Genomic DNA, 115,343 nt, shown 5'->3' with positions numbered 1-115,343 from the left:
AAGGTCAGGTTGTGCAGGATGCAGACCGTTTGGATGCCATCGGGGCTATCGGCATAGCTAGGACCATGGCGTTTTCAGGTAATAAGGGACGTCTGATTCATGATCCCAACTTGACTGTGCGAGAAAATATGACGCAAAAGAGTTGATGAACACTGAGACGGCTAAAAAACTAGCAGCGGAGCGGCATGTCTTTCTTGAAAACTACCTAGAACAATTCTATGCAGAATGGGAAGGAAAGCGCTAGCTAAATTGATAAATGCTTACCCCAACCATTTCCATTTTTTCAATTCTTTGATATAATGGAGAAGATCAGACTAGAAAGAAAAAGTAGGAAGAGATATGACGACTATTAAAATCGTAACGGACTCAAGTACCACTATTGAACCAGAATTGGTAGCAGAATTGGGGATTACAGTTATTCCACTCTCTGTCATGGTGGACGGAGTTGTCTATTCAGATAATGATTTGGAAGAAGGTCAATTTTTGCAGCTCATGCGCACTAGCAAGGCACTTCCAAAAACAAGTCAGCCACCAGTTGGTTTGTTTGCAGAAATGTTCTCTGATCTTGCTAGCGATGGTAGCCAAATCATTTCTATTCACTTGTCACATGCCCTATCTGGTACTGTAGAAGCTGCCCGGCAGGGGGCGACCTTGTCTGGTGCAGATGTGACGGTAATTGACTCAAGCTTTACAGACCAAGCAGCTAAGTTTCAAGTGGTTGAGGCGGCTCGTATGGCAAAAGCTGGCGCTACAAAAGAAGAGATTCTTACGGCTATAGAACGAGTGAAAGACAAGACAGAGCTTTATATCGGTGTTTCTACTCTTGAAAACCTAGTTAAAGGTGGTCGTATCGGTCGCGTGACGGGGCTCCTGAGTTCCCTTCTCAATATACGTGTCATTATGCAAATGAAAGACCACCAGCTCAATCCGATTGTCAAAGGACGTGGAGCGAAAACGTTCAAAAAATGGTTGGACGAATTTATCGACGATCTGTCCGATAAGAAAGTTGCTGAATTAGGAATTTCTTACGCAGGGACTCCTGCCTTTGCTCAGGAAATTAAAGACAAGTTGCAAGCATACGTGCCACAACCTATTTCAATTTTAGAGACCGGCTCTATTATCCAGACTCACACGGGTGAAGATGCTTGGGCGATTTTAGTACGCTATGAATAATCGAACATTATTACAGGTGCTGGTCATCTTTTTTGCCAGCCTTTTGGCTTTTATTTTCTTTTTTCAGCTTTTGGTGCCAATAGCTGAGCCAGTCCTCACCAAGAAGGATTATGAAGTGGCTAAGCCTAGTCAAGTTCATTATGTAGCCTTGGGAGACTCCCTTACTCAAGGTGTGGGGGATGTGACAGGACAAGGTGGCTTTGTTCCCTTGCTATCTCAAAGCTTGACAAATGAATATGGTTACCTTATGACGACCAATAATTATGGTGTTTCTGGGAATACCAGCAAGCAAATTCTCAAACGCATGAAAGAAGATCCAGAAATTGGGACCAGTCTCAAAGATGCTCAGTTGATGACCCTAACTGTTGGAGGCAATGACCTGCGTAAGGTTATTTTGGACAATATTCTAGATTTAGAAGTAGCTACTTTTGACCAACCGCAAAAAGACTACAGCCATCGTCTGGAAAGAATTATTAATCTAGCTCGGAAGGACAACCCTGATTTATCGATTTATATCTTAATTGGAATCAGACGACGGAAGAGACAATTAAAGGCAAAGACAGGGTTTATTTTGTACCTATCAATGACTTACTCTATCGCGGTTTAAACGGTCAGGAAGCTATCACAGAAGCTGGAGAGTCAGGCGGGCGGGTACTCAATAATCTTCTCTATGAAGAGGATCATTTTCATCCCAATAATACCGGCTATGAAATCATGAAAGAAGCAATAATGGAGAAAATTCGTGAAACAAAACAAGAGTGGACAAATAAATAGACCCAAAAATGGTTGGAAATGGGCATTTTTACTTTTACTGTCCAGTATTATGGCGCTCGGCATTGTCCTATTTGACCGCATTCAAACACCTAGGGAAGACACTAGTCGAATTGCACGTGTTGAGACGGAGGCAGATACAAAAATAGGGACTTTTTCTACGACTCGTAGCCAGTTAAATGATACTATTGTAACCTACTTGGAGTCCTATCAGACGGATCAATTTTCTTACAAACTGTACGCAACGAACCAGTTTATGCTGTTTGAAGGGATCTATGAACTTTTAGGGGCTCGGATTCCCTTATATATCTATTTTCAACCCAGTAAGTTAGAAGATGGAAGTGTTCTTTTGCGTGTTTCTGAAATTTCAGTCGGTACTCTTTCCTTACCTCGTAAAGAAGTTTTTAATTATCTCAAAAAACATTATAAGTTCCCCTATTTTGTTACTCTGGATGAAGAAAAAGCTACTGTACATGTGCAATTAAATGAAATCAAAAATAGTCTAAAAATATATGTAAAAGCCAATACGATTGACCTTTACAATGACCAGATTATTTTCGACATTTATAGAAAAAAATAGGAAAAAGATGTGCTAAAACTTGACCAATTCAAGTTTTTTAGGTAAGATAAGAGAGTGAGTAATAACTCAGAAAATTATTGGAGGACTTAGCAAAATGGCTAATAAACAAGATTTGATCGCAAAAGTTGCAGAAGCAACTTCATTGACTAAAAAAGACTCAGCAGCAGCAGTTGATGCAGTATTTGCAGCAGTAGCTGACTGCCTTTCAGCTGGTGAAAAAGTTCAGTTGATTGGCTTTGGTAACTTCGAAGTTCGCGAACGTGCAGCTCGTACAGGTCGCAACCCACAAACTGGTGCAGAAATCACTATCGCTGCATCAAAAGTTCCAGCGTTCAAAGCTGGTAAAGCCCTCAAAGACGCAGTTAAATAAGGCGGTAAGTCAGAAATCTTTGATTTCGTAGACGTACTCTGTCAGGAATGCTAGGTTTCTCACAGTTTCTCGGAACAAAGAGAGACCAGTAGTCCATGACGAAAACGTCAAAAAGACCCATCTTATCAAGGTTTCTCCTTGGTGATGGGTCTTTTTGTCACGGTTTCAAGTGTTGGAAACTGGAATTGGTAGGTTAGAAGTGGGACAAAAAATGAGTGGTTTCTAGCCTTGCAAAGCTTAATTACTTGAGAGGTAAGTATTTTGAATGTCTAAATACTGAAGGAAGTGACTCATTTTGCCTTAAAACCAAACAAAAGGCCAGTTCTGGAGTGAACTGGTCTTTCAGGAGATTTATGAAAAATTTAGGATACACTTACAGTATAAAGAAAAATACTCTCTTTGCCATCAGTCTGAGGGCTGATTTTACAACTCTCACTGTTTATGCTAGGATAATAAATTGTGAGGAGAACATCATGAATATTCGCCGTGCCTAATTATCTGATATTCCCGTATTGAATGCTTTATTACAAGAGGTTTTACAGGTCCACCATACTGCACGCCCCGATTTGTTTTCTGCTAGTGGGCAGAAATTTTCTCAAAAACAACTGGAGATGTTGCTCAAAGATGATAGCAAGAACGTATTTGTTTATGAGAAGAATGGGCAGGTTCTCGGTCATCTTTTTTGTGAGGTTATCGAGCTGGATAGTACCATTCTGGAGCCTGTCAAGACTCTCTTTATTGATGATTTATGTGTGACTACCACTGCGCGTGGTCAAAAAATCGGTGAAAAACTCTATGATTTCACTGTAAACTATGCTAAGAAAATCGGCTGCCACAACTTGACTTTAGATGTTTGGAATGACAACCAAGGAGCTCTGCGGTTTTACGAGCGGATGGGAATGCAGCCTCAGAAGGTTAGAATGGAAATTCGGTTATAAGAAAATACCCTAAGGATTAGAAATCATTTCTATTCCTTGGGGTATTTGCTTTTTGTTAGACGCTACGGTTCGTGTACTCTTCGAAATGGTCAACAGTATTATTGTCTGTTACCGCCATAATCAGTTCATCTTCTTTAAAGATATAATCTGGGGAGAGTTGAATATTGAGCTCTTTGGTATATTTATTACGGTAGCCAATAATATTCAACATGTAGTTTTGACGCAACTTAAGTTGTGCCAAATTTTTACCAATCCATTTTGCAGGTGGCTGAAATTCCACAATCGTCACATGCTCATCCAATTCGATCAATTCAGTAGTATCATTGTGAAGAAGATGTTTTGCGAGTGAAATACCAGTTTCACGCTCAGGAGAGATTACTTTATCAGCACCGATTTTCAAGAGAACTTCGCGGGTTGTCTTACTCTTAGCTTTGGCAATGACTTTTGGAACACCGAGTGCTTTACAGTGCAGCACAGCAAGAACGCTCGATTCCAAGTTGTTTCCCGTTGCGATAACAACTGTGTCGCAGGCACCGATACCAGCAGAACGAAGTAAATCTTTATCTGTAATGTCACCGATAACACCACGTGTCAAGATGGCTTCTAATTGATTGATTTGCGATTCGTGGTTGTCAACAGCGATGATGTTGCTGTTGTATTTGCAGAGGGTTTTTGCGATGCTGGTACCAAATACGCCAAGGCCCAGAATCCCAATCGTTTGAGTAGGCATAAATTCTCCTTTAGACAATCATGGATGATTTTGAATAATGTAAGGTATCTTCTTTAGCAGGATTTCTCCGGGAAAGTCCCATCAAAATGGACATTGGACCAATTCGACCGAAGAACATAAGAAACATGATAATGAGTTGGCTAGCCTGCGTGAGGTTTGGCGTTAAATTCGCCGTTACTCCAACAGTTGCTAGAGCAGACATCACTTCAAAAATCAGGTGAATCAGAGGAATGGTTGGGTCGGTCACGCTGATGGCAAGAAGTCCGAAAATGAAAGTCATGGTAAAGACACTAAAGACTGCGAAGGCTTTTCGGATTGTCAAAGTATCAATGGTCCGTGACATGAAATTAGTATAAGGAAGTCCTAAAATTTCACTGCGTGCGAAGAGGATAATCGTCAAGAAAGCGGTGATTTTTAGACCACCTGCTGTACCACCTGGCGCTCCTCCAAGAAACATTTGAAAGACGTAGAGTAGAAGAGTAACAGGGTTTGCCTTGGTGTAATCAATTGTCGCAAAACCTGCTGTCCGCATGGTAACCGTTTGGAAAAAACTAGCTAAAATTTTCTCAATAAAGGATAGATGTCCGATGGTTCCAGAATTATTGAATTCTGTCAGTAAAGTAATCAAGGTTCCAGCACTCAATATGAGGGCGGTCATGCTTAGCACGACCTTAGTATGGAAGTGAAGCTTGCGGACTTGCCTTTTTTTCTTGAATTGGGTTTGAATATCAAACCAAACAGAAAAGCCAAGCCCTCCCATGATAATTAAGGCGGGAATCACCAAGTTAATGAGTGGGTTGTCAATGTAATTGACCAAGCTAACTGAACCGATATTGTCAAAACCAGCATTACAGAAGGCTGAAATGGCTAAAAAGAGAGAGGTAAATAAGCCTTTCGACCAGCCAAATTCTTGTACAAAACGAAATGCTAGTAAGATAGCGCCGAGTAGCTCAACAGTGAAAGTAAATTGAAAGACAGAAAGGATAAAGTTAGGGAAATCCCTCGTGTCATCTCGACTGAGACTTTCTTGGAGCGTTGCCATATTGACAAAACTCAATTTACGTCTAGCCCTTAAAGAAAATAGACCAATAAAACTAATTAAGCTCAATCCACCGATCTGGATTAAAATCATAGAAATAATTTGTCCAAATGTAGAGTAGGTTTCTGCGACTGGAACGGTAAATAATCCTGTCACACAGACCATGGAAATGGTTGTAAACAAGTGGTCCCAATAGGTAGCTTGTGAACTAGTGAGTTGAGAAATTGGTAAGCTTAGTAGAATTGATCCGATGAAAATAACAGCTATAAAGCTCAATATAATCCGCTGTGATGCGGTTAATTTTGCATGTAAGAAAGACATGATCTCCTCTTCTTTTAATTGAATATGAAGATATTGTAACATATTCTGGAGAAAAAAAAAGAAGAAAGGGCTAACGCACCCTTATTTGTATCGGCATGGATTTAATCTTTATGAAACTGGTCATAGTAGCGTGTAAAATTTCCAAAAAGAAAACCACAAATCACGGAAAATCCTATTGTCTGTAGCAGATTGGATGTCAATTATATGTGACATGATTTTTTTAAAAAGTTTATATCAGCTGATTTAAGCTGGTTTTTTGGAATTGTGGTATAATGATAAAATATGACAAAGGAATTTAATCATACAAGCGTTCTCTTGCACGAGACAGTTGATTTTTTAGATATAAAGCCTGATGGCATTTATGTAGATGCAACTTTGGGTGGAGCGGGGCATAGCCAATATCTGCTTAGCCAATTAAACGAAGAGGGACATCTCTATACTTTTGATCAGGATCAGACAGCCATTGAACATGCACAGATTCGGCTAAAAGAGTATATTGAGCGGGGAATGGTGACCTTTATTAAGGATAATTTCCGCAATCTGAACGCACGTTTAGCAGAAGAAGGTGTGACAGAGATTGACGGCATTTGCTATGACTTGGGTGTCTCTAGCCCCCAATTAGATGAGCGCGAGCGTGGATTTTCTTATAAGAAAGATGCGCCGCTTGATATGCGGATGAATCGCGATCAACATTTGACGGCATATGAGGTGGTTAATGCCTATGACTACCATGATTTGGTGCGCATTTTTTTCAAATATGGTGAAGATAAATTTTCAAAACAGATTGCTCGAAAAATTGAGCAAGCACGCCAGATTAAGCCGATTGAGACGACGACAGAGCTAGCTGAAATCATCAAGTCAGCTAAGCCTGCCAAGGAGCTTAAGAAAAAAGGACATCCTGCCAAGCAGATCTTCCAATCCATTCGTATCGAGGTCAATGATGAGCTAGGTGCAGCGGACGAGTCTATCCGGCAAGCTATTGACTTGTTGGCGTTAGATGGACGAATTTCGGTCATTACCTTCCATTCTTTGGAAGATCGCTTAACCAAGCAATTGTTTAAAGAAGCTAGCACGGTAGATGTTCCAAAAGGTTTGCCATTTATTCCAGAAGACATGAAAGCGCCGCTTGAATTGGTCAATCGTAAGCCAATCCTGCCAAGTCAGGAAGAATTGGATGCCAATAATCGTGCCCATTCTGCCAAGTTACGGGTGGCTAAGAAAGTCCACAAGTAAACCAGAAGGTAGCCAAACCAACTTAAACTATGTAGGTCTGCTGGTAAGATTAAAAATCTTGTTCTTATCAAACATAAGTGAGCTGCTATCGGTATTTTCGCTTCGTTCACTCTCTCGGAGACTGATTCAGGTAGAAAGTCAAGCGAAAATAACATTTTCTTATAAGTCTGAAGTTTTGGGGTCTCGGTCCCAAAGTTTAGATGTGCTGAAATAGTTAAGTAGGCTATTCGAATCAAATCGTGCGATGGCTTTAGATTGTCCAATGGATAGTTGTACATTCCAACTAAAAATAAAATTCGAAAACTTAAGGGAAATAGCAAATGAAGACCTTCTCTTCACTCTAAAATAAAAAGAGGTTTCTATGTTACAAGATCGAAAACGCGATGCGACCATGCGCGTCCTTGAAGAAAAAATAAAGACATTTAGCCGAGTAGAAAAAGCTTTTTATGGCAGCATTGTGGCCTCAGGGCTCATTTTAGCGATCGGCATTATTTTTATGCAGACCCGACTCTTGCAAGTGCAGTCTGAAATGGCCACTGTTAATCAGGATATCAGTGCCAAACAAGTCGAAATAGATGACGCCAAACAGGCACTAAACGAATTGACTCGCAGTACTCGGATGATGGAGATTGCTGAAAAGGCAGGATTGACCTTAAATAATGACAATATTGGAGTAGCTGAATAATGCCGAGAAAACGAAATCGTATTGTACGATATGCTCTGCAAAATCGTAGTTTGCCGTCTCGCAACCGGCGACGGGTTGGGCAGAGTTTAATTTTATTATCCGTCTTTATGTTTTTTGTCTTTTTGATTAATTTTGCCACTATCACTGGTACAGACAGAAAATTTGGACAGAATCTTTCAGAAGGTGCACAGAGTGTTCACCAACAAGAAATTACAGTGCAAGCACGCCGCGGTACAATCTATGATCGCTTAGGAAAGCCTATCGCAGAAGATTCAACTACCTATACTATTTATGCCGTAATTGATAAAGACTATGTATCAGCGAACAATGAGCCGTTATTTGTGCAGGAAAGTCAGTTTGATAAAGTAGCGGATATTTTAAAGGAACGTTTAGGTTTTGAGAAGGACTATGTTATCGGTCAACTAAAACTTCCCAATTTGAATCAAATTTATTTTGGTCCTCTGGGGAAAAATATCTCCTATGGAACCATGATCGATATCCAGACAGATGCTGATAAGGCTGGGATTAAAGGAATTGCCTTTGACACCAGTCCAGGGCGCCTTTATCCAAATGGAGACTTCGCCAGCTTCTTTATCGGACTTGCTCAGTTGAAAGATAACGAGGACGGCAGTCAAAGTCTCAGTGGTCGGTCAGGTTTAGAAAATGCTCTAGATGATATCTTGTCTGGTCAAGATGGAAAAATTATCTACGAGAAAGATAGCAAAGGGCGTATTTTGCCAGGAACAGAGAATGTTCAGGCGCAGACTGTTGATGGGCAGGATGTTTACACAACCTTGTCTGCAGAGTTGCAACGATCCTTGGAATCAAATATGGATGTCTTTGATGAAAAGACAAAAGGTGTCTATGCGAATGCAACATTGATGTCTGCTAAAACAGGTGAAATTTTAGCAACCACCCAACGTCCTAGTTTTGATCCTGATACAAAAGAGGGGCTAAATGACAAAAATCTAGTGTGGCGCTCTATGCTTTTTCAAGATCAGATTGAGCCTGGTTCGACAATGAAGGTTATGACACTTGCCTCTGCAATTGATTCGGGTGTTTTTAATACTACGACCACCTATTACAATGATGAATATACCATTGCAGATGCGACCATTAAAGACTGGGGGATCAACTCAGGTGCTCGGGATGCAGAATACCTCAATTATGCTCAAGGATTTGCCTTGTCTAGTAATATTGGGATGACGCGGCTGGAACAGTCAATGGGAGACGACAAATGGTTGAATTATCTCTCTAAATTCCGCTTTGGGTATCCGACTCGTTTTGGCATGATGGATGAAGCAGGTGGGATGCTACCGGAGGATAATATCGTATCTATTGCCATGAGTTCCTTTGGTCAAGGGATCAATGCCACACAAGTGCAAATGCTTCGTGCGTTTTCAGCGATTGGCAATAACGGTGCTATGTTAGAGCCTAAATTTGTGTCAGCTCTCTACGATCCAAATGCTAATTCCGTTCGTCTTTCGCAACCAGAAGTGGCGGGACATCCAGTATCAGAAAAAGCAGCCGAGGAGACGAGAAAGTACATGATTACGGTGGGGACGGATCCTTACTATGGAACTCTCTATTCAAGATCAGCAGGTGGCGCAGTTATTCAAGTATATGGCTATAATGTAGCTGTCAAGTCTGGTACTGCTCAAATTCCAAAACCAGGCGGCGGTGGGTACATGGAAGGTCCGAACGACTATATCAACTCAGTTGTTGCCATGGTTCCAGCTGAAGATCCAGAATTTATCATGTATGTCACACTACAACAACCTCAATCCTTTTCTATACTTAGCTGGCAAGATATTGTGAATCCTGTATTGAAAGAAGCGATGCTGCTGAAAGACAGTTTGAATTTAACAGCAGCCTCTCCAAATCTGGTAGGGATTGCACAAGAAACGACTTATTCTTTGGACAAGGTGATTGGACAAGTGCCTGGTCCAACAGCTGATGAATTGCGTCGGAATCTGGTGCAACCAATTGTATTGGGGAATGGTCCAGAAATCATAAAGGCTTCCTTTAAAAAAGGCGAAAACCTGGCTAGCAACCAGCAAGTGTTGCTGTTGACGAGCAACTTTTCTGAGGTTCCAGATATGTATGGTTGGACCAAGGAAAATGTTGATTTATTTAGCAAATGGCTGGATATAGATATCGTTTATGAAGGCGTAGGGGCTCGCGCGATTAAGCAAAGTGTCAAGACAGGGACTGGTCTTGACAAAACGAAAAAAATTACTATTACTTTAGGAGATTGATATGTATTCTGCTATTTTAGCAGGGATTGTGTCCTTTCTAGGGACAATTCTACTCATTCCAACCTTCATTCGTTTCTACCAACATAAACGAATTGAAGGGCAACAAATGCACGAAGATGTGAAGCAACACCGATTTAAGGCGGGAACTCCAACCATGGGTGGAACGGTCTTCTTGGCGGTAGCTATTGTCTCTACTTTACTATTTGCGACCGTCTTCCAAATGTTAACGGGTGGTGTTCTAGCTATTCTGTTCATACTATTACTCTATGGGACCATTGGATTTCTAGATGATTTCTTAAAAATTTTCCGTAAAATCAACGAAGGTTTTAAAGCAAAGCAAAAGATGGCCTTGCAGATTTTGGGAGGTTTGGTCTTCTATTTGGTGCATGTGCAAGGTACTGGTGGAGGAGAACTCAACATTTTTGGTTACTCTCTGCACCTAGGAGTCCTTTATATTTTCTTTGTGATTTTCTGGCTGGTCGGCTTTTCAAATGCTGTTAACTTGACAGATGGAATTGATGGTTTAGCTTCCATTTCGGTGGTTATTAGTTTAACAGCCTATTCTATGATTGCCATTATCCAACAACAATTTGATATTCTATTGGTCTGTGTGGCGATGATTGGTGGGCTTCTTGGTTTCTTTGTTTACAATCATAAGCCTGCTAAGATTTTTATGGGAGATGTTGGTAGTTTGGCACTTGGTGGGATGCTAGCGACGATTTCCATTGCTTTGCATCAGGAATGGACTCTACTTTTGATTGGCTTGGTCTATGTGATGGAAACTAGTTCTGTTATGCTGCAGGTTGCTCATTTCAAATATACCAAGAAAAAATATGGCGAAGGCCGTCGTATTTTCCGAATGACACCCTTCCATCATCATTTGGAGTTAGTTTAACAGCAGTCAACTGCTGTTTTTTTGTGTTATAATGAAAGAGATAGAGGAAACTATGAAATTTACAGAATTTACATTAAAAAATTACATTCAAGAAGCTTTGGCAGAAATCGACTTCGTCACAGCAACCGAAGTACAAGAAAAATTGATTCCAGTCGTCTTTTCTGGTCGTGATTTAGTCGGCGAATCAAAGACAAGTTCGGGGAAAACCCATACCTTTTTGATCCCAATTTTCCAAAAACTGGATGAAGCAGTCGATCGCAAATCGCGGACCATTCTGAAATCGAAGTCCACGTAACCAATTATGTAGGGGGAACGGATAAAAATCGTCAAATTGACAAATTGCAATCCAAACAACCGCACATCGTGATTGGGACTCCGGGACGGATCTATGACTTGGTCAAATCAGGCGATTTAGCCATTCATAAGGCAAGTACCTTTGTCGTGGATGAAGCGGATATGACTCTAGATATGGGGTTCTTAGAAACGGTTGATAAGATTGCGTCTAGCTTGCCAAAACACTTGCAGTTCTTGGTCTTTTCAGCGACTATTCCGCAGAAATTGCAGCCGTTTTTGAAGAAATATTTGACCAATCCAGTTATGGAACAAATCAAAACGCGGACGGTTATTTCGGATACTATTGAAAACTGGTTGATTTCAACCAAAGGACGCGACCGCAATAGCCAAATTTTAGAAATGACCAAACTCATGCAACCATACTTGGCTATGATTTTTGTCAACACCAAGGAACGCGCGGATGAATTGCACAGTTATTTGGTGACAAACGGTCTTAAAGCAGCTAAAATTCATGGCGATGTACTACCACGTGAGCGCAAACGGATTATGACCCAAGTCAAGAATCTTAATTACGAATACATTGTAGCGACGGATTTGGCAGCGCGCGGAATTGACATTGAAGGGGTCTCACATGTCATTAACGATGCTATTCCGCAAGATTTGTCCTTCTTCGTTCATCGTGTTGGCCGTACGGGACGTAATGGTTTATCAGGTATTGCCATCACACTCTATCAACCAAGTGATGACGCAGATATTCGTGAGCTAGAAAAACTCAACATCAAATTTCAACCAAAAGAAATCAAAAATGGGGAATTTGTCGATACTTATGATCGCGATCGCCGTGTCAATCGTGAAAAATCCCAAGAAAAATTGGATTTAGAAATGATTGGACTGGTCAAAAAGAAAAAGAAAAAAGTTAAGCCAGGTTACAAGAAAAAAATTAAGTGGGCGGTTGACGAAAAACGTCGCAAAACCAAGCGTGTGGAAGCGCGTGCCAAGGGCCGTGCGGAGCGTAAGGCGAAACGTCAAAATTTCTAAGAGTTGGAGGACTTATGTTATCAACGATTCTCAGTCTCTACCTGCAAAGCCTCTTGATTGCCATCTTGGTGGTGGTTGTGCTTAGTTTGATCTGGTTTGTCAGACGAGCAGCTAGGGGCTTAGACACGAGCTTAGAAGCTCGTCATCAGGTCCTCTATGACCTCTTGCTGATTAATTTACTAACGATTCCTATTGTCTCTTTTGGCATTTTAGGCATTTTATTGATGATGCGCGTTTGAGCTTAGCTTATTTTTAAAAATAGCGGAGCAGCGCAACCTGCGAAAAGAAAAGGAGAACTATGTACGATACGATTATTATTGGAGCGGGACCTGCTGGTATGACAGCAGCGCTTTATGCCGCTCGTAGCAATCTCAAAGTCGCTCTAGTAGAGCGCGGTATTTACGGTGGTCAAATGCAAAATACGGCAGACATCGAAAACTATCCAGGCTATGCTTTGATTTCAGGTCCTGATTTGTCTGATAAAATGTTTGAACCATTGGAAAAATTTGGCGTGGAGCATGTATTTGGTTATGTTGTGCGTGTTGAAAATGATGGATTGGTCAAAAAAGTCGTGACAGAAGATGCGACCTTGGAAGCTAAAACAGTCATTTTAGCTATGGGAGCAAAACATCGCCAATTGGGAGTACCAGGTGAAGCAGAATTTAATAGTCGCGGTGTTTCCTACTGTGCAGTCTGTGATGGTGCTTTCTTCCGCGACCAAGATATCTTAGTTGTCGGTGGTGGCGATTCAGCTGTTGAAGAGGCTGTTTTCCTAACCCAATTTGTTAAGTCAGTGACCATCGTTCACCGTCGTGATGAATTGCGTGCCCAAAAAATTATTCAAGAACGAGCTTTTGCCAATGAAAAAATTTCCTTCATTTGGGATAGTGTGGTTGAGGAAATCAAGGGTGACGAACGTAAAGTTCAATCTGTAGAAATTAAAAATGTGAAAACTGGGGAAGTCCAAGAGCATGCTTTCGGCGGAGTATTCATCTATGTTGGTTTGGACCCGATGACAGAAGCAGTCCAAGACTTGGGCATTACAGATGAGGCAGGTTGGATTCTAACTAACGACGTTATGGAAACAAATCAGTCTGGTATTTTTGCTATTGGAGACATTCGTCAAAAACACTTACGTCAAGTTACAACTGCGGTTGGTGATGGTGCAATTGCTGGTCAGCAAGTCTACAATTATTTGACTGAGTTGGAGGGCTAACCATGGTATTTCACATCTATGATATTCAGAAAAATCCAGAAGGCATCCCTTTTGACCAAACCTTGAATGTAGAAGCAGAATTGATGGCGAGGAATAGTGAAATTTTAGCAGTTTCTCCTATCACTGCAGTTGGTTCTGTCCGTTTTGAAGCAGGCTTTTACTTTTTAGATTACCAGCTTAGCTATGAGATTACCTTAGCATCTAGCCGTTCCATGGAGCCTGTTTTGCTCAAGGAAAGCTATCCTGTCAATGAGATTTTTGTAGCAGATGAATCAACTTTAAAGGACAAGGATCTAGTGGATGCAGACTTGGTGTTAGTGATTGAAGACGAAGTCATTCGCTTGGAGGAATCTGTGACTGATAATATCTTGCTCAATATACCTATCAAGGTTTTGACGCCTGAAGAGGAAGCAGGAGAGGCATTGTCATCAGGTACAGACTGGGCAGTCATGACGGAAGAAACTTATCGAGCAAGTCAGCAGGAGAAAAAGGAGGCGGCTAGCCCCTTTGCTCAACTGCAAGGTTTATTTGACGAAGATTAGGATGAAATCTGGAATTGACAGAATATTTGCAAAATCTTGCGAAAGCAGTCTTTTCAGTGTATAATGATAGAGATATAGTTAGAAGAAATAGGAGTAATACTCATGACAAAAGCAAATTTTGGTGTTGTAGGGATGGCCGTAATGGGTCGTAACCTCGCACTCAATGTGGAATCACGTGGCTATAAGGTTGCCATCTACAATCGCTCAGCTAATAAAACAGAAGAGGTTATAGCTGAAAATCCAGAAAAAAACTTGGTTCCAAGCTACGATGTAGAATCATTTGTGCAATCCATCGAAACCCCACGTCGTATCATGCTCATGGTCCAAGCCGGTCCTGGTACAGACGCTACTATTCAAGCGCTCTTGCCACATTTGGATAAAGGCGATATTTTGATTGATGGTGGAAATACTTACTTTGAAGATACCTTTCGTCGTTCAAAAGAATTGGCAGATTCAGGTATTAACTTCATCGGTACAGGTGTGTCTGGTGGTGAAAAAGGTGCCCTTGAAGGTCCATCTATCATGTCAGGTGGACAAAAAGAAGCTTACGAATTAGTTGCGGATGTCTTAGAAGAAATTTCAGCAAAAGCCCCTCAAGACGGGAAGCCATGTGTGACTTACATCGGTCCTGATGGAGCTGGTCACTATGTGAAAATGGTTCACAATGGTATTGAGTATGGTGATATGCAATTGATTGCTGAATCTTATGATCTCATGCAGCAATTATTAGGTCTTTCTGCAGAAGAAATGGCAGAAATTTTCACTGAATGGAACAAGGGAGAATTGGATAGCTACCTCATCCAAATCACAGCGGATATTTTGACACGTAAAGATGACGAAGGTCAAGATGGCCCAATCGTTGACTATATCTTGGATGCTGCTGGAAATAAGGGAACCGGTAAGTGGACGAGCCAAAATGCCTTGGATCTTGGTGTCCCATTGTCATTGATTACTGAGTCAGTATTTGCGCGCTTTATTTCAACCTACAAAGAAGAACGGGTTCATGCTAGCAAGGTCTTGCCAGGTGTAGAATATAAATTTGAAGGGGATAAGGCTGAGTTGATTGAAAAAATCCGTCAAGCACTTTACTTCTCAAAAATTATCTCTTACGCGCAAGGTTTTGCCCAATTACGGGTTGCTTCAAAAGAATACAATTGGGATCTGCCATTTGCGGACATTGCTTCTATCTGGCGTGATGGCTGCATCATCCGTTCTCAATTCTTACAAAAGATTACGGATGCCTATAACCGTGAGGGAGACCTTGCAAACCTTCTCTTGGATGAATACTTCTTGGATATAACAAGCAAATACCAACAAGCTGTTCGTGATATCGTCGTTCTCGCAGTACAAGCAGGCGTTCCAGTGCCAACCTTCTCAGCAGCGATTACTTATTATGATAGTTACCGCGCAGCTGATTTACCAGCTAACCTCATCCAAGCGCAACGCGATTACTTTGGAGCACACACTTACCAACGTAAGGATAAAGAAGGAACTTTCCATTACTCATGGTATGACGAAAAATAAAAGAAGATAAGAATGGTTAAAAAAATTCTAATCGCTGGGAGAGAACGGAATCTCTCCCACTTTGTATCTATGGAACTGCAGAAGCAGGAATACCTAGTAGACTATGCGGCGACAGGAAAAGAAGCTCTCATGTTAGTACATGAAACGGATTTTGATTTGATTCTCATGAGCTTTCAATTACCTGACATGTCAAGTAAGGTCCTATCTGATTCTATATTAAATATCAAACCTGCGACGGTCATCATCGTTGCAGTAGATAGTGTAGATGCGAAAAAATATGGCGAAGAAATTCTGTCCTACGCAGTTTCTTATGTCATTAAACCTTTTGTTATTAGTGAATTGGTGCAGGAAGTCAATTTAATTTTCCGAGGACGAGATTTTATTGATGAACACTGCAAGCAAGTCAAACTTCACGCAGCTTATCGGGACTTGAAGATTGATTTTCAAAATCGCACCGTGTCTCGTGGTCAGGAAATGATCAATTTAACACGTAGAGAATATGACTTGCTAGCCACTCTAATGAGCAGTCAAGAAACGATGACACGCGAGCAACTGTTGGATCGTGTTTGGAAATATGAAGCTACTACTGAAACGAATGTCGTAGATGTTTATGTTCGCTATCTACGTGGCAAACTTGATCTTCCTGGTCAAGAATCGTATATCCGCACTGTTCGTGGTGTCGGCTATGCCATGCGAGATGAGAAGTAAACTGAATAAAAAGGGAGTGGGACAAAAATCGGTGATTTTGAAAAAATCCGATTTTGTTGTCCGACCCCCGCACAGTTGACTAGAGCTGTAACAGCTGATTTATCAGTGTATTAGAGTCCAGTCAACCACTGCGACTTTCAAACTGAACATACAAAGAGAGTCTGGAAAGTATTTTTGTCCCAGACTCTTTTTCGACTTTTTGTTCAAGTTAGTGTATAATGAATGGATCTTATAGAACGAGGAGTAGCCATGCGAACGTCTTTACGAGAAAAAATATTTTTGATTACCTTTGCGGCTCTAGTGTTACTAGCAGTCCTCAATTATGATGGTATTTGGGGAATTGTAGTGACCATTTTGGGCAGTATGAATTCTCTTTTGATTGGTGCTGTTCTAGCTTTTGTGCTGAATGTACCCATGAAAAAGCTGGAAGGCTTGATTGATAGGGTTTCCTTTTTACGAAAAGCACAACGACCACTTGCCATTATTGGTGTATTGATTGTCTTTTTTCTTGTCGTAACAGGCTTGGTCGTGTTTATTTTTCCAACTCTATCATCTACCATTTCTCAGTTAGTATCGGTTACTAATGAGGCAGTGCCTAAAATGATCTCCACTTTACAAGACAACGGATTTTTATCTACTCGGCTAGGGATGAAAATTAACGATTATCTTACTAAATTTACAGGATGGTCAAGTGTTTCGAACTATGTGACAAAATTTCTGGCAGGCTTAGCAAGTAATGTCACTGGTATTGTTTCCAATGTAGCATCGTTGATTATGGCATTCTTCTTTACTCTAGCGATATTGAGTAGTAAGGAGCATTTGCAGGCTATGAGTCTCAAACTCTTGTATGCTTTTTTTCCACGAAAAGTGGTTCGGAAAGTTCTCTATGTTGGCGAGGTTGTGATTGATACCTACGATAAATTCTTGATGAGTCAAATCGTTGAAGCCTGCATTATTGGAACTCTGGTATTTGTAGTTTATTCTATTTTTGGTATTCCTTATTCTGCAATGGCGGGGATACTGACGGGGGTCTTGTCCTTTGTTCCCTACATTGGTCCTTTGGCAGCTTGCTTGATTAGTGCCTTGTTTGTGGCGGTTCAGGATCCACTCCTTGCCCTTTTGTCCATTGTTCTTTTTCAAATTATTCAATTACTGGAAGGAAACGTTATCTATCCACGTGTTGTGGGGCAATCTGTTGGTTTACCAACACTCTTCACATTAGCGGCAGCTTTGATAGGGGGTAATCTCTTTGGGCTTTTGGGAATGGTCTTTTTTACACCGATATTTGCGGTGATTTACCGTTTAATCAGAGAGTGGACCAATTTACGATTGAGAAAGAAAAAAATACATATTCAGTAAATGCAGGCCTGACTTTTAGTCGGGTTTTTGCTTGTTGTCAATCTTTTAATATCTCAATAATTGTGGTACAATGAAGTGATACTATAGAATGGAGAGAGTCTATGCGCTGCCCAAAATGTAATAGTTTAAAATCCAGTGTCGTAGATAGTCGTCAGGCGGAAGATGGAAACACCATTCGCCGTCGCAGAGAGTGTGAACAATGCGGCTATCGCTTTACGACCTATGAACGTGTAGAAGAAAAAACTCTTGTCGTCGTTAAAAAAGATGGAACACGAGAGCAATTCTCACGTGAGAAAATTTTTAATGGCATTATTCGTTCAGCGCAGAAGCGCCCCGTTTCTAGTGCTGAAATAGATGATGTAGTGAATCGAATTGAACAACGTGTGCGTGCTGTGAGTGACAGTGAAGTAGAGAGTGATGTTATTGGTAATTTGGTAATGGAAGAATTGGTGGACTTAGATGAAATCACTTATGTGCGTTTTGCCTCTGTCTATCGTTCGTTCAAGGATGTTAGTGAGATTGAAAATCTCCTCAAGCAGATCACAAAAAGCAGTCGTCACAAAAAAGAAGATTAAGTTAGGTGAGGGTGAATATGAAACCAAATGATACCTTTTCATATCTAGCAGGTCGCTCCTTTGTGGCGGATCAAATGAGTTTGCTCAAATGCTATCAGCCGATTTTGGGCTTAGAGGCCTATGCCCTATATCAGTATTTGACAGCTTTTTATGACAATGGTGTTGGACGGTATAAATTCGCGCAAATTCTTAACCATTTGAATCTTGGAACTCAGGTCATTGAACAGTCTTTGGATATCTTGATGGCTATGGATTTAGTGGATATCTACCAAGAAGACAACAATGTCCTCTTAGATATTAAGCCGCCTTTGCCACAGACAGGATTTCTTAACTCTCCACGTTACAAAGTCTTATTATCTAAAAAAATTGGGGAGTCTGCTGTAGAAACCATGACTGCGAAAATGCCATTAGAAGATAAGAAGATCAGCAAGCAGTTTTCAGATGTTTTTACCATAGAGGGGCAATTGGCTAAACCACAGATCAAGCTGGCGGGCTTTGATATAGTAGCTTTTGAGCGAATGATGTCGCGTGACCAGTTGCGGTTTCATGAGCAAGAAACAGATGTTTTAGGGCTGTATCACTTGGCGGAGCAAGAAGGATGGAATTGGGTTGATGCCTATCAATTGGCCAAGGAGACAGCTGTGGAGCGTGTCATTTCCATCAAGCGTATGACACAGCAAGTTCAGCAAAAAAAGCAAACCAAATCGTTTGGAGCACATCATTTTACGTCACAAGAAGAAGCTCTCATTCGTGAAAGTAAAGGACGGACAGCGCTGCAATTTTTAGGACTTCTGAAGGCCAGTAAAAAGGCCACGATGACAAGTTCAGAGCGAAATTGTTTGCAAGAAATGGCGGGTCTGGGATTGCTAGATGAAGTCATCAATGTTATCGTGCTGTATAGTTTTAATCGTGTAGACTCGGCTAATCTCAATGAAAAATACGTACTCAAGGTTGCTAATGATTTTTCTTATAGGGGCATTGTCAGTGCAGAAATGGCAGTGGAAGCTCTACATGAAACCAAACAAAGAAAATCAGCTGCTAGCTCTGCCATGAAACAAGAAAAAACAAATGTTCCTGAATGGAGTAAGAAAGAGGTGCAGCAGGAGTCAACTGCTGAAGGAAAGGCTCGGATGGAAGCCCTGCGTCAGCAAATGATGGCAGCAGAAGGAAAGGAAAGGGACGGTCAGTAAATGGATGCGATTCAAAAAAATATGATGCGCCCAACCAAAAGCAGTAAGTCTTTTGAGCAATTATCAAAAGAAATTTTGGGAGACGAAGATATTGTAGCTTTCATCAAAGAACAGGGGATGACCAATGACCAAGTTGGTCTGTCAATTGTTGGTCGAATACCGGCAGCAGGAAGCAATTCGCAATCGTATTCAGCTCATGAATTTGCCGGAAAGTTTGCGCCACATTTCAAGTACTGATTTGGACTTTGAGGATGAATTTCGCTTTGAAGTGTATCAAGCGCTGGAAAATTTTGTACAATCTTATCCTAATAACAGCCAAGGTCTTTATATTTTTGGTCGTTTCGGTATTGGCAAAAGCTATTTAATGGCCTATCTAGCGCAACGACTTTCCAAAACACATGGTTTGTCAACCATTTTAGTTCACTATCCAACTTTTGTGGTAGATATCAAAAATGCCATCAAAGATGGATCTGTAAAAGATAAAATTGATGAGCTGAAAATGGCTCAAGTATTGGTCTTAGATGACATTGGTGCTGAGCAACACAGTCCGTGGGTTCGAGACGACGTTTTGCAAGTTATTTTGCAACATCGGATGCAGGAAAATCTGCCAACTTTCTTTACTTCTAATTTCTCATTTGCCGATTTGGAACGACATTTTGCGACTGGCAAGTCAGGAGATGAGACCTGGCAAGCCCAACGTGTCATGGAGCGTATTCGCTATTTGGCGCGTGAAATGTATCTTGAAGGGAAAAATCGCCGTCATTCTTAAAGAGAAAATGGATGCGGAACATCTCGAAAATGAGATGGATGATAGAATTTTAAAACTTTTAAACTTAGCAAAGGAGGAGCCATGGCTCTACCAACAATTGCCATCGTGGGGCGTCCCAACGTTGGAAAATCAACTTTATTTAATCGAATTGCGGGTGAACGTATTTCCATCGTCGAAGATGTGGAAGGCGTGACGCGTGACCGTATTTACGCCACAGCAGATTGGCTCAATCGCAAATTCTCCCTCATTGATACAGGAGGAATTGATGATGTGGATGCACCGTTCATGGACCAAATCAAACACCAAGCTGAGATTGCTATGGATGAAGCAGATGTTATTGTTTTTGTAGTTTCTGGAAAAGAAGGCATTACGGATGCAGACGAGTACGTAGCCCGCATTCTCTACAAGACCCACAAACCGGTTATTCTTGCGGTCAACAAGGTGGATAATCCTGAAATGCGTAGCGATATTTATGATTTCTACGCGCTTGGTTTGGGCGATCCTTATCCAGTATCTTCTGTTCACGGAATTGGTACAGGGGATGTATTGGATGCCATCGTGGAAAACTTGCCAACTGAGTTTGAAGCAGAAAATCCTGATGTGATTAAATTCAGTCTGATCGGTCGTCCTAATGTCGGTAAATCGAGCTTGATTAATGCTATTTTGGGTGAAGATCGCGTCATTGCTAGTCCAGTTGCTGGTACGACACGTGATGCCATTGATACACACTTCACAGACGCGGATGGACAAGAATTTACCATGATTGACACGGCAGGTATGCGCAAGTCTGGTAAAGTCTACGAAAATACAGAAAAATATTCTGTTATGCGTGCTATGCGTGCCATTGATCGTTCGGACGTCGTTCTCATGGTCATCAATGCAGAAGAAGGCATTCGCGAGCATGATAAGCGAATTGCAGGCTTTGCTCACGAAGCGGGTAAAGGGATGATTATTGTTGTCAACAAGTGGGATACGCTTGAAAAAGACAACAAGACCATGCAAAATTGGGAAGCGGATATCCGTGATCAATTCCAATACCTGTCTTATGCGCCCATTATTTTCGTGTCTGCTGTCACTAAGCAACGTTTGCACAAGTTACCAGCCATGATTAAGCAAATCAGTGAAAGCCAAAATACTCGGATTCCATCGGCTGTCTTGAACGACGTCATCATGGATGCCATTGCCATTAATCCAACACCGACGGATAAGGGCAAACGCCTCAAGATTTTCTACGCGACCCAAGTGGCGACCAAACCGCCGACATTTGTCGTCTTTGTCAACGAAGAAGAACTCATGCACTTCTCCTATCTGCGTTTCTTGGAAAATCAAATCCGCAAAGCATTTGTCTTTGAAGGAACACCCATTCATCTGATTGCTCGTAAACGGAAATAGAAATGAAAGCAAATCGCACTTTTGTGCGATTTTTTGATGTCAAAAAATCAAAGGCTAATTCTGTTTTGTCAATTTCAAATGTGGTACAATAGAAGGATAGAAATTTGGAGAAGACGAATGAGCAGGTTGATGCCGGGGCGGGTTCGCCAAGAAGGAATTGAATTGTATGAGTCAGGGCAATTGTCCGTCAAAGAGCTCGAGAATCAGACACTATATCTCACAGTTGCAGATGAAGATTTTGTCTACTCACTTAAAGATGAGGCAATTTCTTGCTCTTGTGAGACCTTTGCTAAAAAGCACTATTGTGAGCACTTAGCCGCGGTAGAATATTTTTTGAAAAATGATGTCCAGGGAAAAGAATTTGCAGAAGAATTGAAGGAAGAAAGTCAGCGTCATTTAGCGCGCCAACAGCGTGCCTATTTTGGTGGCATTTTCTTAGATCGAATTTTGCCAAAGAGTGAGGATCTGGAGGTCAAGTATCAATTATCTGTCGAAGGTCAATTGCTCTTATTTGACCAAAATATTGATTGGACTTTGAAAATTAGTCGTTTGCCAGACCAGCGATCTTATATTATTAGAGATATTGGCGCCTTTTTAAAGACGGTCAAACGCCGTTCCTCTTATCAAATCGGAAAAAATTATTATGAACGTCTGACTTTATCTTCTTTTGATGAAGCAAGTCAGGATTTGATTACCTTTTTGTGGTCCCTAGTTCCTGAAAAATCAGTGTTAGAATCAGAAGTATTGGTGCATTTTGGGCGTCATTTACGTCTTCCCTTGGCTTATGTGGAGGAAGGCTTGGATATGCTTCAATCCTTGTCTGAATTTAGTTTTAGCTATGATGGTAGAGATTATCAGGAAATTTTTTTGTCTCCTTTTGATGCTTCAGCTGGGTTGTACCATGTAAAGGTTCAAGTAGAGCAGGATTGGATGATGCTGATGATTGAAGAAAAAGACAAGCGAGTTCTTTTTCATGGAGCCTATTTTCTTAAGGAAAATCATCTATACCGGGTCCTTCCTCAGCAAGAGGGATTATTAAAGGCTATTCAGGACATTTCTTCTACAGAAGGAATTTATAAAACTGTTCAAGTCGACTTGGAAGATAGGGATAAATTGGCGCTTAGTCTTTTGGAATTCCAAGAAATTGCGACCATTGAAGCTCCTAAAAATTTTATCATCCAAGATTTCAAGCCTATTTTTTCGATTTCAAGGGCAGCTTCTGGCAATCTTGAAATGAAATTAGTTCTGCAATTTCCAAAAAATAAAGTACATTCAAAAGAAGAATTGGACAATTTGCCCTTTGCAACGCATCCTTACCACCTTGAACAGGTCTTGATAGCGATTCAAAAAGCTGGTTTTCATGGTCAATTTGATGCGGTACATGCGCCACTTGAACAAGATCAAATGTATGCTTTTTTTGCGCAAACTTTACCAAACTTACGACGTCTGGGGCGAGTTGAATTATCAGATGAGTTAGAAAATCTTGTAGTGGAGAGTCGACCATGGGTAAAACTAGGCCTTTCAGGATCGTTGCTGGATGTGGCCTTTGACTTTACGGGTATTGCCCAGAATGAGGTGGATGCAGCCTTGCATGCTCTTTTGTCTGAAGAACATTATTTCACCACACAGACAGGACAAGTACTGATTTTTGATGAAGAAACCAAGAAGATTAGCCAGACTCTTGCTAATTTGCGCGCTCAATATGATGGTCAGGGTCATCTCAAATTGAATCGCTTGGCAGCCTATCAGCTCTCCCAAGTTTTTGAAACCAATGAGGGTGTAACCTTCTCTCAATCCTTCCAAGAATTAGCTCATGATTTAACTCACCCTGAAGAATTTAAACTACCTCAATTGCCTATTAAGGCTGAATTACGCGATTATCAGGAGTTAGGAGTTAAATGGTTTTCAACCTTGGATAAATACGGTTTTGGCGGTATTTTGGCGGATGATATGGGGCTTGGAAAAACTCTCCAAACCATTGCCTTCTTGACAGAAGTTTTGGAGCAGGATTCACGCGTTTTGATTTTAGCACCATCTAGTCTGATTTATAACTGGAAAGAGGAATTTCAAAAGTTTGCGCCACACCTAGATGTATCTGTCATTTATGGGCACAAAGCAGAGCGTGAAGACCAGCTAGCTCAGGGATCACAGATTGTTGTGACTAGTTATGCTTCCTTCCGTCAGGATAGTGATTTATACCGGAAAGAATCCTATAATTACCTCATTTTGGATGAGGCTCAGGTCATGAAAAATGCTCAGACCAAGATTGCTCAACTCTTGCGTGAGTTTGAAGTGGATAATTGTTTTGCCCTGTCTGGGACTCCTATTGAAAATCACTTGAGAGAAATCTGGTCCATTTTCCAAATTGTCATGCCAGGACTCCTACCGCAAAAGACAGAATTTGGGAAATTATCTGCCCAAGAAGTATCTCGCATTATCCGTCCATTTGTCCTTCGTCGTAAGAAAGAGGATGTCTTGGATGAATTACCAGATTTGATTGAGATCAATGTGCTTAATGAATTGAGCGATGAACAAAAAGCTATTTATCTAGCTCAGCTCAAGCAAATGCAGGAAAATATTGCCCATTCGAGCGATGCACAAATCAATCGACAAAAAATCGAAATCTTATCAGGGATTACGCGCCTGCGTCAGATCTGTGACACGCCAAAATTATTTATGGGAGATTACCACGGAACAAGTGGGAAAATGGATACAGACAGATGTTGGATTTGATTGAAGAGGAGTTAGAAGAATTGGATCTAACTTCCTACAAATTAACCGGTTCAACGCCAGCCCACCAACGCCAGCAGATGACACGTGCCTTTAATACAGGGAGGCGCGATGCTTTCTTGATTTCCCTAAAAGCAGGTGGCGTCGGACTTAATTTGACGGGTGCCGATACAGTTATTTTGGTGGATCTTTGGTGGAATCCTGCAACAGAAGCGCAAGCTATCAGCCGTGCCCACCGTATGGGGCAGACTGAAACAGTTGAGTTCTACCGATTGATTACCCGTGGAACTATTGAAGAAAAAATTCAAGAACTGCAAGAAAGCAAGAAAAATTTGGTTACTACCGTATTGGATGGGAATGAAAGCCGTGCTAGTATGACGGTTGAGGAAATTCGAGAGATTTTGGGGATTTCCTAAATTCTTGACCAACTAGCGGTCAAATATGCTATAATACTATGTTGAAAGGAAAGATCTACGATGGACAGACAGACAAAATTTCCCCTTGTAGCTGATAATGGGCTAATGTTGGGGAGCAATCCTCATATGCACTTATATGAGGAATCCGACCTCATTAGTAATATAAAGGGACCTTATCAAGAAAAAGATTATGGCATGGCACCTGCTAGCCAACCTGAAGTTTGTCATGAATTAGAGGAATTGGTGCAACCTATGGTGCAGCCGGTAACCAAATCTTACTCACGGAAAGAACGCTTGGATTCTCGGCAGCATTCTAGCCACCGCGTTAGTCGTCATTTATCTCAACCATTTGCACATGCTACGGAAAAAACGCAGGGACAATTGGCAAGAGAACAGGCTCGTGAGGATTTAAAGCATAAGCGAGCAGCTTCGTATTTGACAGATGACAAACCAAGTCCTGCGAAAATCTTAAAACAAAAAGAGACCAGTACAAGTCCTATTCAAGAAAAAGCGACACATCTGAGTCAGCTGGCAAATCGCTTGCGTCAGGAACATTATATTTTAGCAGATATGCCTATGGTTTATTCTTTGGAAAAGGAAGACCGCGAGGACATGCAGCAACATCGACCAAGAAATTCCTATGATTTCTTGAAGAAGAGTCAGGTATATGATTATCCTGAACGAAAGATGGAAAGAGAACGCCAAATGGCACAAGAATTGAATTTAACACATATGGGAGAGGATATGTCATGACCAAAATCTATCATTTTATCGGGATCAAAGGCTCAGGAATGAGTGCTCTTGCCCTTATGCTTCATCAAATGGGGCATAAAGTTCAAGGGAGTGATGTGGGTAAGTACTATTTCACTCAACGTGGCTTAGAGCAAGCTAATATTGCTATCTTGCCTTTTGATGAAAAAAATCTAACTCAAGATCTTGAAATCATTGCTGGAAATGCTTTTCGTCCAGATAATAACGTTGAAATCGCCTATGCAGACCAAGCTGGCTTAACCTATAAACGCTACCATGAATTTTTAGGTGATTTTATGCGTCAATTTACCAGTCTGGGGGTGGCAGGTGCTCATGGTAAAACCTCTACAACAGGTCTTTTGGCTCATGTGATGCGCAACATCACGGACACCAGTTATCTTATCGGTGATGGTACCGGACGGGGTTCTGCTAATAGCCAGTATTTTGTCTTTGAATCCGATGAATACGAACGCCATTTCATGCCTTACCATCCTGAGTATAGCATTATTACTAATATTGACTTTGACCACCCAGATTATTTTACTAGCCTAGAAGATGTCTTTTCTGCTTTTAACGACTATGCCAAACAAGTGACAAAAGGATTGTTTGTCTACGGTGAAGATAGTGAGTTGCGTAAGATTACAGCCAATGCGCCGATTTATTATTATGGTTTTGAAGAAAATAATGACTTTGTGGCTTATGATTTGAAACCTTCTACACAAGGTTCACAGTTTAAAATTCGTCATGGTCAGGAGGAGCTGGGAGAGTTCCAAATTCCAACTTTCGGAAAACACAATATTCTCAATGCAACAGCAGTGATAGCTAACCTCTTTGTTGCTGGTTTTGATTTGAGTTTAGTAGAGAAGCACCTCAAAACCTTCAGTGGAGTGAAGCGTCGCTTTACAGAGAAAATTGTCAACGATACGGTTATTATTGATGATTTTGCTCACCATCCAACAGAAATTATTGCGACCATTGATGCAGCGCGCCAAAAATACCCAAGTAAGGAAATTGTGGCTGTTTTCCAACCACACACCTTTACCAGAACGATTGCTCTCTTGGATGAATTTGCAGAAGCCCTTAAGGATGCAGATGCTGTATACTTAGCACAAATCTATGGATCGGCTCGGGAAACCGATAATGGACAAGTCAAAGTAGAAGATTTAGCTGCTAAAATTAGCAAAAAAGGTGGTCTTATCACTGTTGAAAATACGTCTCCACTTTTAGATCATGACAATGCCGTTTACGTCTTTATGGGTGCAGGTGATATTCAGTCTTACGAGTATTCATTTGAGCAACTCTTGGCCAACTTGGCTAGCAATGTACAATAATATTCATAGTTTCAAGATGTCTGGGAATGATTCTCAGGCTCTTGTTTTCTATATTTTCTTAGAAAGGGAGCAGTCATGCAAATTCGTTTTTTAGAAGAGCGTGATCTTGAAGAACTTTGTCGGATTGAGCAGGAAAATTTTTCGGAAGCAGAGCAAATTCAACCAGACGTTTTAGCATTTTATGTTCATTTTCTGAACCAAACTTGCTTAGCGATGGAGAACGAGGGACAAATGGTTGCTTATCTACTGGCTAAGCCAGTTACAACCTCATCTCTGACGGATAGTATTTTTACAGATAAGACTTCATTAACGCAAGAGGAAAAATACTTAGCAATTGCTAGCTTATCAGCATCAAGGCTTAGGGACCTTGCTATTAGCAGCGCTTAAGGAACTTGTCTGCATGAAAAGTTATGAGGGAATTAGCTTAACTTGCAAAGAACATTTAGTTTCTTACTATGAAATGAATGGTTTTGAGGATAGAGGGCCTTCACAATCTCAATTTGGTGGTCAAAAATGGTCAGATTTATACTAGAAAAGCCCACAAGTAAAGGAAATTCTTGCTTTTATAGTGGCTTTAAGGTATAATGGTATGGTTAATTGTGTGAAAGGAGTGTAGTTGTGACCAACGATTCAAACAAGAAAGACACACAAGGCTCCAACTTTCGTGAACAGATCCTGAGGGATTTGGAACGATTGAGAGAAAAGCGCCTAGCAACTCATCAACCAAACAAGGAAACTGTTGAGAATATATTGGCAGAAATTGAGGCAAAACCAGTAGCTGAAAAAGAAGTAGAACCAACACCAGAAGAACATTCAACGGTGGAATTGCCGGAAATAGATTCTGTACCAGTTGTTCCACTTGATGGAGATGCGGTAGAAGATGACCAAGTTAAATTGGAGCATACCAAGGAAGAAATTTTGGTTTCTGAAGCATTTCCTGAGGCAATTGTAGCGGACTACTTCCCTCTTAGTCACGAGGAAGAGGGAGAAAAAGAAATAGAACCAGAGCAAGAGGAATCAGAACATCTTGATTTAGATGCCACCAGGATTCATCAAGCTCCCACACTTTCCTCCGTTATTGAAGAAGAGGATAGCCAAGAAACCTTAATTGAACCCGTTTTAATAGCAGAAGGACCTGCTCAAAAAGAAGTAATGATAGAAAATGAACCTACTAGCCAAGAAGGGATTCCTGCTACTAGTAGCGCTCAACTGAGTCGCAAAGCTATGAAGAAGCATCGTAAGCAACAAGAAAAAGTAGCCAAACGAATTGTAACTGCGGTTATTGTCATTGTCCTACTTGCCATCGGCGTTACAGGTGTGGCAGGCTATTCTTATTTCAAATCAAGTCTGGACCCTATTGATGCTCAATCAACTGAGAATGTTCAGGTTAAGATTCCAGAAGGTTCTACAACCATGCAAATTGGTCAGATTTTGTTTGAGAAGGATCTCATTAAAAATCCAACCATTTTCAATTATTATGCGAAACTAAAAAGCTATAATAATTTCCAAAGTGGATTTTACAATTTAAACCAAAGCATGTCTTTGGATGAATTGGCCAAAGCCTTGCAGGAAACAGGTGCTGCTGCGCCACAAGAGCCAGTTGCAGGCAAAGTCTTGGTCGTAGAAGGTTATACTTTGGAACAAATTTCTAAAGCTGTAACAGATAAAAAAATCCAGACTTTATCAATCGTATGAAGGCTGCTTATCCGAACTTACTGTCAAGTCTTCCAGCAGCAGATAGTGGCGTCAAATACCAGTTGGAAGGCTACCTCTTCCCGGCAACCTATGAGTACTACAAAGGGACAACCATGGAAGAATTGGTAGAACAAATGATTGCGGCGATGGATGCTCGCTTGCAACCATACTACGGGCAGTTAGCTTCAAAGGGCTTAGATGTTAATAGTCTTTTGACACTGGCTTCTCTGGTTGAAAAAGAGGGATCAACAGATGAAGATCGTCGAAATATCGCTAGCGTCTTCTACAATCGCATAAATGCTGGAATGCCACTTCAGTCCAATATTGCTATTCTTTATGCAACGGGACAATTAGGTGAAAAAACAACCTTGGCTGAAGATGCTGCTATTGACACATCTATTGATTCGCCATATAATATTTACGTTCATACTGGTTTGATGCCTGGGCCTGTGGATACAGCCAGCTTGTCAGCAATTGAAGCAACTATCAATCCAAATAAAACAGACTATTATTATTTTGTGGCTGATGTGACAACTGGTACAGTTTATTTCTCAAAAACAATTGAAGAACATAATCAAAATGTTGCAACTTACGTAAATGGAAATATTAATCAATAATAGAATCCTATAAGACGAAATTATGTGGGTTTCCCGCATAATTTTGTTTTCACAATATAAAGATATAAAGAAGGAAATAAAATGGCAGAAAAAACATACCCAATGACGATCGAGGAAAAAGAGTTACTCGAAAAAGAATTAGAAGAATTAAAGCTAGTTCGTCGTCCAGAAATTGTTGAGCGTATTAAAATTGCACGTTCATACGGAGATTTATCAGAAAATAGTGAATACGAAGCAGCCAAGGATGAGCAGGCTTTTGTAGAAGGCCAAATCTCTACTTTGGAAACAAAAATTCGTTATGCAGAAATCGTAGATAGTGATGCAGTTGCTAAAGATGAAGTAGCTATCAGTAAAACTGTTACTGTTCAAGAAGTAGGTGAGACAGATAAAGAGGTTTACCATATTGTCGGATTGGTAAAAAAGAAGGTCAAAAAGCTATGATTCAAACTCCAGCTGGTAACTATGAAGTTGAAATTCTTAAGGTAGAAAAAACGAAATAATAGATAGAAGGGAGGCTGGGACAAAAGTCCCTCCTCTTATTTTGTTTTTTAAGGAGATAAGGATTTGACGCAGTGGTTGAGTAGGCTTTAGTGCCCTGAAGTCAGCTTTTATAGCCTTACTCAATTGTGCGCGGGGTGGGACAACAAAATCATATTTTGCCGAAGTGACCGATTTTTGTTCCACACCCTTTTATTTAGTTGTACATTTATTGCCTGTTGTTAATTGGAGGAATGAGTTTTGATGTTATTGTCGCGACAGAGCTAGTGACTCCTAGTAGCATCGAGCAAGAAAGCTCTTCTGATGCAAAGATTTCTAGTGTGGCGCCGAGTCTACCACCTTCTTCGACCTTATTGAGCGATTCTAGCAGTCAAACAGGAACTTCAACCGAAAATACAACAGAGCCCTCTATGGCTGTTCCTCAAGACACGACCAATCCAAACTTAGACCATAGCTTGAGTGGTGAGCGTGAAAAAATAATTGCAGAGGACAATCAGTTTCAAGTGGTTGATACAACTGTTCAACCTTATCAAAAAGTAGTGCAGTTGATTATGAATTTTTCCACTGAATCATTTACGGGAACAGGAGTTTTGATTGGTCCAGATACCATCCTGACTGCTGCACACAATGTTTATGATTATGAGAAAAAAGAATGGGCAATGTCTGTCCAAGCATTCCCTGATAAGTCAGGAACTACCACTCCCTATGGTGCCTATGATGCGAGCAACTACTATATGTTTCGAAGCTACCAATTAACTAACGGATCTTCGGAATATGATATGGCCGTTATTAAGCTCAATCGTCCTGTACCAGCTGAATTGGGCTATTTAAGTATGGCAAAAGAGGCTTATGTTGGACAAAAAGTTCAGGTGCCAGATTATCCAGCGACAAGTTATTTTAAAAAACTTATATGTATACTATGTTCGGTCAGATTGAAGATATTGGATCGGAATATCTGGTTTACAAGATAGATACAGAAGCTGGTCAGAGTGGTAGCCCGGTACTCAATTCTCAAAATCAAATCGTTGGCACCCATATTCTAGGGGATACGGATCAAAACTATGCTCGAAGGGTAAAAGATGACACCTTCCGCTTGCCTCAAGTTGTCCAAGGAGCTCAGCTCGAAACACCTGAGGTAACAAGCTATATGGAGGAAAAATCAGGAAGAACCTTCCGTCTCTACCACACTGGGATTAAACGTCACCTCTATACGCAAAATTTAGATGAAGCTCGAACTCTGCAGCAAAATGGTTGGAATTATGAAGGGGAAAAAATCATAACAGCAGCATCGGGAACGCCTGTTTACCGCCTTTATTTCCCTGTAACCCGCGAACACTTGTATACTACCAGTAGTTATGAGTGCGATATTTTGGCATCCCGTGGATGGCAAGCAGAAGGAGTAGCATGGTATTCTAGTGGGCAGAGACCTATTTACCGCCTCTACCATACCGGCCTCAAAGTGCATCTGTACACAGCAGATGAAAATGAAAAAAATGTCCTCGTCGAACGAGGCTGGAACTACGAAAATGTTGCCTTCTATGTACAATAAGACCTCTACATTTTTAGCATAAAGAGTGTTCGGAGGAGGACGACTTCCTCAAGATACTTGTAGCACAAACTATCGTGTGGCTATTTCAATTCTAGATGAGTTAATTGTAAATCATTTTTAAATCTGAGTATTAAAAATTTGAAAGGGTTGAAACGATATCGTTTCAACCCTTTTACTATTTACTTTCTTAATATTTTGAGGGATATGACCTCCAGATGAACATCTTTTAAGACAGCAATAAGCCATTTTTATACTACCTAAAAAGAAGCCCCTAGGCTTCCTTTTATACTTTATTGGCGTGAACGTTGTTTACCAGCGTTACGTTTTTTCTTGGTAGAAGTTATGATGGCGCTACTTGCGGTTGGAGTTACATCCTTAACAGTTCCTGTAACAGGATTTGGTTTTGGAGGATTTGCCGCAAATTCTTCTTCAATTTGACGTCGAATTTGTGGCTTGATCAAATAAGTTGTTAATAGTTGTTGAAGAATACCAACAATACCACCGACTACCCAGTAGAGAGTCACACCAGCTGGTGCGGACCAAGAGAAGAAGACAATCATGAGTGGATTCATGAACATCATAGATTTCATTTGTTGACGCTGGGCTTCTTCTACTCCGACTTGCATCAGAAGTGATTGACAGAAGTAGAGGACACCAGCGACTGCTACGAGGATCAAACTGCGTTCGCCAAGATCAATGCCAAGGAAGTGTGCGTCTGCAATACCTTCTGTATAACGTGCAGCAAAGAAGAGAGCAGTAAAGAAAGGCACTTGGATAAAAATAGGTAAGCAACCCATAACACCAAACATACTCACACCGTATTGTCTTTGTGTTGCAAATAATTCTTGTTGTGCAGCTAATTTTTCTTCCTGTGTTATTGCATTTTTCATGCGCTCTTGAATCGGTTCTAAGATTGGTTTCAAGTAGTGCATCTTTTCTGACTGATAGGTCATTTTTTTAGTTTGATAAATGCCTAAAGGTAAGATAAAGATACGAACAATCAATGTCACAATGATGATTCCTAAACCAAATCCAAGTCCTAGATCGATGGCAAAGTATTTGATGACCTGCCCCATTGGTGCCACTAAGAATTTATAAACCCAACCCTCTCCTGTTGGGGCGCCATTTTTAGTCTGAACACAGCCAGACAATAATAGGAGCATAGACAAGGCTAAGCTAGCAAATAAAAGACGTTTTGAATTTTTCACTTTCTTCATTCCTTTTTTCATGATACCTTCTATTGTACTTTTTTTAGGTAAAATATACAAGTCTCATCTCAGTATTGGACACGAAAATCTGAAAAATCAGGGAAAGAAGCTATAGTAACGTCAAGATAGGTAACTTTGGCCATTGGTGAAGGTCCTTTTCTGACTTGATGGATAAAATGGCTGAGCTTGTCAGCTTGGTCTGACTGGGCTAGGATTGTCACGGTTCCATTTTCATTGTTCCAAACCCGACCATAAATGTCTCCGATTTCCTGCGCTAGGTAGACGACGGACCACCGAAAACCAACTCCCTGTACCCGTCCAGATGCAATCATTTTTACTTTTCTCATGATAATTTCCTTTTGACAAGTGATTTTCTTTATTATATCATGGTTGGTATTGAAAGAAAAAGGGGAAATGGATGGAAATCATTCGTTCGAAGACCAATTCTGTGGTCAAAGAAGCTAAAAAGTTACATCTAAAAAAATATCGTCAATCATCGTATCTCATTGAAGGTTGGCATTTGTTAGAAGAAGCAGAAAATAGCGGAGCGGTCATCGAGCAAGTCTTCGTCCTAGAAGAGTTTGTAGATCGTGTCCGTCAATTTTCATCGATCAAAGTAATGTCACGAGACTCTTCCGAGACAAAAATTGCCAGATAAACTTTTGGGGAAATATCTCTTATTAGAAGATGTTCAAGATCCTGGCAATGTGGGAACAATGATTCGTACAGCGGATGCAGCAGGCTATGATGGAGTCTTTGTGTCATCAAAGTCAGCCGATTTATATAGTCTGAAAGTTCTTCGCTCTATGCAGGGGAGCCATTTTCATTTGCCAGTTTATCGCGTAGAAACGATAGAGTTGATTGACTGGTGTAAGGAGCAAGAGGTCTCCATTCTTGCAACTACTTTGTCGAAAAACTCTGTTAGCTACCGAACGGTTCCGTCTCGTGAATCTTTTGTTTTGGTTATGGGAAATGAAGGGCAAGGAATTTCTAGTTTGATGACCGACAAAGCGGATCAATTGATTCATATAGATATGTCTGGTCAAGCAGAAAGTCTTAATGTAGCAGTGGCAGCGGGGATTCTAATGTTTAGTTTGCTTTAAGTTTCATTTGCTAGTCTTTTACTAGACTATGGTATAATAGTACCCAAGGAGGAGGAATTGTATTGACTTCTTATATGACAGATAAAGAATATATGGACTATGTAGGTCACTTGATTATTACACCTAAAGTACAAAAGTTGGGAGATATTACACACCATTATCACTCGACGCGTTTGGAACATTCTATCCATGTGTCTTATACCAGTTATAAATTAGCTAAAAAATTTGGTTGGGATGCCAAAGCGACTGCTCGTGGTGGGTTGCTCCATGACTTATTTTTCTATGATTGGCGCGATACCAAATTTACCAAGAGTCATGCGTGGACTCACCCGCGCATTGCTCTTCGTAACGCTCGCAAATTGACTTCTATCAACAAACTAGAAGAAGATATCATTGTTAAACACATGTTTGGAGCGACCATTGCTCCTCCACGATATAAAGAATCTTGGATTGTGACCTGTGTGGACAAATACTGGGCAGTTCGGGAAGCTTCCTTTCCACTTCAGCAAAAATGGAAAAATCGTAAGATTCTGAAGTGGATCTAATCAATTTAAAAAGGAGATAAAAAAATGAATGACAATCCATTTGTAATCAATCAGACGGATGTTGGTGCGCTGAACCGTTTCTTTGCACGAATTTATGGTTTTGTAGCAGCAGGTATTGTTTTATCCGCTTTGACAGCTCTCTTATCATTGACAGTTTTTCAAGACGTCACTATTTCAATCTTGCGTGGTGGCTCTATGGTTCTCATGATTTTGATGCTTGTAGAGTTGATCTTGGTTTTTGCGGCTTCAGGTATGGCGGCTAAAAATAGCCCTATGGCTTTGCCTATGTTCTTACTGTACTCAGTTTTAAATGGCTTCACATTGAGTTTCGTACTCTTATTTTACACACAAGCGACAGTTTTCAACGCTTTTATATCATCAGCTCTTATGTTTGCAGTGATGGCAGTTATTGGTGCCACGACTAAAAAAGATTTATCTGCGATGGGGCAAGCTTTACGTGCAGCCTTGATCGGGATTATTATTGCCAGTGTGGTCAATATTTTCCTAGGTAGCTCAGGTATGAGCTTTATCATTTCTATCATCTCAGTTGTAATCTTCGCTGGTTTGATTGCCTATGATAACCAACGCATTCGCTACGTTTTTGAACAAACTGGTGGTCAAGTGGGGCAAGGATGGGTTGTTTCATTAGCTTTGCAACTTTACTTAGATTTTATTAACTTGTTTTTGAATCTCTTGCGCATTTTTGGTTCACGCGATTAAAAGTGCATTCCTTGCCCTTTGGGCGAGGAATTTTTGCTTCTAAATCAATTAAGTCTTTGATTGTAAAATAGACAAAAGCAGTTGTCTGCTCAACCATTGATTGCTACTGTCGCATGCTTATAAGGATTAGTAATCTAGATGCAGATTTTACTCTTTTGATATTTGTCATCAAGGTTTAAATCTGTTATAATAAAACAAGAAAAATCGAAGGAGAGATAGGCATGAATTTAGGTCTAGCAATTTTATTAATTTTAGTCGCATTAGCAGGAGGAATCGTTTTAGGTTTCTATCTTGCTCGTAAACAAGTGGAAAACTATATCGCGGATAAACCAATTTTGGATGAAAATGCTCTTCGTATGATGATGAGTCAAATGGGGCAAAAACCAAGTGAAGCTAAAGTTCAACAAGTACTGCGCCAAATCAAGAGCCAACAAAGAGTCGGCAAGAAAAAATAGAAAAATTGGGACTGGGAGATTTCCCAAGTCCCTTTTTCAGTTTAGCAAAATCTTGAAAGGAGAAGGGAGTATTTTTAATCCCCCTTCAATGCGAGTTTATGGATAATCGACCAATCGGTTTTCTGGATTCGGGTGTCGGTGGCTTGACCGTTGTACGAGAAGTCATGCGCCAGCTTCCACATGAAGAAATCGTTTATATTGGAGATTCAGCGCGTGCGCCATATGGTCCACGCTCAGCTGAACAAATTCGTGAATACACTTGGCAATTGGTCAATTTTCTCTTGACTAAGGATGTCAAAATGATTGTATTTGCCTGTAATACAGCTACGGCAGTAGCATGGGAAGAGGTTAAAGCAGCCTTGGATATTCCCGTTTTGGGAGTGATTTTACCGGGTGCTTCGGCAGCCATCAAGGCTAGTCAAGCAGGGGAAATTGGTATCTTGGGGACCCCCATGACGATTCAATCGGATATTTACCGTCAAAAAATCCAATCTCTATCACCTGAAACGCAGGTATACAGTTTGGCATGTCCTAAATTTGTACCTTTGGTGGAATCCAATCAATACAAATCTAGTATGGCGAAAAAAGTGGTTTATGAAACACTCAGTCCACTAAAGGGCAAGGTAGACACCTTGGTTTTGGGTTGCACTCATTTTCCATTGCTGCGTCCCATCATTCAGCACGCTATGGGACCAGAGGTAAAGTTGATTGATAGTGGAGCAGAATGCGCACGGGATATTTCTGTTTTGCTCAACTACTTTGAAATCAATCATAGTCGGACAGGAAGCAAAAAAGAGCATCAATTTTACACAACAGCCAGCCCGCGCGCTTTCCAAGAAGTCGCTGAGGATTGGCTGAACATTCAAATGAAAGTGGAATACGTGAAGCTATGACAGAAAAAATCTACGAATACAAAGATGAGCATGATTGGTTTATCGGGAAATGGGAAAGTTTTAATTATGTAACCTGTTTTGGCGATGATGCAGTTTATGAAAGGGTTCAAGGAATCGTCCATCAGCTTTTGGGGCAATTGGGTTGTGAAGGCGCACAAGTTCATATCATCTGTTACACCTCAGACTTACGCTTGGTGAAGTTTTTGGTAGACATGATTAATCAAGAAAAAGGACGTAGACTTGAAGTAACGCAACATGCTGGTTCTATCCTAATCACTGAAAATAATCAGCTCTTAGCTGTGCATTTACCAAAGTTAGGTGTATCGCTGGAACAATTTTTCGGGACAAACGAAGGGAAAGGTACACTTTCATTCGGAGACACAATTTTGATTGCAACTAAAAACGAGGGGAAAACGAGAGAATTTCGTGCTTTCTTTGAACGGTTGGGCTACAAGGTTGAAAACTTAAATGATTATCCTGATTTGCCAGATGTGGCAGAAACGGGGATGACCTTTGAAGAGAATGCTCGTCTTAAAGCAGAAACCATTGCCAATTTAACTGGTAAGATGGTTTTAGCGGATGATTCGGGTCTCAAAGTTGACAAATTAGGCGGGATGCCGGGCGTTTGGTCAGCACGTTTTTCTGGATCTGATGCCACAGATGACTTAAACAATGCTAAACTCTTGCACGAATTGGCCATGGTCTTTGACCAAAAAGATCGGTCAGCGCAATTCCACTGTACCTTGGTGGTGGCAGTACCTGAGAAAGAAAGTTTAGTAGTTGAAGCAGAGTGGCCGGGCTATATCGCTTTTGCGCCACAGGGTGAGGGCGGATTTGGCTATGATCCACTATTTTTAGTTGGTCAATCTGGTCAGACAGCAGCACAGCTGAGCATGGAAGAGAAAAATCAACAGTCTCACCGCGCATTAGCCTTGAAAAAACTAATGGAGGCATTTCCAGCATGGCAAGCCAAGTAAGTAAGACTATTCTGGTCATGAGCGACTCCCATGGAGATCGTGCTATTGTTCAAGAAATTAAAGATCGTTATCAAGGCAAGGTGGATGCTATTTTTCATAATGGTGATTCAGAGTTAGCAGCTGAGGACACGATTTGGGAGGGAATTCAGGTTGTTTTGGGGAATTGCGACTACAGAGGTGGTTATCCAGAAACTCTTTTGACCGAAGTTGGTCCGTATCGAATTGCCCAGATCCATGGACATCTTTTTTCGATTAACTATACCTGGCAGAAATTGGATTATTGGGCGCAGGAAATGGATGCAGACATTTGTCTGTACGGGCACTTGCATGCTGCGGATGCGGAAGTGCGTGGAAAAACTCTTTTTCTCAATCCAGGCTCTGTGACGCAGCCTCGAGGATTGATTAGAGAGCGACTTTATGCTCTAGTGACAATTGAGCCCGACCGGTTTCATGTGGCATTTTACACAACAGAACACCAACTCTATTCATCGCTAAGTAAGGATATCCCACGATGATTGCACCAAAAGTAATAGAATTTTTAGTCGGTCGAGAAGAAACGTTTTTGACGCCAGCTAATCAATTGGCTGTGCTTGTGGATACGCATAATATTGACCACGCCAAGCTCCTTCTCTGTAATATGGCTTACTCGCGCGTGCCGGTGGTGACAGAGGACAATCGCTTTTTTGGTAGTATTGGTTTACGTGAAATTATGAGTTATCAATCGCTCAATAATCTAACGGATGATGAGCTGAATCAAGACATTTCTTTGATTGCTAAAACAGATGTGGAAACGGTTCCTGAACAATACCGCTTGGAAGAGGTGTTGCGCAAGTTAGTTGATGAACCATTCTTGCCAGTCGTCGGAGACAATCGAGAATTTTTAGGGATTATTACTCGTAAATCCATCTTAAAAGCGGTCAATGCCCTTCTCCATAGCAGTCACTTTCATACGGAACACATAGAATGAAGCAGAGCTATATTAAAATATTTTTAGAACAAAAAGAAGAGCTAGCGGAGCAATCGAAACTAGCTTATAAGGGTGATCTCAAACAATTTATAGAGATTACAGATGGTCAGCTTTCGGAGGCGAAACTAGCCATATATGGCGCATTTTTAGGTAAGCTAAAACCGACTGCTCAAAAGCGCAAGCAATCTGCTGTCAATCAATTTCTTTACTTTCTCTATAAGGAAAATCTTATCGATCGATTTTATAAGCTAGATTTAAATGTTACAGTGAAGCAATATAGCGACACAAGTGGAAGTCAATTAGCTGATTTGAGTCCCTTGTTTCAATCTAGCACGGCTTTTCCTAAAGGACAGTTATTGGCGCTCTTGATAGCCTTGATGGGACTTTCACCTAGTCAAATAGCAGAGTTACAAGTGGCAGATATAGAGCTTGATTTTGGTATTATGACGGTCAAGCGAGATGGAGCAAAGCGGATTTTAGCCATTCCTAAAAAGTTGTTACCATATCTGAAGGCTCATTTTGAAAAAAGTGGACCTAACATCTATCTTTTTGACAAGAAAGGTCAATCCTATTCTCGACAATGGTTTTTCAATCGCTTAGGAGAATTTTTGAGTGAAATCCATCAGTCCTCTTGGTCAGCGCAGAAGTTGCGCGAACAATATATTTTGCATGAGTTGAAGGAAGGGCGTTCCTTAGAAGAAATTGCCAAGCAATTGGGCTTGAAAACATTGGTTAGTCTAGAAAAATACAAATAATGGATATAAAATTAAAAGATTTTGAAGGACCGCTGGATCTCTTGCTCCATCTGGTCTCTAAATACCAAATGGATATTTACCAAGTACGGTGAGTACATGCTGATGGCAAGCCAGCTGATGCTGATCAAAAGCCGTCGTCTTTTGCCAAAAGTGGTTGAAGAAACACCTCTTGAAGAAGATCCTGAACAGCAACTCTTGGATCAGTTGGAAGAGTACCGCAAGTTCAAACTTCTAAGTGAGAAATTGGGTGAGCAGCACAATGAACGAGCCAATTATTTCTCTAAGCCTAAGTTGGATTTGGTGTATGAGGATGTCACCTTGGTGCAGGCGAAGATATGATGGATCGGGTGCGCAAGCGATTTACCCAGCAAAAACGGATTGAACTGAGCAATATTTTCAAGGAAAGTCGAGATTTGAATGAAGTGATCACTTTGTTTCTTGCGACCTTGGAGCTGGTCAAGGTTCAGGAGATTTTATTGGAGCAAACTGAGAATTTTGGAAAAATTTATTTAGTAAGGAGTGAGCATGAGTCGCTTAGCAGAAATTGAAGTCTTGCTCTTTGTGGCAGGAGAAGATGGGTTGAGTCTACGCAATCTGGCAGAAATGCTCGATTTGCAGCCATCTGCAATCTTACAACAACTAGAAAAGTTACAGGAAAAATATCAGTCAGATAGTCAATCTGGCTTGATGATATTGGAATCTTCCAATCATTATCGCTTGGTGACCAAGAAAGAATTTGTGGAGCTTTTACGAATTTATTCCAAAACGCCAATCAATCAATCCATGTCGCTGATATTCGTGGAGTGAATTCAAGTGGTGCCATTAGCAAATTACAGGCATTTGATCTCATTCGTGAAAACGGGAAAAAAGAAGTGATTGGGCGTCCGAATTTATATGTGACAACGGATTATTTCCTAGATTACATGGGCATCAATGATTTGGCACAATTGCCAGACGTGTCTGATTTGGATTTGGTAGACCAAGAAACGGAATTGTTTGGGCAAAAAGAGGCATCTGAAGAAGAGGTGTCAGCATTGACAGAGCCACACGAAAATCATTTGGATGAGTTGGAAACTGAGTTCAAAGAATTAGAACAATAAGAGGTAGAGCTCTCGTGAATTGAACACGAGCTATGGATCTATGTGAAAATATTTTGTTAGAAATATCTTTTTAAGAACGTCGTAGCTGACTGGACTTAGATAAAGTCCTAGTCAGTCTGACGAGGGTGCGACAACGACATCATAGATGTCTGTCTTACCGCTTATTTTCACTAAGCCTATAACGCTCTTTGTATCATAAATATGCGTATCAATAAATATATTGCTCATGCTGGTGTTGCCAGTCGTCGTAAGGCGGAGGAACTGATTAAACAGGGGCTTGTGACAGTCAATAGGGAGGTTGTTCGTGAACTTGGGACAACCATCAAATCTGGAGATAAGGTTGAAGTGGAAGGTCAACCGATTTACAATGAAGAGAAGGTCTATTACCTTTTACACAAACCTCGCGGTGTGATTTCGAGCGTTTCTGATGACAAAGGCAGAAAAACGGTTGTTGATCTTTTGCCGATGGTCAAGGAACGGATTTACCCTGTTGGGCGTTTGGACTGGGACACATCTGGTGTCTTAATTTTGACCAATGATGGTGATTTTACAGATGAAATGATTCACCCACGAAACGAAATCGATAAGATTTATATCGCCCGTGTTAAAGGGATTGCAAATAAGGAGGTGTTGCGCCCCTTAACAAAAGGTATTGTTATTGATGGTAGAAAAACGCAGCCTGCGGTTTATGAAATTCTTAAAGTTGATCCTGTAAAACATCGTTCAGTTGTCCAATTAACCATTCATGAAGGTCGCAATCATCAGGTCAAGAAAATGTTTGAAGCAGTAGGACTTCAAGTGGATAAATTATCTCGGACTCAATTCGGCAATTTGGACTTGACGGGCTTGCGTCCTTGGGAATGCCGTCGTCTCAATAAAAAAGAGATCAGCCAACTTCACACACTGGCTGTAACTAAAACGAGCAAGAAATGACCTGGCTACTGATTCAGCTGGTGCGAGGCTACCAACGATTTATTTCCTCTCTTTTCCCTCCAAGCTGTCGCTATCAACCAACCTGCTCTGCCTATATGATCCAAACCTTAAAAAAGCATGGATTAAAAGGTTTTTTGATGGGCCTAGCACGGATTTTACGTTGCCATCCTTTTGTGGAAGGCGGCTATGATCCAGTGCCGGATGTTTTTACCTTGAGACGGAATAAAAATCCGTAAAAACGTTTACAAAATCATTGAATCCCTTGCAATCACAAGCAATTATGATATAATAAAGGCACGATATTCATTTATTTAAATCAATCCTGTTGTGATTTAAGTGAGTGACTTGTCATTCACCATGCTGTTTGCTGAGCTTGACTCCGGGCAGTGTGGCATTTTTTTTGCCTAAAAGAAAGTGAAGAGAAAGAATAAATTATGAACATTGAGAACTTACACTACAAAGAAAATCAATCATGCAACCATGTGGTTCTTTTTGAACCACAAATTCCGCAAAATACAGGAAATATTGCTCGTACATGCGCTGCAACGAACAGCCCTCTTCATATTATTAAACCGATGGGATTTCCAATCGATGACCGTAAAATGAAACGAGCAGGGCTTGATTATTGGGATAAGTTGGAAGTTCATTTTTATGAAAATATGGAGGAATTTATTTCTTCAATGGTAGACAATAGTCATTTGCATTTAGTGACTAAATTTGCGGAGAAGACCTATTCGGACCAAACTTACAATGATGGCTGTCATCATTATTTCCTCTTTGGCCGAGAGGACAAGGGCTTGCCAGAAGACTTCATGCGCCAGCATCCTGAAAAAGCGATCCGAATCCCAATGAATGACGAACACGTCCGCAGTCTTAATGTATCCAATACTGTTTGTATGATTGTTTATGAAGCTCTTCGTCAACAAGCCTTTGTAGGGCTTGAATTAAGCCACCATTACCAAGAAGATAAATTGAAGTAATTATGAAAAAATAAACAAAAATTCTTAAAACCTTGCATGTTCAAGGTTTTTTTGTTATCATGAAATAGTCTTCAGGGCAGGGTGTAAGTCCCTACCGGCGGTGATTGTCTCTACATCTGAGATATAAGTCCGCGAGCGCAAGCTGACTTGGTGTGATTCCAAGACCGACAGTTATAGTCTGGATGGGAGAAGACGAAAGGATAACCTTTCACGCTTCTCTAATTTTGCTTAAAAATTGGAGGAAGAAGATGACACACACACGTAAAATGGCCTTGGTTGCCATTCTTTCAGCAGTTTCTTTTCTGCTTATGTACCTTAAATTTCCATTGATTCCAACAGCATCATTTTTGGAAATTGATTTTTCGGTGATTCCTATTTTGCTGGGCTTGGTTATTCTTGATATCAAATCTGCCACAGCTATTTTGATGATCCGTACGTTATTGAAATTTTTGCTCAATAACAGTGGCCCATCCACTATCATTGGTCTACCCATGAATATTGTGGCCATGTTGATTTTTGTAGCTGCTTTTGCCTTTCTATGGAAGGCTAAGAAAACTCGAGCTAACTTTATCAAAGCTTCTCTGGTTGGCTCTATTGGTTTGACAGTGGTCATGTTGATTTTGAATTATGTTTATGCTATCCCTGTCTATGCCAAATTTGCCAATTTTGATATTGAGAAAATACTAGGCATTAGCAATTATCTTTTTGCTATGGTATTGCCTTTCAATCTTTTGCAAGGTTTGATATTATCAGCGGTATTCTACCTAGTTTATAGTGGTTTTCAGTCATATTTGAAGAAATTTTAAGTTTTTCTTGTTACAATAGGGTTATGAAACATAAACAAATTTATTATCGGAATGCATCATTTGCGGCACTCTTCTTTGTAATTTTGGGCTATGCCATTAAATTTTACCCAGAACAGTTAGTCGGCTTTGATAGCACCATCCAAAATGCTGTCCGTGGGGATTTTCCAGAACTGGCTACAGCTTTTTTCACAAAGATTACCCTACTTGGAAATACTGTTTCGGTGCTCGCTATCTGTATTGTACTTGCGGGAATATTCTATTATAAGAAATGGAAGGCAGAAAGCTACCTCATGTTGGCTAGCTTTGCGGTGATGGGAGTGGTATCGACTGCCCTGAAGTACCTCTACCAACGTCCGCGTCCAAGTATTCCATGGCTCATGGATACGGTCGGGTATTCCTTTCCGAGCTGGCATACAGCCTCCACTATGATGGTAGCTGGAGCTATTATTATCGTTCTTCAGGGACGAATGAAAGCAGGAGTAGGGCGTTTAGTCCTGCAAGTGCTGTTAGTTCTTGTTGCAGTACTGGTTGCCTTATCCCGCGTCTATCTTGGGATGCACTATCCGACAGATCTCATTGGTGGTTGGTTATTGGCTCTGACGTTACTATGGATGATGTATCCGATCTACGATCAAAAGCGCTTTGAGTGGCGTTTCCAAGGAAAACAGAAATAAACAGTTTAGCAAGACGATTCGCAAAGAATCGTCTCTTTTTTAGGAATAACGAAGGATATTTTATAAAATACTACTAATTAGCACAAAATTCTTGCAATCTTTCCATTTTTTGTTAGATTATAATTAGCAAGCTAATGATAATGCAATTAGCAAATCAAGGAGGAATGTGTGATGACAAAAGAAAAAATTACAGCTGGTCGTGCCATGTTGAAAGTCCTCAAAACTTGGGGGTGTACATACTATCTACGGTATTCCATCAGGAATGCTAGGTGGTATTATGGATGCACTTGCTGAAGAGGATGGGATTGAATTTCTTCAAGTACGTCATGAAGAAACAGGAGCCCTTGCTGCAGTCATGCAGAAAAAATGGGGTGGGGCTTTGGCAGTCGCAGTTGGGTCTGGTGGTCCGGGTGCCATGCACTTGATAAACGGGATCTACGATGCAGCTATGGATAATACTCCAATGATTGCTATTCTAGGTTCTCGTCCAACAAAAGAGCTCAACATGGATGCTTTCCAAGAACTGAACCAAAATCCTATGTATGAAAGTGTAGCGGTTTACAACAAACGTGTGGCTTATGCAGAACAATTGCTAAAAATCATTGATGAAGCTGCACGTGCAGCCATGGCTAAAAAAGGTCCTGCAGTTGTTAAAATCCCAAATGACTTTGGATATGCTGAAATTGACGCGGATTCCTATTATGGGTCAGGTAGTTATCAACGAGACTTCTTACGTCCTGCTCTTAATGAAGAGGACATTGATGCAGCAGTAGATGTGCTCAATCATGCGGAACGCCCCATTATCTACGCTGGTGTTGGGATTAACCAAGCAGGCGACTTAGTATCTGAGTTGGCTCATAAAATCAAAGCTTCTATTGACATTACAGGTAAAAACTTCGATGCTTTCCATTGGGACGATGATGCACTTGCTGGATCAGTTGGCCGCGTAGCTTGGAAACAAGGCAATGAGCTCAACTTTGAAGCAGATACTGTGCTATTTGTTGGCTCAAACTACCCATTTGCTGAAATTTATAATGCCTTTGGCAATGCTAAAAAATTCATCCAAATTGATATTGACCCATATAAACTCGGTAAACGTCATTCACTCGATGTATCTATCTTGGCGGACGCTGAACAAGCTGTCAGGTCTATTCTTGAAAAAGTTAATACAGTTTATGATTCTCCTTGGTGGCGTGCGAATCTTAAAAATAATCAAAACTGGCATGCTTATATGAAAAAATTAGAAACCAAAACAGAAGGTGAACTGCAACTCTATCAAGTGTATAATGCTATCAATAAATACGCTGATGAAGATGCTATTTATTCTATTGATGTTGGTAATTCAACACAAACCTCTATCCGTCACTTGCACATGACCCCTAAAAATATGTGGCGCACCTCTCCACTATTTGCGACAATGGGGATTGCTATTCCAGGTGGTATTGCAGCCAAACGTACCTTCCCAAATCGCCAAGTCTGGAATATCATTGAGGATGGTGCCTTTAACATGAGCTATCCTGATGTAGTGACAAATGTCTCCTACAAACTCCCTGTTATTAATGTAGTCTTTTCAAATACAGAGTATGGGTACATTAAAAATAAATATGAAGATACCAATAAACATCTCTTTGGAGTAGACTTTGCGGATATGGATTATGCCAAAGTAGCAGAGGCTCAGGGGGCGGTCGGCTATACCGTTCGTCGTATTGAAGAGATTGATGAAGTCGTTCGTAAAGCTGTAGGAGATAACAAGGCTGGTAAAACAGTTGTTATTGACGCTAAAATTACTCATGACCGTCCGTTCCCGGTTGAAATGATGAAATTGGACCCACAATTGGCAACAGAAGACGAAATCAAAGCCTTTAAAGAACGCTATGAAGCGGAAGATTTAGTACCACTTCGTCACTATCTCGAAGAAGAAGGACTCAAATCACAACGAGAGCCAGTTTATCAGAAAAATGTAGCAGACGCGGATCAAGCAAATAGTCAAGCCAGCGAAAGCTAAGAACGAATCAATAAAAGAGGACAAAAATCGGTAAATCGTCATTTTAAAACGATTTACCGATTTTGTCGTTCTACTCCCGCACAGTTGATTAGGGAGGTCGCCATCCCTTGCGTCGCAAGAGTTAAGAACTTCCAAGCACTATGTCGAATGATTATTACTCAAAAGGTAAGATGAGGCAGGACCTTTGTCTCAGCCTCTTTGTTATAACATGTTATGAAATAAAAAGACTAGTCTAATGACTAGTCTTTATTTTATTTTTTAACAGGTGTTGAAGTAGCAGCCTCAATAGCGGTTTTCAAATTATTGGCGAAGAGCTCAGCTCCATTTGTTTGGAGGTTGAAGTGCACTAGGTCACTGCCTACCCAAATATTTGGATTATCAACGGCTACTTGGAACCAATCTGCGATAGTAATATAGTCATTTTCTGTGGCCAATTTTTTCTCGTATTGTCCGATTTGATAGGGAATAGAGTCCTCTTTGACACTGAAATTTCCATCATATGGAGTGACGAAAATCAAGCGATGTCCTTTTGGAGACTCTTGAATTAAGGAATCCAACAGTTCCTTGTATTCTTCGGAAGCATTGGTCCCTAGGGCAACTACAACATCTTCTCTAAGCGTATTGCTGTCTTTATAGAGTTTGATTAAGTTACTAATTTCCGTCAGGTGACGACTGACCGTTCCGTCGATTTGAGCATCCGGCAGAGCCGTCTGAATAGCAGAGCTGGCACGAACTGTGACAGAATCACCAAAAATTGTGACTCCTGGTTGAATATTGTAATCAGAAGCCTGCGCATTTTCAGCAGCATTGCGAGTTGCGGTCATTTGGCTATCAGCTTGCTGAAGATTGCTGGTAAGCATTTCACGCTCAAAGCTACCGACTTTAGGAGCTGTCACACTAATGACCAAGGTAGCAAGTACTAGAATACCAAATACTCCAGCGATCCATTTGCTGTAGGGTTTCAAATTCAATTCAAATTGAAGAAGACGAATGGATTTTCCAGCCAAGAAAGGCTCAATAATGTAGTAGGATAGTGCAGAAAATACCACTGAGAAGAAAATGGTCAACAAAACTGCAAGAATACCGTTAACCAGCTGACCAAATATCAAATAAAGTGGCGAGTGAAAGAGGTAGATTCCGTAGGAAATATCAGACAAAAAATTCACGATTAGTGGCTCGTGGATATGAGGTGTCTGTTCGTGGAGGATACGAGCAGTATAAATGAGAACACCAGAAACCACAGTTGCTGTGAAGAGACCAATTGTGTATGTCCAAATACTATTGAATGGAAGGACAAAAAGCAAGAGCAACAAGATAGCCAAGCCTGTTCCCATTATTATGAGAGATTTCTTGAGGGGAAGCTTTTGATAAATGTGCTCAAAGTTCTTACTTGGGAATGCAATACCGGATAGAGAGGCTAAGATAGAGCCCAAGAAGAATGGGAAACTATGCGTTAGCGGTGAAAAGTAAATGGTAGAGGAGCTTTCGACAAAGAAGGCGGAGATAAACATAGATAAAAAACTTAAAAGGAAAAGTGCGCTAGAAGATAGGAAAATCATTCCACGCAATTGTCCAACAGATTTAGAAACTTTTGCCATCCACCAGACAGCAAGTACCCATAAAATATAATATTGGACTTCCAAAGCCAATGTCCAAGTGTGCACAAATAAGTGCGGTGTGAATTGATTTTCATAGCCATTTCCCGCTAGAATCTCAAAGATATTGGTTATAAAACCAAGACTAGCTGCAATTTGAGAGCCGATGCTAGCAATGAAATCATTTCGGACTGATAAGGCAAGTGGGACAACCAGCAAAATCATCAGGACGAGAGCTGGTAGAATTCGATAGAGTCTACGTCGAAAAAATCCGATGACATCGATTGTTCCCTTGCGGGTGTACTCGAAAGATAGAAAGGAAGAAGTGATAAAGTAAGACCATAATGAGTCCTATGACTCGAATTGATGAAAACCATTTAATACGCATCTTGATAAATCCCCTGTTTAAACGTACCTTCGTAGACAATATTAGATTCAGTTGTCAATTTACCTTGACCATCTGCCACACCTTTTTTGAATTCGCCCACATAAGACCATCCGGCTTTGGCGATAAAGGTTCCTTTGCCATCAAAGACACCATTCTTAAAATTTCCTTCATAGGTGTCGCCATTTTCAAAGGTCAGTTTGCCATGCCCAGACAGTTTGTTGGCAACCACAGAGCCATTATAAGTCATTTTAACCTCGTTCCAGCTCAGCGTTGTTTGAGTAGGGATTCGTCCCAATAAAACGGAGAGCGCAAAGATAAGGATGAGCACAGCGCTAGCCATTTCGAGATTTTTTCTCGTCAGATAACTTTTGAATTGTTCCCAAGTTTTGGGATTGGTGAGTAAGTCTTTCATGATTAAACTCTTTCTCTTAAAGGATAGAATCATTCTACCATTTTTGAGGAAATATGACAAAATTATGACAAAGTTTTGAGCCAATCTTGGCACGCTTGTGAAATAAGAAGATAGGTCTCTTGGAAATTTCCTGTATACCATGGATCTGGCACATCTTGCTTTGCTAACAAGTGGATCTTATGATGCAGCGAATATGGTAGCATCTTTTTCAAATCATTGATATTTTGTTGGTCCATGGCGAGGATGATGTCGCATGCGTCGGCATCTGCTTTGCTGATTTGTTGGGATTCTTTTTTCTTATCATAAGAAATATGATAGTGCTCCAATATTTTTCGCGTACCTAGGTGGATGGGGTTTCCGTGTTCCCAGCTAGAAGTTGCCCGACTTTCGATGTTCCACTGAGGAGCCAGTTCTTTCATAATGGCTTCTGCCATAGGACTTCGGCAGATATTTCCTAAACAAACGAAGATAATATGCTTCATGGTGTCCTCCTTCTCTTACTTCTATTATAGCGAAAATCCCTTAATTTTTCTCATTTTGTTATTTTTGTAAGACTTTTCTCATAAAGAATCGAAATACTTGCAACTTCTTTCTTCTTTATTTATAATGAATATAAATAAAGAAGAAAGAAGGAATCCATATGACTTACCAAAAAACAAAAGAAATTTTGAACCAAGCAGTTGCTGATTTATCTGTAGCCCACTCTATTCTCCACCAAGTACATTGGTATATGCGTGGTCGTGGCTTCATGGTTTGGCATCCAAAAATGGACGAATACATGGAAGAAATTGACGGTTACTTAGATGAAATGAGTGAACGTCTCATCACTATTGGTGGTGCACCATACTCTACCTTGAAAGAGTTTAGTGAAAATAGTAAACTGGAAGAAGTGACTGGAGACTACAGCTTGTCTATGGATGAGCAGTTGGCACGTGTTGCCAAAGTATTTAGTTACTTAGCAGAACTTTTCGCTAAAGGATTTGACGTGTCTGATCAAGAAGGCGACAGCGTAACCAACGATATTTTCAATGTTGCCAAAGCAAGCGTTGAGAAAAATGTCTGGATGTTGGAAGCTGAATTGGGACAAGCACCAGGTTTGAAATAATCTAATAATAGAAGAAAGCCAGCGAATGCTGGCTTTTAGTTTTCTAAAATAGCAAAGCGTTTCCAGTTATGTTATACTAAAATAGAAGCTATTGGACTTGAGTGAAATGTTAGGATGAAAAGAAATATCTTTTGCAAACCAAAAGGATGGTTTCTCAATTTTTTATCTTTTCTGTGCATTTAACGCTCTTATATCTTGTAATCGAATTCGCACGGAAGTCTGTGCAAAAAAGATAGATTCCCTTGAGTCTTTGGACTCATCGTCAATCTTCTATTTTTATACGGATTTTTTTACGCTCTCATATCTTAAATTAGGAGGCTAGTATGGCTAGTATTAAAATGTTACGCACTTGTTTGCGTGTGGAAAACTTAGAAGTATCACAAAAGTTCTACGAAGAAGCTTTTGGTTTTAAGGAGACCCGTCGCAAGGATTATCCCGAACACAAATTCACATTGGTGTATTTGGCTTTGCCAGATGATGAGTTTGAAATTGAGTTGACTTATAACTACGATCATGGACCATACATAGTGGGTGATGGTTTCTCTCATTTAGCACTCTCATCAGATGATTTGGAAGGAGACAATGCTAAGCATAAGGCACTCGGCTATAAAACAACTGATTTGTCGGGACTTCCAGGAAATCCGGGCCATTACTATTTTGTGACAGATCCGGATGGCTATCGTGTCGAAGTTATTCGCGCGGATTAAGCAGCATATTAAAGAAGGAACAGAGGTAATTTTGCCTCTGTTTTTCAAATGAGCGTGGATTTTTATAAGAAAGGGTGGTAGAATGGTAGACAGATAATACGTGGAGTGGATAGAGAATGAATAAAAAAAGAAATAGTTTAATTGTACTGAATCTTGTCTTGGTAGTTCTGATTGCCTGTGCCTCTTGGTTTGCTTATCGTGCCTACGAAAAACGAAATCTTTCTGATTTTATTGCTAGTCGTCAGAAAGCATTTAAGGCAGAAACCAGTGATTTACAGGTGGGGAGCGTAGGTCACACTTATGTCAGCGCTTATTTTCCGAAGGATCAAGTAGGCAAACGTGTTTCAGCGGTAGAGCAGGCTCTGTATCACTGTATTGAAGAAAAGATTGGACAAGAAAAACCTACGGGATCGATTCGCAAGTTATTGTTTGTCTCTACTAAGGATGAGGGGACACACTTTGCTAAAGTGCGCAAGACCAATATTGAATCCGCCAGCTATCAGGTGCGTGGTTTGTCAATCAAGGAGATTGGGAAAGCATCCGAAGATAGTCTTCTCTTGACGGAGGATAATCAGATATTCACATTGGCGACTTTTGCCGCTAATCAAGAAACTATGCGCAGTGTTTTCTCAAAACAAATCAAGACAGATTTGATGGCCAAGGAAACATCTGAAGAAAAAATCCATCAAGCGTTAGAAATTTTTAAGCAGACTCAGTTAGAGGAATTGACATTTTCATATGAAGCGAGCCAATTGACAGTTCAGTTGCCTGAGGCTATTGGTCTAGCTACAATCACAGTTCCAATTTCCAGTTTATTCGAAGCCGTTAAGAGCCAATATTTAGCTGAAGAGGACCTAAAAGCCTATGATGCTTATCAAGCTGAAAAGGAAGCTAAAAAACGTGAAAAGATGATTGCTTTGACTTTTGATGATGGTCCTAGCGCAACCACCACACCACAAGTGTTGGCACTTTTGAAAAAATACAATGCCAAAGCTACCTTCTTTGTGCTTGGGCAGGCAATAGCTGGAAAAGAATCCATCCTGAAGCAAATGCAGGCGGATGGTCATGAGATTGCGAATCATTCTTGGAGTCATTCAAACTTAACTCGTTTGTCTGCTGACCAGATTAAGCAAGAAATTCAACAGACTCAATCTGCTGTTGAAGCTGTAACAGGTCAACGTCCGACATTGTTACGACCACCCTACGGAGCGGTCAACAAAGCGGTTATGGCTGCAACACAAATGCCAGCCATTTACTGGTCTGTAGATACATTAGATTGGAAGAGTCACAACCCTCAAGCTATTCTAGCCCAAGTAAAAGCAGGAACGCATAAGGGAAGTATTATCCTCATGCACGATATTCATCAAACTACAGTGAATTCCTTAGATTCTGTGTTAAGCTACTTGTCTTCACAAGGCTATACCTTTGGAACAGTTAGTGACTTACTAGGTGATAACCTCAATCCGGAGAACATTTACTATGACCAAACATCCAATGGTCCAGCTCAATAAAAAATAGGTTGCTTGGGAAAGCAGACTATTTTTCTCTGATTTTTTCTAAAATATATTCTTTCAAATCTGGGTATTTATCGAGATTAAATTTACGAGAGAAGAGGTGTCCGAGGGCAATGCCTTTGTCCAATTGTGCCTTATCTTTGGCTGAGTCTATCCATTCATATGGATGACCATCCCACCAGTTGATGTAGCGCAGATTTCCTTGAAACTCATCAGGCAAGTCGTTGACAGCACGATGGTCATAAATGCGATCTGTTAAGCCAGCGCGCTTGAGAACGATGGAGAAGAAATATTCATCAGAACAGAAAGTAAAACGAAATTGTTTTCTGATAAATTCTTCTTGTTGAAGAACAGCCAGGAGGACATCATGTCCAAATGATTTCCACTCAGAAAAACCTTCAAATCCCCATTCTGTACGTTTGCCATGTAGTCGATCAACCTTTAAGGCTGTTTGAATTTTATTTTCCAAAACTTGGTATAATCGAAGGCACTTTCTAGGAATTGGCGATAGATGACGGGGATCAATACGGCGAGAAAGATGGTAATGCTCCACCAACTTATGCAATTTTAAGTCTTTTTCTTCTTCTTGATTGTAGCGCGTAATAAAAATGCGATCTAATTTATCTTCAAAAAATGCATGAATATAATCTTGGGAAGCCAGAGGTAAATCCGCACCAGAAATGAGGTGATAGAAGTCATATCCTCCTTTTTCAGCGGCCGCTTTATACAAAATCAGCTCTGCTTCTACTAGAGAAAAATGCCCCCAGTACACCGCAATTTGTGGAGTAAAGTAAACATTGGAATGGCGAGCAGCAGCCTGAAGATTTTTTTTATCTTGGTCTGTCAAATGAGTCCGCTTGTCCATATGAATGAAAATATCATTTCGTGGATCATCTAAAAGAGAGATTTGGAAGGCTAGTTGCTCAAATTTATCATAGGCAATAATGAGATAAGCATGCTTTAACATACAGGCTCCTTTTCAATTCATAGTCAACTCATTTATTCTAGCGTAAATGTTTTGGTTTTACAAGTTGCAAGGAAAAGTTTATAATTACCAATTGAAACGAAAAAACACGAAAGAGAATTCTATGTCTGAAAAACCAGTGCAAACTCATGAACAGGAAACCATGGCCAGAGGAATGGCTTGGTTGACTGCGGGAAACTTTATTAGCCGTCTATTAGGAGTTATTTATATTATTCCGTGGTATATTTGGTTAGGAAAACATAGTGAGGAGGCCAATGCTCTCTTTAATATGGGTTACCAAGTTTATGCCAATTTTCTATTGATTTCAACGGTAGGACTACCAACGGCAGTTGCCAAGCAAATTGCTAAGTACAATACCCTAGGGCGTGAGGACATTTCCTATTATCTATTGCGGGAATTTCTCAAGCTCATGCTAGCTTTGGGAGCTGTTTTTGCTGGTGTTATGTATGTAAGTTCGCCTTTTCTGGCAGAATGGTCAGGATCGAAGGAATTACTGATTCCAGTCATGTACAGTTTGGTTCCCCCTCTCTTTATTTTCCCAGCCATGAGTATCATGCGTGGATTTTTCCAAGGACATAACGACTTAAAACCCTATGCCATTAGTCAGATAGCAGAGCAGGTTATTCGGGTTATTTGGATTTTATTAGCGACTTTCTATATCATGAAATTTGGTTCTGGAAACTACCATGAAGCAGTTATTCAATCAACCTTTGCTGCCTTTATCGGAATGATTGCCAGTGTCGCTGTCTTGCTCTATGTTCTTCAAAGACGAGGACTTATTTCTAAAATTTACCACAGCAAGGCGCCTGAAACAGGGATTGAACTAAAACCCTTGATTGTGGAGACTGTCAAAGAAGCGATTCCCTTGATCATCTTGGGTTGTGCCTTCCAAGTTTTCCAATTCATTGACCAAATGACCTTTGTCAATGTGATGAAGATGATCACAGGTCAAGCAAGAAAAGAATTGCTGGTTTGGTATACCTACATGACGGCTAATCCAAGTAAAATTACCATGCTGATTATTGGGATTACAGGTTCTATCGGTAGTGTGGCAATTCCTTTGATTACAGCACGTTTTGTCGAGAAAAATCGAAAAGCAACTTCTAATTTAGTGACTGATAATATGCAGATGCTCTTTATCTTTGTCATTCCTGCCATCATCGGGACCATTCTGGTCGCGCGTCCTCTTTATTCTATTTTTTATGGATGGGCTGAAGACTTAGCCATTGATCTTTTTATTGCCAATATCTTATTGATTTTTGTGCAGGGGCTCTACGCAGTACTAGGTGTTATCATCCAAGCTATTTTTGAAAATCGCAGAGCTATTCTTTATTTCTTGATTGGCCTTGTGACAAAGATTGTCTTGCAGATTCCCTTCCTTTATCTCTTCCAAGTGTATGGTTCCTTATTATCATCAGCGATTGGTTTATCCATCACTGTCATTCTATTTTACCGTCACATTGATAAGGTGTTAGACTTAAATAAAAAGAAAATTGGTCGTGATTTGGTCGGTATTAGTTTGGTTTCTCTTGTAATGGGAATTATTGTCTTTACATTAGAATGGGGATTAACTCAATGGATTCCGCCGGTCAGTCGCTTTATTAGTATCCTTCACATCATTATCTCAGGTAGTGTTGGTATCTTGATTTTTGGAGTCTTGACTTTGAAAACGCGCCAATTAGATAAATTGATTGGTGCAAGAGCGCAACGACTACGAAAAAAATTACGAATATCATAAAATGTAAAAGAGAAAAACCAGAGGTTTTTCTCTTTTTGCGTCATCTTCTGCTGTAAAAAGTATAAAATTTATGATAGAATGTTAAGGATGAAATAGAGGAGAAAAAACATGTCACAACCAAAGTACAACCGTATTCTAATCAAATTGTCTGGTGAGGCCCTTGCGGGTGAGCGTGGTGTTGGGATTGATTTGCCAACCGTACAGGAAATGGCAAAGGAAATTGCAGAAGTAGCAGAATCTGGTGTACAGATTGCTCTTGTTATCGGTGGTGGAAATCTCTGGCGTGGAGAGCCTGCTGCAGAGGCTGGAATGGATCGTGTTCAAGCTGATTACACAGGAATGCTTGGGACAGTTATGAATGCTCTCGTGATGGCGGACAGTCTGAAACAATTGGGTGTAGACACGCGCGTACAAACTGCCATTGCCATGCAATCTGTGGCAGAGCCTTATATCCGCGGACGTGCTCTTCGTCATTTAGAAAAAGGTCGTATCGTGATTTTCGGTGCGGGAATTGGTTCTCCGTATTTTTCAACGGATACAACTGCCGCCCTTCGTGCAGCTGAGATTGAAGCGGATGCTATTCTCATGGCAAAAAATGGGGTCGATGGCGTGTATAATGCTGATCCTAGAAAAGATGCTAACGCTGTGAAGTTCGACGAATTGACTCATCGTGAAGTGATTAACCGAGGCCTTAAAATTATGGATGCAACTGCATCAACCCTCTCCATGGATAATGATATCGACTTGGTTGTCTTCAATATGAACGAACCAGGCAATATCAAACGAGTTGTATTTGGCGAAAATATCGGAACAACGGTATCCAACAAAGAAGAACATAAATAGAAAGAAGAAATTCATGTCAAAAGAAATTGTTACAAAAGCTCAAGAACGTATGGCACAATCCCACCAAAGTTTGGCGCGTGAGTTTGGTCAAATTCGCGCAGGCCGTGCCAATGCAAGCTTGTTAGACCGCATCACAGTGGAATATTATGGTGCAGAAACACCCTTGAACCAGTTAGCAGGGATTACTGTGCCGGAAGCGCGTGTGCTTTTGATTACACCATTTGATAAATCCATCTTGAAAGAAATTGAACGTGCTCTAAACGCATCAGACCTTGGCTTGACCCCACAATCTGACGGTACAGTGATTCGTTTGGTCATTCCTGCATTGACAGAGGAAACACGTAAAAACTTGGCAAAAGATGTGAAAAAAGTAGGCGAAAATGCTAAAATTGCCATCCGTAATATCCGCCGTGATGCAATGGACGATGCTAAGAAAGCAGAAAAAGCAAAAGAGATTACAGAAGATGAATTGAAATCTCTGGAAAAAGACATCCAAAAAGCAACGGATGACGCCATCAAGAAAATCGACGAAATGACAGCTGAAAAAGAAAAAGAACTCTTGGCTGTGTAAGAAAAGACAGAGTCAGTTCTTAGGAGCTGGCTCTCTTTTGCCCTTTAGATAGAAAGAAATTTATGAATCACTTACTCGCACAATTTTTGGTTGGAATCATCACAGGTGAAAATGACCAATTTTACTATGTACAAAAAGAGGGCATCACCTTTGCTCTTGCAAAAGAAGAGGGGCCGCACCGTTTGGGAGAGTCTGTCAAAGGTTTTGCTTATGTTGATATAAAACAACGTCCACGCTTAACAACCAAAGAAGTGACAGCTACCTTGGACCATTTTGGCTGGGGGACTGTTACGGATGTTCGAAAGGACTTGGGTGTTTTCTTGGACACAGGACTACCTGACAAAGAAGTGGTAGTATCATTAGATATTTTACCTGAAATCAAGGAATTATGGCCTAAAAAAGGCGATCAACTTTATGTCCGCTACAGTGTGGATAAGAAAGATCGACTCTGGGCTCTGCCTGCTTTTCAGGAAGATTTTCAAAAGATGGCTGGTCCTGCCTATTACAATATGCAAAATCAGACCTTGCGTGCCATCGTTTATCGTCTCAAAATGAGCCGGTTCAGCGAGCCACGCTTGGGACAAGAGCTGGAAGTTCGGGTCATTGGTTTCCGACAAGTGGACCGCACTCTTAATCTCTCTCTCAAACCGCGTTCTTTTGAGATGTTAGAAAATGATGCCCAGATGATTTTGACCTACTTGGAATCAAACGGTGGCTTTATGACTTTGAACGACAAATCTTCACCAGATGATATCAAGGCTATCTTTGGCATTTCCAAAGGACAATTCAAAAAAGCACTTGGAGGCCTCATGAAAGCAGGAAAAATCAAACAAGATACTTTTGAAACAGAGTTGAAATAAACCATGAGTCCGTGCATACGAACTGTCTCTTGAAATGAGATGTTTCCTGTCTGAGGTTTGAGATGCAGTTCATCATTAACAAGGAAATTTGACAATGGAAAGATATGTTGCCTTACTGAGAGGGATTAACATTAATGGGAAAAATAAAATTCAAATGGGTGAATTGGCAGAAGGATTTCATTCACTAAACTTTCAAGAGGTCAAAACTTATTTGAACACTGGAAATGTTATTTTTTCTTGTTTTGAAAATGATACTGCTACATTGAGACATCAAATCGAATCCATGATAAAAAGCAATTTCCGATTAGATATTCCAGTTTTTGTTATTCCAATCGTTGAACTAGAAGAAATCCTGCATTGTGCACCAAGGTGGTGGGGGAATAAGGATAAAGAAATGTATGATAACTTGATCTTTATGATACCGCCAGCGACCTTTTCTGAAGTATATGATACATTGGGTCAACCAAACATAGTTTTAGAGAGTATAGAGAATGTTAAAAATGCTATTTTTTGGTCTTTTAATCGTGAAAGATATCAAAAAACGAATTGGTGGTCTAAAACAATCAGCTCAACTGTTGCTAAGAGTCTAACAATACGTTCAGCAAATACAGTGAGAAAACTGATTAAAATGTAGTATAAAAAAGTAAATAACTGGTAAAAATCTCAGACAAGCTGGGATTTTTTTGGTATCATGTGAAAGATGAATACGGAGGATCTATGAGAAAATCATTTTATAGCTGGTTGATGACCCAGCGCAATCCCAAATCAAGTGAGCCTGTAGCGATTTTAGCAGACTTAGCATTTGATGATTCTACCTTTCCTAAGCACACGGATGATTTTGATCAAGTCAGCCGCTACCTAGAGGATCAGGCAGCCTTTTCTTTTAATCTGGGGCATTTTGACTCTATTTGGAAAGAATATTTGGGGCATTGACATGGACATTACATTCGCAACGGATAAGGGTCGCTTCAATTACCGTGTAGCAGGAATCATCATAAATGATAATCGATTGCTGGTTATTCGTGAGGAACATTCGCCTTATGCCTATTTACCTGGTAGCCGTGTGCAGTTTGGTGAGACCTTGGAATCTGCCATCAACCGTGAAATTGAGGAAGAGGTGGGTCTTGAGTCAATTACTCTTCGACCATTGTGGTTATCGCAATCCTTTTTTTACTGAAGACAAGAGCCAAGAGGATTTTCACGAGCTTTGTCTTTATTTTTTGGTCGAAGTTTCTGATATTTCTTTTGGAAATTTTACAGTTAATGAGCAGGGACGGCTCAATCATTTTGAATGGATTTCTTTTGAAAAGTTGGAGGCTTTATATTTTTATCCAACATTTCTCAAAAAAGAAATTTGGAATTTACCGCAGTCTCTACAGATAATTGAAGTTATTGATTAGGACGAAAGTCATCCGAGGGATGGCTTTTTTTGTATAGTCTATGCTATAATTGGGATGTCCGTGATACGACAAAAAGAGAGATCATTCGAAGAAGAGTGCCCATGAGCGCAGTAGGAGATATGTAGTCTAGAAATTTCCTGTTATAACAGGCTTATATTGTTGAAAAAAGAGCGAGAGTTGCTTAAAGGAATGATCTATGTTAAAAAATCGTATCACACTACTATTGCACTACTAGGTGCAACAGAATTTTTTGCCTTCTTTGGCATTACCAGTTTTTGGATTCTATTTTTAAGTCAAAAAGGTATGAGTCTCTGGCAAATTGGCTTGTTAGAGAGCATTTTTCATGGGATCAGCCTCTTGTCGGAAGTACCATCTGGCATGCTGGCTGATCGATTTTGTCCTGTCTGTTGATGCTGCTGGGTCATGGAAATTTTTGGGTCTACGCGGTTGGGATGATTCTCAGTGCTTGGTCCTACAATTTTGACTCGGGAACCAGCGCTGCCATGCTGTTTGAAACGGTCAAGGAAGCCGGATTAGAAAGTAAATTCCTAAAAATTAGCAGTGTCATGGCAGGGATTTCAGAAGGAACGCGGACTTTTGGAACCGTAGTAGCAGGCTTTCTTATCCACGGCTTACTAGACGTGGCCTGCATGATCCAAATTGCTTTTTCGCTACTGGTCATGGTTTTTATCTTTTTTATGAGAGAACCACAGTTCAAACAAGAGCAAGAAGAAGCCATTCCACTCAAGAAAATTTTGCTGACGGTCAGCCAGACTTTTCGAGAAGATCCACGGCTCCTGTCTTGGCTAATCTCGACGCAGTTATTGAGTGTTGTCATGTGCATGTTTTATTTTTATTACCAAAATGAATTGCAGATGTTGTCGTCATGGCAAATTAGGGGGAGCATCAAAAAGCGACCACTATTTTTCCCATTTTGGTAGCTGCAACAGTTGCTTTTTACCTCTTGAGTATTTGGCAATTACCAATGGTCTATATGGTCATTTATCTGGTCACTGATGTACTATTCACCTATTTTTCTCCTATTTTCGGTAAGGAGTTACAAGAGGTGCTGTCGAGCCAGATTCGCGCCACTATGCTGAGTGTCAATGCCATGTTTTTCAGTTTGTCCATGATCATCATTTTTCCCTTGACGGGACTTTTGATTGATGGTTGAAATGGCAAAGCGAAATTGTTTTTTAGTAAAATAAAAATGAAAAGAGTAGAGATTAGATGAATCTTCTGTTCTTTTTATTAATGGACAGCATGTCTAATAATGTGTAAAATAAGGAATTTAGCGCATTTTTAACTAGTGATTTTGGAAATTTAGGAGTACAATAACCTCATCAAATCATAAGGGAAACGGATTCCTAAATTAGAGGAGGTTCATTTATGTATTATACAAGTGGAAATTTTGAAGCTTTTGCGCGACCTAGAAAACCAGCTGGTGTCGACAAAAAATCAGCTTATCTAGTAGGTTCTGGACTAGCAGGATTGGCAGCAGCTGTCTTTCTCATTCGTGATGGACAAATGGCAGGCGATCGGATTCACCTTTTTGAGGAACTGCCTCTAGCTGGCGGGTCTTTGGATGGGATTGAAAAACCACATCTTGGTTTTGTGACTCGCGGTGGGCGTGAGATGGAAAATCATTTTGAGTGTATGTGGGACATGTATCGTTCTATCCCGTCGCTCAAAATTCCAGGTGCATCCTATCTAGATCAATTTTACTGGCTGGATAAGGATGCCTCTAACTCATCCAACTGTTGCTTGATTTACAATCGAGGCAATTGGGTGCCAGATGATGGCATGTATACCCTTGGAAAACAGTCTAAGGAATTGGTCAATTTGATCATGAAGACCGAAGAATCCTTAGGCGACCAAACTATTGAAGAATTCTTCTCTGATGCCTTTTTTGAGTCTAATTTTTGGATTTATTGGGCAACTATGTTTTCCTTTGAAAAATGGCACTCTGTAGCAGAAATGCGTCGGTACGCTATGCGTTTTATTCACCACATTGACGGCTTGCCAGATTTTACTTCTTTGAAATTCAATAAATACAATCAATATGACTCCATGGTCAAACCTATTTTAGCTTACCTAGAAGAACATGGTGTGGATATTCAGTACGAATCCAAGGTAACCAATATTGATGTAGCCTTTGAAGGAAACAAGAAAGTTGCTAAAGCACTCCATGTGACAGTGGCAGGTGAAGCAAAAGTTATCAATCTGACAGAAGACGATCTAGTCTTTGTCACCAATGGTTCCATCACTGAAAGCACAACCTATGGTAGTCACTTTGAAGTAGCGAAACCAACAAAAGCACTAGGCGGTTCGTGGAACCTCTGGGAAAGTTTAGCTGCACAGTCAGATGATTTTTCCAGAGGTCTTCTACAAGGATTTACCGGCTGAATCTTGGTTTGTTTCGGCGACAGCAACTATCAAGGATGCCGCCATTGAGCCTTATATTGAGCGATTAACGCACCGTGATTTGCACGATGGAAAAGTCAATACAGGTGGGATCATCACCATCACGGACTCCAACTGGATGATGAGCTTTGTTATTCACCGCCAACCCCACTTCAAGGAACAAAAGGAAAACGAATCAACAGTCTGGATCTATGGGCTTTATTCCAATATTGAGGGCAATTATGTCCATAAGAAAATTGAGGATTGTACGGGGCAAGAAATCACGCAAGAATGGTTTTATCATTTGGGAGTTCCAGTGGAAAAAATCGGTCACAAGAAGATTCGTGGCACCTTCATTGAAGAATTGCTAGAAGAGGCGCAATTGATTTAGAGTCAGTAGACTGACAAAATAAACATCATTTTTTATGTGATCAATGCGAGCCAAGGCGAATACTTCCACCGTGATGAAAGTATCAGAAATATTAGTATTTCTGATACACGGAAACTTTGAGACGAGGCTCAAAGTTTAGGCATGGAATTCTGTAAGAAGTCGCTGACGTCCGCATCACCTAAGGAAAGTATCAAACGAAGACATTGTCTTTATTCTTAGCTAAGGAAATTTCTTCCTTGGCTTTTTTGAATAATAGCATAGCTGCATAGCTTTTTGAGGGCATTCCTTGGAGATTTTTGTTATAATGTGGATAATCAAACAAAGAAAAGGAAAATAATTTGCAAGAATTTTCTGTTGATTGATGGAAGATAATCTTGGTGTGGTCATTCATGCACGAACAGAGCGTGTGCAGATATTAGGCGATGAACAAGAAGCAGTGGAAACTGCGCGTCTTGCCATTGAAGCCCTGTTGGTTTTGGTCGGACGAGGCATGATTGTCAATACTTCTGATGTGATTACTGCGCTTTCCATGGCCCAGGCGGGTTCCATTGACAAATTTGTCGCTCTCTACGAAGAAGAAATTATCAAGGACAATTATGGGAAACCGATTCGCATCAAAACGCTGGGACAGAAGGTTTATGTAGACAGCGTTAAGCACCATGATGTGGTATTCGGCATTGGTCCTGCGGGAACAGGGAAGACTTTTCTAGCGGTGACTCTTGCAGTGACAGCCCTCAAGCGTGGACAAGTCAAACGAATTATTTTAACTCGTCCTGCGGTAGAAGCTGGTGAAAGTCTAGGATTTTTGCCAGGAGACCTCAAGGAAAAAGTGGATCCCTATCTCCGTCCGGTTTACGATGCCCTCTATCAGATTTTAGGTAAAGAACAGACAGCTCGCCTCATGGAGCGGGAAATTATTGAAATTGCACCCTTAGCCTACATGCGTGGGCGGACATTGGATGATGCTTTTGTCATTCTTGATGAGGCACAGAATACGACGATTGTGCAGATGAAGATGTTCCTGACCCGTCTTGGTTTTAATTCTAAGATGATTGTCAATGGAGACACCAGTCAGATTGACCTGCCACGCAAGGTTAAGTCGGGTTTGATTGATGCTGACGAAAAATTGAAACATATCAAGCAGATTGACTTCGTTCATTTTTCCGCCAAAGACGTCGTACGCCATCCAGTTGTTGCAGACATTATCAAAGCCTACGAAAGTGGACCAACTCCCCTTGTGCAGGAAGAAGAGCCTGCTTCTGGTCTAACTAGCTACGAAGTAATCGGTGAATTGCCAGAGGAGGCAGAGTAAGCTCAGTAATCCTAAATGTCAATAGGATTAGCAGTGTATTTTAAAACAATGAATGGTCTCCCGTTCATTGTTTTTTCTTATCCAAAGTTTTCTAAAACCCTAATTTATGATAAAATAATGAAAACGCAAACAAAACGGAGGACGTTTATGACAGAATTAGCACAGTTGCAAAATGGTTCGGATATTCGAGGCGTTGCTATTGCAACGGACGAATGGGCAGTGAATTTGACACCAGATGCGGTGAAACAAATCGCAGCGGGCTTGGTGAGCTGGTTACGAGTAGCCAATGAAGAAGCCTATCAAGCGGGTCATTTAACTATCGGTGTGGGGCGAGATAGCCGCTTGAGTGGTCCTGATTTGGCACAGGTTCTCACGGACCAACTACAAGCTCAGGGAGTGGACGTCATTGATTTTGGACTTGCGACGACCCCAGCCATGTTCATGGCGACCCAATATGAGGAATTTTCTTGTGATGCGGGTGTCATGATAACTGCTAGTCACCTCCCTTACTATTTTAATGGGATTAAGATATTTTCCAAAAATGGCGGAGCGGAGCACGAAGACATCGACTATATCTTAGAGCATACGGATCAAAATGACAATGGGGGTACAGGTCATATTGGCAAAGCGGATATTTTAACACCTTATTCTGCGGACCTTGTTGGAAAAATCCGTAAAGGTAGTGGTGTAGCTACTAACCAACCGCTTGCAGGTATGAAAATCATTGTGGACGCGGGTAATGGAGCTGGTGGATTTTTTGCAGAACGCGTCTTGACAGAACTGGGTGCGGATACAAGCGGTTCACAATTCTTGGAACCAGATGGTACCTTCCCAAATCACATTCCAAATCCAGATAACAAAGAGGCTATGGCAAGTATTCAAGCGGCTGTTCTGAAAGAAAAAGCTGATTTGGGGATTATCTTTGATACAGATGTGGACCGTGCTGCTGTTGTGACTAGCCAAGGAGAGATTCTTAACCGTAATAATTTGATTGCCATTCTCAGTCAAATTGCTTTGTCAGAACATCCTGGTACTAGCATTGTGACCAACTCTCCAACCTCTGATCATTTGAAAGATTTTATTGAGAAATTGGGCGGCAAACAAATTCGCTATATTTCTGGTTACCGCAATGTCATCAATCGTGCTATAGAAGCGAATGAAGCGGGTGTGGATTGCCAACTTGCCATTGAAACCAGTGGACATGCGGCGTTCAAGGAAAATTATTTCCTAGATGATGGGACCTATGCCGCAGCGAAAATCCTCATGCTCTTACCAAAACTGGCACAAAAAGATCAAACGGTGGATGATTTGATTGCGGATTTGAAACAACCGGTGGAAACACAAGAAGTTCGCTTCAAGTTAGAAACACCTGATTATAAAAAACTTGGACGTCAAATTATTGAAGATTTGGGAAATTATCCAGTAGAGGGCTTTGTTTTCAATCCTGAAAATGAAGAAGGCATTCGTTTTACCTTGAAAGAACCATTTGGACAAGGCTGGTTCCTCTTGCGTATGAGCCTCCACGAGCCACTTTTAGTCTTGCAAATCGAAAATGATCAGTTAGGATTTATGCCAACTGTATTGAAGGAATTGCATACTTTCTTAGCTAATTATCCACACGTCAATCAAAGCAAATTAGAAGAATTGCTGTAAAAAAAGCGAAGCGGGAAACCGCTTGATTTTCAAAAAAGTCTATTGACAAACAACCTATTTATGTTACAATAAGTAGGTATTGCTGGTTTAGCTCAGTCGGTAGAGCGCATCCATGGTAAGGATGAGGTCGCCGGTTCAATCCCGGCAACTAGCATAAGAAATACAGAAAACCCTTGATTTACAAGGGTTTTTGTTATGTCTGCCCCAAATCTGCTCAAAATATTTAAAAAATTGTCAATAATTAATCTGAAAGAAAAATAAAAAGCCTCTAAAACAAGGCTTTTCACTAGGTTAATTTCTGGCAAGTTGGGATATGAAGGCAGTAACTAGCATAGCAATCCATCTCATTGAGTTGGAGTTGGAGTTTTGTATTATTAAGAGTACTATCTCTTCTAAATTGGTAGAACCTCAAATTATAAAAATTCTAGAATTAATTATAAATTTTGCGAAATAAATGAGATATTTGTATAATTCTTTGCAAAAAATAACATTTTTTAGTTTATTTTTGAAAATATTAATAGTTATTGTCCCATAAAATTTGACTAAATATCTATAAAATATGTAAGAAGAACTCCAATGATGGATCTATAAAATTGCTAATAGAATACATCAACGATGGCAGGTACCGTTTGTTTATTTCCTAATACAGTCTCATACGAATATAAACCATATATAACACCATAAACGGTGATTAAATCGTCTTCTAAGAGCCTATGCCCCGTCCATTCTGCAGCATCGATTTGTACAAGATAAACATCGTCGTATCCATCCGCAGATGTTGCAATTCGTAACGTAGCTCCGCCAGACCCGTCATCCTGAACCTGAATTACTTTTCCTGTAATCTGTAAGTTTTCTCCAGCATGTGCATCACCATTTCTTGCCATTTCATCATAAGCTATAGTTGGATAATTGTTAGGGTCACGTCTAGCTTTTTCTTCAGCCTCTTTGTTCGATTGAGTACTATCTACTTTAGTTTCAGACTTGGAACTCATTTCTTTAGAACTAGCTAATGCTGAAACTTCAGAAGTCTCATTAGTTTTATTTTTTGGTCTATCGCTCCCTCCTATTGCAACCAATAAAATAGAACCAATTAAGCCAACAATTCCTAGAATCATAGAGTATTTTTTCATTTTAGAATCAGGTTTTTTCTTAGTAAAATACCAATATCCAACACCACCTATGATGAGAGCAAGTGGAGAAAGTGCCAGTAGTAGTGAGAAAACTAGGACAGCTAAAATAATCAATCCGATAGTTTTCAAAATTCCGTTTTTACTTTTCATAAAAATCTCCTTTTAATTTGGTAAATTATACATTAATAATTATATTATATTTTTTATAGTCAATCAAGGTTGTTTTTTTCATAATTTCCTAAAATACCCTTGATATCTCTATTTTTTCTGATAGAATGTGAACTAGAAAACAGAAAGGAGAACTATCATGAATACAAAAATGATGAAACAACAATTGAATAGACAAATGCTCCTTTCTAAGAACATCTCTTAGTTTATTTTTGCGGACTTGAGGGGCCTCAGATGGAGTATGATATGACTCTATCTGGGTCTTTTTGTGTGCTTTTTTGCAAGAGAAACAGATGGCTTAGGAAATTTGGATGGAGAGGATAAGGAGAAGAAAATGTTTGGGTTAATTTTTGATTATGTCAAGCAGCATAAGTGGATGTATCTGCTGATTGCGGTCTTGATTATTGTCTATGATGTGACACTCTTGATTCCAACGCAGGTTATCCAGCGCTTGGTAGATCAATTATCACATGAGACAATGACTGCGGGTTCATTGACCCGTGATATGGTCATTTTGGCAGTAGCGTCAGGGCTTAATTACCTGTCTGCCTACATTTGGCATTATAAATTATTTCAGGGTTCAGTCAATTTCAAGTTTGGGATGCAACAGCGTGCTTTCAAGAAATTGGTGACCATGCGGACGCCATTTTATGAAAAAATTTCGGCCAGGAGATATGCTGACGCGGTTTTCAACAGATGTTGAGGGACTCATGGAAATGGTCGGCTATGGCCTTATGATTGTGGTCTACGCAGGTGCCATGATCGCCTTTATCCTGCCAGCTACGTTTGTGATTTCATGGAAAAACAGGATGTGATTATTGAACGAAATCGTGAGGCGGTTGCGGCACTCAATAATGAGGTATTAGAAGCGGTGGAAGGGATTCGTGTCATGCGGGCCTATAGTAAAAAAGCGGTGCAGGGCAATCGTTTTCATGAGAAAACGAGAAATCTAGCTCATGAGGGAGAACACATCATGACTTACCAGTCCTTATACGGACCTATGGCCAATTTTTTCATGGGATTGTCGACTGTCCTAGTCTTGCTTTTGGGAGCACGCTATCTGATGGCAGGGCAATTATCGCTAGGGCAGGTCATTGCACTTCAACTGTATATGGTATCTTTGATTGAGCCATTGTTCATGTTATCGGATTTTATCTTAGTCTATCAGACGGGGAAAACTTCTTTTGAAAAGGTGAATGAATTGATCACAACGGGCGATGACATGGAGGAAAATGGGAAAGAAGTAGCCCAGTTTGTGGAGGATTTTGCTTTTAGGGACTATGATTTTGCTTATCCACATGCGGAGCGCAAGAGTTTAACGGGTATTAATTGGACTCTCAAGCGCGGTCAGACAGTTGGGATTGTCGGAAAAACGGGCTCAGGTAAGACAACCTTGATTCGTCAGTTTTCACGGCAATATCCACTGGGACAAGGAAATTTCTTTTTAGATGGACAAGGAATTGCTCACTATTCGCGGATCTCAATCGAGCATTTAATTGGTTATGTGCCGCAAGAACATATTTTGTTTTCAAAATCGGTGGGAGAAAATATTGCTCTTGGTAAGAAGGATGCTTCCAAAGAATCCATTGCAAAATCTACTGAAACAGCGGCTTTCAAAGACGATTTGGATCGGATGTCAAATGGTTTAGAGACCATGATTGGTGAGCGGGGTGTGTCCATTTCAGGAGGACAAAAGCAACGGATTTCTATTGCACGCGCTTTCTTACGGGAGCCAGAGCTCTTGATTTTGGATGACTCCTTGTCAGCAGTTGACGCTCGGACAGAGCGAAAAATTATTGAAAATATTCAAAAGGAGCGTGCTGGAAAAACCAATGTCATCGTGACGCACCGCTTGTCTGCGGTTAACCACGCTGACTGGGTATTAGTCATGGAAGATGGCCGGATTGTCGAAGAAGGCACTCCAGCTCAGCTATTGGCCTTAGGAGGCTGGTATTATGAACAATACCAACGGCAGCAGAGCCAGGAAGGAGGAGAATAAGATGAGAGTTATTGTACGATTATTGAAAGAAATTCGCTACATCAAGGGTCTCTTTCTACTGGCAGTCACGGTATTTGTGCTTGCTATTATCAGCGGTCAGTTGTCACCGCTCTTATTGCAGCGGGTCATTGACGGACCGTTGACCAAGCTTGGAAAAGGTTTAGCATTTAATCAAGCGGATTTTTTGCGGCAGTTGGGATTCTATCTTGTTCTCGTGACACTAGGGGCAGGTTTCTCTTATGTGGCGACTCGCTTACTCATGCACTGTGCCAATAAAATAGCAGAGCTCATGCGCAATCGTGCTTATGAAACCATGCAGCGTCTCCCTATTTCTTATTTCGACGATAAGCCTGCTGGGAAAATTGCAACACGAATTGTCAACGATACCGAGACTCTAAGAACACAATTCTATGGCATGTTAGTACATATTTTTACAAATATTCTGCGGGTTGCCTTTGTTTATGGAATTATTTTCTTCCTGAACCCTATTTTGGGAGCGGTGCTGCTCATTCTCTTACCAGCTTTTTATGGTTTACAAGTGATCTACAAACGCTTGCCTGATAAGCCTATGAAGGATTTCTACGATGCTAGAAGCGAGGTCAATACACAGGTCAATGAAATCATGAACGGGGCTAGTCTCATTCAGCTTTATCGGCAGGAAGAGGCAGTGCTAGCGGAATTTGATCAGACAGCGACCAAGATGAAAGATGCGGACAATCGTATTATTTGGGCCATGTCTATTGCCTCTTGGCCACTCAGTGAATTTGTCAAAAACATGCTGGTAACTGCGATTCTAACCATCGTTGGAATGCAATTTTTGTCAGGTCATTCAGCCTTGAGTGCTGGTCGTCTATTTGTTTACCTAAATTACGTTATTAATTTATTTGACTTAATGGGTATGCTAGTGCGGCAATTACCTAATATTCATCGGTCGGTGGAAACGGGTCAACGGGTGTTGGATTTGCTGGACCAAGAAGTGGAAGCAGATGCGGATGCGAACTTAGAAGTCAAAGAAGGAAATGTGGTCTTTGACCATGTGGAATTCGCCTACGAGTAAGGAAAGCCTGTTTTACAGGATATTTCAATCGAGGCTAAAAAAGGGGAAACGATAGCACTTGTGGGGCACACAGGCTCTGGGAAATCATCCATCATGAACTTGCTTTATCGCTTTTATGAACCGCAAAAGGGACAAATTTTGATTGATGGGCAAGATATTTCACTGTTTTCTAGAGAGAGTTTGCGCAGCAATATGGGAATTGTTTTGCAGGATCCGTATTTATTTACTGGAACCATTGCTAGCAATGTCAGTATGGACAAGAAAGATGCAGATCCTTGTGAGATTCGCCAAGCGCTGGAAAAAGTGGGTGCCAAGGATTTGTTGGGGCGGTTGGAAAAGGGCATTGATGAGCCAGTTGTCGAAAAGGGAGCTGCCTTCTCCAGTAGGGGAGCGCCAGCTCATTGCCTTTTCCCGCACTCTCTTTTCCAATCCTAAAATTCTGATCTTGGATGAGGCGACTTCCCACATTGATACGGAGACAGAGGAGATTATCCAGCGGGCTATGGAAGTGATCAAAGAAGGTCGCACGACCTTTATCATCGCTCATCGCCTGTCCACCATCCAAAATGCAGATCAGATTTTGGTTCTGGATGCGGGGCATATCATTGAACGTGGTACTCATGAGGAACTCCTAGCTCTAGGTGGAAACTATGCACAGATGCATAAGATTCAACAGAAAGTGTAAGATAGGGTAAGAAAGTTTACTAGATTTTTGCTACAATAAAGATATGAAAGCAACGATTTTTGATTTGGATGATACTTTGTATGATCAGATGCAGCCTCTTGTGCGTTCGATTGCAGCCTATGGACTGACAGAAACGCAGCTTAGACAGCTCTATTTGGATTTTCGGACCTTTGCGGATGAGGTCTTTGAAGCGGCTGTGACAGGAGAGATTTCCTTGGAAGCCAGTCACATTTATCGTATGAAATCGGCTTTTGCAAAGAATGGTATGACTATTTCGGATGATAAAGCTTTGGACCTGCAGCAGCAATATGCTTATTTTCAAGGGCATTTAGAATTACCAGCTGATTTTGTTGCTATTTTTGAATTTTGCTATCAACATGGGATTAAGCTAGGAATCATTACCAATGGACCGCATCGCCACCAAGAGCGGAAAATTCAGGCCTTGGGTTTAGACAAATGGATTTCCCCAGAACATATCATCATTTCTGGTCAGGTTGGTGTGACTAAGCCATCTGTGGAGATTTTCCGGATGATGGAAGAACGTTTGAACTTGCCTGCTTCCGAGCTTGTCTATGTGGGGGGATTCCTTTGAAAATGATGTCATTGGCAGCAAGCTGGCTGGCAGTGTATTTGGTACAATCATCGTGGTCGCTCTGCTATTTCCAAAAAGATAGAGGCGGATGCTGTGGTGACAGACGCGGTTCAAATACTGGACTGGATGAAGGAGAATCAGTAGAAGGCGGGAGACCGCCTTTTCTTTGTGGCTCGGGCTTTTTATGGTATAATGGGGACAAAGAAAGTGACGGGTGGACTATGTATATCGAAATGGTGGATGAGACGGGGCAGGTTTCACAAGACATGCAGGAGCAGATTTTAGATTTGCTCGATTTTGCTGCCCAAAAAATCGGCAAAGAGAAAAAGGAAATGGCTGTGACCTTCGTGGACAATAAGCGTGTGCACGAGGTCAACTTGGAGTACCGTGGCATCGATCGGCCAACAGATGTGGTTAGCCTGGAGTACAACCCTGAGACAGAGATTATTTTTGATGAAGAGGATTTGCTGGACAATCCTGAGCTTGCGGAGATGATGGAAGATTTTGATAGTTACATTGGTGAGCTTTATATTTCCATCGACAAAGCGCGTGAGCAGGCAGAAGATTATGGGCATTCTTTTGAGCGGGAAATGGGCTTTTTAGCGGTCCATGGTTTCCTTCATGTCAATGGTTATGATCACTATACGCCAGAGGAAGAAGCGGAAATGTTTGGACTACAGGAAGAGATTTTGACAGCTTATGGACTTACAAGAGAATAATCAAAAAAAATGGAAAAACCGTGATTTAGTAGCCAGTATGGAATTTGCGGTCACGGGTTTATTTACGGCCTTCAAGGAAGAACGTAACATGAAAAAACATGCCTTATCGGCTGTTTTAGTGGTCTTGGCGGGTTTGATTTTCCGAGTCAATGTTATCGAATGGCTTTTTTTGCTGCTTAGCATCAGCTTGGTCATTGCCTTTGAAATCATCAACTCTGCCGTTGAAAATGTAGTCGATTTGGCTAGTAATTATCACTTCTCCATGTTGGCTAAAAATGCCAAAGATATGGCGGCAGGGGCAGTTTTGTTTGTTTCCGGCTTTGCTTTATTGGTAGGGCTGATTATCTTTGTGCCTAAGATTTGGCTGATGGTGTTTGGATAAACATTGTTGGCACAATCTGTAGAAATAAATGGAGTTAACAGTCTTTGTTAACTTATTTAGTAAAAAAGAAAGAGAAATTTTAGAAGGGAAGGAATGGGTGAGCTTGTGTTTGGAATTGAACACGGGCTAAAAACTTATGAAAAAGATAAATTCTTTTGTATCAGAGTGATACTGCAAGAATTTCCTATTTTCAATTCATTTTTTACGCCCTTTGTATCTTATGTTTAAATCTGGTTTTGTGGCGATTTTAGGTCGTCCAAATGTTGGGAAATCAACATTTTTGAATTATGTGATGGGGCAAAAGATTGCCATTATGAGTGATAAGGCGCAGACAACGCGCAACAAAATCATGGGGATTTACACGACGGCAGAAGAGCAAATTGTCTTTATTGACACACCGGGAATTCACAAGCCTAAGACAGCCTTGGGTGATTTTATGGTGGAGTCTGCCTACAGCACCTTGCGTGAAGTGGATACGGTTCTCTTCATGGTGCCAGCCGATGAAAAACGTGGCAAGGGGGATGACATGATTATGGAACGTCTCAAATCTGCTAAGATCCCCGTTATTTTGGTGGTCAACAAGATTGACAAGGTTCACCCTGATCAACTGTTGGAGCAAATTGATGATTTCCGTCACCAGATGGACTTCAAGGAAATTGTACCGATTTCTGCCGGTCAAGGAAATAATGTCAACCGCCTAATGGAATTACTTAAGGAAAATTTGGATGAAGGTTTCCAATATTTCCCAGAAGATCAAATCACCGACCACCCTGAGCGCTTCTTGGTGTCTGAAATGATTCGCGAGAAAGTACTTCGCTTGACGGAGCAAGAGGTGCCCCATTCAGTTGCTGTAGTCATTGAGTCCATGAAGCGTGATGAAGAGACAGATAAGGTCCATATTCGTGCAACTATTATGGTTGAGCGCGATAGCCAAAAAGGCATCATTATCGGAAAACAGGGATCCATGCTCAAGAAAATTGGTTCTATGGCACGCCGTGATATTGAACTCATGCTAGGTGACAAGGTTTATCTTGAAACTTGGGTCAAAGTCAAGAAAAACTGGCGTGATAAGAAGCTCGATTTAGCGGATTTTGGTTACAACGAGAAAGAGTATTAGAAGATGATTGAAAAATCGTCACAGAGAGCAATGTCAGTGCTTGGGCAGCTTTGGCTAGCAAACTGTGGTCTACAAGTCAAGAATCTCTGGTAGAAGAATTTTTAAGTCAGAAATTTCCTTATGAATTCATCTATCGAAAAGATGGGTGTGTGGTTGCTTTCATGAGCCTATCTGTTCGTCAGGATTATGTCGAGGGGACACAAGTGAGTCCTGTGGCTTATTTGGAAGGTATTTTTGTTTTAGAAGCTTACCAGAAGCTGGGAATTGCCAGTGAATTGATTGCCTTTGCCCGCAACTGGGCGAAGAAACAAGAATTGAAAGAATTAGCATCTGATTGTAGGCTAGAAAATGTTACTAGTCAGGCACTCCATCATGCTCTAGGTTTCCGAGAAGTCAGTCGGACAGTGCATTTTGTAATGAAAGTGGACTAGTTGTAACATCATTAATTAAAGGAGTAACATGCCACGCAGTGAAGAAGTGATTTTAACCAATATGTGCCTTGTGGAGGATGAGACTGGGCGATTCGTCATGCAGATTCGCAATTCCGAGCGTTATACTTTGGACGGTGCAGCCTTTTCTGGTGGTCACATTGAAAAAGGAGAGAGCCTGCACGAAGCTGTTATTCGTGAGGTATTTGAAGAGACGGGGCTAACCATTTTCAATCCTCAATTGCTGGGTGTCAAGCATTTTCATACGCGTGACGATGGCGCTCGCTACTTGGTTTTTCTTTATAAAACGACGGAGTTTTTGGGACAATTGCAGAGCTCCGAAGAGGGTGAAGTAGTCTGGGTCAGTCATGAGGATATCGCAAGTGGTAAGATTGAGCTCGCTGATTCCATGTCGGATATGTTTCCTATCTTTTTTGACAAAGAGCATTCTGAAATCTTTTACAAACGAAATGCCGAAGGAATCTTAGAACGATTTGATTTTTAAATGGATCAACATGTACAAGAAAAATCAGCGGAAGAGTTACTTTAAACTCATCTAGGATTCTTAGAAAATATGTAGAAAGGATAGGGTAAGCTAGTGTTCGGAACTGAACACTAACTACGAGGATGGTGTCAAAAAGATAAATTGTCCCTAGACGCACGCGTCGTCGGTCAATTTCCTATTACATAGTAATATTATGAAGAAAGGACAGGGTGTTGTAAGTTGACCTGAACCCGAGCGAAAAGCTCGGAAATTAGACAGAACTCCTTGTGTGATAGCACACTTCGGTCGTTCTCCTAAATTTCAGTCGCTTTTTTATCGCTCTTGGTATCGTAATCATGCCTGAACTACCTGAGGTTGAGACGGTGCGGCGGGGGCTGGAACGTTTGATTGTGGGAAAAGAGATTCAGTCGGTGCGAGTAGGCTATGCCAAGATGATTGTGTCAGGTGCAGTTGCTTTTTCTGAGGCTCTTCCGGGTCAGGTGGTCCAGTCTGTGGCTCGCCGTGGTAAATACCTTCTTCTTTATCTGACAGATATGGTTGTTGTATCTCATTTGCGGATGGAAGGAAAATATCTTCTTTTTGAAAATCAAGCTCAAGTACCTGACAATAAGCATTTCCATGTCTTTTTTGACTTTACAGATGGTTCTGTCTTGGTCTATCAAGATGTGCGTAAATTTGGTACTATGGAAATCCTAGATAAAAACGCAGTGGAGAATTATTTCCTTTCTAAGAAATTAGGTTCAGAACCAACGGAGCATGAGTTTACGCTCTGCCCTCTTCAAGAAAAACTAACGAAATCTAAAAAGCCCATCAAGTCACATTTATTAGACCAGACTTTGGTAGCTGGTCTTGGAAATATCTATGTGGATGAGGCACTCTGGCGGGCGAGGATTCATCCGGCGCGACCGAGCTTTAGTCTGACGGAGACTGAAAGTCAGGATTTGCGCCTAGCTATTATTGATGTTCTGCGCCTCGGCGTGGAAAAGGGAGGCTCAACCATTCGAACTTACCGCAATGCTTTGGGGCTAGACGGGACCATGCAGGACTATTTGGAAGTTTATGGAAAAGCAGGGCAGATCTGTTCGCGTTGCCAGACGGAGCTAGTTAAGATTCAGCTAGGTGGACGCGGGACGCATTTTTGCCCGACTTGTCAGGAGAACAAATGAAAAAAGTAATCGGACTAACGGGCGGCATTGCCTCTGGAAAATCGACTGTTACCAATTATCTAAGACAAAAAGGCTGGTCAGTCATTGATGCGGATGCAGTGGTCCATGAATTGCAAGCTAAGGGCGAAAGCCTCTACGAGGCGCTGGTAATAGAATTTGGAAATGCCATTTTGGATGCACATGGCCAGCTGGATCGTAAAACTTTGTCAGAAAAGGTCTTTAGCCAGCCTGATCTGCGCAAGCGTTTGTCGGAAATCCAAGACTCGATTATTCGTCAGGAATTACTGGCGCGTAGAGATGCTCTTTTGCAAGAACAAGATGTGGTTCTCATGGATATCCCTCTCTTATTTGAATTGGGATATGAGAGAGCGGTCGATGAGACCTGGTTGGTCTATGTAGACAGAGCGCAGCAGCTTAGTCGGCTCATGGAGCGAAATGGTTACAATCGGAAAGAGGCTGAAAATCGCTTGGGAGCGCAGCTTTCTTTAGAAGAAAAAAAAGAAAAAGCGGCTGTTGTCATCGATAATCGAGGGAGTATGGAAGAAACTTTTCATCAGGTGGATGCTTTCTTGGCACAGATGACAGTGGAAAGTTAGGAAATTTTGTGAGAGTAAAGATCAATTTGCAATGCTCGGAGTGTGGCAGTAAAAATTATTTGACGAGTAAAAATAGTAAGACTCATCCGCAGAAGATTGAGGTCTTGAAATATTGTCCTAAGGAAAGAAAAGTGACGCTTCATATTGAAACCAAATAAAATTTATGGTACAATGTAGGGAGTTATTGAAGAAAGTGAACGAAAAATGTATCAAGTTTTATTAACCATTCTTTTAATTTTATCTGTAATTATTGTGGCGGTGATTTTCATGCAGCCAGCTAAAAACCAATCAAGTAACGTATTTGACGCGGCGGGTTCAGGTGCTTTGTTTGAACGTTCAAAAGCGCGTGGATTTGAAGCCGTTATGCAACGTTTGACAGCCATTCTGGTATTTGTATGGCTTGTTGTAGCACTTGCTTTAGTTGTTATTTCAAGTAGATAAAGTTGGATGGGGACTGGTTGAAGTCCCTTTTTTGTATTTTTCGTAAAGAGTAAAAAGAAACATGAAAAAAAATATTTTAGAGTATGTAGAACTGGCTGGCCCTGTGACCATGGATCAGTTGGCGGATCATTTTGAAGCCGGCTCCTCTAAGGAATTTACAGAGTTGGTCAAAATCATTTCCAAGATGGAAAGCAAGGAAAGTCTGCATTTTGACAAGTCTGGTAAGATTTCCTTGCCACCTAAGAAAAAGAAAAAAGGCTTTACCCTCAAGGGGATTTTTCGTGCCCATAAAAATGGTTTTGGTTTTGTTACCGTAGACGAGGAAGAAGATGATCTCTTCGTGGGTAGAAATGACGTGGGCCATGCCATAGAGGGAGACACTGTTGAAGTGGCTATTACTAAGGTGGCAGACCGGATGAAGGGCACAGCTGCTGAGGCAAAAGTCATCGATATTTTTGAGCACAGTCTCAAAACGGCTGTTGGCCTTCTAGTTTTGGATGAGGAAAAACCTAAATATGCTGGCTATATCAAGTCCAAAAATCAAAAAATCCCGCAACGGATTTATGTTAAAAAATCCCCTCTGGTCTTGACAGGAACAGAGATTATCAAGGTGGATATTGACCAGTATCCAAGCAAGAAACACGATTATTTCGTGGCAACTTTGCGGGATGTGGTTGGTCATAAGGATGACGCGGGCATTGATGTCTTAGAGGTTTTGGAATCTATGGATATTGTATCTGAGTTTCCAGAGGATGTCTTGGCAGAAGCCGAGGCAGTGCCAGATGCACCGTCAGACAAAGATTTGATTGGTCGTTTGGATTTGCGTCAGGAGCTTACTTTCACTATTGATGGTGCGGATGCCAAGGATTTGGATGATGCGGTCCATATTAAGCGCCTGTCAAATGGCAACACGGAGCTGGGTGTGCATATTGCGGACGTGTCCTACTATGTGACGGAAGGTTCTGCTCTCGATCGCGAAGCACTCAATCGTGGAACTTCTGTATACGTGACAGACCGAGTAGTGCCTATGCTACCTGAGCGTTTGTCAAATGGAATTTGCTCTCTCAATCCAAATGTGGAGCGTTTGACCCAGTCAGCCATTATGGAGATTGACAACAAGGGGCGGTTGGTCAGTCATTGGATTGGCCAAACGGTCATCAAAACGACCTTCCGTATGACCTATTCGGATGTCAATGATATTATTGCGGGGGACGCGGAAAAACGAGAGCAATTAAAGGAAATTCTACCAAGCGTGGAGCTCATGGTAGACTTGCATGAGACACTGGAAGCTATGCGGACGGCTCGCGGAGCTCTTAATTTTGATACTAGTGAAGCTAAAATCATCGTCAATAAGGAAGGCATGCCAGTGGATATCGTTTTGCGTCAGCGTGGTGTTGCCGAGCGAATGATTGAATCTTTTATGCTGGCAGCTAATGAGTGCGTTGCGGAGCATTTTGCTAAACTGGACTTGCCTTTTATTTACCGGATTCACGAGGAACCAAAGGCTGAGAAGTTGCAGAAATTTATCGATTATGCGACCAACTTTGGCTTGACGGTCTACGGGACGGCAGCTTCCATTTCACAAGAAGCTCTTCAGGAACTCATGGCTAAGGTAGCGGGCGAGCCCTATGCCGATGTCCTTAATATGATGCTTTTGCGGTCTATGCAGCAGGCGCGTTACTCAGAGCACAATCACGGTCACTATGGTCTTGGTGCGGAGTTTTACACGCACTTTACCAGTCCAATTCGTCGCTATCCAGACCTTTTGGTTCACCGCATGGTGCGAGAATATGGTCGCCTAACGGAAGAAAATTAGCGTCGTGCCATTGAGGCAGAACGCGAAGTCAAAGCCATGAAGAAGGCCGAATTCATGCAGGAATTTGTCGGTCAAGAATTCGATGGTGTGATAGCAAGCGTCGTCAAATTTGGACTTTTCGTTGAATTGCCAAATACCGTCGAAGGCTTGATTCACATTACCAATCTGCCCGAGTATTACCATTACAATGAACGGACTATGACTCTGCAAGGAGAGAAGACAGGAACGGTTTTCCGTGTTGGTCAAGCCATTCGTATCAAATTGCTCCGTGCAGACAAGATGACGGGTGAGATTGACTTTGAATACCTACCCTCAGATGTGGATGTCATTGAAAAACGGGACAAATCCGCTGGTCGTGACCGTAAGTTAGACCGTAAAAATAAGAGTCATTCCAACCGCAGCCGAGACGATCGTTCGGGTCGTGGTAAAGGCAAGGTGCATGAAAAATCAGCTTCAAAAGGCAAACACGGCAGTGGCCTAGCAGCTGGTGAAAAAGCTAAAAAAGACAAGAAAAAGAAACCATTTTATAAGGAAGTAGCCAAAAAAGGAGGCCAGAATGGCAAAGGGGGAAGGAAACGTCGTCGCGCAAAATAAAAAAGCGCGTCACGATTATACGATTGTTGATACGGTTGAAGCGGGAATTGTCCTGACAGGGACGGAGATCAAGTCAGTCCGTGCAGCCAGAATCAATCTCAAAGACGGTTTTGCGCAGATTCGTCGTGGGGAAGCTTGGCTCAATAACGTCCATATCGCACCTTATGATGAAGGGAATATCTGGAATCAAGATCCAACGCGGACACGGAAATTGCTCTTACGTAAGAAGCAAATCGCCCAACTAGAAAATGAGGTCAAGGGAACAGGGATGACCTTAGTACCACTCAAAGTCTACATCAAGGACGGCTTGGCCAAAGTCTTGATTGGCTTGGCGAAAGGGAAGCATGACTATGACAAGCGTGAATCCATCAAGCGCCGTGATCAGGACCGTGATATCAAGCGTACGATGAAATCTATCAATAGTCGGGAAGGAGAACTGTCATGAGCAAAGCATTGATCGCCTATAAGCGCATGCCTGTTTGGAATCTGGAAACAACTCCAGAAACGATTCAGAAGCAACACAATACCCAAGTTGGAACATGGGGCAAGTTGAAAATTTTAAAAGGTAAGTTGCAATTTGAACACCTGTCAGAAGATGGACAAGTGGTCTCTAGCCAGAAATTTGGTCCTGCAGATGATATTCCTATGGTGGAGCCGCAGGCATGGCATCGTGTGACCTTGTTAACGGAAGATACCGAATTTTTTGTGGAATTTTTCTGTCGTCCAGAGGATTATTTTGCCAAGAAATATGATATAGGTCGGGCTCACTCAGAAGTAGTGGAGGCACTTGACACCATTACGGAACCATGTCGCGTACTGGATTTGGGGTCTGGTAGAGGACGAAATGCTCTTTATCTTGCTAAAAAAGGTTTTGATGTGACGGCGTTTGATGCCAATGACATGAGTCTGGAAATCTTGCAAGCAGTCATGGAAGAAGAGGATCTGGATCTTAAGGTCGCTGATTATGATATCAACACTGCCAACTTGACGGAGGAATATGACTGGATTTTGTCAACAGTCGTTTTCATGTTTTTGAATCGACAAGCTATTCCAGATATTATTAGCAATATGCAGGAGCATACGCTACTTGGTGGATACAATCTCATTGTGGCTGCCATGGACACAGAAGATGCACCTTGTCCGCTCGATTTTCCATTTACCTTTAAAGAAGGGGAGTTGAAGGATTATTACAAGGATTGGGAACTGATCAAATACAACGAAGACTTTGGTCAACTGCATGAGCGGGATGAAAATGGCAATCGTATAAAGAGTGTCTTTTTTTCTTTTGTCAATTTTTTGTTTTCATGAGAACATTTTTCTTGACTTAGGTTGATTTTCTAGTATAATAGTTCTCACGACAACTAAATGGTTTTCATAAGAACTATTTTAGAAAGGAAGAAGGATATGCATCATCAACACACGGAAAATCCTTTTCAAGAATTGCGTTTGTTTATCAATGAATTAGAGCAGTTTGTGGAGGAGATGGCAAAAGATTGCGGAGCGGAGCATTTGGGTGGCCCCCAAGGTCACGCCATTCTGTTTTTAAAGTCCCAAGAACATCAAGATATTTCCTTTAAGGATATGGAAGAAGCGCTACATTTGTCAAAATCGGTTAATTCCAATCTCATGAAGCGCATGGAGAAAAATGGCTTTATCGAGATTGTGCCTTCTAAGGAAGATAAGAGAGTCAAGTATGTTGTGCTGACAGAATTTGGTCGAAAAAAAGCAGAAAATATTGATCAGTTTAGAAGTCAGATGAAAGTGATTTTGGCCAAGGGATTAACCAAGGAAGATTTCCATATCTTGCACAAAGTTTTTATTCAGCTCAAATCTAACTTGCACGAAGAAGTTGAAAGACAAGCACAGAAAAAAGAAAATTAAAGTGAGGGCAGCTATGTTTAAATTGCTGAAACGTATGATAGCTAAAGAGCTAGTTATGGCCGTCCTCAGCGTAGTTTTGGTGGCGTTCGGAGTTTATTTGGATTTAAAAACACCAGAGTACATGTCTGAAATTACGGTCCTCTTACAGACTCCAGGAACTACAACAAAAGAAATGTTGGACCCAGGTTTCAAGATGATTGGCTTGAGTTTGGCAAGTTTTACAATGTCCGTCATTGTTGGATTGATTGCCTCTCGTCTGGCAGCTAGCTTTATTACTCGCTTGCGCTCGGACATCTATGATTCGGTTATGGCCTATTCGCAGGCAGAAATCAAGAAATTTTCTATTCCAAGTCTCTTGATGCGGACAACCAATGACTTAACCCAGATTCAACTAATCATTGTCATGGGACTTCAAGTGGTGACAAAGGGACCGATTATGGCGATTTGGGCAGCGACAAAAATCGCTGGAAAATCGGGAGAATGGTTATTTGCGACTCTTGTTGCAGTTGCTGTTATGCTCATTCTATTGACCGTTCTCCTGACATTGGCTTTTCCAAAGCAACGAATCATTCAACAGATGACCGATCGTCTCAACAGTATTACGCGCGAATCTTTGACAGGTATTCGTGTGGTGCGCGCCTACAATGCTGAAGGTTACCAAGATGAAAAATTTAATGAAGTCAATACTAGTTTGACCAACCTCAATCTTTTTGTCAGTCGTCTCATGGTTTTGATGAATCCCGTTATGACTGTCATTTCAGGTGGCTTGACCTTGTCCATTTACTGGATTGGTGCGCACCTGATTAATGATGTTAAACTTCCTAGAGATATGACTTTACTGCCGGCAGCATTTCAAGATAGAGTAACCATTTTCTCGAATATGGTTGTTTTCTCATCCTATGCTATGCAGGTTGTCATGGGCTTCATGATGATGGTGGCAATTTTCTTTGTCCTGCCACGTTCAATGGTATCTGCGGGACGAATCAATGAAGTGTTGGAGTTAGGCTCAACCATTTCAAATCCAAAAACGGTAGGACAGGCACATGCAACGCGCGGTCAAATTGAATTTAAGGATGTGACTTTCCGTTATAGTGAACAGTCTGATGCGGTGATCGAACACGTTTCCTTTAACGCGCAGGCTGGTCAGACAGTGGCATTTATCGGCTCAACGGGTTCTGGTAAGTCCACCTTGATCAATCTCATTCCTCGTCTCTACGATGTGTCTGAGGGAGCTATCTTAGTGGATGGTCAGGATGTTCGTCATTACGAGTTGAAGGAATTGCATAAAAAAGTTGGTTATATTCCGCAAAAAGCGGTGCTCTTTAGTGGGACCATTCGTTCCAATATGGTTATGGGTGAAAGTAATGAAACCCCGCTTTCAGACCAAGACTTGTGGAAGGCGCTTGATTTGGCGCAAGCACGTGAATTTGTGGAGGCTACGTCTCAAGGGTTGGATGAGCATGTGGCGCAAGGCGGGAGCAATTTCTCCGGCGGTCAAAAACAACGCTTGGCTATTGCGCGTGCTTTAGCAAGAAAGCCAGAAATCTTAATTTTTGATGATTCCTTTTCAGCCTTGGATTACAAGACAGATAAACTCTTACGCAAGCGTCTCAAGGAAGAAACTGCTGACATGACAAAATTGATTGTAGCGCAGCGAATTTCCACCATTATGGATGCGGATCAAATCGTGGTCTTGGATGATGGTGTCGTTGTTGGTCAAGGAACGCATAAAGAACTGTTAGCAGATAACGCAGTTTACCAAGAAATCGCTTATTCACAATTATCGAAGGAGGAGTTGGGAAATGGAAAATAAGAAAAAGTCATCCATTCTAAAACGGATGAATCCTTATATCGTTGGTTTCAAACTTCCCTTTGTGATAGCGAGTATGGGTGCCATTATTTCCAGTATCATCACGGTTTATGGACCAACAGTTCTCAAAAATATCACCGAAAAAATTACTGATGGCTTGCAGGGAAACCTAGATATGACTGAAATCGGTCGCCTAGCAACTATGTTGGCTATTCTGTATGGGATTGGTGCTCTTATTGGCTATGGTCAGTCTTTCATCGTAGGAACAATCGTCCAGCGCTTTTCTCAGCTTCTGCGGGCAGGGATTTCACAAAAAATCAATCGCTTGCCGCTCAACTATTTTGATAGTCATTCGCAAGGAGATACGCTTTCGCGTGTGACCAATGATGTAGATACAACGGCTCAGTCGCTCAATCAAAGTTTGGGCACCATTGTGACCGCGGTCATGCTATTGATTGGCTCGGTTTTCATGATGTTTGTGACCAGTGTCACCATGGCATGGACAGCGATTGGCTCTGTCCTTATCGGCTTTGTCATATCCATGGTCATCATGATTTCTTCACAAAAATTCTTTAAGGCACAACAAGCTAACTTGGCAGCTATCAGTGGCTTTGTTGAAGAAACTTACACAGGTCATCATGTCGTCACAAACTATAATGCAGTTGAGGAGTCGAAAATAGCCTTTGAAAATCTCAACGGCAATCTCTACAATTCTATGTGGAAATCCCAGTTCATTTCTGGGATTATGATGCCACTCATGATTTTCGTGGGAAATTTTGGTTATGTCATGGTCTGTGTAGTGGGTGCCATTCTAACGCTTAATGGTGATGCAAGGCTCAAGCTTTGACCAATCTACAACAGGCGAGCGCAGCCATGGACCGTGTCTTCGAATTTTTGGATGAACCAGAAATGAAAGAAGATAGCGATCTCCCTCAAGGCTTATCTAGTGTTAAGGGCGATGTGACTTTTGAACAAGTTTCCTTTGGTTATGTGCCGGATAAGACTATTATTCATGATTTTTCAGCCCATGCCCAACCTGGTCAAAAAGTTGCGATTGTCGGCCCAACAGGTGCTGGCAAGACCACCATTGTGAATCTGTTGATGAAATTTTATGAGATTGACAAGGGACGTATTGCCATTGACGGTGTGGATTTGAGTAATATGTCTCTAAGTGAAATTCATGATCAATTTTCAATGGTCTTGCAAGATACTTGGCTCTTTGAGGGCTCTATTAAGGATAATTTGATCTATAATCAAGACAATATCACAGATGAGCAAGTTGTCGCAGCGGCTAAAGCTGTCGGTGTTCATCATTTCATCATGACCTTGCCAAATGGCTACGACACGGTCTTGGATGATTCGGTGACCTTGTCTGTTGGTCAAAAACAACTCTTGACCATTGCGCGGGCCCTCCTGAAGGACGCTCCATTATTGATTCTTGACGAAGCAACATCCTCTATCGATACACGGACGGAAGAACTAATCCAGAAAGCTATGGACCGCTTGATGGAGGGAAGGACTTCCTTTGTCATTGCCCATCGTTTGTCCACTATTCACAATGCAGACCTAATTTTGGTCATGAAAGAAGGCAATATTATCGAGCAGGGCAATCACGACCAGCTCATGAAGCAAAATGGCTTCTACGCAGATTTGTATAACAGTCAATTTACGGAGTCAGAAGACGACGTAGCGTAAAACGAGGCAATCTACCCCTTTCCTGCCCCAAAAAATAAGAAACTCTTTGCTTGATAGCAAGGAGTTTTTCTAATCTTTGCGAGCGATTTCATAGGCAATATGGTACAATGAAGAAAAAGATTTTACAGGTAAAAAGGAGTAACAGTAATGAGTGAAGTGATTCAGTTTGGTTATGGGAAAACGGCTGCACAGCTACAGCTCAAGCGCCTTAATCACCATGGTATCATTGCAGGAGCAACGGGGACCGGAAAGACCGTGACCCTTAAGGTTTTGGCAGAACAGTTGAGTGAGGCGGGGATTCCAGTCTTTCTGTCTGATATCAAGGGAGATTTAGTTAGTCTTGCAGTGGAAAATAGCAAAGCGGTTGATCCAGAACGTCTGGCCTTGAAGCATTACCAAGATTATCAACCAGCGGCTTACCCAGTTGAGCTTTGGGATGTCATGGGCCAGAATGGTTTACCTGTTCGTATGACCATTTCGGAGCTTGGTCCTGTGCTCTTGACACGTCTTTTGGGTCTCAATGAAACTCAGGAAAGTATTCTCAATATTGTCTTTAGCGTGGCGGACGAGCGTGGTTTGCTCTTGATAGATCCCATGGACTTGCGGGCGATGTTGAATTTTGTAGCGGAAAATGCGGCAGAGCTTAGCTAATATTATGGCAATATTCCAGCGCGTTCAGTAGGGGCTATTTTACGAAGTTTAGTGGTTTTGGAACAACAAGGCGCCAAGGAATTTTTCGGAGAGCCCAGTCTTGAAATTTCCGACCTCATGCGAACAGCGCCAGATGGTCGAGGCGTCATCAATATTCTAAACGCAACGGAACTATTTAATCAGCCAACGCTTTATTCAACGGTTCTCTTACCTCTCTTGTCAGAACTGTATGAAACCTTGCCAGAAGAAGACGACTTGGATAAGCCAAAGATGGTCTTCTTTTTTGACGAGGCACACGTCCTCTTTAAGGATGCTCCAAAAGTCCTTCTGGAAAAAGCTATCATCCTCTCAGATTACTATGATAATAGTTTTGGGAAAGCCTATGGCGTTCTCATGAAAGAATGGAATCTATTGGCACGCGCAGTCCTGATTTTGGATGAAGAGAACAAAGTCATCTATACAGAATATGTGGACAATGTCAACCAACATCCAGACTACGACGCAGCAGTCGCCGCTTTGAAAAAATAAGACAGAAAAAAAGTTGGAGAAATCCAACTTTTTTATTTTGCTTCGATTTGTTTCACCAACTGCTGGTAATGTTTATAAAGCCCTGAGTAACGGCTACGATAATCTGATTTCCATGGTTTGTCTCGTCCACAGAAATGTAAGAAAACAGTATGTTCCATAACCCATTCTAAGTTCCAGAGGCCATTGCTTCTGGCATAATATAGAACATTATACCGCGCGTCGTAGTTATAAATTTGATCAGGAATACTGAGAGTCAGGTGACCATAGAGAGCATTTAGAATATCTTGGTCTGGTAAAATGAGGTTGGCGCCATTTTCTATGATGTAGGTCATGATGTCTTCTCGTTTGACGGTTTGACGGATGGCAACGAGATTGAGCAACATGACACCAGTGTTATAGTAAGATTCATTTTCAAAATTTTTTAAGCGTAACTTATTGACCATATCTAAAATTCGACTATCTGCAACGTGACTAGCAGCAGCATAAAGAGAGTCACCTAAATCCATTTCATAGAGTGAAGTAAAGCCATTGAGGGTCAAGATATCCGCATCAACATACAGAATTTTTTCTAAATCTACTGGCAGGTATTCGTGGGCTAGGAGACGATAATAGATTGTTTCAGGATAACGGTCGGTAGTTGGCGCGTCAGAAAAGGCGTCATCTCCCATGACAACAGGGTAATAGTGGATGTTCAATCTTTGGCAAAAATTCTCAATTTCCTGGTGGCGCTCCAGCAACTGTTTTTGCAAATTATAGATGGCGAGCATTTTGCCCTTGTTTTGCTGGTGAAGGGAGTAGATCATGACCTTGAGCTGGTCAACATAGTCATCGTTAACGGCAAAGAGTATGTTTATAGTCTTCATAGTGTTTCCTTTTCATCTAAAATTTGGAGGTTATTGTCCTCAATATAGCCAATTCGCAGGAGAATATCTGCCATTTCCTGAGGGCTCTCTTTGGCACCATTTTCAATCCAAAGGCTGATAATACTTTCTAGCGAGGCGAGATAGACTTCGCGGGCATAGAGGAAAGGAATGTGGTAGACTGAGGTAACAGCAGTTTCAAAGTTATCAGAGTAGGCTAGTATTCGCAAAATAAATTCCTTGATGGATTCAGAAAAGTTGATATAGCGCGTCTTGGACATGGCAGATATGAAAGCAAAATTCTCTTGGATATAGATCAATGTACGCAGAATAGCTTGTCGAGGATGGTTTTCTTCCTCCTGCAAAATATAGAAAATCTGATCTAAGGTATCTTCTTTAAACTGCGCCATCATATCGTATTTATCCTGGTAGTGGAGGTAGAAAGTTCCACGGTTGATACCAGCACGGTGGGTGATGTGACTGATCGTTAACTGTTCAAAGGCTTTTTCGGAAAGAAGTTGCGTGACAGCTTCCTTGATGTAAAGCTTGGTTTCTGTGTGTCTTTGTTGCGCCATGGCTTCTCACTTTCTTTAAATCAACAGATTGTTTCTATTTGTCCTTGAAGAAATCTTGAGCTGATGATATCATAAACAAAAGAAAAAATCAACGTGTTGTTGATTTAGGAATAAATGGTCAGTAAGGGAAGTAAACAATTTATGGCATATATTGAAGTCAGACATTCTTCTAAGTATTATCACATGGGAGAGACTACCATTGTAGCGAATGAAAATGTCAATTTTGAAATTGAAAAAGGAGAGTTGGTCATTATCCTTGGTTCCTCAGGAGCTGGGAAGTCTACTCTTCTGAATATCCTAGGTGGCATGGATACAAATGACGAGGGAGAGGTCATCATTGATGGTGTCAACATCGCCGAACTATCTTCACATCAGTTGACCAATTATCGACGAGATGATGTGGGATTTGTCTTCCAATTTTACAACTTGGTGGCCAATTTGACTGCCAAGGAAAATGTGGAACTGGCTTCTGAAATCGTCAGGGATGCTATGGATCCAGAAGAAATCTTGTGGCAGGTAGGTCTAGGACACCGTCTCAATAATTTTCCAGCCCAGCTTTCGGGAGGGGAACAACAGCGTGTCTCCATTGCCCGGGCTGTCGCTAAAAATCCTAAAATTTTGCTCTGCGATGAACCAACAGGAGTTTTGGACTACCAAACAGGCAAACATGTACTGCAAATTTTGCAAGATATGTCACGAAAGCAAGGGGCAACAGTGATTATCGTAACCCACAATACAGCCTTGGCCCCAATTGCTGATCGTGTCATTCACATGCGAGATGCCACTGTCAAGTCCGTCGAAGTTAATCCTGAACCGCAGGATATTGCGATGTTGGAATACTAGCTGGAGGAATCATGTCAAAAAAAATCTATCAAAAAGACATCTTTCAATCCATTACCAAATCTAAAGGGCGTTTTTTCTCTATCTTCAGCCTCATGATGATTGGGGCTATCGCCTTGGTCGGGCTCAAAGTAACGGCGCCCAATATGGAACAAACTGCTCAGGATTTTATTGACCGATATCGGCCTTTTGACCTAGCGGTCATGGCAGAACTGGGAATGGATGAGGAAGACCAAAAAGAGTTAGATTCTATAAAAGGGGCGACGGTTGAATACGGTTATCTGACTGATGTGGTACCGCAAGGAGCTCAAGATGCCGTACGTATTTCTTCAGCGACAAATCGTATTTCCCAATACAAGGTTTTATCAGGGAAGTTGCCTTCAGCAGAAAATGAAATTGCTCTTTCAGAATCTTTGGCGGCTGACTGCAAGCTAGGGGATACAATCAACTTTGAGCAGGCAGAGGATGGTGTCCTCAAAAGTACTAGCTTTAAAGTGGTTGGTTTTGTCTATTCTTCTGAAATATGGGAAAAGACTGTCATGGGAGTTTCGACAGCTGGAACGGGGGATTTGGAAGGGTACGCAGTCGTCACACCGACAGTTTTTAATTCGGATGTCTACATGATTGCTCGCTTGCGATATGATGATATAGAGAAGTTGAGCTATAACAGTCAGGCATACGAAGACAAACTAAAAGCGCACCAGAATGATTTGGATACTCTCTTAGCTGATAACGATCTTGGACGATTGAGGCGCGTTAAAGCAGAAGCTGAAAAGCAGATTATAGATGGTCAGACTGAAATAGCAGACGTTGAGAAGAAATTAGCGGATGCCAAGCAAAATCTGGCAGAAGGGCAACATCAAGTTTTAGATGGTCAAAGTCAACTAGAGGAGGCTTTGGCGCAAATCGCTGCTAATGAAGGAAAGTTGCTGGTCTCGGAAGAGGCATTAAAAACTGCGAAAGCTCAATTGGATCAGACTGGTCAACTCTTAGCAGATACCAAGGAACAATTGGATCAATCAGCACAGCAATTGACAGCCAGTAAGGATCAACTAGATAAAACTACCCAGATGTTGGCAGATAGAAAAGCGCAATTAGACGCTTCAAAAGCCACCTTAGACGGCAAAAAATCTGATTGGAGGAGAGTAAGGCTCAGATAGATAGTGGCTGGCAAGAATTGCAAGCAGCGCAAGCAGACTTGTTAGCACAGATTGATGCCTTGGCGCAGGCAGGCGAGGACTTAGCCAACCACCCAGAAATCCAAGAAGCCCAGAGTCAATTAGCGACAAAGGAACAAGGATTGTTGGCAGCACAGGCGCAGTACGACACTGGCAATCAAGCCTATCAATCTGCCCTTGCTCAATACCAGACTCAAAGCACCGCTTTTCAAGAAGGAAGGGAGCAATACAATCAAGGTTTAGCAGATTATCAAAACGGTTTAGCCCAATATGATGCCGGAATGAGTCAGTACCAAGATAGTCTTGCTCAATACCAAGCAGGTCAAAGCGAGTACGAGACAGGATTCGCTCAGTATCAGAGTGGTTTAGCACAGTACCAATCGGGTCTGGACCATTATCAAAAGGGCTTGACAGATTTCAAATCAGGTCGGGGACAAATAGACCAAACCAAGGAAGAAATTGCTTCCAATCAAAGTGAATTGGACCAATCCAAGAAAAAACTAGCAGAAGGTCAAAAAGATTTGGACAAGGAGTCCAAGGATGCCATCACAAAAATTTCCGATGCGAGGGCTGACTTAGCAGAGGCTGAAAAGAATTTGAAAAACTTGGAAGAGCCCAGCTACATCAGCTATACACGGGCGACCATTCCGGGCGGTAATGGCTACCAAATGTACAAGGCGTCTACCAGCAGTATTTCAGCAGTGGGAAATGTCTTTCCGATCGTCATCTATGTAGTGGCTGCCATGGTAACCTTTATGACCATGACTCGTTTTGTGGATGAGGAACGGACTAATGCAGGGATTTTTAAGGCGCTTGGCTACACCAACAAAGATATCATTAGGAAGTTCCTTCTCTATGGCTTTGTGGCGAGTATGGCAGGGACTATTGTAGGAATTTTGGCGGGGAATTTTATTCTTTCACCATTGATTGGCCGGATTATCACAAAGACCAAGGTCATCGGTGCTTCTGAGCTCTATTTCTACCCACTATGGACCATTTTAGCCGTCATTTTGGGTCTCTTTTCTGCGGTCTTACCAGCCTATCTGGTAGCTCGCAAGGAATTAACTGAAAAACCAGCTCAGCTCTTACAGGCTAAGCCTCCGGTTTCTGGCTCTACCATTTTGCTGGAGAAAATAGGTTTCATCTGGAAGCGGCTCAGTTTCACCCACAAGGTAACGGCGCGCAATATCTTTCGTTATAAGCAGCGGATGCTGATGACCATTTTCGGTGTTGCAGGCTCAGTAGCCCTCCTTTTTGGAGGCCTAGGGATTCGTTCATCTATTTCAGGAATTGCAAACACGCAGTTTAGTGACATTATTCGTTATGATATTTTGGTCACGGAAAATAGCAAAGCTTCTGAACAAGAAAAGGCTGACTTGACGGATTTATTAGCTTCAACTACCATTTCACAACAGCTACCTGTCACAGTTGAACAATTAGAAGAGAAGATTGATGGAGTCGACGAAGCGCAATCCATTAGCCTTCTCATCACGGATAAACCGTCGGAAATCCATAATTTCATTCAGCTCCGTCATCGCGTCAGCAAGGAAAAAATCAAGCTGGATAACCAAGGTGTAGTTCTGTCTGAAAAGCTAGCCAGTCTCTATGGTATCAAGGTGGGGGATACCATCCCACTGACCTTAGAAGATGAGGTGGTGCAAGTGCGCGTGTCGGGCATTTCAGAGCTCTATGCTAGCCATTTTGTTTACATGACAGCAGACTATTATGAAAAATTGACGGGTACACATCCGGTTAAAAATTCTTATCTGCTAAAAGTAAACAATCAGGATCATGAAGCAATTAAAACCTTAGCGGCGGATTTCCTCAAACTAGATGCAGTTGAAGCAGTCGTGCAACACACAGCTGTTATCTCGCAAATTGCGACCTTGGTGGACTCCCTCCAGTCAGTCATGGTCATCTTGATTGTTCTGTCCATCTTGTTGGGAGTGGTCATTCTCTATAACTTGACCAATATCAACGTGGCAGAACGCATTCGTGAACTCTCAACTATTAAGGTACTGGGCTTCCACAGTAAGGAAGTGACCATGTACATCTATCGTGAAACCATTGTCCTGTCAATTGTGGGAATTCTTCTAGGATTGCTAGGGGGCGTCGGTCTTCACCGTGTCCTTCTTTCTGTAATCGGGCCAAGTAATATGATGTTCCAGTCCAATGTCACTCTGGATGTTTATCTGATTCCCATCTTTGCCATCGTCGGAATTCTGGCTATTCTTGGCTGGTTTGTCAATTACAAGCTCTGCCATGTGGATATGTTGGAAGCCTTGAAATCAGTGGAATAAGAAGTCCCATACTCCTAGGAGTGTGGGGTTTTCTCACCCAATTCAATTTAAATATGATAAAATAGCGAGACATTAGGAAGTGATAGAGGATGAAACCATATGGTGCTAGAAAATAAGTTAGGCATAAGGAATAGCGCAGAATTAGCCCAAAAAGAGGAAAAATTGACAAAAAGAAAAGCAAAAATTCTGATTGAGAGTGGACAACTATTTGAATTTGAAGTTGGAACTTTTAAAGCTTTATCTGATATCCACAAATATCTTTTTTCAGAACTATATGATTTTGCGGGAAAAATAAGAGATGTCAATATTGCTAAAGACCATCTTCAATTTGCGCCACGTATTTTCCTAGAACAGTCCCTTTCCTATATTGACCGGCTACCTCATGAAACATTTGATGAAATAGTAGAGAAATATTCTGATATGAACGTTGCTCACCCATTTCGAGAAGGAAACGGGCGAAGTATGCGTCTGTGGCTAGATTGTATGCTCTATGAAAAATTTGGAAAAATTGTAGATTGGAATGCGATTGATAAAGACGAATACCTGAATGCCATGATGCGTAGTCCTATTTCTACCGGGGAGCTTAAATATCTTTTGCAGCAACGTTTGACGGATGATTTCAGCCATCATAGCTTTTTTAAAGGCATTGATGCTTCCTATTATTATGAAGGATATACTTTATACAAGACAGAAGATTTATAGAGGTTGAAATCTTTGCTTGCAATAAAATTTTGTTAGAACCGATTACATATGCTATAATCAGGCTATAGTATCTCAATTCAACCATTCGCGTTTTACTATCATATAAGTCCGTAGATTTAAAGGAATAATGATGAGCCTTTAGAATCTCTTCATGAATGGTAAAATCACACATGATTTTGTGGTGTTTTTACTGTGCATGAAAGGAGGTTCTTTTTTTGCATCGCAAAATCAAAAGGAAAGGAATATCATGAACTTTATTAGTCGCATTTTAGTGAAACACAAACTAAAATTGCTCATATTTATACTATTAGGCAGTTTAATCCGTTTTTTGAATCTGTACAGCCTAACTTTTTATCAGAAAATTTTGGATGCCTACCAAAGTCATCTTCTTGATGTGCATATGATTTTATTATATGGCTCCCTCTTAATAGTTGCTGTCATTTTGGGTTACATAGACAATTACCCATCCCAATCTTTATATCAAGGGCTCTATTTAGATTTTAAACGAACAGCCTTAAAAAAGGTTTCGACAATAGACTATCTGACTTATCAATCTATCGGGATTGGTCAATTAATTCAACAAGTTAGAAGAAGGTGCTCTTGCATTACGTGACAGTATTTTCAATTTTTAGTTGCGTCTTTTCCGTGAATTAGTACCCAATCTGATGTTTAGTCTCTTTTTCATTTATTCTATTGAAAAAAAGCTAATTTATTTTATCGTAGCTGGTTATGTGGTGGTGATGCTGACGTCCCATCTGTTATTGAAAGTTCTTTATCATTTTAAAGAGCAAATACTTGTAAATCAGGAAATATTTCAGAAAAAGCTAGTACGTGGCTTTATGGAGTTAGTCACATTTAGAATGAATAAAATATTTCCATCCGAATTGCAAGTTCTAAAATGCAGTCAATCCGAAATTATACAGGCAAAAATTCAAATGACCTTGATTCATGAGCTTTTCTTCACAATTTTCGCCTTACTGGTTCATTTATTAAAGATTATTCTATTAGTGTATGCCATGCAACACTCGGATTTGACGGTCGGTGGATTGGTAACAATGATGAGTTTGCTGGAGAAAACCTATGAACTAATCGCCATCTTCAATGTGATTTATGTGGATTATCGTTTACAGCAAATGGCGGTGTCTCGTTATCTTCGTTTTTTACACTTAAAGGATGATGAACAACTCACTAAAGGAGTCAAAAAACTGGATTTGAAAGGAAATATTCTAGTTGAACAGTTGGATTTTTCCTATCCTAATCGTCCATCTTTATTTGAAGGATTAAATCTGACAATCTCTGCGGGGAAAAGCTTAGCTCTTGTTGGTGCTAGTGGAAGTGGAAAGACGACTTTGGTAAAATTGCTGCTGGGTTTACTAAAATATTCAATTGGTCACATACAAATAAATGGCCAAGAATTAAAAAATATGCAACTAGAAGCATACTATGAACAGATAGCCTATCTTCCGCAGGAAGCTGCTATTTTTGATGGAACTCTGCGTGAAAATTTGATATTTGGTAGAGAATATGAGGATGGCGACATTCTATCTGCCTTAGAAAAGGCTTGTTTAAAAGAATTTTATGATTCTTTGAAAGATGGTCTGGATACAGAATTGGGAGAAAAAGGAGTCAGCCTTTCAGGTGGTGAAAGACAGCGTCTTGCCTTAGCGAGATTATTTTTAACTCAACCAGAAATCATTGTTTTAGATGAATCCACCTCAGCTTTAGACAACATAACAGCAAGAAAAGTGATGAACAATCTTCTTAAAGCAGTACAAGGAAAAACTCTTATGATGATTGCTCATCGTTTAGAGAGCATTAAAGGAGCAGATGAGATAATCGTTTTTAAAGATGGAAAAATTGTAGAGACTGAAAAATTTAACGAATTGCTAGAAAAACAATCTGAATTTTACAGACTCTACTATCAAGATTTGTCAGGTAGATAAGGTGTATGTATGCTATAATATTTTATTGCAACTCGTCTTGTTCTTAAATCAAAATATAACGCGTTTTATGTATCTTCTTTATCCCTGCCTGTTGCTCTATTTGGCTCTGCGAGAACCGCATCACATTGTCCAAAATGTGGGACCTTTTATCCTCATTCCAGGAGTTAGTTTTCTAGGACTGAGTTGGGTACGAAAAACTCTCAATGCTCCCCGCCCCTATGAAATTTATGCTATTGAACCCTTGATTTCAAAAGATACGAAAGGTCAATCTATGCCCAGTCGCCATGTGTTTTCAGCGACCATGATTAGCATGTGTATCTTACGTCTGTATCCGCTAGTTGGCGGTGTTTTCTTGCTCTGTTCAATCTTATTAGCAGTAACTCGTGTGCTGGTGGGGGTGCATTTTCCTAAGGATGTGCTACTTGGTTTTATCATCGGAATGATATTAGGAAGCCTATTGTTTTGTTTTTAAGAGAGCGGGACAAAAATCGGTAAATCGCCATGAAATGAGATTTTGCTACAGTAATGAGGTCTCTATACATTGTAACGAAAGGGATGTGCACTTCCCTAATTGACTGTGGGTTGGATATCTACTACTAAAAAAGTGAAGCGAGGTTGGGCTTTTGTCCAACCTCTTTTTATTTTTTACATTATGTCTTGACTATCCTCAAATTTTTGATAAAATATAGTTGCTTTATAAAGAAACATTTATTTGGAGTGCTTATGTTTTTTGGAAATCGACTAAAAACCATTCGACTAGAAAATGGTTTGACACAAGAAAATCTCGGAAAATTAATTGGTGTTGGTAAAGTCACCATCTCAAAATGGGAGTCGGGAATGACTGTCCCAAATGCTCATCATTTGTCGAAATTAGAGCAGACTTTTCTCGTAGAAAGAGACTATTTTGACGAATTTTATGATTTGACCAGCAGTTATCGCTCTTTAAATGCTACAAATCAACAGTCTTCCGATACAAAATTCTCGATGATATTCGTCTATCTGCTGGACGAGGGCAAGCGCTTGGAAACGAGTTTGAATCAAGGACGGTTTACTCGGATAAATTGTATGATTATGACGTTGCCACGTGGATTCGAGGAGATTCCATGTCACCACATTACGAGTCGGGAGAAGTGGCCTTGATTCGTGAGACAGGGTACGACTATGAAGGGGCAGTTTATGCGGTTGTCTGGAATGATGAGACCTATATAAAGAAAGTTTTCAGAGAAAAAAATGGCATTCGCCTCGTCTCTATCAACAAAGAGTATAAGGATATGTTTGCTCCTTTTAGCGATGAACCAAAGGTAGTAGGACGCGTAATCGGTCATTTCTTCCCAATGGAAGCTTGACATTTTCTTATAAAAGTTTTACATTGCTAGCTTTTATTCATAATCAAAAAGATAATGTTTTTTCAATCTCATGTTGGAATAGTACGGTAGTGGTCAGATCCAATTCCATCCTTTTTAAACTGTTCATTTGCGATATTGACCTATTTCCAAAGTGGTTTTTACTTTTGAATGAACAAGATAATATTGTTTGACTCAATTCTTAGCGTTCTATCGATTTATCTTATTTCTTTAGTAACGCTAGTAGCTCCCTTTGTGACCTGACCGTGTGCCTTCTTAAAGGTTTTGTATTACCAGCAATTTCGAAGTTGCTCCCTGATATGAGTTGCTATTTTTTCTATATTATGATTGATTCTTAATTTTTAAAGAATTATAATAAAAAGGAAGACTCGGAAATGGTACTATCCAACATCAAAGTCCCTTGGTATTATCGCGGGGCAACGCTCGTGTTTTTGATATATATGACAGTATTTTTGCTTGGTATCCCACTACCAGTTCTTGTCGTTTATATTATTATGCGTTTTCGCTACATCAAACGAGCAAAACAACAGAAAGAACAGTTTAAAAAATATCCAATTTGCTAAAAGTCACATAATAAAAACCACGGGAAAAACCGTGATTTTTGTGCTTATAGATTTGCCTTGATACGGATTACTGCCCCAGCTGTGGTATAATAGACCTATGAATAAAAACAGATTATTATTGATTGACGGCTCTTCAGTAGCCTTCCGCGCCTTTTTTGCGCTTTATAACCAAATTGATCGCTTTAAGAGTCCAACGGGTCTCCATACAAATGCTATTTATGGATTTCATCTGATGTTGGCTCATCTTTTAGAGCGCGTGCAACCGACCCATGTTTTGATTGCTTTTGATGCAGGAAAAACAACTTTCCGGACCAAGATGTTTGCGGATTATAAGGCGGGACGTGCCAAAACACCGCAGGAATTTCGCGAGCAACTGCCCTTTATTCGTCAAATGTTAGACGCGATGGGGATTCGCTACTATGATTTAGTAGATTATGAAGCGGATGATATTATTGGCACCTTGGATAAAATGGCAGAGCGAACAAATGTGCCTTATGATGTAGTCATTGTTAGTGGTGATAAGGATTTGATTCAGCTAACCGACGATAACACTATCGTGGAAATTTCCAAAAAAGGGGTTGCTGAGTTTGAAGAATTCACTCTAGCCTATCTCATGGAAAAAATGGGGATTACGCCACAGCAATTTATTGATCTTAAAGCACTCATGGGTGATAAATCCGATAATATTCCTGGTGTGACAAAAATTGGAGAGAAAACGGGGCTAAAATTACTCCAAGAATATGGCAGTATTGAAGGTATTTATCAACATATTGACGAATTTAAGGCGTCTAAGATGAAAGAAAATCTCATCAATGATAAAGAACAGGCTTTCTTATCTAAAGAACTCGCTACCATCAACACACAAGCTCCGATTGAAATTGGTTTGGATGATACAATCTACAAGGGACCGATTGTGGAAGAGCTTGCCACTTTCTATGATGAGATGGGCTTCAAACAATTGCGCTCTCAGCTAGGTTCAGCGGCTTCCAATGAAACTGCCTCACATAAGGCAGTAGATTTCACGGTCGTTGATCAAGTGACTGCTGATATGTTGGATGCAAATGACTTTTTCTATTTTGAAATGTTAGGGGAAAACTACCATCGGGAAGACTTAGTTGGCTTGGCTTGGGGAAATGAGAAACAGATTTATGTTGCAAGTCCTTCGGTTTTGAGTCAAGCTAGCTTGCAAGAATTTTTACAAGCGACAGCACTAAAAATCTATGATATCAAGCGTACCAAAGTTCTCTTACATCGTCAGGGCATTGAGATTGGACGCGCAGCCTTTGACAGCCGACTCGCGAAGTATCTTCTTTCTACACTTGGCACGTAAGGTGCGCGTATTGGTGGAGACAGAAGAAGCGATGCGGGAACAATTGCTTGAGCACCAACAATTAAACCTTTTGATGGACATGGAAATTCCCTTGGCAAATGTTTTGGCTAAGATGGAAATTGCCGGAATTAAGGTCGAAGCTATCACCTTGCTGGACAAGAATTCAATATCAATTCACCTAAACAATTGGGGACCATTCTTTTTGAAGAGATGGGATTGCCACTTGAGTATACCAAGAAAACGAAGACGGGTTACTCAACAGCGGTGGATGTATTGGAACGTTTAGCACCCATTGCTACAATCGTATCTAAAATCTTAGAGTTCCGTCAGATTAGTAAGTTGCAATCAACCTATGTCGTCGGTTTGCAGGACGCTATTATGGAAGATGGAAAAGTTCATACACGTTATGTTCAGGATTTAACGCAAACGGGACGTCTATCGTCAACAGATCCTAACTTGCAAAATATACCCGTTCGCTTGGAACAAGGCCGTTTGATTCGTAAGGCATTTGTACCAGAAGAAAGTGACAGTGTCTTTCTTGCATCGGATTACTCACAAATTGAGTTGCGTGTGTTAGCCCATATTTCACAAGATGAGCATTTGATTGCGGCATTTGAACATGGGGAGGATATCCACACCGCGACAGCTATGCGTGTTTTTGGGATTGAAAAAGCAGAAGATGTGACGCCAAATGATCGTCGAAATGCAAAAGCTGTTAACTTTGGTGTGGTTTATGGGATTTCTGACTTTGGTTTATCTAACAACTTGGGGATTACACGAAAGGCTGCTAAGCAGTATATTGACACCTATTTTGAACGTTTCCCTGGTATTAAGAATTATATGGAAACCATCGTACGCGAGGCGCGTGATAAGGGATATGTGGAAACAATTTACCATCGCCGTCGTGCCTTACCAGAAATTAATTCACGCAATTTCAATATTCGTAATTTTGCAGAGCGTACGGCCATCAATTCTCCAATTCAAGGAAGTGCAGCAGATATCTTGAAAGTGGCCATGATTAATTTGGATGAGGCGCTGGTAGAGGGAGATTTCAAAACCAAGATGCTTTTGCAAGTTCATGATGAAATTGTCCTTGAAGTACCAAAGAGTGAGCTAACAGCTGTCCGCAAACTCGTCAAAGAGACAATGGAAACTGCCATCACATTATCTGTTCCACTTTTAGCGGATGAAAATGCAGGCCAAACTTGGTATGAAGCTAAATAAAAAAATCTGGATTATTCCAGATTTTTTTATTTTATACAGTCTGTTCGAATGGATTGATTTTACCCATCATAAGAGCTTCTTTGTAAGCACGATCTTTTGAGATGGCATCATAGAAATGAATGCGAGTCGCTTGGTAGTATGGATGAACATAGATCCCAACTAGTCCAAAGGAAATGCCGACCAGAATAAACCAGCCGATGAACGTTAAATCAAGGACGAATCCTTTCCATTTGTAACCCTTCATGACACGACGGCTTTCTTTAATAATAGCCATTGGTCCAGCGTAGCGACTTTCTTCTAGTTGTTCAAACAAAATAGGTTCAACTTGGTAGTAGGCATAATATTGTGGATAGTAGAGTGCGATACCACCGATAAATAGAATTAAGCCAAGAATAAAGAAGATGCTAATCACACCTAAAATTTCATCGGGAAGTTGACCTGTATCCGTTACTCCTTGCGTGATGATGAAACTAATTGGAACCAATATGGACATAAGAAGGAGGAACAAACCAATTACCAAAAGAATTCCCCAAAGAAGGAGCAGCAATTGTTTGACAATAAAGGTTGCAAAGATTTTACCAAAGTATGGATGATTGAAAATAGCTAAGGCATCTTTGAAAGAAGTTGTTTCTTTTTTATGACGGATAACGAAGAAAATCGTTTGAGTTACAGAAAGCATCAGAAGAGCTGCCAGAATACCACAGAGGACGGGAAAGGCAAAAGATCCGAAAAGGGAGCGTGGGATGAATTCCGAACCATAAAGGCTGGCGCTATTAAATTGATTATTGCGTTGGACAAACGAAAAAATTTGAATGAGAACGGATAGTACCACAGGAATAATGGCAAGTGTATAAATTCCAGGTGTGGATTCAACAGTTTGACGAGCTTTTGCTCGAATTTCGCTTAATGAAAACATAGAATCTCCTTGTTAGCTAGACCACAGAGTTCATATCTGTCCGGTCAGTGAAAAGTCTTATTTTATATATTCTATCACAATAAAGGATGACAAGCTAGGCTTTTTTTGTTAGACTGGATAAGGTTACATACCTGCCAGACTGCATTCTGGTAAGGCTGATCGAAAAAACGCAGGACTGTATTTCCTGATGTAAGGAGTATCAAAATGACAAAAGATTATCCAATTAAATATCGATTAATCAAAAAAGAAAAGCACACGGGTGCTCGTTTGGGTGAAATTATCACGCCTCACGGAACCTTCCCTACCCCAACGTTTATGCCTGTAGGCACGCAAGCGACGGTGAAGACCATGTCGCCTGAAGAGTTGAAGGAAATGGGCAGTGGTATTATCTTGTCCAATACTTATCATCTCTGGCTCCGTCCTGGTGACGAGTTGATTGCCAAGGCAGGTGGACTGCACACATTCATGAATTGGGACCAGCCCATCTTGACGGATTCAGGTGGTTTCCAAGTGTACTCACTGGCTGATAGCCGAAATATCACGGAAGAAGGCGTCAGAACAATCTGGGCTCTGACATTATGATGAGTTTTGATGAGTGTCCACAATTCTATCAACCGTATGACTATGTCAAGAAATCTATTGAACGTACCAGTCGTTGGGCGGAGCGTGGGCTCAATGCTCACCGTCGTCCACACGATCAAGGTCTCTTTGGAATCGTGCAAGGAGCTGGTTTTGAAGATTTACGTCGTCAGTCAGCAGCGGACCTTGTCAGCATGGATTTTCCAGGCTATTCGATCGGTGGGCTGGCTGTTGGAGAGACTCATGATGAAATGAATGCGGTCTTGGATTTCACGACTCCACTCTTGCCGGAGAATAAGCCCCGTTACCTGATGGGTGTGGGCGCACCCGATAGCCTTATTGATGGCGTTATTCGAGGTGTTGACATGTTTGACTGAAAAATGCCCAATTCGCAGAAGATTTCACGCCGCTTGACCACGAATGTGACTGCTACACATGTAAAAACTATACGCGTGCCTACCTTCGTCACTTGCTCAAGGCGGATGAGACCTTTGGTATTCGCTTGACCAGCTACCATAACCTTAATTTTTAGGCTAGAATAGAAAAGACTGATAAACTCAGTCTTTTTTATGTGTTATAATGGGAAAAAGAGTTTCAACATGACTAACTGAAGGAATTTTTTAGCGATTCGATGATGAAAACTGGCAAAAGGAAGTCAAGTGAGGTATATGATGGAGATTCGAAAAATTCAATTATCAGACCAAGCGGCCTATTACCGTTTTGAACGGGATATGTTGGAAGACAAGAAAACCAATCCTTTTGTGGAATGGTGGGCGGTTGAGGGTTTTCTCAAGTTTGTTTCTGACAGTGAATCTTCCGAGATTCGTCGGGGCTTGCAATCTTGGTCAACCTATACACGTTATTTTGCCTTTATCGATGGGGAAATAGCAGGATTTGTCACTTGTTTTTGGGAAATGGATCATCCAGATTGTCTCAAGTTAGGACACATTGGCTATATGATTGCAATAGAGAAATTGAGGAGGTTCTTGTGGCCACTGACCAAGAAAATGTGTCCTGCAGAAATTTAATTGAGAGGCTAGGCGCTCAATTTTTAGGTCATGAAACCATTGATTATATGGACTAGCAGTTGCAATCGGTTAAATATGCCTTGAAAACGGAGAAACAATGAAGAAAAAAGATTTATTGACGTGACTAAAAGCCTATCTGACCGATGGTCAAGCTCATACTATTCGAATTTTTGGTCATGGTGCTTCGGGGAAATCAACTCTAGCACAGGAAATTTGTAACCTGCGTCCTGCTGAGACAGTTAATTTACTGGAAACAGATCCTTATATTCTCAAAAATGATAGTAGAAGTCTGGTTGTGCCAAAGGATTTTCCAAGTCAAAAGGTGACTGCATCTTTACCGGCTGCTCATGAACTCAATAGTCTGGCACGGGATATTAGAATGTTGCAACTGGGAATGGACGTGATGACCATTGAAGGGCCTTGGGCACCTAGTCAGCTATTGAGGGGTGACAAGCCTCTTCTCATTGTGGAGGGCATGTCTACAGCCTTTCTAAAACCTGATATGTTTGACTTGTCCATCGCTTGCTTTACAGATAGTGAGACAGAATTAGAACGGCGATTGGGACGAGATATTCTTGATCGTGGTCGTGATTTGACCTTTGTCAAAGAAACTCATGCCATCAGACGACAGCAGTATGAAATGTATCTGCAGCCTTTCTTAAATCAAGCCCATATTTTAGTGGATCAAACAAAAAATGGTTTCAGCGCTCAATTTGTGGAACAACAAAGATAGCGGGACAACAATCGGGCATTTCGTAGACATTCGATTTTTCGGTACCCGAACAATGGGATAGGCATGAAAAAACGGATTGATCAGTATATTTCATGACATCTAACCACTTCATCTTGTCCTTAAAATGAAATAAAAATAGGAGGCTAGGACTTTTGCCAGCTCCTTTTTTAAATTTCTAAAACCATTAGACAATCCGCTAACTCTTTGTAGAGCTGATTTTTTACATAGGTCTGAAAAAGCGGTTCATCCTTGATAGCTCTGTAGTGTTTGGTCAGATGATAGGTGTTGTAGTCCGAAAATTGGGAGAAATGCTCATAAAAGTCCGACACCATCTGCCACTCCCGTCTGTAGCCTAATGGACGAGCATGGTAAATTACGCCATCAACGGTTGTAGCGGGATATCTACGGTGTAAATGTCCAAAATAAACATGAGCTACACCATGTTTGACGAAGAGATGATGGAACTTGCCACTACCTAGGAAGCCATTGAAGGCTTGAAAATAAGGATGGTCAATGAGAAAGTTACTGTGCGGTACAAAATGCATGGCTACGATGGTATCACTGTCTAGTTTGGCTAGCAAAGCATCCGGTTTATTTAAGATTTGTTTGGTTAAGTCTGGATCAGGTAAGGGGCGGTTCAATTTGCGGTCAAACCAATAGAGATTTTTCTTAGCAATATGCTGTTCAACAGTCATCTGAGGAGCAAAGGAATAGTCGTACCAACCTGCCAAAATGACTAAATGTGTATTTCCAAAGGTTTGAACTTGAAAATCGTAATTTTCAATCTCTTCTTCAGTCCTTTTCAGCATATCATGATTGCCTAGATTGATGGAGACAGCTGTGTAGCTCTGCAATTTTTCCAAAAAAGGGAGCGAAATCTCTGAGAAATCATTGGAAATATCCCCAGCAATATGTAAATGATCAATTTGTTGGTCGCGTAGCACTTGCACTAGCGTTTCAAACTCATCTTGTCCAAAATCATTACTGTCAATGTGCAAATCACTCATAAATCCTAGTCTCGTCATGATTTTATTGTAACAAAAAAAGGAGAAAGTCTCTCCTTTTCTGTATTAAGCCTCGAAGAAAAGCAATTCTTTTGGTGTCTTGGTAAAGACTTCAAAGCCGGTTTTGGTGACATGTCCACAATCTTCGATGCGAACGCCGACCTTATTTGGAATGTAGATACCTGGTTCAACGGAGAAGCACATGCCTTCTTGGATAATCATGTCGTTGCCATCCATGATAGAAGGGAATTCATGAACATCCATACCAAGTCCATGTCCCAAACGGTGGCTGAAATATTCACCGTAGCCAGCTTTTTCAATGACGCGACGAGCGGCACCATCAACCTCACTAGCTGTTACGCCCGGCTTGATAAAGTCCTGAGCAGTCAATTGGGCTTCAAGAACGATATTGTAAATATCCTGTTTGAATTGGTCTGGTTTACCGACAGCGACTGTCCGTGTCATGTCGGAAGTATAGCCTAAGGTTTCTACGCCCAAGTCAAAGAGAAGGAGGGCATCATTTTCAATCTTGTTTGTTCCAGGAATTCCGTGAGGATTCGCAGCGTTATTACCTGTCAAGGCCATGGTTTCAAAGCTCATTTTTGAAATGCCTTGTTTTTTCATTTCAAATTCAATCTGCGCGATAATATCGGTCTCAGTCACATCAAGTGAAATATTGTCAAACCCAACTTGGACAGCTTTGTCTGCAAAGTCACCAGCAATCATCATTTTCTCGATTTCGTCAGTGGATTTGATGAGGCGCATCTGTTGGATAACTGGTGTCAAATTGACAAATTCACCAGAAAAAACGGATTCAAGACCCTTGAATTTGGTCACATTGAGATTGTCAAATTCTACAGCCACACTTGGAAAATCCGTCTTAGGTAAGATAGCCTTAATTTTCTCCCATGGATTTTCAGAATCTTGGTAGCCTACGACAGGAAAATCAACAGTTGCATCAGCTCGTGCTACATCAAGAGCAGGTAAGAAAAGTAGCGGATTTTTGTCAGCAAAGACAAAGAGGTACATGTGACGCTCATGTGGATCTGCGTAGTAGCCTGTTAGATAGTTGATAGTGACAGGATCAGATAAGACTGCAGCGTAGACTTGTTGATTTTCTAATTGTTTAATAAGTGCTTGAATTTTTGACATCTCATTCTCCTTTTTCATTTTTATCGTCTATTCTTATGTTCTATTCTATGCTAATTGTTAAAAAATGCAAGTTTTTTATAAATTCTGACTTGAAAATGGAAAAGTTTGCCATATTTTTTGGTGATGAGAAAGAAAGTCTCCAGATGGAAAACTTTTTTTCAAAAATAGCAGCATAACTATTGAAAGTGTTTACAAAACATGGTAAACTAATTTTAGATGAAAGCGTAATTTTCACTAATATATGTAAAAAAGTGAGAAAGGATATGAAAAACATGATGAATACAGATGATACAGTAACGATTTATGACGTCGCGCGTGAAGCAGGCGTTTCGATGGCTACTGTTAGTCGTGTAGTCAATGGCAATAAAAATGTCAAAGAAAATACACGGAAAAAAGTGCTAGAAGTAATTGAGCGTTTGGATTACCGTCCAAATGCGGTAGCGCGTGGTCTTGCAAGTAAAAAAACGACGACTGTTGGGGTTGTAATTCCAAACATCGCTAATGCCTATTATGCAACCTTGGCAAAAGGAATTGATGATATCGCAGATATGTATAAGTACAATATCGTCCTTGCTAATAGTGATGAAAATGATGATAAAGAAATTAATGTGGTCAATACACTTTTTTCTAAGCAAGTTGACGGTATTATTTTCATGGGCTACCATTTGACGGACAAAATTCGTGCTGAATTCTCTCGCTCGCGCACGCCGATTGTATTGGCTGGTACGGTTGATTTAGAACACCAATTACCAAGCGTTAACATTGATTACGCTCAAGCAGTAGCAGATTCTATCCAATTGCTAGCAAAAAATAACCAAAAGATTGCTTTTGTATCAGGCCCATTAGTGGATGATATTAATGGAAAAATCCGCCTGTCAGGCTACAAGAGAGGTTTGCAAGCAGCGGAATTGGACTTCAATGAGGGGTTGGTCTTCGAGTCTAAATATAAATACGAAGAAGGTTATGCACTTGCTGAGCGAGTTTTGAGTGCAGGAGCTACAGCGGCCTATGTTGCAGAAGACGAAATCGCAGCTGGTCTCTTGAACGGTGTGGAAGATAGTGGTGTTAAAGTGCCAGAAGAATTTGAAATCATTACCAGTGATGATTCTTTGATTACCAAGTTCACTCGTCCAAACTTGACATCTGTCAGCCAACCTCTTTATGATATTGGTGCCATCGCTATGCGTATGTTGACCAAAATCATGCATAAAGAAGAATTGGAAAGTCGTGAAGTGATCCTGCACCATGGCATCAAAGAAAGAAAATCTACTAAATAAGGTAAACCTCATCAGCTTCCAATGGAGCTGGTTTTTAATTTTATTTTTCAACAGCCTGAAAGTAGTGTATAATACAAGATATGAATGCTAAAAAAATCGTTGTTAATATGCTGAGTTCCAGTGAAAAGGTCAAAGGTCAAGGTGTATCAGGTGCCTATCGTGAACTGATGTGTCTTTTGCGTGAAAAAGCCCAAGACCAACTAATCATTAAAGAAAAAATCTTTGAGAAAGCGGATGTGACCCATTATCATACCATTGACCCGCTTTTTTATCTGACGACTTTTTTCAAAAAGAAAACGGGGCGTCGTGTGGGCTATGTGCATTTTTTGCCGAACACCTTGCAAGGCAGCTTGAAAATTCCTCCTTTTTTGCGAGGTTTGGTGTCATGGTATGTGACTTCTTTTTACAATCGAATGGATCAATTGGTTGTCGTTAATCCAAGTTTTATTGATGATTTAGTTGACCACGGCATCAAGCGAGAAAAAATTATGTACATTCCAAACTTTGTCAACAATGACAAGTGGTCTCCTGTGTCAGAAGAAGAAAAGATGGCGGTGCGTAAGCAGTATGGCATTGCTCCAGATGCTTTTGTGGTATTAGGAGCAGGGCAGGTTCAAAAGCGCAAGGGAGTGGATGACTTTGCGGCTTTAGCAAAAAAAATGCCTGATGTAACCTTTGTGTGGGCAGGTGGATTTTCTTTTGGCGCCATGACAGATGGACATGAAAGATATAAGAGATTGATGGAGAACCCACCAGCAAATCTCATTTTTCCAGGTATCGTAGAGGCAGAGGAGATGCGAGCTTTTTATAGCATGACGGATATTTTTCTCTTGCCAAGCTACAACGAACTCTTTCCTATGACGATTTTAGAAGCAGCTTCTTGTGGAGCTGCCATTGTCCTGCGTGATTTGAGTCTCTATCAGGTCATTTTGGAAGGTAAATATCTGCCGGCAAAAGATGTTCACGAGATGGAAATGGTCCTAGCTGATTTAGCAGCACATCCTGAAAAAGTAGTTGATTTGCGGCAAAAAGCAGGACAAATTTCCCAAGAATATTCTCCAGAAGCTCTTTTGACAATCTGGTTGGACTTTTATAAAAAACAAGCAGCCTTAGCGCGATAAACCCTTTAGAAAGGAACAAGCATGCGGATTGGATTGTTTACAGATACCTATTTTCCGCAGGTATCGGGAGTTGCGACTTCCATCAAAACCCTTAAAACAGAATTAGAAAAACAGGGACACACAGTTTTTATCTTCACGACAACGGACAAGGACGTCAACCGCTATGAGGACTGGGATATCATCCGTATCCCTAGCGTTCCCTTTTTTGCATTTAAAGATCGGCGTGTGGCGTATGCAGGTTTTACGGATGCTTTAAAAATAGCAGAGCGCTACAACTTGGACCTCATTCATACTCAAACTGAGTTTTCATTAGGGATTTTAGGGAAAATGACCGCTAAGGAATTGCATATTCCTGTCGTTCATACCTATCACACCCAATACGAGGATTATGTTCGCTATATTGCAAATGGAAAACTGATTCGTCCTAGCATGATTAAATATTTTGCACGTGTCTATCTTAAAGATTTAGATGGCGTGATTTGTCCTAGCGAGATTGTGGAAGACTTGCTTAATGACTATAAAATTCCTATTTCTAAGCGCGTGATTCCGACGGGAATTGATTTGGCAAAATTTGATCGCCCAGAAATTACTGCAAAAAATACAGCAGAACTTCGCGAAAACTTAGGTATTGCACCTGATGAAACCATGCTACTCAGCTTGTCGCGTGTGTCCTTTGAAAAAAATATTCAAGCACTCGTTTCTGCCATGCCCGCAATTCTAGCTGAAAATCCAAAGGTTAAACTGGTCATCGCAGGTGGAGGTCCTTATGTATTAAATCTCAAATGCCTGATTGAAGAACTGGGATTAGAGGATTCTGTTCAAATGACTGGCATGATTGCCCCGAGTGAAACAGCTCTTTACTACAAGGCAGCAGATTTCTTCATTTCAGCATCTACTAGTGAAACGCAAGGATTGACCTATCTTGAAAGTTTGGCTTCAGGCACGCCAGTTTTAGCCTGTGCTAATCACTATCTAGAAAATGTCATTGATATTCCTATGTTTGGGGCCCTTTTTGCAGATGAAGAAGGCATAGCACCAACAGTCGTAGCAGCTATTGAGCAGACTCCAGAGATGAATCCACATGTCTTAGAACGCAAACTCTACGAGATTTCAGCCGAAAACTTTGGACGTCGGATTTATGAGTACTATCTCGATCTAAAAATCTCTTATGATTTTCGAAAAAATCATATCAATGACGACAGTGTTGCAGAAAGCCTCTTAAAAGGAGCGGTTTCCCTACCTAAGCGCGCCTTTGTTAAATCATCTGATACCACTTCGAAAATTGTCAAAAAATCAGTAGAGCAAGTGAAAGCGGTTCGTAATTATTTGGAATAAAGGATATAAGAATGAGAGATTTTACCAAACAAATACCTTACCTAATTGTTCTTCTGTTTTTTAACATGGGCTTCAATCCTTTAATTGGATTTCTGGTGAAGGATGAATTGCTGGCTAAAAGTTTGATGGTCAATAATATCCTTTTGTACCTTCCCTTGATTTATTTCTTGGTCTTTCTTACTTATACCTATCGTCATCGTTATTCCCTTCCATTGGCTATCTGGGGAATCATAGTCTTTTGTACAAGCATTTTGTCCTTTGGAGAAATGATACTGCTCTACGGTTTAATATACAATTTGGCAGGACAATTGGGAGCAGGAATTGGCTTTCTCTTAAATCTGTGGATAAAAAAGAAAAAGTCCACTTGAAAATCCCTGAGAAACTGCTATAATAGATGCAGAGACACATTATCTGTAGGAAATCTTTGAGAGAGTGCGTGGGGCTGGGATGCGCATAGAGGATACAGATGACACTACTCGGTATTATTTTATGCAAACATAAAAGGGTGGTTCCCTTATCGCCAAACATGAGGTCTATGATGCTTTTTGTGATAGATAAATGAAGGTGGAACCACGTAGTCTTTACGTCCTTTGGGATGTGAGGACTATTTTATTTTTAGAGGTTTGTATGAAGGAAAATTATTTTATCAAATACTAGCTATTTCTACTATTGTAGGTATTCTTCTATCTTTCTTGTTTCAGGATCCCCAAATTCCATAGGTAGGAATGTGTGTAGGCTTGGGTTCAGGGATAATCATCCTAGTAACTCTCATAAAAAAATTAATAAGAAAAATAGAAAGGAAAGGTTCAGTTTAACTGAATCTGCCCGACAGACTGTGCTAAAAACAAACTAGTGCAGATCTGCTAATCAAATCAAGGCTTTCTGTGACATAATCATGGTAGTTTTGCTGGTTACGGGCTAGGTATCTTAATGATGATCCATATCACTTTCCCAGATGGTGCGGTGCGCCAATTTGAATCTGGTGTGACAACTTTTGAAATTGCACAATCTATCTCAAATTCTTTAGCCAAAAAAGCTTTGGCTGGTAAATTTAACGATCAGCTCATCGACACAACGCGTGCGATTGAGGAAGACGGCACGATTGAAATCGTGACGCCGGATCACGAAGATGCCCTTGATGTGCTCCGTCATTCAGCAGCTCATCTCTTTGCTCAGGCAGCCAAACGCCTCTTTCCTAATCTTCGCTTGGGTGTAGGCCCTGCTATTGCTGAAGGTTTCTACTACGATACAGACAATGTGGATGGACAAATCTCAAACGAAGACCTTCCACGTATCGAGGAAGAAATGAAAAAAATTGTTAAGGAAAATTTCCCATGTATTCGTGAGGAAGTGACCAAGGAAGAAGCCTTGGAAATGTTTGCGGATGATCCTTACAAGCTTGAACTCATCAATGAGCATGCGGGTGCTGGTTTGACGGTTTACCGCCAAGGTGAATTTGTGGACCTTTGCCGTGGACCTCATGTACCATCAACTGGTCGTATTCAAGTCTTCCATTTACTTAACGTAGCGGGTGCTTACTGGCGCGGTAATTCTGATAATAACATGATGCAACGTATCTACGGTACGGCTTGGTTTGACAAAAAAGACCTCAAAGCTTACTTGACGCGTTTGGAAGAAGCCAAAGAACGTGATCACCGTAAATTGGGTAAAGAGCTGGATCTCTTTATGATTTCCCAAGAAGTTGGTCAAGGGCTTCCTTTCTGGTTACCGGATGGAGCAACTATCCGTCGTACCTTGGAGCGCTACATTACTGATAAAGAGTTGGCATCTGGCTATCAACATGTCTATACACCACCAGTTGCTTCAGTAGAGCTTTATAAGACTTCAGGCCACTGGGATCATTACCAAGAAGACATGTTCCCACCAATGGATATGGGTGATGGTGAGGAGTTTGTTCTTCGTCCAATGAACTGCCCACATCACATTCAGGTTTATAAAAACCACGTACGTTCTTATCGTGAATTGCCTGTGCGCATTGCAGAGCTTGGTATGATGCACCGATATGAAAAATCTGGTGCTTTGACTGGTCTCCAACGTGTGCGTGAAATGACTCTCAATGACGGTCATATCTTTGTCACACCTGAGCAAATTCAGGAAGAATTCCAAAAAGCATTGCAATTGGTCATTGATGTTTACGAAGATTTCAACTTGACGGATTATCGTTTCCGCCTCTCCTATCGTGATCCTGAAGATAAAGAAAAATACTTCGACAATGATGAAATGTGGGAAAATGCCCAAGGCATGCTGAAAGCTGCGCTTGACAATATGGGCGTTGAATACTTCGAAGCAGAAGGAGAAGCGGCATTCTACGGACCAAAATTGGACATCCAGGTGAAAACAGCTCTTGGAAATGAGGAAACACTGTCAACTATTCAATTGGACTTCCTTCTTCCAGAACGTTTTGAGTTGAGCTACATTGGTGTAGATGGTGAAGAACATCGCCCAGTCATGATTCACCGTGGTATTATTTCAACCATGGAACGCTTCACAGCCATCTTGATTGAAATTTACAAAGGTGCTTTCCCAACATGGTTGGCGCCACATCAAGTGACGGTTATTCCAATTTCAAACGAGGCACACACAGATTACGCATGGGAAGTGGCAAAAGTGCTTCGCGATCGTGGTATCCGTGCTGATGTGGATGAGCGTAATGAGAAAATGCAATACAAGATTCGTCAAAGTCAAACCGAGAAAATTCCATATCAATTGATTGTTGGTGACAAAGAGATGGAAAGCCAGTCTGTCAATGTCCGTCGCTATGGAAGCAAAGAAACCCACACAGAAACAATTGAGGAATTTGTCGAAAATATCTTGGCTGATATTGCTCGTAAATCAAGACCTAACGCTGAATAAGTGTAAATCAGGAAGCCTTTCGAGGCTTTTTTTACTGTTGTTAGAATCCATTGACAAAAAAAGAGGATGTGCTAGGATAGTTACGCTTGGGATAGGCTATTAAGTTGAGGTAAGGGGAGAGAAAGTGAAGAATCTTGTGCTGGAAGATGAGATAACAGTTGCCTAGGACAGAGACAACGTCCATTAGGTTCGTCAGCTACTTTCTAAGTTACCGGTAATTCTAGTCGATGCTGCTCACCGTATTGATTCAGAGATAGATTTTTGTGTAGATCCAGATAAATTGCTTCCAATTGTCAAAGCGCCATTTTATGGAACGCACTGTCAGGTTAGTTTGACACAGATTTGTTCTGGTGCGGAAGTAGATGCAACTTATAATTGTCTAGACGCAAATGGTCAATCTATTCCATGATTCTATGCGGTCGGAAATTATTTTATGGAGTAGCTGATTATCCACACTCTATTTCAGGCTTGAATTTAGCTCATAATTATATCCAAGGGTACACAGTTGGTTAAGTTATAAGACGTTTCAACAGATGCAAAAAAAAGAAGCCCAATTGGACTTCTTTTCACTTATTCAATGCTGCTCCCTGCCCAGGATTTTGCCAAATGGCGTGAGAAACTGGAAATCGCAAAATTGATCACGAAGTAGATAAGAGCGACTACGATATAGAGGGCAAATACTTGCTCAGCTTCAAAGTAACGTCCCATGAGAATTTGGCTGGAACCAAAGAGTTCTTGGAGGGCAATAACAGAGTAGAGGAAGCTGGTATCCTTGATAACAGTGACAATTTGGGAAATGATAGCAGGAAGCATCTTGCGAAGAGCTTGTGGCATGACGATGTACATCGTGACTTGGAAAGGGGTAAATCCTTGCGATAAGCCTGCTTCTGTTTGATCAGGACCGATAGCGTTGAGTCCACCTCGTATGATTTCAGCCATAGCAGCGGTCGTGAAAATGGTAAAAGCGGTAATGCCTGCTGGCTTTGATTTGAGTTGGAAGACTAAGAAAACGGTGAAAATCCAAAGCAAATTGGGCACATTGCGGACAAATTCAATATAAATAGTTGCTAGCCACTTGAGGATTTTATTTTTCCCATTTCGTAAGACAGCTAAAATCATTCCGAAGATAACGGATAAAATGACAGAAATGGTTGAGATAGTAGCGGTGAGGACAAGACCGTTCCAGAGGACTTGAAAGGTTGATGGTTTCCATAATTCAAGAATGGTATTCATAAGAGACCTCCTAGGCTGAGAAACGAGTTTTGTTCTTTTCTTCGATATGGCGTCCCAAGCTGGCAACTGGGGAAACACATGATAAAGTACAAGAGTGCAGCTCCTGCAAAGGCAGGAATGTAGTTAGCATTCATAGCGGACCAAGATTTGGTCACGAACATGATATCAGCTCCAGAAATAATAGCTACTGTTGCTGTGTTTTTGATTAAATTGACTACTTGATTGGTCAGTGGTGGCAATATGATGGGACTGGCTTGTGGCAAAATGATAATGCGCAGGGTTTCCAAACGGGTAAAACCTTGTGATAAGGCAGCTTCCGTTTGACCGATTGGCACTGCTTGGATGCCAGAACGAATCACCTCGGCAATGTAAGGTAAGCTCCATGGTATAAGCCGACACAAATGACGGCCGTCCAATAAATAGAAGGCATAATGGTGTAATGACTGATAAGGGGAAGACCGTAGTAAACAATCATAAATTGTACCAAGAGTGGCGTATTTTGATAAAACTCTACAAAGATACGAGAAATAAGACGGAAGGTTTTGTTTTTTGTTGTGGATAAACTTCCAAAAAATATTCCTAAAGTCATCGCTAAAATGAAAGCGCTAATGGAGATTGCAATGGTAAAGAGAAATCCTCCTAGAAAGAGCGGGAAATCGTGAAAGTAGCTAGTCCAATTTTCCCAAGCATAGGGACTGGTCGTAAAAATTATCATGTCATTCCTCTCTTTCTATTCTTGGTCCGTTTTAGTGGCAAGTTTGAGTCTGTTTTTGTTATAAATCGTCTGAAGGGTACCATCTGTTTTCCAAGTATCAATCAGCCGGTCTAAGTAGTCATTGAACTCAGTATTGTTTAAGCTGCTAGCAATCCCATAATCTGAAGCGGAGAAGTTGAAATCCATGAGCTCAGATCTGGGGGAAACATAGCCCGATAGGATAGATTGGTCAACCGAAAAAGCATCAATTCGATGAGAACGTAGAGAAACGGATAGTTCAGGGTAGGATCCAAGTTCAGCAAATGTCACTTCAATTCCATATTTCTTAGCCAATTCACTGATAAGACTACGAGTGATAGAACCTTAAGCGACACCGATATGCTTCTCGTTTAGATATTCAAAACCTTTGATACCACTATCTTTATTGACTAAGAAGCCAACGGCATCCGTATAATAAGGAGTGCTGAAATGATAGAGCAGCTTACGTTCGTCAGTGATGGTAAAGGTGGCTATGACCATATCCACCTGACCATTATCAATCAGCGGCCCGCGAGTTTGAGCAGTGACAGGAGTGAATTCGATCTTCACTCCCAAGTCCTCTGCAATCTTGCGTGCTATTTCAACTTCCATTCCTTCAAATTCATTGGTATCTGGATTGAGGAAACCAAATTTTGGCACATCTTGCTTGACGCCAACGCGTAAAATCCCACGGTCTTTGATGGTTTGTAAACCATGAGTGTTAGCGGATGTCTGATTGGTTGCGCTAGCTTCTTGCGACGTCGGCACAGATTTTAAATAAAACAAAAGTCCTAAAAAAATATGGAGTTTTTTCATAGGCACATCCTAGAACAAAACGCTATCAGACTCATGGTTGATAATTTTGCTGAGAAATTGTTTGGCGCGTGGTTCGGTCGGATTATCGAAAAATCCATTCACATCAGTCGTATCGACTAAAACTTCACCATCTGCCATGAAGATAATACGGTCGGCCACTTCGCGAGCGAATCCCATTTCATGCGTCACGACAATCATATTCATTCCATAACGGGCTAATTTTTGCATAACAGTTAATACATCGCCGATCGTTTCAGGATCAAGGGCAGAAGTTGGCTCGTCAAAGAGCAGGAGTTCGGGATTCATGGCAAGTCCGCGCGCGATAGCAATTCGTTGCTTTTGCCCGCCCGATAACATAGCTGGATAAGAATCTTTTCGTTCCCACATGTTAACGAACTCTAAATAGCGTTGGGCAGTTTTTTCTGCTTCTTTTTTGTCAATTCCAAGGACCTTTATAGGCGTTAAAGTTACATTTTCTAACACAGTTTTGTGTGGGTAAAGATTAAAGTATTGGAAAACCATTCCGACTTCTTTGCGTAAATCTACTAAATCTTTAGTGTAGGAATCGTTAACAGTGTGGCCGTTTACGACAAGATTTCCATCGTCGATTTTTTCTAATCCATTAATTGTGCGGATGAGAGTTGATTTTCCTGAACCAGATGGACCTAGCAAAACCACTACCTGACCGGCCTGGAAATCCAGATTGATATCCTTTAGTGCGTGGAAATCACCGTAGAATTTGTTGACATGTTCAAATGATACTAGGGCCATAAGCTTCTCCTTTGTTATATCTTATTACATAAATTAATGTAGCATGCGGCTCAATTGTTTGTCAAGTAAATTCTGAAAACTTAATATTGGTTATGTTATATTTTATGACATATAATTTAAAAACTGAAAAATAAAGAGTTTTCTGTTATAATAGCTTCATCAAATAAAGGTGAAAAGACTATGAAGAAAATTTTAGTAGTAGATGATGAAAAACCGATTTCGGATATTATAAAATTCAACATGACACGAGAAGGCTACGAAGTAGTGACAGCTTTCAACGGTCGCGAAGCCTTGGCTGTCTTTGAGGAAGAATTGCCAGATATTGTGATTTTGGATCTTATGTTGCCGGAGATTGATGGACTGGAAGTGGCACGTAATATTCGTAAAACGAGTAATGTGCCCATTCTTATGCTATCTGCCAAAGACAGCGAGTTTGATAAGGTAATTGGGCTTGAGATTGGTGCGGATGATTATGTCACGAAGCCTTTTTCAAATCGCGAATTACAAGCACGTGTCAAGGCACTCTTGCGCCGTAGCGAATTGTCTGAAACGCAAACGGAATTGAAACCAATCGAAACTAACGAGTTGGTGATTGGTGATTTGGTGATTTTACCAGATGCCTTTGTCGCTAAGAAACATGGGAAAGAATTAGAATTGACTCACCGTGAGTTTGAATTGCTCCACCATTTGGCCAATCATTTAGGTCAGGTCATGACTCGTGAGCACTTGCTTGAAACAGTTTGGGGCTATGATTATTTTGGAGATGTGCGGACGGTAGACGTGACCATTCGCCGTTTGCGTGAAAAGATAGAAGATGTGCCGAGCTGCCCAGAATACATTCTGACACGCCGCGGTGTTGGCTACTACATAAAAGCACATGATTAACCAATTACGATATTTAGTGACGACGACCGAATTTTGGTTTATCGTCATTTTGGTGGGCTTTGTCATTGCTCTGGTCTTTATGCTGATTGAGAATCATCGAGACAGCAAGCAAATCAAGATTCTTAATCAGAAAGTGAAAGAATTGATTGCTGGAGATTACTCGGATATTTTAGATATGCGAGGAAGCCCTGAAATTACAGATATGACGAATTCACTCAATGATTTGTCAGAAGTTATTCGTCTGACCCATGATAATTTGGAGCAGGAAAAGACACGTTTGTCTTCTATCTTGTCCTACATGAGTGATGGTGTGATGGCGACAGACCGTATGGGGCGGATTATAATGATTAATGATACCGCCCAAAAGCAGCTGGGGTTGACGGCGCAAATGGCGGAGCAGGCAGATTTATTATCCATTTTGGATATTGAAGATCGCTACTCTTTCCGTGATTTGTTGGCACAGACGCCAGAAGTCATCATTGACCATGTCAACGAAGATGGGGAATTCCTTGCTTTACGGGCTAATTTTGCGACTATACGTAGCGAGAGCGGTCTGATTTCAGGGATTGTTGCTGTCCTACATGATATGACCGAACAAGCCAAAGAAGAGCGGGAGCGCAGACTCTTTGTATCTAATGTCAGCCATGAACTGCGGACACCATTGACCTCCGTCAAATCTTATCTTGAAGCTCTCGATGAGGGGGCTTTGAACGACAAGGTAGCACCGAGTTTTGTCAAAGTATCACTAGATGAGACAAACCGTATGATGCGGATGATTACCGACTTGCTGAGTTTGTCTCGTATTGACAATCAGGTAGGTTCAATGAATGTCGAATTGATCAATTTTACAGCTTTTGTGACCTTTATTCTCAACCGTTTTGATCGAATTAAGGGACAAAATAGTGATAAAGAGTACAGTCTGATTAGAGATTATCTGATTACCCCCATTTGGATGGAAATTGACACAGATAAGATGACGCAGGCATTGGATAATATTCTCAATAATGCTATCAAATATTCGCCGGATGGAGGGAAAATTACCTTCAGTATGAAGACGACAGAAACGCAGTTGATTATCTCTATTTCAGACGAAGGTTTGGGCATTCCAAAAGCTGATTTACCAAAAATATTTGACCGGTTTTACCGCGTAGATAAAGCACGGTCGCGTGCTCAAGGTGGTACAGGGCTTGGGCTTGCAATCACAAAAGAAATTATCAAGCAACATAAGGGCTTTATTTGGGCCAAAAGTGAGTACGGGCATGGGTCAACCTTTACCATTGTTTTACCATACAGCAAGGATTTGACAGTGGATGAATGGGATGACGAGACAGAGGAAGAATAGGAGACTATGACACAAGGATTTCAATACAGTATTTTAGCGTCTGGTTCTAGTGGGAATTCTTTCTATTTGGAAACGGACCAAAAGAAAATTTTGGTAGATGCAGGTTTTTCTGGTAAGAAGATCACCGGTCTTCTAGCAGAAATTGACCGTAGACCAGAGGATTTAGATGCTATCTTGGTGACACATGAGCATAGCGATCATATTCATGGAATTGGTGTCTTAGCACGTAAGTATGGAATGGATATCTATGCCAATGAATTAACTTTTCGAGCTATGGAAGCTAAGGTTGGAAAAATTGACGTATCGCAGAAGCATATTTTTGAGCTAGGCGTTACCAAGACCTTTGGAGATTTAGATGTTGAATCGTTTGGGGTCAGTCATGATGCAGCTTGTCCACAATTTTATCGTTTCATGAAAGATGATAAGAGTTTTGTCATGTTAACGGATACGGGCTACGTATCGGATAGAATGGCAGGCATTGTAGAAAATGCGGATGCTTATTTGATTGAGTCCAATCATGATATCGAGATTTTGAGGGCAGGTTCTTACTCTTGGAATCTTAAACAACGTATTTTGTCTGACAAAGGGCATCTTTGTAATGAAGACAGTGCAGATGCTATGATTCGAACGTTAGGTCATCGTACCAAGAAAATTTATCTTGGACATCTATCCAAGGAAAATAATATTAAGGAGTTGGCACACATGACCATGGTCAATCAGCTGGCTCAAGCAGATTTGGGAGTCGGTGTGGATTTCCAAGTCTACGATACATTGCCAGATACGGCAACAAAATTAACACGAATTTAATGGAGAGGCAACAGGTTTTCTATGCTTTAGCAAACCGCCTCTCTTTCGTTTACAAGAGAAAGGACAGTCATGAAAATCTTGCTTTTGGGAGATAGTTTGTTTGCTAGGTTAGAGGGCAAAACCATTCCCCACATTGACTATTCTCTCAGGGAAAATTTGCCAAATCTCTCCATCGAAAATTGGGCAGTTTCAGGGGATAATTCATTTAATTTACTGAAACATCTGTCAATAAAAGAGATTCCTAGTTGCGATTGGGTTTTTGTTTTCATTGATGCTAATGATCTGGCGCAACATAAGCAAGTATTTCTAGGGGAATATTTGCAAAATCTAACGCAAATTGTGGAAATCTTACTGGTTTATTTTCCAGCGCAGCGGATTTGCCTGATGACACCATCGCCTGTGGATGAGACAAAGCAAGTCTATCGTAATCATCGTTTGGTGGAATACTATGGCGGTATAGTGAAGCAGGTAGCTGAAACATACCACACCCGGCTGCTAGATACAGTTTTAACTTTTTCCAAGAGTGACAAACATTTAGCAAATCTCTTGCGAGGAAGTATGGACGATGGCCTTCATTTTGGAAGTGCTGCTTACCGACTCTTAGCAAGGGCAATGACGGACATCATAAAAGAGGCTGGAAAATCCTGCCTCGTTTCATGTGTTGAGTAATGCAATTTGACGCAGCAGTTGACTGCTCAAACTGTTGAAAAAAGT

Annotated in this window: 98 protein-coding genes, 1 tRNA gene, 25 pseudogenes and 1 riboswitch (1 of these 125 running past the window's edge); of the genes and pseudogenes, 106 read left to right on the top strand and 18 right to left on the bottom strand. The window is 41.0% G+C overall.

Annotated features, from left to right (window positions below; translation table 11 throughout):
- From AEX56_RS05060 to AEX56_RS05035, 6 genes and pseudogenes are all read left to right on the top strand, one after another.
- Positions 1–244 (top strand): annotated as a pseudogene (locus AEX56_RS05060) (HD domain-containing protein); it begins 352 nt to the left of the window's first position.
- A 95-nt stretch (positions 245–339) separates the two neighbouring features.
- Complete coding sequence (locus AEX56_RS05055) at positions 340–1,173, top strand: DegV family protein (protein ID WP_049618120.1); 834 nt, start codon at positions 340–342, stop codon at positions 1,171–1,173.
- Positions 1,166–1,947: pseudogene (locus AEX56_RS05050) on the top strand (GDSL-type esterase/lipase family protein). The gene AEX56_RS05055 and the pseudogene AEX56_RS05050 overlap by 8 nt, the downstream one beginning before the upstream one ends.
- On the top strand, positions 1,916–2,524 hold the full coding sequence (locus tag AEX56_RS05045) for a YpmS family protein (RefSeq protein ID WP_049618119.1): 609 nt from the start codon (positions 1,916–1,918) through the stop codon (positions 2,522–2,524). The pseudogene AEX56_RS05050 and the gene AEX56_RS05045 overlap by 32 nt, the downstream one beginning before the upstream one ends.
- Before the next feature lie 94 nt (positions 2,525–2,618).
- Positions 2,619–2,894 carry an HU family DNA-binding protein gene (locus AEX56_RS05040; protein ID WP_049618118.1) on the top strand — a complete coding sequence of 92 codons (276 nt, stop codon included), beginning with the start codon at positions 2,619–2,621 and terminating at the stop codon, positions 2,892–2,894.
- A 503-nt stretch (positions 2,895–3,397) separates the two neighbouring features.
- Entirely contained in the window at positions 3,398–3,832 is a 435-nt protein-coding gene (locus AEX56_RS05035; RefSeq protein WP_236683004.1) for a GNAT family N-acetyltransferase, read from the top strand.
- Between the two features lie 55 nt (positions 3,833–3,887).
- On the opposite strand, the gene AEX56_RS05030 is transcribed toward AEX56_RS05035, so the two are convergent.
- Positions 3,888–4,562 (bottom strand): potassium channel family protein, encoded by a 675-nt coding sequence (locus AEX56_RS05030; RefSeq protein WP_049618117.1) that lies wholly within the window; start codon positions 4,560–4,562, stop codon positions 3,888–3,890.
- Between the two features lie 10 nt (positions 4,563–4,572).
- On the bottom strand, positions 4,573–5,922 hold the full coding sequence (locus AEX56_RS05025) for a TrkH family potassium uptake protein (RefSeq protein WP_049618116.1): 1,350 nt from the start codon (positions 5,920–5,922) through the stop codon (positions 4,573–4,575).
- 282 nt (positions 5,923–6,204) lie between these two features.
- Between AEX56_RS05025 and rsmH the strand changes: the two genes are divergently transcribed.
- The 24 genes and pseudogenes from rsmH to AEX56_RS04910 all read left to right on the top strand — a co-directional run bounded on the left by rsmH (position 6,205) and on the right by AEX56_RS04910 (position 31,186).
- Positions 6,205–7,155, top strand: coding sequence for a 16S rRNA (cytosine(1402)-N(4))-methyltransferase RsmH (rsmH, locus tag AEX56_RS05020; protein ID WP_049618115.1), 951 nt, complete (start codon positions 6,205–6,207; stop codon positions 7,153–7,155).
- A gap of 361 nt (positions 7,156–7,516) precedes the next feature.
- On the top strand, positions 7,517–7,840 hold the full coding sequence (ftsL, locus tag AEX56_RS05015; protein ID WP_049618114.1) for a cell division protein FtsL: 324 nt from the start codon (positions 7,517–7,519) through the stop codon (positions 7,838–7,840).
- Positions 7,840–10,098 (top strand): penicillin-binding protein PBP2X, encoded by a 2,259-nt coding sequence (gene pbp2x, locus AEX56_RS05010; protein ID WP_049618113.1) that lies wholly within the window; start codon positions 7,840–7,842, stop codon positions 10,096–10,098. The genes ftsL and pbp2x overlap by 1 nt, the downstream gene beginning before the upstream one ends.
- A gap of 1 nt (position 10,099) precedes the next feature.
- Positions 10,100–10,987: pseudogene (gene mraY, locus AEX56_RS05005) on the top strand (phospho-N-acetylmuramoyl-pentapeptide-transferase); the annotation flags it as partial.
- 58 nt (positions 10,988–11,045) lie between these two features.
- Positions 11,046–12,325, top strand: a pseudogene (locus AEX56_RS09245) (DEAD/DEAH box helicase).
- Positions 12,326–12,339: 14 nt separating this feature from the next.
- The gene (locus tag AEX56_RS04995; RefSeq protein ID WP_049618112.1) at positions 12,340–12,564 is read left to right on the top strand and encodes a DUF4059 family protein; all 225 of its coding nucleotides are present in this window, start codon (positions 12,340–12,342) and stop codon (positions 12,562–12,564) included.
- 59 nt (positions 12,565–12,623) lie between these two features.
- Complete coding sequence (trxB, locus tag AEX56_RS04990; protein ID WP_049618111.1) at positions 12,624–13,541, top strand: thioredoxin-disulfide reductase; 918 nt, start codon at positions 12,624–12,626, stop codon at positions 13,539–13,541.
- A 2-nt stretch (positions 13,542–13,543) separates the two neighbouring features.
- Entirely contained in the window at positions 13,544–14,083 is a 540-nt protein-coding gene (locus AEX56_RS04985) for a YceD family protein (RefSeq protein WP_049618110.1), read from the top strand.
- 102 nt (positions 14,084–14,185) lie between these two features.
- Positions 14,186–15,607 (top strand): NADP-dependent phosphogluconate dehydrogenase, encoded by a 1,422-nt coding sequence (gndA, locus tag AEX56_RS04980; RefSeq protein ID WP_049618109.1) that lies wholly within the window; start codon positions 14,186–14,188, stop codon positions 15,605–15,607.
- Positions 15,608–15,619: 12 nt separating this feature from the next.
- Positions 15,620–16,315 carry a response regulator transcription factor gene (locus AEX56_RS04975; protein WP_049618108.1) on the top strand — a complete coding sequence of 232 codons (696 nt, stop codon included), beginning with the start codon at positions 15,620–15,622 and terminating at the stop codon, positions 16,313–16,315.
- Between the two features lie 249 nt (positions 16,316–16,564).
- A complete protein-coding gene (locus tag AEX56_RS04970) occupies positions 16,565–17,674 on the top strand; it encodes an AI-2E family transporter (RefSeq protein WP_049618107.1) in 1,110 nt (369 codons plus the stop codon).
- 101 nt (positions 17,675–17,775) lie between these two features.
- The gene (gene nrdR / locus AEX56_RS04965) at positions 17,776–18,249 is read left to right on the top strand and encodes a transcriptional regulator NrdR (RefSeq protein WP_049618106.1); all 474 of its coding nucleotides are present in this window, start codon (positions 17,776–17,778) and stop codon (positions 18,247–18,249) included.
- Positions 18,250–18,266: 17 nt separating this feature from the next.
- A complete protein-coding gene (locus AEX56_RS04960) occupies positions 18,267–19,439 on the top strand; it encodes a hypothetical protein (RefSeq protein ID WP_049618105.1) in 1,173 nt (390 codons plus the stop codon).
- A pseudogene (gene dnaI, locus AEX56_RS04955) lies at positions 19,440–20,208 on the top strand (primosomal protein DnaI).
- A gap of 81 nt (positions 20,209–20,289) precedes the next feature.
- Positions 20,290–21,600, top strand: coding sequence for a ribosome biogenesis GTPase Der (gene der / locus AEX56_RS04950; RefSeq protein WP_049618104.1), 1,311 nt, complete (start codon positions 20,290–20,292; stop codon positions 21,598–21,600).
- Between the two features lie 117 nt (positions 21,601–21,717).
- Positions 21,718–24,746: pseudogene (locus AEX56_RS04945) on the top strand (DEAD/DEAH box helicase).
- A gap of 60 nt (positions 24,747–24,806) precedes the next feature.
- Positions 24,807–25,499 (top strand): hypothetical protein, encoded by a 693-nt coding sequence (locus AEX56_RS04940; protein ID WP_049618103.1) that lies wholly within the window; start codon positions 24,807–24,809, stop codon positions 25,497–25,499.
- Complete coding sequence (gene murC / locus AEX56_RS04935; protein ID WP_049618102.1) at positions 25,496–26,827, top strand: UDP-N-acetylmuramate--L-alanine ligase; 1,332 nt, start codon at positions 25,496–25,498, stop codon at positions 26,825–26,827. The genes AEX56_RS04940 and murC overlap by 4 nt, the downstream gene beginning before the upstream one ends.
- Before the next feature lie 75 nt (positions 26,828–26,902).
- A complete protein-coding gene (locus tag AEX56_RS04930; protein ID WP_236682979.1) occupies positions 26,903–27,214 on the top strand; it encodes a hypothetical protein in 312 nt (103 codons plus the stop codon).
- Between the two features lie 13 nt (positions 27,215–27,227).
- Complete coding sequence (locus AEX56_RS08980) at positions 27,228–27,359, top strand: hypothetical protein (RefSeq protein ID WP_236682978.1); 132 nt, start codon at positions 27,228–27,230, stop codon at positions 27,357–27,359.
- A 302-nt stretch (positions 27,360–27,661) separates the two neighbouring features.
- A pseudogene (gene mltG / locus AEX56_RS04925) lies at positions 27,662–29,139 on the top strand (endolytic transglycosylase MltG).
- 81 nt (positions 29,140–29,220) lie between these two features.
- Positions 29,221–29,639: pseudogene (gene greA, locus AEX56_RS04920) on the top strand (transcription elongation factor GreA).
- 231 nt (positions 29,640–29,870) lie between these two features.
- Positions 29,871–30,608, top strand: coding sequence for a trypsin-like serine peptidase (locus AEX56_RS04915; protein WP_049618101.1), 738 nt, complete (start codon positions 29,871–29,873; stop codon positions 30,606–30,608).
- The gene (locus AEX56_RS04910; RefSeq protein WP_053093932.1) at positions 30,557–31,186 is read left to right on the top strand and encodes a hypothetical protein; all 630 of its coding nucleotides are present in this window, start codon (positions 30,557–30,559) and stop codon (positions 31,184–31,186) included. Before AEX56_RS04915 ends, AEX56_RS04910 begins: the two co-directional genes overlap by 52 nt.
- Before the next feature lie 290 nt (positions 31,187–31,476).
- Here AEX56_RS04910 and yidC read toward each other — a convergent pair whose 3' ends face one another.
- Positions 31,477–32,415 (bottom strand): membrane protein insertase YidC, encoded by a 939-nt coding sequence (gene yidC / locus AEX56_RS04905; RefSeq protein WP_443031012.1) that lies wholly within the window; start codon positions 32,413–32,415, stop codon positions 31,477–31,479.
- 47 nt (positions 32,416–32,462) lie between these two features.
- On the bottom strand, positions 32,463–32,741 hold the full coding sequence (locus tag AEX56_RS04900; protein ID WP_049618100.1) for an acylphosphatase: 279 nt from the start codon (positions 32,739–32,741) through the stop codon (positions 32,463–32,465).
- A 71-nt stretch (positions 32,742–32,812) separates the two neighbouring features.
- Between AEX56_RS04900 and AEX56_RS04895 the strand changes: the two are divergent.
- The 17 genes and pseudogenes from AEX56_RS04895 to spxB form a co-directional block, all read left to right on the top strand.
- Positions 32,813–33,497, top strand: a pseudogene (locus tag AEX56_RS04895) (TrmH family RNA methyltransferase).
- A gap of 74 nt (positions 33,498–33,571) precedes the next feature.
- Complete coding sequence (locus tag AEX56_RS04890) at positions 33,572–34,042, top strand: HD domain-containing protein (protein WP_049618099.1); 471 nt, start codon at positions 33,572–33,574, stop codon at positions 34,040–34,042.
- Positions 34,043–34,066: 24 nt separating this feature from the next.
- Positions 34,067–34,762, top strand: a complete 696-nt coding sequence (locus AEX56_RS04885) for a Bax inhibitor-1/YccA family protein (RefSeq protein ID WP_049618098.1) — start codon at positions 34,067–34,069, stop codon at positions 34,760–34,762.
- Between the two features lie 221 nt (positions 34,763–34,983).
- A complete protein-coding gene (locus AEX56_RS04880; RefSeq protein ID WP_049618097.1) occupies positions 34,984–35,217 on the top strand; it encodes a YneF family protein in 234 nt (77 codons plus the stop codon).
- Positions 35,218–35,315: 98 nt separating this feature from the next.
- Entirely contained in the window at positions 35,316–36,110 is a 795-nt protein-coding gene (gene racE, locus AEX56_RS04875; protein WP_049618096.1) for a glutamate racemase, read from the top strand.
- Positions 36,107–37,087, top strand: a complete 981-nt coding sequence (locus AEX56_RS04870; RefSeq protein ID WP_049618273.1) for a nucleoside-triphosphate diphosphatase — start codon at positions 36,107–36,109, stop codon at positions 37,085–37,087. Before racE ends, AEX56_RS04870 begins: the two co-directional genes overlap by 4 nt.
- On the top strand, positions 37,072–37,602 hold the full coding sequence (locus tag AEX56_RS04865; protein ID WP_049618095.1) for a metallophosphoesterase: 531 nt from the start codon (positions 37,072–37,074) through the stop codon (positions 37,600–37,602). Before AEX56_RS04870 ends, AEX56_RS04865 begins: the two co-directional genes overlap by 16 nt.
- Entirely contained in the window at positions 37,599–38,054 is a 456-nt protein-coding gene (gene cbpB, locus AEX56_RS04860; RefSeq protein WP_049618094.1) for a cyclic-di-AMP-binding protein CbpB, read from the top strand. Before AEX56_RS04865 ends, cbpB begins: the two co-directional genes overlap by 4 nt.
- Positions 38,051–38,809, top strand: a complete 759-nt coding sequence (gene xerD / locus AEX56_RS04855) for a site-specific tyrosine recombinase XerD (protein WP_049618093.1) — start codon at positions 38,051–38,053, stop codon at positions 38,807–38,809. Before cbpB ends, xerD begins: the two co-directional genes overlap by 4 nt.
- Positions 38,809–39,357: pseudogene (locus AEX56_RS04850) on the top strand (segregation/condensation protein A). Before xerD ends, AEX56_RS04850 begins: the two are co-directional and overlap by 1 nt.
- A pseudogene (locus AEX56_RS04845) lies at positions 39,335–39,909 on the top strand (SMC-Scp complex subunit ScpB). The pseudogenes AEX56_RS04850 and AEX56_RS04845 overlap by 23 nt, the downstream one beginning before the upstream one ends.
- A 201-nt stretch (positions 39,910–40,110) precedes the next feature.
- The gene (locus tag AEX56_RS04840; protein ID WP_049618092.1) at positions 40,111–40,842 is read left to right on the top strand and encodes a pseudouridine synthase; all 732 of its coding nucleotides are present in this window, start codon (positions 40,111–40,113) and stop codon (positions 40,840–40,842) included.
- On the top strand, positions 40,839–41,078 hold the full coding sequence (gene yidD / locus AEX56_RS04835) for a membrane protein insertion efficiency factor YidD (RefSeq protein ID WP_049618091.1): 240 nt from the start codon (positions 40,839–40,841) through the stop codon (positions 41,076–41,078). Before AEX56_RS04840 ends, yidD begins: the two co-directional genes overlap by 4 nt.
- 198 nt (positions 41,079–41,276) lie before the next feature.
- The gene (locus tag AEX56_RS04830; RefSeq protein ID WP_049618090.1) at positions 41,277–41,822 is read left to right on the top strand and encodes a tRNA (cytidine(34)-2'-O)-methyltransferase; all 546 of its coding nucleotides are present in this window, start codon (positions 41,277–41,279) and stop codon (positions 41,820–41,822) included.
- Positions 41,823–41,885: 63 nt separating this feature from the next.
- A riboswitch (FMN riboswitch) is annotated at positions 41,886–42,020 on the top strand.
- Entirely contained in the window at positions 42,005–42,628 is a 624-nt protein-coding gene (locus AEX56_RS04825) for an ECF transporter S component (RefSeq protein WP_330218250.1), read from the top strand. (Overlaps the previous riboswitch by 16 nt.)
- A 23-nt stretch (positions 42,629–42,651) precedes the next feature.
- The gene (locus AEX56_RS04820; protein WP_049618088.1) at positions 42,652–43,302 is read left to right on the top strand and encodes a phosphatase PAP2 family protein; all 651 of its coding nucleotides are present in this window, start codon (positions 42,652–42,654) and stop codon (positions 43,300–43,302) included.
- Between the two features lie 171 nt (positions 43,303–43,473).
- A pseudogene (spxB, locus tag AEX56_RS04815) lies at positions 43,474–45,238 on the top strand (pyruvate oxidase); the annotation flags it as partial.
- Between the two features lie 320 nt (positions 45,239–45,558).
- On the opposite strand, the pseudogene AEX56_RS04810 reads toward spxB, so the two are convergent.
- The 3 genes and pseudogenes from AEX56_RS04810 to AEX56_RS04800 all read right to left on the bottom strand — a co-directional run bounded on the left by AEX56_RS04810 (position 45,559) and on the right by AEX56_RS04800 (position 48,184).
- Positions 45,559–47,290 (bottom strand): annotated as a pseudogene (locus AEX56_RS04810) (acyltransferase family protein).
- The gene (locus tag AEX56_RS04805; RefSeq protein WP_049618087.1) at positions 47,280–47,702 is read right to left on the bottom strand and encodes a membrane protein; all 423 of its coding nucleotides are present in this window, start codon (positions 47,700–47,702) and stop codon (positions 47,280–47,282) included. The pseudogene AEX56_RS04810 and the gene AEX56_RS04805 overlap by 11 nt, the downstream one beginning before the upstream one ends.
- A gap of 62 nt (positions 47,703–47,764) precedes the next feature.
- Complete coding sequence (locus AEX56_RS04800; RefSeq protein WP_049618086.1) at positions 47,765–48,184, bottom strand: low molecular weight protein-tyrosine-phosphatase; 420 nt, start codon at positions 48,182–48,184, stop codon at positions 47,765–47,767.
- 158 nt (positions 48,185–48,342) lie between these two features.
- On the opposite strand from AEX56_RS04800, the gene AEX56_RS04795 reads away from it, so the two are divergent.
- The 3 genes from AEX56_RS04795 to AEX56_RS04785 all read left to right on the top strand — a co-directional run bounded on the left by AEX56_RS04795 (position 48,343) and on the right by AEX56_RS04785 (position 51,025).
- Entirely contained in the window at positions 48,343–48,807 is a 465-nt protein-coding gene (locus AEX56_RS04795) for a Dps family protein (RefSeq protein WP_049618085.1), read from the top strand.
- 323 nt (positions 48,808–49,130) lie between these two features.
- Positions 49,131–49,514, top strand: coding sequence for a lactoylglutathione lyase (gene gloA / locus AEX56_RS04790; RefSeq protein WP_049618084.1), 384 nt, complete (start codon positions 49,131–49,133; stop codon positions 49,512–49,514).
- Positions 49,515–49,630: 116 nt separating this feature from the next.
- The gene (locus tag AEX56_RS04785; protein WP_049618083.1) at positions 49,631–51,025 is read left to right on the top strand and encodes a polysaccharide deacetylase family protein; all 1,395 of its coding nucleotides are present in this window, start codon (positions 49,631–49,633) and stop codon (positions 51,023–51,025) included.
- 25 nt (positions 51,026–51,050) lie between these two features.
- On the opposite strand, the gene AEX56_RS04780 is transcribed toward AEX56_RS04785, so the two are convergent.
- Entirely contained in the window at positions 51,051–51,995 is a 945-nt protein-coding gene (locus AEX56_RS04780; RefSeq protein ID WP_049618082.1) for a beta-1,6-N-acetylglucosaminyltransferase, read from the bottom strand.
- A 121-nt stretch (positions 51,996–52,116) separates the two neighbouring features.
- On the opposite strand from AEX56_RS04780, the gene AEX56_RS04775 reads away from it, so the two are divergent.
- The 14 genes and pseudogenes from AEX56_RS04775 (at position 52,117) to AEX56_RS04720 (ending at position 63,338) form a co-directional block, all read left to right on the top strand.
- Positions 52,117–53,751, top strand: a complete 1,635-nt coding sequence (locus AEX56_RS04775; RefSeq protein WP_049618081.1) for a putative polysaccharide biosynthesis protein — start codon at positions 52,117–52,119, stop codon at positions 53,749–53,751.
- A 108-nt stretch (positions 53,752–53,859) separates the two neighbouring features.
- On the top strand, positions 53,860–54,594 hold the full coding sequence (pyrH, locus tag AEX56_RS04770; protein WP_049618080.1) for a UMP kinase: 735 nt from the start codon (positions 53,860–53,862) through the stop codon (positions 54,592–54,594).
- A 13-nt stretch (positions 54,595–54,607) separates the two neighbouring features.
- On the top strand, positions 54,608–55,165 hold the full coding sequence (gene frr / locus AEX56_RS04765) for a ribosome recycling factor (RefSeq protein WP_049618079.1): 558 nt from the start codon (positions 54,608–54,610) through the stop codon (positions 55,163–55,165).
- 62 nt (positions 55,166–55,227) lie between these two features.
- The gene (locus AEX56_RS04760) at positions 55,228–56,025 is read left to right on the top strand and encodes a CvfB family protein (protein ID WP_049618078.1); all 798 of its coding nucleotides are present in this window, start codon (positions 55,228–55,230) and stop codon (positions 56,023–56,025) included.
- 94 nt (positions 56,026–56,119) lie between these two features.
- On the top strand, positions 56,120–56,659 hold the full coding sequence (locus AEX56_RS04755) for a DUF1697 domain-containing protein (RefSeq protein ID WP_049618077.1): 540 nt from the start codon (positions 56,120–56,122) through the stop codon (positions 56,657–56,659).
- 83 nt (positions 56,660–56,742) lie between these two features.
- Complete coding sequence (locus AEX56_RS04750; RefSeq protein WP_049618076.1) at positions 56,743–56,958, top strand: YozE family protein; 216 nt, start codon at positions 56,743–56,745, stop codon at positions 56,956–56,958.
- A gap of 1 nt (position 56,959) precedes the next feature.
- Entirely contained in the window at positions 56,960–57,202 is a 243-nt protein-coding gene (locus AEX56_RS08975; RefSeq protein WP_236682977.1) for an NUDIX domain-containing protein, read from the top strand.
- Between the two features lie 379 nt (positions 57,203–57,581).
- Complete coding sequence (locus AEX56_RS08465; RefSeq protein ID WP_152907869.1) at positions 57,582–57,836, top strand: hypothetical protein; 255 nt, start codon at positions 57,582–57,584, stop codon at positions 57,834–57,836.
- Entirely contained in the window at positions 57,833–58,366 is a 534-nt protein-coding gene (locus AEX56_RS08460) for an MFS transporter (RefSeq protein ID WP_160315176.1), read from the top strand. The genes AEX56_RS08465 and AEX56_RS08460 overlap by 4 nt, the downstream gene beginning before the upstream one ends.
- A 23-nt stretch (positions 58,367–58,389) precedes the next feature.
- Entirely contained in the window at positions 58,390–58,599 is a 210-nt protein-coding gene (locus AEX56_RS08235) for a hypothetical protein (RefSeq protein ID WP_152907867.1), read from the top strand.
- A 215-nt stretch (positions 58,600–58,814) separates the two neighbouring features.
- Positions 58,815–60,156, top strand: a pseudogene (locus AEX56_RS04735) (oleate hydratase); the annotation flags it as partial.
- Between the two features lie 424 nt (positions 60,157–60,580).
- Positions 60,581–61,531 (top strand): PhoH family protein, encoded by a 951-nt coding sequence (locus tag AEX56_RS04730; RefSeq protein WP_236683002.1) that lies wholly within the window; start codon positions 60,581–60,583, stop codon positions 61,529–61,531.
- 147 nt (positions 61,532–61,678) lie between these two features.
- A complete protein-coding gene (locus AEX56_RS04725) occupies positions 61,679–63,184 on the top strand; it encodes a phosphoglucomutase (RefSeq protein ID WP_049618074.1) in 1,506 nt (501 codons plus the stop codon).
- 81 nt (positions 63,185–63,265) lie between these two features.
- Positions 63,266–63,338, top strand: a tRNA-Thr gene (locus AEX56_RS04720).
- Positions 63,339–63,780: 442 nt separating this feature from the next.
- Here AEX56_RS04720 and AEX56_RS04715 read toward each other — a convergent pair.
- A complete protein-coding gene (locus tag AEX56_RS04715; protein WP_049618073.1) occupies positions 63,781–64,464 on the bottom strand; it encodes a hypothetical protein in 684 nt (227 codons plus the stop codon).
- A gap of 352 nt (positions 64,465–64,816) precedes the next feature.
- Here AEX56_RS04715 and AEX56_RS04710 point away from each other — a divergent pair.
- The 20 genes and pseudogenes from AEX56_RS04710 to AEX56_RS08685 all read left to right on the top strand — a co-directional run.
- Positions 64,817–66,481, top strand: a pseudogene (locus AEX56_RS04710) (ABC transporter ATP-binding protein).
- Between the two features lies 1 nt (position 66,482).
- Positions 66,483–68,223 (top strand): annotated as a pseudogene (locus AEX56_RS04705) (ABC transporter ATP-binding protein).
- A gap of 43 nt (positions 68,224–68,266) precedes the next feature.
- A complete protein-coding gene (locus tag AEX56_RS04700; RefSeq protein ID WP_236682976.1) occupies positions 68,267–68,815 on the top strand; it encodes an HAD family hydrolase in 549 nt (182 codons plus the stop codon).
- A gap of 221 nt (positions 68,816–69,036) precedes the next feature.
- Positions 69,037–69,534: an rRNA maturation RNase YbeY gene (ybeY, locus tag AEX56_RS04695; protein WP_049618072.1), complete on the top strand. Its 498-nt coding sequence runs from the start codon at positions 69,037–69,039 to the stop codon at positions 69,532–69,534.
- Positions 69,515–69,916, top strand: coding sequence for a diacylglycerol kinase family protein (locus tag AEX56_RS04690; RefSeq protein ID WP_049618071.1), 402 nt, complete (start codon positions 69,515–69,517; stop codon positions 69,914–69,916). The genes ybeY and AEX56_RS04690 overlap by 20 nt, the downstream gene beginning before the upstream one ends.
- A 220-nt stretch (positions 69,917–70,136) precedes the next feature.
- Positions 70,137–71,033 (top strand): GTPase Era, encoded by an 897-nt coding sequence (gene era, locus AEX56_RS04685; protein WP_049618271.1) that lies wholly within the window; start codon positions 70,137–70,139, stop codon positions 71,031–71,033.
- Between the two features lie 14 nt (positions 71,034–71,047).
- Positions 71,048–71,464 carry an aminoglycoside 6'-N-acetyltransferase gene (gene aac(6'), locus AEX56_RS04680; RefSeq protein ID WP_049618070.1) on the top strand — a complete coding sequence of 139 codons (417 nt, stop codon included), beginning with the start codon at positions 71,048–71,050 and terminating at the stop codon, positions 71,462–71,464.
- Positions 71,465–71,492: 28 nt separating this feature from the next.
- Positions 71,493–71,966, top strand: a complete 474-nt coding sequence (locus AEX56_RS04675) for an 8-oxo-dGTP diphosphatase (RefSeq protein ID WP_049618069.1) — start codon at positions 71,493–71,495, stop codon at positions 71,964–71,966.
- Positions 71,967–72,301: 335 nt separating this feature from the next.
- On the top strand, positions 72,302–73,132 hold the full coding sequence (gene mutM, locus AEX56_RS04670) for a DNA-formamidopyrimidine glycosylase (protein WP_049618068.1): 831 nt from the start codon (positions 72,302–72,304) through the stop codon (positions 73,130–73,132).
- Positions 73,129–73,728: a dephospho-CoA kinase gene (coaE, locus tag AEX56_RS04665; RefSeq protein ID WP_049618067.1), complete on the top strand. Its 600-nt coding sequence runs from the start codon at positions 73,129–73,131 to the stop codon at positions 73,726–73,728. The genes mutM and coaE overlap by 4 nt, the downstream gene beginning before the upstream one ends.
- 8 nt (positions 73,729–73,736) lie before the next feature.
- Positions 73,737–73,886 (top strand): 50S ribosomal protein L33, encoded by a 150-nt coding sequence (gene rpmG, locus AEX56_RS08230; RefSeq protein WP_082326175.1) that lies wholly within the window; start codon positions 73,737–73,739, stop codon positions 73,884–73,886.
- Positions 73,887–73,932: 46 nt separating this feature from the next.
- Positions 73,933–74,169, top strand: a complete 237-nt coding sequence (gene secG, locus AEX56_RS04660) for a preprotein translocase subunit SecG (RefSeq protein ID WP_049618066.1) — start codon at positions 73,933–73,935, stop codon at positions 74,167–74,169.
- A 61-nt stretch (positions 74,170–74,230) separates the two neighbouring features.
- Positions 74,231–76,334 (top strand): annotated as a pseudogene (gene rnr / locus AEX56_RS04655) (ribonuclease R); the annotation flags it as partial.
- 207 nt (positions 76,335–76,541) lie between these two features.
- Entirely contained in the window at positions 76,542–77,024 is a 483-nt protein-coding gene (smpB, locus tag AEX56_RS04650; RefSeq protein ID WP_049618065.1) for an SsrA-binding protein SmpB, read from the top strand.
- Positions 77,021–77,887: an SAM-dependent methyltransferase TehB gene (tehB, locus tag AEX56_RS04645; protein ID WP_049618064.1), complete on the top strand. Its 867-nt coding sequence runs from the start codon at positions 77,021–77,023 to the stop codon at positions 77,885–77,887. The genes smpB and tehB overlap by 4 nt, the downstream gene beginning before the upstream one ends.
- A gap of 96 nt (positions 77,888–77,983) precedes the next feature.
- Positions 77,984–78,460 carry a MarR family winged helix-turn-helix transcriptional regulator gene (locus tag AEX56_RS04640; RefSeq protein ID WP_049618063.1) on the top strand — a complete coding sequence of 159 codons (477 nt, stop codon included), beginning with the start codon at positions 77,984–77,986 and terminating at the stop codon, positions 78,458–78,460.
- A 13-nt stretch (positions 78,461–78,473) separates the two neighbouring features.
- On the top strand, positions 78,474–80,273 hold the full coding sequence (locus AEX56_RS04635; protein ID WP_049618270.1) for an ABC transporter ATP-binding protein: 1,800 nt from the start codon (positions 78,474–78,476) through the stop codon (positions 80,271–80,273).
- Positions 80,263–81,965, top strand: a pseudogene (locus AEX56_RS04630) (ABC transporter ATP-binding protein). The gene AEX56_RS04635 and the pseudogene AEX56_RS04630 overlap by 11 nt, the downstream one beginning before the upstream one ends.
- A gap of 147 nt (positions 81,966–82,112) precedes the next feature.
- Positions 82,113–82,952, top strand: a pseudogene (locus tag AEX56_RS08970) (helicase HerA-like domain-containing protein); the annotation flags it as partial.
- Positions 82,944–83,144 (top strand): annotated as a pseudogene (locus tag AEX56_RS08685) (redoxin family protein); the annotation flags it as partial. The pseudogenes AEX56_RS08970 and AEX56_RS08685, both read left to right, overlap by 9 nt.
- Before the next feature lie 32 nt (positions 83,145–83,176).
- Here AEX56_RS08685 and AEX56_RS04620 read toward each other — a convergent pair.
- Positions 83,177–84,007, bottom strand: coding sequence for a glycosyltransferase family 8 protein (locus AEX56_RS04620; RefSeq protein WP_049618062.1), 831 nt, complete (start codon positions 84,005–84,007; stop codon positions 83,177–83,179).
- The gene (locus tag AEX56_RS04615) at positions 84,004–84,579 is read right to left on the bottom strand and encodes a TetR/AcrR family transcriptional regulator (RefSeq protein ID WP_049618061.1); all 576 of its coding nucleotides are present in this window, start codon (positions 84,577–84,579) and stop codon (positions 84,004–84,006) included. Before AEX56_RS04615 ends, AEX56_RS04620 begins: the two co-directional genes overlap by 4 nt.
- A 141-nt stretch (positions 84,580–84,720) precedes the next feature.
- On the opposite strand from AEX56_RS04615, the gene AEX56_RS04610 reads away from it, so the two are divergent.
- The 9 genes and pseudogenes from AEX56_RS04610 (at position 84,721) to AEX56_RS04570 (ending at position 96,023) form a co-directional block, all read left to right on the top strand.
- Positions 84,721–85,422 carry an ABC transporter ATP-binding protein gene (locus AEX56_RS04610; protein ID WP_049618269.1) on the top strand — a complete coding sequence of 234 codons (702 nt, stop codon included), beginning with the start codon at positions 84,721–84,723 and terminating at the stop codon, positions 85,420–85,422.
- An 11-nt stretch (positions 85,423–85,433) separates the two neighbouring features.
- On the top strand, positions 85,434–86,579 hold the full coding sequence (locus tag AEX56_RS08455; protein WP_152907866.1) for a hypothetical protein: 1,146 nt from the start codon (positions 85,434–85,436) through the stop codon (positions 86,577–86,579).
- The gene (locus tag AEX56_RS08450) at positions 86,555–88,897 is read left to right on the top strand and encodes an ABC transporter permease (RefSeq protein WP_236682974.1); all 2,343 of its coding nucleotides are present in this window, start codon (positions 86,555–86,557) and stop codon (positions 88,895–88,897) included. Before AEX56_RS08455 ends, AEX56_RS08450 begins: the two co-directional genes overlap by 25 nt.
- Positions 88,898–88,996: 99 nt before the next feature.
- The gene (gene fic, locus AEX56_RS04600) at positions 88,997–89,599 is read left to right on the top strand and encodes a protein adenylyltransferase Fic (RefSeq protein ID WP_049618060.1); all 603 of its coding nucleotides are present in this window, start codon (positions 88,997–88,999) and stop codon (positions 89,597–89,599) included.
- Between the two features lie 665 nt (positions 89,600–90,264).
- Positions 90,265–91,542, top strand: coding sequence for an ABC transporter ATP-binding protein (locus tag AEX56_RS04595; protein WP_236682973.1), 1,278 nt, complete (start codon positions 90,265–90,267; stop codon positions 91,540–91,542).
- On the top strand, positions 91,520–92,014 hold the full coding sequence (locus AEX56_RS04590) for a phosphatase PAP2 family protein (protein ID WP_049618059.1): 495 nt from the start codon (positions 91,520–91,522) through the stop codon (positions 92,012–92,014). Before AEX56_RS04595 ends, AEX56_RS04590 begins: the two co-directional genes overlap by 23 nt.
- Before the next feature lie 251 nt (positions 92,015–92,265).
- Positions 92,266–92,388: pseudogene (locus tag AEX56_RS09525) on the top strand (helix-turn-helix domain-containing protein); the annotation flags it as partial.
- 131 nt (positions 92,389–92,519) lie between these two features.
- Positions 92,520–92,888: a S24 family peptidase gene (locus AEX56_RS08965; protein WP_443031016.1), complete on the top strand. Its 369-nt coding sequence runs from the start codon at positions 92,520–92,522 to the stop codon at positions 92,886–92,888.
- A gap of 678 nt (positions 92,889–93,566) precedes the next feature.
- Positions 93,567–96,023: pseudogene (locus AEX56_RS04570) on the top strand (DNA polymerase I).
- Positions 96,024–96,054: 31 nt separating this feature from the next.
- Here AEX56_RS04570 and AEX56_RS04565 read toward each other — a convergent pair.
- Positions 96,055–96,939 carry a DUF975 family protein gene (locus AEX56_RS04565; protein ID WP_049618057.1) on the bottom strand — a complete coding sequence of 295 codons (885 nt, stop codon included), beginning with the start codon at positions 96,937–96,939 and terminating at the stop codon, positions 96,055–96,057.
- Positions 96,940–97,143: 204 nt separating this feature from the next.
- On the opposite strand from AEX56_RS04565, the pseudogene AEX56_RS04560 reads away from it, so the two are divergent.
- From AEX56_RS04560 to AEX56_RS04550, 3 genes and pseudogenes are all read left to right on the top strand, one after another.
- Positions 97,144–98,047, top strand: a pseudogene (locus AEX56_RS04560) (tRNA guanosine(34) transglycosylase Tgt); the annotation flags it as partial.
- 139 nt (positions 98,048–98,186) lie between these two features.
- The gene (locus AEX56_RS04555) at positions 98,187–98,546 is read left to right on the top strand and encodes a hypothetical protein (protein WP_049618056.1); all 360 of its coding nucleotides are present in this window, start codon (positions 98,187–98,189) and stop codon (positions 98,544–98,546) included.
- Positions 98,547–98,682: 136 nt separating this feature from the next.
- Positions 98,683–99,279 (top strand): phosphoribulokinase, encoded by a 597-nt coding sequence (locus AEX56_RS04550; protein ID WP_236683001.1) that lies wholly within the window; start codon positions 98,683–98,685, stop codon positions 99,277–99,279.
- A 167-nt stretch (positions 99,280–99,446) separates the two neighbouring features.
- On the opposite strand, the gene AEX56_RS04545 is transcribed toward AEX56_RS04550, so the two are convergent.
- The gene (locus tag AEX56_RS04545; protein WP_049618055.1) at positions 99,447–100,304 is read right to left on the bottom strand and encodes a metallophosphoesterase; all 858 of its coding nucleotides are present in this window, start codon (positions 100,302–100,304) and stop codon (positions 99,447–99,449) included.
- A gap of 45 nt (positions 100,305–100,349) precedes the next feature.
- Positions 100,350–101,435 carry a M24 family metallopeptidase gene (locus tag AEX56_RS04540; protein ID WP_049618054.1) on the bottom strand — a complete coding sequence of 362 codons (1,086 nt, stop codon included), beginning with the start codon at positions 101,433–101,435 and terminating at the stop codon, positions 100,350–100,352.
- Positions 101,436–101,710: 275 nt separating this feature from the next.
- On the opposite strand from AEX56_RS04540, the gene ccpA reads away from it, so the two are divergent.
- From ccpA to AEX56_RS09240, 6 genes are all read left to right on the top strand, one after another.
- Positions 101,711–102,712 (top strand): catabolite control protein A, encoded by a 1,002-nt coding sequence (gene ccpA, locus AEX56_RS04535; RefSeq protein WP_049618267.1) that lies wholly within the window; start codon positions 101,711–101,713, stop codon positions 102,710–102,712.
- An 80-nt stretch (positions 102,713–102,792) separates the two neighbouring features.
- Entirely contained in the window at positions 102,793–103,833 is a 1,041-nt protein-coding gene (locus AEX56_RS04530; RefSeq protein ID WP_049618053.1) for a glycosyltransferase family 4 protein, read from the top strand.
- Between the two features lie 21 nt (positions 103,834–103,854).
- Positions 103,855–105,168 carry a glycosyltransferase family 4 protein gene (locus AEX56_RS04525; RefSeq protein WP_049618052.1) on the top strand — a complete coding sequence of 438 codons (1,314 nt, stop codon included), beginning with the start codon at positions 103,855–103,857 and terminating at the stop codon, positions 105,166–105,168.
- A gap of 65 nt (positions 105,169–105,233) precedes the next feature.
- The gene (locus tag AEX56_RS04520) at positions 105,234–105,536 is read left to right on the top strand and encodes a hypothetical protein (protein ID WP_160315175.1); all 303 of its coding nucleotides are present in this window, start codon (positions 105,234–105,236) and stop codon (positions 105,534–105,536) included.
- A gap of 565 nt (positions 105,537–106,101) precedes the next feature.
- The gene (thrS, locus tag AEX56_RS04515) at positions 106,102–108,042 is read left to right on the top strand and encodes a threonine--tRNA ligase (RefSeq protein WP_049618266.1); all 1,941 of its coding nucleotides are present in this window, start codon (positions 106,102–106,104) and stop codon (positions 108,040–108,042) included.
- Positions 108,043–108,322: 280 nt separating this feature from the next.
- Positions 108,323–108,451 (top strand): hypothetical protein, encoded by a 129-nt coding sequence (locus tag AEX56_RS09240; protein WP_269082018.1) that lies wholly within the window; start codon positions 108,323–108,325, stop codon positions 108,449–108,451.
- A 161-nt stretch (positions 108,452–108,612) separates the two neighbouring features.
- On the opposite strand, the gene AEX56_RS04510 is transcribed toward AEX56_RS09240, so the two are convergent.
- From AEX56_RS04510 to AEX56_RS04495, 4 genes and pseudogenes are all read right to left on the bottom strand, one after another.
- On the bottom strand, positions 108,613–109,275 hold the full coding sequence (locus tag AEX56_RS04510; protein ID WP_049618050.1) for an amino acid ABC transporter permease: 663 nt from the start codon (positions 109,273–109,275) through the stop codon (positions 108,613–108,615).
- Positions 109,276–109,285: 10 nt separating this feature from the next.
- Positions 109,286–109,990 (bottom strand): annotated as a pseudogene (locus AEX56_RS04505) (amino acid ABC transporter permease).
- A gap of 15 nt (positions 109,991–110,005) precedes the next feature.
- A pseudogene (locus AEX56_RS04500) lies at positions 110,006–110,824 on the bottom strand (transporter substrate-binding domain-containing protein).
- 9 nt (positions 110,825–110,833) lie between these two features.
- Positions 110,834–111,595 carry an amino acid ABC transporter ATP-binding protein gene (locus AEX56_RS04495; protein ID WP_049618049.1) on the bottom strand — a complete coding sequence of 254 codons (762 nt, stop codon included), beginning with the start codon at positions 111,593–111,595 and terminating at the stop codon, positions 110,834–110,836.
- Between the two features lie 180 nt (positions 111,596–111,775).
- On the opposite strand from AEX56_RS04495, the gene yycF reads away from it, so the two are divergent.
- The 4 genes from yycF to AEX56_RS04475 all read left to right on the top strand — a co-directional run bounded on the left by yycF (position 111,776) and on the right by AEX56_RS04475 (position 115,298).
- The gene (gene yycF, locus AEX56_RS04490; RefSeq protein ID WP_049618048.1) at positions 111,776–112,480 is read left to right on the top strand and encodes a response regulator YycF; all 705 of its coding nucleotides are present in this window, start codon (positions 111,776–111,778) and stop codon (positions 112,478–112,480) included.
- Positions 112,473–113,822 carry a cell wall metabolism sensor histidine kinase VicK gene (vicK, locus tag AEX56_RS04485; protein WP_049618047.1) on the top strand — a complete coding sequence of 450 codons (1,350 nt, stop codon included), beginning with the start codon at positions 112,473–112,475 and terminating at the stop codon, positions 113,820–113,822. Before yycF ends, vicK begins: the two co-directional genes overlap by 8 nt.
- 6 nt (positions 113,823–113,828) lie before the next feature.
- A complete protein-coding gene (locus tag AEX56_RS04480; RefSeq protein ID WP_049618046.1) occupies positions 113,829–114,629 on the top strand; it encodes an MBL fold metallo-hydrolase in 801 nt (266 codons plus the stop codon).
- Between the two features lie 69 nt (positions 114,630–114,698).
- Positions 114,699–115,298: a GDSL-type esterase/lipase family protein gene (locus AEX56_RS04475; RefSeq protein ID WP_049618045.1), complete on the top strand. Its 600-nt coding sequence runs from the start codon at positions 114,699–114,701 to the stop codon at positions 115,296–115,298.
- Positions 115,299–115,343 lie beyond the last annotated feature (45 nt).

Source organism: Streptococcus sp. X13SY08, assembly GCF_001182825.2.
Classification (GTDB): Bacteria; Bacillota; Bacilli; order Lactobacillales; family Streptococcaceae; genus Streptococcus.
The sequence above is the reverse complement of the archived record's forward strand: the minus strand, read 5'-3'. Positions and strand labels throughout refer to the sequence as shown.

Coding starts and splice junctions, on each gene's coding strand:
- AEX56_RS04715 (WP_049618073.1), bottom strand. CDS start 64,464: ATGAAAAGTAAAAACGGAATTTTGAAAACTATCGGATTGATTATTTTA.
- AEX56_RS04615 (WP_049618061.1), bottom strand. CDS start 84,579: ATGGCGCAACAAAGACACACAGAAACCAAGCTTTACATCAAGGAAGCT.
- cbpB (WP_049618094.1), top strand. CDS start 37,599: ATGATTGCACCAAAAGTAATAGAATTTTTAGTCGGTCGAGAAGAAACG.
- AEX56_RS08975 (WP_236682977.1), top strand. CDS start 56,960: ATGGACATTACATTCGCAACGGATAAGGGTCGCTTCAATTACCGTGTA.
- AEX56_RS05040 (WP_049618118.1), top strand. CDS start 2,619: ATGGCTAATAAACAAGATTTGATCGCAAAAGTTGCAGAAGCAACTTCA.
- yidC (WP_443031012.1), bottom strand. CDS start 32,415: ATGAAAAAAGGAATGAAGAAAGTGAAAAATTCAAAACGTCTTTTATTT.
- AEX56_RS04530 (WP_049618053.1), top strand. CDS start 102,793: ATGAATGCTAAAAAAATCGTTGTTAATATGCTGAGTTCCAGTGAAAAG.
- AEX56_RS04840 (WP_049618092.1), top strand. CDS start 40,111: ATGCGTATCAATAAATATATTGCTCATGCTGGTGTTGCCAGTCGTCGT.
- AEX56_RS04610 (WP_049618269.1), top strand. CDS start 84,721: ATGGCATATATTGAAGTCAGACATTCTTCTAAGTATTATCACATGGGA.
- era (WP_049618271.1), top strand. CDS start 70,137: ATGTTTAAATCTGGTTTTGTGGCGATTTTAGGTCGTCCAAATGTTGGG.
- tehB (WP_049618064.1), top strand. CDS start 77,021: ATGAGCAAAGCATTGATCGCCTATAAGCGCATGCCTGTTTGGAATCTG.
- AEX56_RS04700 (WP_236682976.1), top strand. CDS start 68,267: ATGAAAGCAACGATTTTTGATTTGGATGATACTTTGTATGATCAGATG.
- AEX56_RS04510 (WP_049618050.1), bottom strand. CDS start 109,275: ATGAATACCATTCTTGAATTATGGAAACCATCAACCTTTCAAGTCCTC.
- AEX56_RS04800 (WP_049618086.1), bottom strand. CDS start 48,184: ATGAAGCATATTATCTTCGTTTGTTTAGGAAATATCTGCCGAAGTCCT.
- pyrH (WP_049618080.1), top strand. CDS start 53,860: ATGTCACAACCAAAGTACAACCGTATTCTAATCAAATTGTCTGGTGAG.
- AEX56_RS04525 (WP_049618052.1), top strand. CDS start 103,855: ATGCGGATTGGATTGTTTACAGATACCTATTTTCCGCAGGTATCGGGA.
- AEX56_RS04565 (WP_049618057.1), bottom strand. CDS start 96,939: ATGTTTTCATTAAGCGAAATTCGAGCAAAAGCTCGTCAAACTGTTGAA.
- AEX56_RS04595 (WP_236682973.1), top strand. CDS start 90,265: ATGTTTAGTCTCTTTTTCATTTATTCTATTGAAAAAAAGCTAATTTAT.
- ccpA (WP_049618267.1), top strand. CDS start 101,711: ATGAATACAGATGATACAGTAACGATTTATGACGTCGCGCGTGAAGCA.
- AEX56_RS04995 (WP_049618112.1), top strand. CDS start 12,340: ATGTTATCAACGATTCTCAGTCTCTACCTGCAAAGCCTCTTGATTGCC.
- AEX56_RS04775 (WP_049618081.1), top strand. CDS start 52,117: ATGTCTGAAAAACCAGTGCAAACTCATGAACAGGAAACCATGGCCAGA.
- AEX56_RS04975 (WP_049618108.1), top strand. CDS start 15,620: ATGGTTAAAAAAATTCTAATCGCTGGGAGAGAACGGAATCTCTCCCAC.
- AEX56_RS04865 (WP_049618095.1), top strand. CDS start 37,072: ATGGCAAGCCAAGTAAGTAAGACTATTCTGGTCATGAGCGACTCCCAT.
- AEX56_RS04795 (WP_049618085.1), top strand. CDS start 48,343: ATGACTTACCAAAAAACAAAAGAAATTTTGAACCAAGCAGTTGCTGAT.
- vicK (WP_049618047.1), top strand. CDS start 112,473: ATGATTAACCAATTACGATATTTAGTGACGACGACCGAATTTTGGTTT.
- AEX56_RS04805 (WP_049618087.1), bottom strand. CDS start 47,702: ATGAAAGACTTACTCACCAATCCCAAAACTTGGGAACAATTCAAAAGT.
- thrS (WP_049618266.1), top strand. CDS start 106,102: ATGATCCATATCACTTTCCCAGATGGTGCGGTGCGCCAATTTGAATCT.
- AEX56_RS05025 (WP_049618116.1), bottom strand. CDS start 5,922: ATGTCTTTCTTACATGCAAAATTAACCGCATCACAGCGGATTATATTG.
- gloA (WP_049618084.1), top strand. CDS start 49,131: ATGGCTAGTATTAAAATGTTACGCACTTGTTTGCGTGTGGAAAACTTA.
- AEX56_RS04520 (WP_160315175.1), top strand. CDS start 105,234: ATGGGCTTCAATCCTTTAATTGGATTTCTGGTGAAGGATGAATTGCTG.
- xerD (WP_049618093.1), top strand. CDS start 38,051: ATGAAGCAGAGCTATATTAAAATATTTTTAGAACAAAAAGAAGAGCTA.
- AEX56_RS04830 (WP_049618090.1), top strand. CDS start 41,277: ATGAACATTGAGAACTTACACTACAAAGAAAATCAATCATGCAACCAT.
- coaE (WP_049618067.1), top strand. CDS start 73,129: ATGAAAAAAGTAATCGGACTAACGGGCGGCATTGCCTCTGGAAAATCG.
- AEX56_RS04730 (WP_236683002.1), top strand. CDS start 60,581: ATGGAAGATAATCTTGGTGTGGTCATTCATGCACGAACAGAGCGTGTG.
- AEX56_RS04960 (WP_049618105.1), top strand. CDS start 18,267: ATGAAACCAAATGATACCTTTTCATATCTAGCAGGTCGCTCCTTTGTG.
- AEX56_RS04475 (WP_049618045.1), top strand. CDS start 114,699: ATGAAAATCTTGCTTTTGGGAGATAGTTTGTTTGCTAGGTTAGAGGGC.
- yidD (WP_049618091.1), top strand. CDS start 40,839: ATGACCTGGCTACTGATTCAGCTGGTGCGAGGCTACCAACGATTTATT.
- gndA (WP_049618109.1), top strand. CDS start 14,186: ATGACAAAAGCAAATTTTGGTGTTGTAGGGATGGCCGTAATGGGTCGT.
- AEX56_RS04825 (WP_330218250.1), top strand. CDS start 42,005: ATGGGAGAAGACGAAAGGATAACCTTTCACGCTTCTCTAATTTTGCTT.
- frr (WP_049618079.1), top strand. CDS start 54,608: ATGTCAAAAGAAATTGTTACAAAAGCTCAAGAACGTATGGCACAATCC.
- AEX56_RS04910 (WP_053093932.1), top strand. CDS start 30,557: ATGTTCGGTCAGATTGAAGATATTGGATCGGAATATCTGGTTTACAAG.
- AEX56_RS04635 (WP_049618270.1), top strand. CDS start 78,474: ATGTTTAAATTGCTGAAACGTATGATAGCTAAAGAGCTAGTTATGGCC.
- secG (WP_049618066.1), top strand. CDS start 73,933: ATGTATCAAGTTTTATTAACCATTCTTTTAATTTTATCTGTAATTATT.
- rsmH (WP_049618115.1), top strand. CDS start 6,205: ATGACAAAGGAATTTAATCATACAAGCGTTCTCTTGCACGAGACAGTT.
- AEX56_RS04620 (WP_049618062.1), bottom strand. CDS start 84,007: ATGAAGACTATAAACATACTCTTTGCCGTTAACGATGACTATGTTGAC.
- AEX56_RS04755 (WP_049618077.1), top strand. CDS start 56,120: ATGGAAAGATATGTTGCCTTACTGAGAGGGATTAACATTAATGGGAAA.
- ybeY (WP_049618072.1), top strand. CDS start 69,037: ATGTATATCGAAATGGTGGATGAGACGGGGCAGGTTTCACAAGACATG.
- murC (WP_049618102.1), top strand. CDS start 25,496: ATGACCAAAATCTATCATTTTATCGGGATCAAAGGCTCAGGAATGAGT.
- AEX56_RS04915 (WP_049618101.1), top strand. CDS start 29,871: ATGAGTTTTGATGTTATTGTCGCGACAGAGCTAGTGACTCCTAGTAGC.
- AEX56_RS05055 (WP_049618120.1), top strand. CDS start 340: ATGACGACTATTAAAATCGTAACGGACTCAAGTACCACTATTGAACCA.
- mutM (WP_049618068.1), top strand. CDS start 72,302: ATGCCTGAACTACCTGAGGTTGAGACGGTGCGGCGGGGGCTGGAACGT.
- AEX56_RS04690 (WP_049618071.1), top strand. CDS start 69,515: ATGGACTTACAAGAGAATAATCAAAAAAAATGGAAAAACCGTGATTTA.
- AEX56_RS04640 (WP_049618063.1), top strand. CDS start 77,984: ATGCATCATCAACACACGGAAAATCCTTTTCAAGAATTGCGTTTGTTT.
- AEX56_RS04750 (WP_049618076.1), top strand. CDS start 56,743: ATGAGAAAATCATTTTATAGCTGGTTGATGACCCAGCGCAATCCCAAA.
- pbp2x (WP_049618113.1), top strand. CDS start 7,840: ATGCCGAGAAAACGAAATCGTATTGTACGATATGCTCTGCAAAATCGT.
- trxB (WP_049618111.1), top strand. CDS start 12,624: ATGTACGATACGATTATTATTGGAGCGGGACCTGCTGGTATGACAGCA.
- AEX56_RS04900 (WP_049618100.1), bottom strand. CDS start 32,741: ATGAGAAAAGTAAAAATGATTGCATCTGGACGGGTACAGGGAGTTGGT.
- AEX56_RS04540 (WP_049618054.1), bottom strand. CDS start 101,435: ATGTCAAAAATTCAAGCACTTATTAAACAATTAGAAAATCAACAAGTC.
- AEX56_RS04555 (WP_049618056.1), top strand. CDS start 98,187: ATGATGGAGATTCGAAAAATTCAATTATCAGACCAAGCGGCCTATTAC.
- AEX56_RS04970 (WP_049618107.1), top strand. CDS start 16,565: ATGCGAACGTCTTTACGAGAAAAAATATTTTTGATTACCTTTGCGGCT.
- AEX56_RS04785 (WP_049618083.1), top strand. CDS start 49,631: ATGAATAAAAAAAGAAATAGTTTAATTGTACTGAATCTTGTCTTGGTA.
- AEX56_RS04890 (WP_049618099.1), top strand. CDS start 33,572: ATGACAGATAAAGAATATATGGACTATGTAGGTCACTTGATTATTACA.
- nrdR (WP_049618106.1), top strand. CDS start 17,776: ATGCGCTGCCCAAAATGTAATAGTTTAAAATCCAGTGTCGTAGATAGT.
- der (WP_049618104.1), top strand. CDS start 20,290: ATGGCTCTACCAACAATTGCCATCGTGGGGCGTCCCAACGTTGGAAAA.
- AEX56_RS04930 (WP_236682979.1), top strand. CDS start 26,903: ATGCAAATTCGTTTTTTAGAAGAGCGTGATCTTGAAGAACTTTGTCGG.
- AEX56_RS04885 (WP_049618098.1), top strand. CDS start 34,067: ATGAATGACAATCCATTTGTAATCAATCAGACGGATGTTGGTGCGCTG.
- AEX56_RS04725 (WP_049618074.1), top strand. CDS start 61,679: ATGACAGAATTAGCACAGTTGCAAAATGGTTCGGATATTCGAGGCGTT.
- AEX56_RS04480 (WP_049618046.1), top strand. CDS start 113,829: ATGACACAAGGATTTCAATACAGTATTTTAGCGTCTGGTTCTAGTGGG.
- AEX56_RS04870 (WP_049618273.1), top strand. CDS start 36,107: ATGACAGAAAAAATCTACGAATACAAAGATGAGCATGATTGGTTTATC.
- AEX56_RS04495 (WP_049618049.1), bottom strand. CDS start 111,595: ATGGCCCTAGTATCATTTGAACATGTCAACAAATTCTACGGTGATTTC.
- AEX56_RS04820 (WP_049618088.1), top strand. CDS start 42,652: ATGAAACATAAACAAATTTATTATCGGAATGCATCATTTGCGGCACTC.
- AEX56_RS04940 (WP_049618103.1), top strand. CDS start 24,807: ATGGACAGACAGACAAAATTTCCCCTTGTAGCTGATAATGGGCTAATG.
- ftsL (WP_049618114.1), top strand. CDS start 7,517: ATGTTACAAGATCGAAAACGCGATGCGACCATGCGCGTCCTTGAAGAA.
- AEX56_RS04760 (WP_049618078.1), top strand. CDS start 55,228: ATGAATCACTTACTCGCACAATTTTTGGTTGGAATCATCACAGGTGAA.
- AEX56_RS04880 (WP_049618097.1), top strand. CDS start 34,984: ATGAATTTAGGTCTAGCAATTTTATTAATTTTAGTCGCATTAGCAGGA.
- AEX56_RS05030 (WP_049618117.1), bottom strand. CDS start 4,562: ATGCCTACTCAAACGATTGGGATTCTGGGCCTTGGCGTATTTGGTACC.
- AEX56_RS04985 (WP_049618110.1), top strand. CDS start 13,544: ATGGTATTTCACATCTATGATATTCAGAAAAATCCAGAAGGCATCCCT.
- AEX56_RS04545 (WP_049618055.1), bottom strand. CDS start 100,304: ATGACGAGACTAGGATTTATGAGTGATTTGCACATTGACAGTAATGAT.
- racE (WP_049618096.1), top strand. CDS start 35,316: ATGGATAATCGACCAATCGGTTTTCTGGATTCGGGTGTCGGTGGCTTG.
- AEX56_RS04675 (WP_049618069.1), top strand. CDS start 71,493: ATGCCACGCAGTGAAGAAGTGATTTTAACCAATATGTGCCTTGTGGAG.
- AEX56_RS04780 (WP_049618082.1), bottom strand. CDS start 51,995: ATGTTAAAGCATGCTTATCTCATTATTGCCTATGATAAATTTGAGCAA.
- yycF (WP_049618048.1), top strand. CDS start 111,776: ATGAAGAAAATTTTAGTAGTAGATGATGAAAAACCGATTTCGGATATT.
- fic (WP_049618060.1), top strand. CDS start 88,997: ATGGTGCTAGAAAATAAGTTAGGCATAAGGAATAGCGCAGAATTAGCC.
- AEX56_RS08455 (WP_152907866.1), top strand. CDS start 85,434: ATGTCAAAAAAAATCTATCAAAAAGACATCTTTCAATCCATTACCAAA.
- smpB (WP_049618065.1), top strand. CDS start 76,542: ATGGCAAAGGGGGAAGGAAACGTCGTCGCGCAAAATAAAAAAGCGCGT.
- AEX56_RS08980 (WP_236682978.1), top strand. CDS start 27,228: ATGAAAAGTTATGAGGGAATTAGCTTAACTTGCAAAGAACATTTAGTT.